General features: G+C 73.9%; 99 protein-coding genes and 5 pseudogenes (1 of these 104 only partly in view). 52 read left to right on the top strand and 52 right to left on the bottom strand.

Annotated features, from left to right (window positions below; genetic code table 11):
• A protein-coding gene (locus tag AC0B61_RS21350) for an SAV_915 family protein (protein WP_471742288.1) crosses the window boundary here: on the bottom strand, positions 1 to 227 show its 5' portion. Its footprint begins 139 nt before the window's first position; only the first 227 of its 366 coding nucleotides appear in the window; it begins with the start codon at positions 225 to 227; its stop codon lies off the left edge, out of view.
• Positions 228 to 572: 345 nt separating this feature from the next.
• Here AC0B61_RS21350 and AC0B61_RS21345 point away from each other — a divergent pair, with 345 nt between their 5' ends.
• The gene (locus tag AC0B61_RS21345; RefSeq protein ID WP_471742287.1) at positions 573 to 2,795 is read left to right on the top strand and encodes an NADP-dependent isocitrate dehydrogenase; all 2,223 of its coding nucleotides are present in this window, start codon (positions 573 to 575) and stop codon (positions 2,793 to 2,795) included.
• Between the two features lie 116 nt (positions 2,796 to 2,911).
• On the opposite strand, the gene AC0B61_RS21340 is transcribed toward AC0B61_RS21345, so the two are convergent.
• Positions 2,912 to 3,499 (bottom strand): YdcF family protein, encoded by a 588-nt coding sequence (locus tag AC0B61_RS21340; protein ID WP_471742286.1) that lies wholly within the window; start codon positions 3,497 to 3,499, stop codon positions 2,912 to 2,914.
• A 128-nt stretch (positions 3,500 to 3,627) separates the two neighbouring features.
• Positions 3,628 to 4,659, bottom strand: a complete 1,032-nt coding sequence (locus tag AC0B61_RS21335) for a cytochrome c oxidase assembly protein (protein ID WP_471742409.1) — start codon at positions 4,657 to 4,659, stop codon at positions 3,628 to 3,630.
• A 212-nt stretch (positions 4,660 to 4,871) separates the two neighbouring features.
• Between AC0B61_RS21335 and AC0B61_RS21330 the strand changes: the two genes are divergently transcribed.
• Positions 4,872 to 5,870: an NAD-dependent epimerase/dehydratase family protein gene (locus AC0B61_RS21330; RefSeq protein ID WP_471742285.1), complete on the top strand. Its 999-nt coding sequence runs from the start codon at positions 4,872 to 4,874 to the stop codon at positions 5,868 to 5,870.
• Between the two features lie 120 nt (positions 5,871 to 5,990).
• Here the strand turns inward: AC0B61_RS21330 and AC0B61_RS21325 are convergent, their stop codons facing one another.
• The 4 genes from AC0B61_RS21325 to AC0B61_RS21310 all read right to left on the bottom strand — a co-directional run bounded on the left by AC0B61_RS21325 (position 5,991) and on the right by AC0B61_RS21310 (position 10,375).
• Positions 5,991 to 7,016, bottom strand: coding sequence for a 6-phosphofructokinase (locus AC0B61_RS21325; RefSeq protein ID WP_471742284.1), 1,026 nt, complete (start codon positions 7,014 to 7,016; stop codon positions 5,991 to 5,993).
• A gap of 351 nt (positions 7,017 to 7,367) precedes the next feature.
• Positions 7,368 to 8,096 carry a type 1 glutamine amidotransferase gene (locus AC0B61_RS21320; protein WP_471742283.1) on the bottom strand — a complete coding sequence of 243 codons (729 nt, stop codon included), beginning with the start codon at positions 8,094 to 8,096 and terminating at the stop codon, positions 7,368 to 7,370.
• Between the two features lie 46 nt (positions 8,097 to 8,142).
• The gene (locus AC0B61_RS21315) at positions 8,143 to 9,405 is read right to left on the bottom strand and encodes a MurT ligase domain-containing protein (RefSeq protein ID WP_471742282.1); all 1,263 of its coding nucleotides are present in this window, start codon (positions 9,403 to 9,405) and stop codon (positions 8,143 to 8,145) included.
• A gap of 262 nt (positions 9,406 to 9,667) precedes the next feature.
• On the bottom strand, positions 9,668 to 10,375 hold the full coding sequence (locus tag AC0B61_RS21310; protein ID WP_471742281.1) for a GNAT family N-acetyltransferase: 708 nt from the start codon (positions 10,373 to 10,375) through the stop codon (positions 9,668 to 9,670).
• A gap of 265 nt (positions 10,376 to 10,640) precedes the next feature.
• Between AC0B61_RS21310 and AC0B61_RS21305 the strand changes: the two genes are divergently transcribed.
• Complete coding sequence (locus AC0B61_RS21305) at positions 10,641 to 14,561, top strand: non-ribosomal peptide synthetase family protein (protein ID WP_471742280.1); 3,921 nt, start codon at positions 10,641 to 10,643, stop codon at positions 14,559 to 14,561.
• A gap of 107 nt (positions 14,562 to 14,668) precedes the next feature.
• Positions 14,669 to 14,893 carry a hypothetical protein gene (locus AC0B61_RS21300; RefSeq protein ID WP_471742279.1) on the top strand — a complete coding sequence of 75 codons (225 nt, stop codon included), beginning with the start codon at positions 14,669 to 14,671 and terminating at the stop codon, positions 14,891 to 14,893.
• 64 nt (positions 14,894 to 14,957) lie between these two features.
• Here AC0B61_RS21300 and AC0B61_RS21295 read toward each other — a convergent pair whose 3' ends face one another.
• Positions 14,958 to 15,347, bottom strand: coding sequence for a YybH family protein (locus tag AC0B61_RS21295; RefSeq protein WP_471742278.1), 390 nt, complete (start codon positions 15,345 to 15,347; stop codon positions 14,958 to 14,960).
• 263 nt (positions 15,348 to 15,610) lie between these two features.
• Between AC0B61_RS21295 and AC0B61_RS21290 the strand changes: the two genes are divergently transcribed.
• The gene (locus tag AC0B61_RS21290; protein WP_471742277.1) at positions 15,611 to 15,901 is read left to right on the top strand and encodes a muconolactone Delta-isomerase family protein; all 291 of its coding nucleotides are present in this window, start codon (positions 15,611 to 15,613) and stop codon (positions 15,899 to 15,901) included.
• A 39-nt stretch (positions 15,902 to 15,940) separates the two neighbouring features.
• Here the strand turns inward: AC0B61_RS21290 and AC0B61_RS21285 are convergent, their stop codons facing one another.
• The 4 genes from AC0B61_RS21285 to asnB form a co-directional block, all read right to left on the bottom strand.
• Entirely contained in the window at positions 15,941 to 16,378 is a 438-nt protein-coding gene (locus tag AC0B61_RS21285) for a hypothetical protein (protein ID WP_471742276.1), read from the bottom strand.
• A gap of 87 nt (positions 16,379 to 16,465) precedes the next feature.
• Positions 16,466 to 17,980, bottom strand: a complete 1,515-nt coding sequence (locus AC0B61_RS21280; RefSeq protein WP_471742275.1) for a pyridoxal phosphate-dependent decarboxylase family protein — start codon at positions 17,978 to 17,980, stop codon at positions 16,466 to 16,468.
• A 121-nt stretch (positions 17,981 to 18,101) separates the two neighbouring features.
• The gene (locus AC0B61_RS21275; protein WP_471742274.1) at positions 18,102 to 19,217 is read right to left on the bottom strand and encodes a hypothetical protein; all 1,116 of its coding nucleotides are present in this window, start codon (positions 19,215 to 19,217) and stop codon (positions 18,102 to 18,104) included.
• A 229-nt stretch (positions 19,218 to 19,446) separates the two neighbouring features.
• Positions 19,447 to 21,297, bottom strand: coding sequence for an asparagine synthase (glutamine-hydrolyzing) (gene asnB, locus AC0B61_RS21270; protein WP_471742273.1), 1,851 nt, complete (start codon positions 21,295 to 21,297; stop codon positions 19,447 to 19,449).
• A 237-nt stretch (positions 21,298 to 21,534) separates the two neighbouring features.
• Between asnB and AC0B61_RS21265 the strand changes: the two genes are divergently transcribed.
• A complete protein-coding gene (locus AC0B61_RS21265; protein ID WP_471742272.1) occupies positions 21,535 to 21,810 on the top strand; it encodes a hypothetical protein in 276 nt (91 codons plus the stop codon).
• Positions 21,811 to 21,869: 59 nt separating this feature from the next.
• Positions 21,870 to 23,696 carry a glutamine--fructose-6-phosphate transaminase (isomerizing) gene (gene glmS, locus AC0B61_RS21260; protein ID WP_030239675.1) on the top strand — a complete coding sequence of 609 codons (1,827 nt, stop codon included), beginning with the start codon at positions 21,870 to 21,872 and terminating at the stop codon, positions 23,694 to 23,696.
• A gap of 89 nt (positions 23,697 to 23,785) precedes the next feature.
• On the opposite strand, the gene AC0B61_RS21255 is transcribed toward glmS, so the two are convergent.
• From AC0B61_RS21255 to AC0B61_RS21245, 3 genes are all read right to left on the bottom strand, one after another.
• Entirely contained in the window at positions 23,786 to 24,697 is a 912-nt protein-coding gene (locus AC0B61_RS21255) for a glutaminase (protein ID WP_471742408.1), read from the bottom strand.
• A gap of 169 nt (positions 24,698 to 24,866) precedes the next feature.
• On the bottom strand, positions 24,867 to 25,571 hold the full coding sequence (locus AC0B61_RS21250) for a DUF3152 domain-containing protein (RefSeq protein WP_471742271.1): 705 nt from the start codon (positions 25,569 to 25,571) through the stop codon (positions 24,867 to 24,869).
• Complete coding sequence (locus tag AC0B61_RS21245; RefSeq protein WP_471742270.1) at positions 25,568 to 25,732, bottom strand: hypothetical protein; 165 nt, start codon at positions 25,730 to 25,732, stop codon at positions 25,568 to 25,570. The genes AC0B61_RS21250 and AC0B61_RS21245 overlap by 4 nt, the downstream gene beginning before the upstream one ends.
• A 377-nt stretch (positions 25,733 to 26,109) precedes the next feature.
• On the opposite strand from AC0B61_RS21245, the gene AC0B61_RS21240 reads away from it, so the two are divergent.
• Positions 26,110 to 26,334, top strand: coding sequence for a heavy-metal-associated domain-containing protein (locus AC0B61_RS21240; protein ID WP_471742269.1), 225 nt, complete (start codon positions 26,110 to 26,112; stop codon positions 26,332 to 26,334).
• A 73-nt stretch (positions 26,335 to 26,407) separates the two neighbouring features.
• Here the strand turns inward: AC0B61_RS21240 and AC0B61_RS21235 are convergent, their stop codons facing one another.
• Positions 26,408 to 26,980 (bottom strand): DinB family protein, encoded by a 573-nt coding sequence (locus AC0B61_RS21235; protein WP_471742268.1) that lies wholly within the window; start codon positions 26,978 to 26,980, stop codon positions 26,408 to 26,410.
• Between the two features lie 100 nt (positions 26,981 to 27,080).
• Between AC0B61_RS21235 and AC0B61_RS21230 the strand changes: the two genes are divergently transcribed.
• On the top strand, positions 27,081 to 28,094 hold the full coding sequence (locus tag AC0B61_RS21230; protein ID WP_471742267.1) for a helix-turn-helix transcriptional regulator: 1,014 nt from the start codon (positions 27,081 to 27,083) through the stop codon (positions 28,092 to 28,094).
• An 88-nt stretch (positions 28,095 to 28,182) separates the two neighbouring features.
• Here the strand turns inward: AC0B61_RS21230 and AC0B61_RS21225 are convergent, their stop codons facing one another.
• On the bottom strand, positions 28,183 to 29,106 hold the full coding sequence (locus tag AC0B61_RS21225; protein WP_471742266.1) for a LysR family transcriptional regulator: 924 nt from the start codon (positions 29,104 to 29,106) through the stop codon (positions 28,183 to 28,185).
• Positions 29,107 to 29,322: 216 nt separating this feature from the next.
• On the opposite strand from AC0B61_RS21225, the gene AC0B61_RS21220 reads away from it, so the two are divergent.
• Positions 29,323 to 29,952 (top strand): SRPBCC family protein, encoded by a 630-nt coding sequence (locus AC0B61_RS21220; RefSeq protein ID WP_471742265.1) that lies wholly within the window; start codon positions 29,323 to 29,325, stop codon positions 29,950 to 29,952.
• A 59-nt stretch (positions 29,953 to 30,011) separates the two neighbouring features.
• On the opposite strand, the gene AC0B61_RS21215 is transcribed toward AC0B61_RS21220, so the two are convergent.
• Complete coding sequence (locus AC0B61_RS21215; protein ID WP_471742264.1) at positions 30,012 to 30,569, bottom strand: TetR/AcrR family transcriptional regulator; 558 nt, start codon at positions 30,567 to 30,569, stop codon at positions 30,012 to 30,014.
• Positions 30,570 to 30,638: 69 nt separating this feature from the next.
• On the opposite strand from AC0B61_RS21215, the gene AC0B61_RS21210 reads away from it, so the two are divergent.
• Positions 30,639 to 31,793 carry an FAD-dependent monooxygenase gene (locus tag AC0B61_RS21210; RefSeq protein WP_471742263.1) on the top strand — a complete coding sequence of 385 codons (1,155 nt, stop codon included), beginning with the start codon at positions 30,639 to 30,641 and terminating at the stop codon, positions 31,791 to 31,793.
• A gap of 111 nt (positions 31,794 to 31,904) precedes the next feature.
• On the opposite strand, the gene AC0B61_RS21205 is transcribed toward AC0B61_RS21210, so the two are convergent.
• From AC0B61_RS21205 to AC0B61_RS21190, 4 genes are all read right to left on the bottom strand, one after another.
• The gene (locus AC0B61_RS21205) at positions 31,905 to 32,399 is read right to left on the bottom strand and encodes an HPP family protein (protein ID WP_471742262.1); all 495 of its coding nucleotides are present in this window, start codon (positions 32,397 to 32,399) and stop codon (positions 31,905 to 31,907) included.
• Positions 32,400 to 32,504: 105 nt separating this feature from the next.
• Positions 32,505 to 33,407, bottom strand: a complete 903-nt coding sequence (locus AC0B61_RS21200) for an Imm49 family immunity protein (RefSeq protein WP_471742261.1) — start codon at positions 33,405 to 33,407, stop codon at positions 32,505 to 32,507.
• 101 nt (positions 33,408 to 33,508) lie between these two features.
• On the bottom strand, positions 33,509 to 34,870 hold the full coding sequence (locus AC0B61_RS21195; RefSeq protein WP_471742260.1) for an erythromycin esterase family protein: 1,362 nt from the start codon (positions 34,868 to 34,870) through the stop codon (positions 33,509 to 33,511).
• Positions 34,871 to 35,108: 238 nt separating this feature from the next.
• Complete coding sequence (locus AC0B61_RS21190; protein ID WP_471742259.1) at positions 35,109 to 36,776, bottom strand: amidohydrolase; 1,668 nt, start codon at positions 36,774 to 36,776, stop codon at positions 35,109 to 35,111.
• Between the two features lie 90 nt (positions 36,777 to 36,866).
• Between AC0B61_RS21190 and AC0B61_RS21185 the strand changes: the two are divergent.
• From AC0B61_RS21185 to AC0B61_RS21170, 4 genes and pseudogenes are all read left to right on the top strand, one after another.
• A pseudogene (locus tag AC0B61_RS21185) lies at positions 36,867 to 37,307 on the top strand (cytosine permease); the annotation flags it as partial.
• A 245-nt stretch (positions 37,308 to 37,552) separates the two neighbouring features.
• Positions 37,553 to 38,791: a glycosyltransferase gene (locus tag AC0B61_RS21180; protein ID WP_471742258.1), complete on the top strand. Its 1,239-nt coding sequence runs from the start codon at positions 37,553 to 37,555 to the stop codon at positions 38,789 to 38,791.
• A 213-nt stretch (positions 38,792 to 39,004) separates the two neighbouring features.
• Positions 39,005 to 39,715: a DUF6461 domain-containing protein gene (locus AC0B61_RS21175; RefSeq protein ID WP_471742257.1), complete on the top strand. Its 711-nt coding sequence runs from the start codon at positions 39,005 to 39,007 to the stop codon at positions 39,713 to 39,715.
• A 509-nt stretch (positions 39,716 to 40,224) separates the two neighbouring features.
• Positions 40,225 to 41,532, top strand: coding sequence for an ATP-grasp domain-containing protein (locus AC0B61_RS21170; RefSeq protein ID WP_471742256.1), 1,308 nt, complete (start codon positions 40,225 to 40,227; stop codon positions 41,530 to 41,532).
• 47 nt (positions 41,533 to 41,579) lie between these two features.
• Here the strand turns inward: AC0B61_RS21170 and AC0B61_RS21165 are convergent.
• A pseudogene (locus tag AC0B61_RS21165) lies at positions 41,580 to 41,711 on the bottom strand (IS982 family transposase); the annotation flags it as partial.
• 191 nt (positions 41,712 to 41,902) lie between these two features.
• Here AC0B61_RS21165 and AC0B61_RS21160 point away from each other — a divergent pair.
• From AC0B61_RS21160 to ftsH, 3 genes are all read left to right on the top strand, one after another.
• Positions 41,903 to 43,507 carry an alpha/beta hydrolase gene (locus AC0B61_RS21160; RefSeq protein WP_471742255.1) on the top strand — a complete coding sequence of 535 codons (1,605 nt, stop codon included), beginning with the start codon at positions 41,903 to 41,905 and terminating at the stop codon, positions 43,505 to 43,507.
• 95 nt (positions 43,508 to 43,602) lie between these two features.
• On the top strand, positions 43,603 to 44,229 hold the full coding sequence (locus AC0B61_RS21155) for a mycothiol-dependent nitroreductase Rv2466c family protein (protein ID WP_471742407.1): 627 nt from the start codon (positions 43,603 to 43,605) through the stop codon (positions 44,227 to 44,229).
• Between the two features lie 369 nt (positions 44,230 to 44,598).
• Entirely contained in the window at positions 44,599 to 46,671 is a 2,073-nt protein-coding gene (ftsH, locus tag AC0B61_RS21150; RefSeq protein ID WP_471742254.1) for an ATP-dependent zinc metalloprotease FtsH, read from the top strand.
• A gap of 58 nt (positions 46,672 to 46,729) precedes the next feature.
• On the opposite strand, the gene AC0B61_RS21145 is transcribed toward ftsH, so the two are convergent.
• Positions 46,730 to 47,182 carry an Lrp/AsnC family transcriptional regulator gene (locus AC0B61_RS21145; protein WP_471742253.1) on the bottom strand — a complete coding sequence of 151 codons (453 nt, stop codon included), beginning with the start codon at positions 47,180 to 47,182 and terminating at the stop codon, positions 46,730 to 46,732.
• Between the two features lie 76 nt (positions 47,183 to 47,258).
• Here AC0B61_RS21145 and AC0B61_RS21140 point away from each other — a divergent pair, with 76 nt between their 5' ends.
• From AC0B61_RS21140 to AC0B61_RS21130, 3 genes and pseudogenes are all read left to right on the top strand, one after another.
• Entirely contained in the window at positions 47,259 to 48,215 is a 957-nt protein-coding gene (locus tag AC0B61_RS21140) for an SMP-30/gluconolactonase/LRE family protein (protein ID WP_471742252.1), read from the top strand.
• A 48-nt stretch (positions 48,216 to 48,263) separates the two neighbouring features.
• Positions 48,264 to 49,103 carry an ammonia-dependent NAD(+) synthetase gene (nadE, locus tag AC0B61_RS21135; protein ID WP_471742251.1) on the top strand — a complete coding sequence of 280 codons (840 nt, stop codon included), beginning with the start codon at positions 48,264 to 48,266 and terminating at the stop codon, positions 49,101 to 49,103.
• A 20-nt stretch (positions 49,104 to 49,123) separates the two neighbouring features.
• Positions 49,124 to 49,402: pseudogene (locus AC0B61_RS21130) on the top strand (ADP-ribosylglycohydrolase family protein); the annotation flags it as partial.
• Between the two features lie 17 nt (positions 49,403 to 49,419).
• Here AC0B61_RS21130 and AC0B61_RS21125 read toward each other — a convergent pair.
• The 4 genes from AC0B61_RS21125 to AC0B61_RS21110 form a co-directional block, all read right to left on the bottom strand.
• Positions 49,420 to 49,605 carry a hypothetical protein gene (locus AC0B61_RS21125; RefSeq protein WP_471742250.1) on the bottom strand — a complete coding sequence of 62 codons (186 nt, stop codon included), beginning with the start codon at positions 49,603 to 49,605 and terminating at the stop codon, positions 49,420 to 49,422.
• 30 nt (positions 49,606 to 49,635) lie between these two features.
• Positions 49,636 to 50,358, bottom strand: coding sequence for a hypothetical protein (locus AC0B61_RS21120; RefSeq protein WP_471742249.1), 723 nt, complete (start codon positions 50,356 to 50,358; stop codon positions 49,636 to 49,638).
• A 337-nt stretch (positions 50,359 to 50,695) separates the two neighbouring features.
• Positions 50,696 to 51,610 (bottom strand): SDR family oxidoreductase, encoded by a 915-nt coding sequence (locus AC0B61_RS21115; protein ID WP_471742248.1) that lies wholly within the window; start codon positions 51,608 to 51,610, stop codon positions 50,696 to 50,698.
• A gap of 230 nt (positions 51,611 to 51,840) precedes the next feature.
• Positions 51,841 to 52,278: a DUF5997 family protein gene (locus AC0B61_RS21110; protein ID WP_471742247.1), complete on the bottom strand. Its 438-nt coding sequence runs from the start codon at positions 52,276 to 52,278 to the stop codon at positions 51,841 to 51,843.
• A gap of 58 nt (positions 52,279 to 52,336) precedes the next feature.
• Between AC0B61_RS21110 and AC0B61_RS21105 the strand changes: the two genes are divergently transcribed.
• Positions 52,337 to 53,173, top strand: a complete 837-nt coding sequence (locus AC0B61_RS21105) for a LysR substrate-binding domain-containing protein (protein ID WP_471742246.1) — start codon at positions 52,337 to 52,339, stop codon at positions 53,171 to 53,173.
• 58 nt (positions 53,174 to 53,231) lie between these two features.
• Positions 53,232 to 53,813 (top strand): DUF421 domain-containing protein, encoded by a 582-nt coding sequence (locus AC0B61_RS21100; RefSeq protein ID WP_471742245.1) that lies wholly within the window; start codon positions 53,232 to 53,234, stop codon positions 53,811 to 53,813.
• Positions 53,814 to 53,873: 60 nt separating this feature from the next.
• On the opposite strand, the gene AC0B61_RS21095 is transcribed toward AC0B61_RS21100, so the two are convergent.
• Positions 53,874 to 54,608 (bottom strand): rhomboid-like protein, encoded by a 735-nt coding sequence (locus AC0B61_RS21095; RefSeq protein ID WP_471742244.1) that lies wholly within the window; start codon positions 54,606 to 54,608, stop codon positions 53,874 to 53,876.
• Positions 54,609 to 54,776: 168 nt separating this feature from the next.
• Positions 54,777 to 56,126, bottom strand: coding sequence for a cytochrome P450 (locus AC0B61_RS21090; RefSeq protein ID WP_471742243.1), 1,350 nt, complete (start codon positions 56,124 to 56,126; stop codon positions 54,777 to 54,779).
• Positions 56,127 to 56,480: 354 nt separating this feature from the next.
• On the opposite strand from AC0B61_RS21090, the gene AC0B61_RS21085 reads away from it, so the two are divergent.
• Positions 56,481 to 57,884, top strand: a complete 1,404-nt coding sequence (locus AC0B61_RS21085) for an amidase (RefSeq protein WP_471742242.1) — start codon at positions 56,481 to 56,483, stop codon at positions 57,882 to 57,884.
• Positions 57,885 to 57,940: 56 nt separating this feature from the next.
• Here the strand turns inward: AC0B61_RS21085 and AC0B61_RS21080 are convergent, their stop codons facing one another.
• Positions 57,941 to 59,899, bottom strand: a complete 1,959-nt coding sequence (locus tag AC0B61_RS21080; RefSeq protein WP_471742241.1) for an FUSC family protein — start codon at positions 59,897 to 59,899, stop codon at positions 57,941 to 57,943.
• Positions 59,900 to 60,376: 477 nt separating this feature from the next.
• Here AC0B61_RS21080 and AC0B61_RS21075 point away from each other — a divergent pair, with 477 nt between their 5' ends.
• The 5 genes from AC0B61_RS21075 (at position 60,377) to AC0B61_RS21055 (ending at position 66,184) form a co-directional block, all read left to right on the top strand.
• A complete protein-coding gene (locus AC0B61_RS21075) occupies positions 60,377 to 61,534 on the top strand; it encodes a phytanoyl-CoA dioxygenase family protein (RefSeq protein ID WP_471742240.1) in 1,158 nt (385 codons plus the stop codon).
• Positions 61,516 to 62,829: a DUF6271 family protein gene (locus AC0B61_RS21070; protein WP_471742239.1), complete on the top strand. Its 1,314-nt coding sequence runs from the start codon at positions 61,516 to 61,518 to the stop codon at positions 62,827 to 62,829. Before AC0B61_RS21075 ends, AC0B61_RS21070 begins: the two co-directional genes overlap by 19 nt.
• 276 nt (positions 62,830 to 63,105) lie before the next feature.
• Positions 63,106 to 64,356, top strand: a complete 1,251-nt coding sequence (locus tag AC0B61_RS21065) for a type III PLP-dependent enzyme (protein WP_471742406.1) — start codon at positions 63,106 to 63,108, stop codon at positions 64,354 to 64,356.
• Positions 64,353 to 64,964 (top strand): GNAT family N-acetyltransferase, encoded by a 612-nt coding sequence (locus AC0B61_RS21060; protein ID WP_471742238.1) that lies wholly within the window; start codon positions 64,353 to 64,355, stop codon positions 64,962 to 64,964. Before AC0B61_RS21065 ends, AC0B61_RS21060 begins: the two co-directional genes overlap by 4 nt.
• Before the next feature lie 5 nt (positions 64,965 to 64,969).
• Positions 64,970 to 66,184: an MFS transporter gene (locus AC0B61_RS21055; protein WP_471742237.1), complete on the top strand. Its 1,215-nt coding sequence runs from the start codon at positions 64,970 to 64,972 to the stop codon at positions 66,182 to 66,184.
• A 285-nt stretch (positions 66,185 to 66,469) separates the two neighbouring features.
• Here AC0B61_RS21055 and AC0B61_RS21050 read toward each other — a convergent pair.
• Positions 66,470 to 66,598, bottom strand: a pseudogene (locus AC0B61_RS21050) (MerR family DNA-binding transcriptional regulator); the annotation flags it as partial.
• Between the two features lie 16 nt (positions 66,599 to 66,614).
• On the bottom strand, positions 66,615 to 67,634 hold the full coding sequence (locus AC0B61_RS21045; protein ID WP_471742236.1) for a zinc-binding dehydrogenase: 1,020 nt from the start codon (positions 67,632 to 67,634) through the stop codon (positions 66,615 to 66,617).
• 197 nt (positions 67,635 to 67,831) lie between these two features.
• Between AC0B61_RS21045 and AC0B61_RS21040 the strand changes: the two genes are divergently transcribed.
• Positions 67,832 to 68,572 carry a PIG-L deacetylase family protein gene (locus AC0B61_RS21040; protein ID WP_471742235.1) on the top strand — a complete coding sequence of 247 codons (741 nt, stop codon included), beginning with the start codon at positions 67,832 to 67,834 and terminating at the stop codon, positions 68,570 to 68,572.
• Between the two features lies 1 nt (position 68,573).
• Here AC0B61_RS21040 and AC0B61_RS21035 read toward each other — a convergent pair whose 3' ends face one another.
• The 3 genes from AC0B61_RS21035 to AC0B61_RS21025 form a co-directional block, all read right to left on the bottom strand.
• Entirely contained in the window at positions 68,574 to 69,371 is a 798-nt protein-coding gene (locus tag AC0B61_RS21035) for a DedA family protein (RefSeq protein WP_471742234.1), read from the bottom strand.
• Between the two features lie 50 nt (positions 69,372 to 69,421).
• A complete protein-coding gene (locus AC0B61_RS21030) occupies positions 69,422 to 69,616 on the bottom strand; it encodes a DUF1918 domain-containing protein (RefSeq protein ID WP_471742233.1) in 195 nt (64 codons plus the stop codon).
• 157 nt (positions 69,617 to 69,773) lie between these two features.
• On the bottom strand, positions 69,774 to 70,454 hold the full coding sequence (locus AC0B61_RS21025) for a TetR family transcriptional regulator (RefSeq protein WP_471742232.1): 681 nt from the start codon (positions 70,452 to 70,454) through the stop codon (positions 69,774 to 69,776).
• 360 nt (positions 70,455 to 70,814) lie between these two features.
• Here AC0B61_RS21025 and AC0B61_RS21020 point away from each other — a divergent pair, with 360 nt between their 5' ends.
• Genes AC0B61_RS21020 through AC0B61_RS20990 form a run of 7 tightly spaced genes read left to right on the top strand, consistent with a single transcriptional unit; the run spans position 70,815 to position 80,283 of the window.
• Complete coding sequence (locus tag AC0B61_RS21020) at positions 70,815 to 71,612, top strand: phytanoyl-CoA dioxygenase family protein (protein WP_471742231.1); 798 nt, start codon at positions 70,815 to 70,817, stop codon at positions 71,610 to 71,612.
• 11 nt (positions 71,613 to 71,623) lie between these two features.
• Positions 71,624 to 72,193: a DUF6309 family protein gene (locus AC0B61_RS21015; RefSeq protein ID WP_471742230.1), complete on the top strand. Its 570-nt coding sequence runs from the start codon at positions 71,624 to 71,626 to the stop codon at positions 72,191 to 72,193.
• Entirely contained in the window at positions 72,190 to 76,539 is a 4,350-nt protein-coding gene (locus tag AC0B61_RS21010) for an AMP-binding protein (protein ID WP_471742229.1), read from the top strand. The genes AC0B61_RS21015 and AC0B61_RS21010 overlap by 4 nt, the downstream gene beginning before the upstream one ends.
• 47 nt (positions 76,540 to 76,586) lie before the next feature.
• The gene (locus AC0B61_RS21005; protein ID WP_471742405.1) at positions 76,587 to 77,861 is read left to right on the top strand and encodes an aspartate aminotransferase family protein; all 1,275 of its coding nucleotides are present in this window, start codon (positions 76,587 to 76,589) and stop codon (positions 77,859 to 77,861) included.
• Between the two features lie 12 nt (positions 77,862 to 77,873).
• Positions 77,874 to 78,737, top strand: a complete 864-nt coding sequence (locus tag AC0B61_RS21000) for a TauD/TfdA family dioxygenase (RefSeq protein WP_471742228.1) — start codon at positions 77,874 to 77,876, stop codon at positions 78,735 to 78,737.
• Positions 78,725 to 79,492, top strand: a complete 768-nt coding sequence (locus AC0B61_RS20995; protein ID WP_471742227.1) for an SDR family oxidoreductase — start codon at positions 78,725 to 78,727, stop codon at positions 79,490 to 79,492. The genes AC0B61_RS21000 and AC0B61_RS20995 overlap by 13 nt, the downstream gene beginning before the upstream one ends.
• On the top strand, positions 79,489 to 80,283 hold the full coding sequence (locus AC0B61_RS20990; protein WP_471742226.1) for a methyltransferase domain-containing protein: 795 nt from the start codon (positions 79,489 to 79,491) through the stop codon (positions 80,281 to 80,283). Before AC0B61_RS20995 ends, AC0B61_RS20990 begins: the two co-directional genes overlap by 4 nt.
• A 46-nt stretch (positions 80,284 to 80,329) precedes the next feature.
• Here AC0B61_RS20990 and AC0B61_RS20985 read toward each other — a convergent pair whose 3' ends face one another.
• From AC0B61_RS20985 to AC0B61_RS20975, 3 genes are all read right to left on the bottom strand, one after another.
• Positions 80,330 to 81,403 carry an FAD-dependent monooxygenase gene (locus AC0B61_RS20985; RefSeq protein WP_471742225.1) on the bottom strand — a complete coding sequence of 358 codons (1,074 nt, stop codon included), beginning with the start codon at positions 81,401 to 81,403 and terminating at the stop codon, positions 80,330 to 80,332.
• Positions 81,404 to 81,530: 127 nt separating this feature from the next.
• Positions 81,531 to 82,634, bottom strand: coding sequence for a transposase (locus AC0B61_RS20980; protein WP_471742224.1), 1,104 nt, complete (start codon positions 82,632 to 82,634; stop codon positions 81,531 to 81,533).
• Between the two features lie 180 nt (positions 82,635 to 82,814).
• The gene (locus AC0B61_RS20975) at positions 82,815 to 84,050 is read right to left on the bottom strand and encodes an MFS transporter (protein ID WP_471742223.1); all 1,236 of its coding nucleotides are present in this window, start codon (positions 84,048 to 84,050) and stop codon (positions 82,815 to 82,817) included.
• 189 nt (positions 84,051 to 84,239) lie between these two features.
• Between AC0B61_RS20975 and AC0B61_RS20970 the strand changes: the two genes are divergently transcribed.
• The 7 genes from AC0B61_RS20970 to AC0B61_RS20940 all read left to right on the top strand — a co-directional run bounded on the left by AC0B61_RS20970 (position 84,240) and on the right by AC0B61_RS20940 (position 91,269).
• Positions 84,240 to 84,698 carry a MarR family transcriptional regulator gene (locus tag AC0B61_RS20970; RefSeq protein WP_471742222.1) on the top strand — a complete coding sequence of 153 codons (459 nt, stop codon included), beginning with the start codon at positions 84,240 to 84,242 and terminating at the stop codon, positions 84,696 to 84,698.
• A gap of 280 nt (positions 84,699 to 84,978) precedes the next feature.
• Positions 84,979 to 86,202 (top strand): sedoheptulose 7-phosphate cyclase, encoded by a 1,224-nt coding sequence (locus AC0B61_RS20965; protein WP_471742221.1) that lies wholly within the window; start codon positions 84,979 to 84,981, stop codon positions 86,200 to 86,202.
• Entirely contained in the window at positions 86,199 to 87,401 is a 1,203-nt protein-coding gene (locus AC0B61_RS20960; protein ID WP_471742220.1) for an ROK family protein, read from the top strand. The genes AC0B61_RS20965 and AC0B61_RS20960 overlap by 4 nt, the downstream gene beginning before the upstream one ends.
• Complete coding sequence (locus tag AC0B61_RS20955; protein ID WP_471742219.1) at positions 87,398 to 88,543, top strand: alcohol dehydrogenase catalytic domain-containing protein; 1,146 nt, start codon at positions 87,398 to 87,400, stop codon at positions 88,541 to 88,543. The genes AC0B61_RS20960 and AC0B61_RS20955 overlap by 4 nt, the downstream gene beginning before the upstream one ends.
• Positions 88,540 to 89,340 (top strand): SDR family NAD(P)-dependent oxidoreductase, encoded by an 801-nt coding sequence (locus AC0B61_RS20950; protein ID WP_471742218.1) that lies wholly within the window; start codon positions 88,540 to 88,542, stop codon positions 89,338 to 89,340. Before AC0B61_RS20955 ends, AC0B61_RS20950 begins: the two co-directional genes overlap by 4 nt.
• A gap of 19 nt (positions 89,341 to 89,359) precedes the next feature.
• Positions 89,360 to 90,247 (top strand): sugar phosphate isomerase/epimerase family protein, encoded by an 888-nt coding sequence (locus tag AC0B61_RS20945; RefSeq protein WP_471742217.1) that lies wholly within the window; start codon positions 89,360 to 89,362, stop codon positions 90,245 to 90,247.
• Positions 90,193 to 91,269, top strand: coding sequence for an alcohol dehydrogenase catalytic domain-containing protein (locus tag AC0B61_RS20940; RefSeq protein WP_471742216.1), 1,077 nt, complete (start codon positions 90,193 to 90,195; stop codon positions 91,267 to 91,269). The genes AC0B61_RS20945 and AC0B61_RS20940 overlap by 55 nt, the downstream gene beginning before the upstream one ends.
• 162 nt (positions 91,270 to 91,431) lie before the next feature.
• On the opposite strand, the gene AC0B61_RS20935 is transcribed toward AC0B61_RS20940, so the two are convergent.
• Together AC0B61_RS20935 and AC0B61_RS20930 are read right to left on the bottom strand one after the other, a co-directional pair.
• The gene (locus AC0B61_RS20935) at positions 91,432 to 91,767 is read right to left on the bottom strand and encodes a hypothetical protein (RefSeq protein WP_471742215.1); all 336 of its coding nucleotides are present in this window, start codon (positions 91,765 to 91,767) and stop codon (positions 91,432 to 91,434) included.
• Positions 91,768 to 91,870: 103 nt separating this feature from the next.
• Complete coding sequence (locus tag AC0B61_RS20930) at positions 91,871 to 93,250, bottom strand: jacalin-like lectin (RefSeq protein ID WP_471742214.1); 1,380 nt, start codon at positions 93,248 to 93,250, stop codon at positions 91,871 to 91,873.
• Between the two features lie 296 nt (positions 93,251 to 93,546).
• On the opposite strand from AC0B61_RS20930, the gene AC0B61_RS20925 reads away from it, so the two are divergent.
• The 3 genes from AC0B61_RS20925 to AC0B61_RS20915 all read left to right on the top strand — a co-directional run bounded on the left by AC0B61_RS20925 (position 93,547) and on the right by AC0B61_RS20915 (position 96,363).
• Complete coding sequence (locus AC0B61_RS20925) at positions 93,547 to 94,296, top strand: maleylpyruvate isomerase family mycothiol-dependent enzyme (RefSeq protein WP_471742213.1); 750 nt, start codon at positions 93,547 to 93,549, stop codon at positions 94,294 to 94,296.
• A 534-nt stretch (positions 94,297 to 94,830) separates the two neighbouring features.
• Positions 94,831 to 95,394 carry a P-loop nucleotide/nucleoside kinase family protein gene (locus AC0B61_RS20920; RefSeq protein ID WP_471742212.1) on the top strand — a complete coding sequence of 188 codons (564 nt, stop codon included), beginning with the start codon at positions 94,831 to 94,833 and terminating at the stop codon, positions 95,392 to 95,394.
• Positions 95,395 to 95,460: 66 nt separating this feature from the next.
• Positions 95,461 to 96,363, top strand: a complete 903-nt coding sequence (locus AC0B61_RS20915) for an NAD-dependent protein deacetylase (protein ID WP_471742211.1) — start codon at positions 95,461 to 95,463, stop codon at positions 96,361 to 96,363.
• Positions 96,364 to 96,417: 54 nt separating this feature from the next.
• Here the strand turns inward: AC0B61_RS20915 and AC0B61_RS20910 are convergent, their stop codons facing one another.
• Complete coding sequence (locus tag AC0B61_RS20910; protein ID WP_471742210.1) at positions 96,418 to 97,092, bottom strand: hypothetical protein; 675 nt, start codon at positions 97,090 to 97,092, stop codon at positions 96,418 to 96,420.
• 257 nt (positions 97,093 to 97,349) lie between these two features.
• On the opposite strand from AC0B61_RS20910, the gene AC0B61_RS20905 reads away from it, so the two are divergent.
• Positions 97,350 to 98,348, top strand: coding sequence for an NHL repeat-containing protein (locus AC0B61_RS20905; protein WP_471742209.1), 999 nt, complete (start codon positions 97,350 to 97,352; stop codon positions 98,346 to 98,348).
• Between the two features lie 132 nt (positions 98,349 to 98,480).
• Here the strand turns inward: AC0B61_RS20905 and AC0B61_RS20900 are convergent, their stop codons facing one another.
• From AC0B61_RS20900 to AC0B61_RS20885, 4 genes are all read right to left on the bottom strand, one after another.
• Complete coding sequence (locus AC0B61_RS20900) at positions 98,481 to 98,687, bottom strand: hypothetical protein (RefSeq protein WP_471742208.1); 207 nt, start codon at positions 98,685 to 98,687, stop codon at positions 98,481 to 98,483.
• Complete coding sequence (locus AC0B61_RS20895) at positions 98,684 to 99,157, bottom strand: hypothetical protein (RefSeq protein WP_471742207.1); 474 nt, start codon at positions 99,155 to 99,157, stop codon at positions 98,684 to 98,686. Before AC0B61_RS20895 ends, AC0B61_RS20900 begins: the two co-directional genes overlap by 4 nt.
• A 169-nt stretch (positions 99,158 to 99,326) precedes the next feature.
• Positions 99,327 to 100,811 (bottom strand): sensor histidine kinase, encoded by a 1,485-nt coding sequence (locus AC0B61_RS20890; RefSeq protein ID WP_471742206.1) that lies wholly within the window; start codon positions 100,809 to 100,811, stop codon positions 99,327 to 99,329.
• An 8-nt stretch (positions 100,812 to 100,819) separates the two neighbouring features.
• A complete protein-coding gene (locus tag AC0B61_RS20885) occupies positions 100,820 to 101,575 on the bottom strand; it encodes a response regulator transcription factor (protein ID WP_471742205.1) in 756 nt (251 codons plus the stop codon).
• A gap of 230 nt (positions 101,576 to 101,805) precedes the next feature.
• Here AC0B61_RS20885 and AC0B61_RS20880 point away from each other — a divergent pair, with 230 nt between their 5' ends.
• Together AC0B61_RS20880 and AC0B61_RS20875 are read left to right on the top strand one after the other, a co-directional pair.
• Positions 101,806 to 102,249: an SRPBCC family protein gene (locus AC0B61_RS20880; protein WP_471742204.1), complete on the top strand. Its 444-nt coding sequence runs from the start codon at positions 101,806 to 101,808 to the stop codon at positions 102,247 to 102,249.
• Between the two features lie 95 nt (positions 102,250 to 102,344).
• Positions 102,345 to 102,740, top strand: a complete 396-nt coding sequence (locus AC0B61_RS20875) for an SsgA family sporulation/cell division regulator (protein WP_471742203.1) — start codon at positions 102,345 to 102,347, stop codon at positions 102,738 to 102,740.
• Between the two features lie 54 nt (positions 102,741 to 102,794).
• Here AC0B61_RS20875 and AC0B61_RS20870 read toward each other — a convergent pair whose 3' ends face one another.
• From AC0B61_RS20870 to AC0B61_RS20855, 4 genes and pseudogenes are all read right to left on the bottom strand, one after another.
• Positions 102,795 to 103,049 (bottom strand): hypothetical protein, encoded by a 255-nt coding sequence (locus tag AC0B61_RS20870; protein ID WP_471742202.1) that lies wholly within the window; start codon positions 103,047 to 103,049, stop codon positions 102,795 to 102,797.
• A 32-nt stretch (positions 103,050 to 103,081) separates the two neighbouring features.
• Positions 103,082 to 103,537: pseudogene (locus AC0B61_RS20865) on the bottom strand (LysR substrate-binding domain-containing protein); the annotation flags it as partial.
• Between the two features lie 205 nt (positions 103,538 to 103,742).
• Positions 103,743 to 104,324, bottom strand: coding sequence for an isochorismatase family protein (locus AC0B61_RS20860; protein WP_471742201.1), 582 nt, complete (start codon positions 104,322 to 104,324; stop codon positions 103,743 to 103,745).
• 504 nt (positions 104,325 to 104,828) lie between these two features.
• Positions 104,829 to 105,761: a LysR family transcriptional regulator gene (locus AC0B61_RS20855; RefSeq protein ID WP_471742200.1), complete on the bottom strand. Its 933-nt coding sequence runs from the start codon at positions 105,759 to 105,761 to the stop codon at positions 104,829 to 104,831.
• Positions 105,762 to 106,103: 342 nt separating this feature from the next.
• On the opposite strand from AC0B61_RS20855, the gene AC0B61_RS20850 reads away from it, so the two are divergent.
• Together AC0B61_RS20850 and AC0B61_RS20845 are read left to right on the top strand one after the other, a co-directional pair.
• Entirely contained in the window at positions 106,104 to 106,919 is an 816-nt protein-coding gene (locus AC0B61_RS20850) for a phytanoyl-CoA dioxygenase family protein (protein WP_471742199.1), read from the top strand.
• Positions 106,916 to 107,551, top strand: coding sequence for a dihydrofolate reductase family protein (locus tag AC0B61_RS20845; protein ID WP_471742198.1), 636 nt, complete (start codon positions 106,916 to 106,918; stop codon positions 107,549 to 107,551). The genes AC0B61_RS20850 and AC0B61_RS20845 overlap by 4 nt, the downstream gene beginning before the upstream one ends.
• A gap of 10 nt (positions 107,552 to 107,561) precedes the next feature.
• Here the strand turns inward: AC0B61_RS20845 and AC0B61_RS20840 are convergent, their stop codons facing one another.
• Positions 107,562 to 108,824 carry an MFS transporter gene (locus tag AC0B61_RS20840; protein ID WP_471742197.1) on the bottom strand — a complete coding sequence of 421 codons (1,263 nt, stop codon included), beginning with the start codon at positions 108,822 to 108,824 and terminating at the stop codon, positions 107,562 to 107,564.
• 138 nt (positions 108,825 to 108,962) lie between these two features.
• Positions 108,963 to 112,467, bottom strand: a 3,505-nt coding sequence (locus tag AC0B61_RS20835; protein WP_471742196.1) for a type I polyketide synthase, incomplete at its 5' end; no start/stop codon positions are given.

The following is a 112,467-nucleotide window of genomic DNA, read 5'->3' as shown; positions in this document are numbered from 1 at the left end:
GTGTCGACCCCGAGCGGGGCGGTGAGGGCGCGCAGGGCGGATTCGCCCAGCTCGACGGAGGCCTGGTCCGGTCCCAGGAGGGCGGTCAGGGCCCCGTGGTCGGAGAACCCGACCGCACAGCGGCGGCCGTCGCGCAGGCGGAAGAGGCGCAGGGCGGTGGTGCCTCCGGTGCCGGAGGTGGTGACCGGGACGTGCCAGACGACGCGGGCCGTGCGGATGCGGGCCATGCGGATGCTCCCGAGTGGGGTGGTGGTGCCTGCCGGAACTGCTGCCTCGACGCTAGGGCCGCTCACCCCGCGCGTCGCCGGTCCTGACGCGGCATTGACCGAATGGGGTGCTGCGTTGACGCACTCCTGACGTCCGACTCACCCGAGTGGACTACACCACTGTTCCGGGGCGTCCGGTTTGCCTCGCGCCGCTCCTCGGACGACCGTGGAGTCCGTCCCGCGCCGAGGCCCCCGAAGCGCCCCGGACGGGACCGGCGCGCGCTCCGGAGCGGGGGGAGGTGGAGCGAGGGGCCCGCGACGAGATATCTTGACGTCAAGACGTTGGAGACGCGAAGCGGAGTACCGATGACTGACTCGACCATCATCTATACGCACACCGACGAGGCTCCGGCCCTGGCGACCTACTCGTTCCTGCCGGTGGTCCAGGCGTACGCCTCGACGGCGGGTGTCCGGGTGGAGACCCGCGACATCTCCCTGGCCGGGCGGATCATCGCGAGCTTCCCGGAGTACCTGACCGAGGCCCAGCGGATCGGCGACGCCCTGGCCGAACTGGGCGACCTGGCCAAGACCCCGGGTGCCAACATCATCAAGCTGCCGAACATCTCGGCCTCCGTGCCGCAGCTGAAGGCCGCCGTCGCCGAGCTCCAGGCCCAGGGCTACGCCCTGCCGGACTACCCGGACGACCCGCAGACCGATGAGGACAAGGACGTCCGCGCCCGCTACGACAAGATCAAGGGCAGCGCCGTCAACCCGGTCCTGCGCGAGGGTAACTCGGACCGCCGCGCCCCGCAGTCGGTCAAGAACTACGCCAAGACCCACCCGCACCGCATGGGTGCCTGGTCGGCCGAGTCCAAGACCAACGTCGCCACCATGGGCGAGGACGACTTCCGGTCCACCGAGAAGTCCACCGTGATCGGCGCCGACGGCGCCCTGCGCATCGAGCTGGTCGGCGCCGACGGCACCACCACCGTGCTGCGCGAGAAGGTGCCGGTGCTGGCCGGCGAGGTCGTCGACGCCTCCGTGCTGCGCGCCGCCGCCCTGAACGACTTCCTGGCCGCCCAGGTGGCCCGCGCCAAGGCCGAGGGCGTGCTGTTCTCGGTGCACCTCAAGGCCACCATGATGAAGGTCTCCGACCCGATCATCTTCGGCCACGTCGTGCGCGCCTTCTTCCCGAAGACCTTCGCGAAGTACGGCGAGGCCCTCGTCGCCGCCGGTCTGAACCCGAACAACGGCCTCGGCGGCATCCTGGCCGGCCTGGACGGCGTGCCGCACCTCGGCGCCGAGATCAAGGCCTCCTTCGAGGCCGAGCTGGCCGAGGGCCCGGCCCTGGCCATGGTCGACTCCGACAAGGGCATCACCAACCTGCACGTGCCGAGCGACGTCATCGTCGACGCCTCGATGCCGGCCATGATCCGCACCTCCGGCCACATGTGGGGCCCGGACGGCCAGGAGGCCGACACCCTCGCCGTGCTGCCGGACAGCAGCTACTCCGGCGTGTACCAGGCCGTCATCGACGACTGCCGCGCCAACGGCGCCCTCGACCCGGCCACCATCGGCTCGGTGCCGAACGTCGGCCTGATGGCGCAGAAGGCCGAGGAGTACGGCTCCCACGACAAGACCTTCGAGATCGCCGCCCCCGGCACCGTCTGCCTGGTCGACGCCGAGGGCAACGTGGTGCTGGAGCAGGCCGTCCAGCCGGGCGACATCTTCCGCGCCTGCCAGACCAAGGACCTGCCGATCCAGGACTGGGTCAAGCTGGCCGTCTCCCGCGCCCGCGCCACCGGCGACCCGGCGGTGTTCTGGCTCGACGAGACCCGCGCCCACGACGCGGTGCTGATCGAGAAGGTCAAGCAGTACCTGCCGGAGCACGACACCACCGGCCTGCAGATCGAGATCAAGTCCCCGGTCGAGGCCACCAGGTTCTCGCTGGAGCGCATCCGCCGCGGCGAGAACACCATCTCGGTGACCGGCAACGTGCTGCGTGACTACCTGACCGACCTGTTCCCGATCCTGGAGCTGGGCACCAGCGCCAAGATGCTGTCGGTCGTCCCGCTGATGGCGGGCGGCGGCCTGTTCGAGACCGGCGCCGGCGGCTCCGCCCCGAAGCACGTCCAGCAGCTGGTCAAGGAGAACTACCTGCGCTGGGACAGCCTGGGCGAGTTCTTCGCGCTGGCCGCCAGCTTCGAGCACCTGGCCACCACCACCGGCAACGCCCGCGCCCAGGTGCTGGCCGACACCCTGGACCGCGCCACCGGCACCTTCCTCAACGAGGACAAGTCGCCGAGCCGCCGCCTCGGTGGCATCGACAACCGCGGCAGCCACTTCTTCCTGGCCCTGTACTGGGCCCAGGAGCTGGCCGAGCAGACCGCCGACGCCGAGCTGGCCCGGGCCTTCGCGGGTCTGGCCGAGGCACTGGCCCAGCAGGAGCAGGCCATCGTGGACGAGCTGATCGCCGTCCAGGGTTCGCCGGTCGACCTCGGCGGCTACTACCAGCCGGACCCGGCCAAGGCCGCCGCCGTGATGCGTCCGTCCAAGACGTTCAACGAGGCGCTCGCCAACCTCGGCTGAACCGGGCCGAGCCGAACCACCGGGAGGCCCCCGGGTCCGTTTTCCACGGACCCGGGGGCCTCCCCGCGTTCCACCCCGATCCAGGCGGTCCAGGTGCTTCTGGTGCTGCAGGCGCTTCAGGCGCGGCCGAGCAGTGCCAGCGCCGTGCCGACGGCCTCGCGCAGCAGCAGGTACGGGCCGTGCGCGAGCGGGCCGTCCGCGCCGAGCACCTCGGCGGGGGCGCCGGCCCGGCGGGCGGCCAGCGCGGAGCGGACGGTGTGGAAGCCGCTGGTGACCACCGTGCAGCGGTAGCCGGGGCGCTCGGCGGTCATCAGGGCGGCGCTGAAACGGAGGTTCTCGGTGGTGTTCACGGCCCGCTCCTCGCGCCGGATCCGCTCGGCCGGGACACCCCGGGCGATCAGGTAGCGGGCCATCGCGGCGGCCTCGGTGCACTCCTCGTGCGGGCCCTTCCCGCCGGTGACCAGGACCAGCGGCGCGTACCCGGCGGCCTCCTCGGCGGCGAACCGTTCCAGCGTGGCGTCCAGCCGGGCCGCCAGGGTGGGCGCGGGCTCGCAGCCGTCCAGCGCGGCCCCCAGCACGACCAGGTAGTCGCGTCCGACCGGCGCGGGGCGGCGGCCCTGACGCAGCGCCAAGCCGAGGAAACCGAGCAGCCAGAGCAGGACGTACCCGCAGAGCAGGGCGGCGGCGATCAGCAGGACGTGCATATCCGTTCGAACGCGTACGGCGGAACGGCCGTTCCGGGGCGCGCGCGAAACGGCGGAATCACCGTTCCGGAGGTGGAACGGAGGTTCCCGGGAACGGGGGTTCCGCGGCGGAGCCGTAGCCGACGGGCTCAGCCCGCCTCGGCCGCCGGTACGGTCGGCGCGGCCGGGGGCGTCTGGGTGGCCGGGGCGGCCGGGGCCGAGCCCGTGCCCCGGGGCCGGTCGCGCTTGTGCAGGGACGCCAGGTAGGCGTTGTACGCCTCCAGCTCGGCGTCGCCGGAACGCTCCTCGGCCCGGTCGCGACGGCGGGCGTGCCGCTGCTCGGAGCCCATCCACTGGTAGACCAGCGCGATCAGCACGATCGCGGTCGGGATCTCGCCGAACGCCCAGGTGATGCCGCCGGCCAGCTTCTGGTCCTCCAGCAGGTTCGTCCCCGGTGGCGCGCCCGCCACGGTGAAGGTGGTGACCAACGGGTGCGCGGCCATCATCACCGCCACGCCGAAGAACGCGTGGAACGGCATCCCCATGAACAGCTCGATGATCCGCATCACGTGGCCGGGACGGTGCGGGCCCGGGTCCACGCCCATGATCGGCCAGAAGAACGCCAGACCGGCGAACAGGAAGTGCACCATCATGAAGACGTGCCCGAGGCGGTACTGCATCAGGGTGTCGAACAGCGGGGTGAAGTAGACCCCGTACAGGCTCGCGATGAACAGCGGGATGGTGAACGCCGGGTGCGAGACCACCCGGACGTACCGGCTGTGCAGCAGCGCCACCAGCAGCTCGCGCGGCCCGCGCGGGCGGCCCTTGCCGGCCGGGCGCAGCGCCCGCAGCGCCAGCGTGATCGGGGCGCCGAGCAGCAGCAGGATGGGCGTCAGCATGGAGAGCACCATGTGCTGGATCATGTGCGCGCTGAACAGCACCATGCCGTAGTCGTTCAGCCCGGTGCAGGTGACCGCGAGCAGGCTGGCGACACCGGCCGTCCAGCCGACCATCCGGCCGATCGGCCAGCGGTCGCCGCGCCGGTGGAGCCGGACCACGCCCGCCGCGTAGAGGCCCAGGAGGACCAGCCCGGCGAGCAGGAACACCCAGTCCGGGGACCAGGTCCACAGGGTGGAGAAGGTGAACGGGCCTAGCTGGGTCATCCCGCCGTGGTGGTGCATTCCTGACATTCCGTCGCCCATCGGCGGGTCCTGCTTTCCGTCCTCGTGGTCCCGGGATCGGGTCCGGTTCCGCCCGTTTTGCTTGGCATACAGCCTAGGTGGGCCTTACCCGGGCCCGTGCCCCCACCCCCTCCGTAGCCCCTGCGTACAGGTCTCCCCACCGGGCGGCCCGCTGACTAGACTGACCGGCCGGTCGGCAGGGAGGCCCAGGCATGGCGACGGTACACAGAGCCGCGGCGCGGACCACGGTCGCGCTGACCGGGGCGACCGGCTTCATCGGCTCCGCGGTGCTCGCGGCACTCGGGGCCCGCGGCGCACGGGTGCGGGCGCTGGCCCGCACGGTGCCGCGGAGCGCCGATCCCGGCACCGCCTGGGTGCCGGGTGACCTCGCCGACGTGGCGGCGCTGGCGGCCCTGTGCGAGGGCGCCGGGGTGCTGGTCCACCTGGCCGCCCGGGTCGACGGCCGCGCCGAGGAGTGCGAGGCGGTGAACGTCCGGGGCACGGCCGCGCTGATGGCGGCCGCCACCCGCGCCGGGGTGCACCGGATCGTCCACCTGTCGACGGCCGCCGTCTACGGCGAGGGCCCGCACGCCGGCATCGCGGTCGACGAGGTGCCGCCCGCCCCGCTGTCCGAGGCCAGCCGCACCCGCCTGCTCGGCGAGCGCCACGCCCTGGCCGCCGGGGCGTGCGTGCTGCGCCCCGGGCTGGTGACCGGGACGGGCGACCGTTGGGTGGTGCCCGCCCTGGCCGAGGTGGTCCGCCGGGTGCCGGTCCGCTGGGAGGGCGGCGCCGCCCGCCTCTCGATGGTGGAGCGCACCGACCTGGCCCGGCTGATCACCGCGCTCGCCCTGGACGGACCGGCCGTCCCGCCCGGCGTCCACCACGCCTCCCATCCGGACCCGGTCCGCAGCGGCGCCCTGGTCGCCGCCCTGGCCGAACTCGGCCTGCTGGCCGCCCCGGACGGACCGGACGTGCCGTGGGACGAGTGCCGTCGGCTGCTGGCCGCCGCGCCCGGCCGGGTCTCCGAGCGGCAGTTCGGCCTGGTCGCCCGCGACCACTGGTACCGCAGCGAGGACATCTGGCGCCTCGCCGCCTGCCCGCCCGGCCCCGGCCCGCTCGCCCGCCTCCCGGAGGCCGCCGGGTGGTACCGCGAGGCGCTCGGGCTGCCCGGCCAGGACTCCCGCGCCGCTCGGCCGGGGCGTCAGCGATGATCCGGCCGACGATGCTCCGGCCGACGGCGGTGCAGCGGCCCGGCGGGTGCGCGAAGGCCCCGGACCGCCGCCGGGTGGGCGGTTTCCAGGGGTCCGGGGCCGTCGTGCACGGGCGGGAGGTCAGAGGACCGTCTCGGCCTCCAGGTAGCGGTCCTGCGGGACGGTCTTCAGCTCGGCGACGGCCTCCGCCAGCGGCACCAGGTTGATGTTGGTGCCCTGCAGCGCCGTGATGTGCCCGAAGGCGCCCTTGTGGACGGCCTCGACGGCGTGCCAGCCGAAGCGGGTGGCGAGCACCCGGTCGTAGGCGGTCGGGGTGCCGCCGCGCTGGGTGTGGCCGAGGATGACCGGGCGGGCCTCCTTGCCGAGGCGGTGCTCCAGTTCGCGGGAGAGCTGGGTGGCGATGCCGGTGAAGCGCTCGTGGCCGTAGATGTCCTTGCTGCCCTCCTCCCAGTGCATCGTGCCGGGTTCGGGCTTGGCGCCCTCGGCGCAGACCACGATGGCGAACTTCTTCTGGCGGTCGAAGCGTTCGCGGACGACGGCGGTGAGCTTGTCGATGTGGAACGGGCGCTCCGGGACGACGATGGCGTGCGCACCGGCCGCCATGCCCGCGTTCAGCGCGATCCAGCCGGTGTGCCGGCCCATGACCTCGACGACCATGACCCGCTGGTGGGACTCGGCGGTGGTCTTCAGCCGGTCCAGGGCCTCGGTGGCGACCGAGACGGCGGTGTCGAAGCCGAAGGTCACGTCGGTGGCGGCGATGTCGTTGTCGATGGTCTTCGGCACGCCGACGATCGGCAGGCCCGCGTCGCTCATCAGCTTGGCGGCCTTGAGCGTGCCCTCGCCGCCGATCGGGATGACCGCGTCCAGACCGAGGTCGGAGCAGTACTTCCTGGCCCGCTCGACGCCGTCCCGCAGGTGGCTGGGCTGGACCCGGGAGGAACCGAGGATGGTGCCGCCCTGGGCGAGGATGCCGCTCACCGAGTCCAGGGTCAGGGGGCGGTGGTGGCCCTCCAGGAACCCGCGCCACCCGTCCTCGAACCCGATGATCTCGTCGCCGTGGTCGACCACCCCCCGGTGCACCACGGAACGGATCACCGCGTTCAGTCCGGGGCAGTCACCGCCGCTGGTCAGCACTCCGATACGCATTAGCTTTGCAACTCCCGAGCAGAACCGAGGAACGGCCGGACTACAGGCTGGGACGACGAGCCGTCACCGTGACGGGGCGCTCCCGCGCCGGGGCGGCGGGGAGGTGGCCGTGGGGTGAAGGACCGGCCGATCCGGACATGCGTCCGAAACCGGCCGTGGTGTCGAGCATACGGCCCCTGGTCCGGCCGGGCAGGAGCCGACGCGGGGACGGCGCCGTCGGCGCCCCCGCGCGGAAGTGCGGCCTGCTGCCGAGGAGGGTGTGCAGTAGGCAGCCCCATTGTCGTACGTCCGGGGCCGCCCGCGGGCCGGGTGACCGCATGGCGGGCACCCGGGCGGGGCGTTCGGGCGTCCTTACGCGGGGCGCGTCGCGGCGGCGATGCGCTCGGCGCGCAGCGCGTCGTACCAGGTGGTGTCGGCCGGCGGGAGGGCGTTGACGTCCAGTGCCAGCTTGATCAGCAGGTCGGCCACGGCGGGGTTGCGCGCCAGCACCGGGCCGTGCAGGTAGGTGCCGAAGACGGTGTCCCGCCAGGCGCCCTCGGTGCCGTCGCCGGTGCCGTTGCCCCGGCCGACGCTGACGTTCGCGAACGGCTGGACGCCCTGGCCGAGGTGGGTGACGCCCTGGTGGTTCTCGAAGCCGGTCAGCGGCGGCAGTCCGAGCCGCGGGTCGACGTCGGCGAGCACGTCGCCGACGCAGCGGGCGCCCTCGCCGCGCGTGGTCCAGACGTCGAGCAGGCCGAGGCCGGGCTCGCGCTCGCCGAGGTCGTTGACGAACTCGTGGCCCATGATCTGGAAGCCCGCGCAGACGCCGAAGATGATCGCGCCGTTCTCGGAGGCCCGGATCAGGCCGCTGTCGGCGCGCAGCCGTTCGGCGGCCAGGCGCTGCGGGCGGTCCTCGCCGCCGCCGATCAGGTAGATGTCACCGCTGGTGGGGATCGCCTGGTCGGAGCGGACGTCGATCCTGGTGACGTTGAGGTGGCGCTGGCGGGCCCGGCGCTCCACGACCAGGGCGTTGCCCCGGTCGCCGTAGGTGCTGAGCAGGTCCGGGTAGACCCAGACCACGCGCAGGCTGCTCTCACTCATCCTCGAAGGCCTTCCGTCGCGTAAAGATGGGCGTGCGGGCGCGGCATCAGCCGGCCACGACCTTCCGCAGCTGCTGGAAGGCGGTGTAGTTGGCGATGGCCTCGATCCGGCCGGGCGGGGCCATCCGGACGGCCTGCTCCAGGGTGTCCACCACGTGGAACTGCAGTCCGGCGACCTCCAGGCGGACGGCCAGGTCCAGCTTGCGCTGGCCCATCACGAAGACCGGGTGCCCGGCGAGGCGCTCGTAGTCGACGTCCCACAGCCAGGAGGTGTCGGTGCCGTCGGCGTCGAGGGCGTTGACGGAGAGGATCACCGGGGCGGGCGGGCCGTCGATCAGGGAGAAGGTCTCCAGCCAGCCGGCCGGGTTCTTGGCCAGCAGCAGCCGGATGTCCCGGCCCTGGTACTGGACCACGTCGTAGCGGCCGGCCACCGCGGTCACCGAGCGCATCCGCTCCAGGGCGACCTGCGGGGAGACGCCGAACACGGCGGCGACGGCGGCCGAGCTGGTGGCGTTGGCCAGGTTGGCGCGGCCGGGCAGCTGCAGCTGGATCGGCCAGGCGCCGCGCTGCGGGTCGATCACGTGGGTGCCCTGGAGCGCCCAGTGCGGATTGGGGCGGCGGAAGCCGCAGTCCTGGCAGAACCAGTCGTCGCCGGGGCGCTGCATCACACCGCCGCAGGCGGGGCAGGACCAGGCGTCCTCCTTCCAGGCCTGTCCGGCGGCCACCCAGACCACCTTCTTGCAGGAGGAGGCGGCCCAGGTCACCAGGGGGTCGTCGGCGTTGGCGATGACCACGGCCTCGCTGTCCTGCAGGCCCTCGCGCCACTTCTCGGCCATCATCCGCGTCTCGGCGGCGCGGTCGAGCTGGTCGCGGGAGAGGTTGAGCAGGGCGATCGCCTTGGGGCGGGTGTCGCGGGCGACCATCGCCAGGTACTTCTCGTCGACCTCGATCACGCCGAAGCGGGCCTCGGTGCCGCCAGCCAGGGCGGAGGTGATGCCGGCCGGCATGTTGGCGCCGAGGGCGTTGGAGACCACCGGGCCGGCGGCGCGCAGCGCCTCGGCGATCAGGCGGGTGGTGGTGGTCTTGCCGTTGGTCGCGCTGACCAGGACGACGTCGAGGTGGTCGGCGAGGGTGGCCAGCAGGTCGGGGTCGAGCTTGAGGGCGACCTTGCCGCCGATCACCGAGCCGCTCCCGCGTCCGGCCTTGCGCGACACGGCGGCGGCGACCCGGCCGGCCGTGACCGCGATCTTGGCGCGGGCCGGCAGCGAGGCGTCGCGTGCGCCTGTGGGCTCCGATTCGGTGCCTGCCATGCTCAGTGGTTCCTCCTTGCTGCGGCACCGCCCGGGGCCGGATAACGGGCCGTCGGGCGGCGGGGACGGGGGTCAGCCTACCGACTCCGTCGCCCGGCCGGACGATCCGGACCCCGTGCCGCCTGCTGTGACGCGGCGGTGGGGGCGGCTGACGGCCCGTCAAGGAGGGCGGTGTACGGAGAGACCCTGTACCCCTTGACGACGCTCCGCGGGCGCCGCCGGGTTCCCGGGGCGCCCTGGTGAGGATCTGGTGAAGAAATGATCAGCGGCCCGGGCGGTGGGAGTGGGCGGCCTGGTCCCCGGCGCCCAGCGTCGCGGTGATCACCAGGGTGCCGCCGTCGGCGTCGAAGTCCAGCGGCGCCGCCAGCCGGCGCATCGCGGCGATCAGGCCGGTGTTGGCGGCGTGCGTCACCGCGTACACCGTCCCGATCCCGGCCGCCCCGGCCATCGCGGACAGCCGCCGCAGCAGGGCCAGCCCCAGGCCGTGCCGCTGCCAGGCGTCCTCGACCAGGACGGCCAGCTCCGCCTCGCCGTCGTCCCACATCAGGTGCCCCAGGGCGAGGATCCGCCCGTCGGGGGCGACCACGGCCAGGCTGCGGCCGTGCCGGGCGTCCAGCAGGTGGTCGAGGTGGCGGTCGGCGTCGCGCACCGGGCCGTGGTAGCGCTGCCGCAGGGCGGCGGGGGAGCAGCGGCCGTGCATCGCCAGCGCGGCCGCCTTGTCCGCCGGGCCGGCGGGGCGCAGCAGCAGCTCCGTCCCGTCCGGCAGGGACAGCCGGGACGGGGCCTCGGGCGCCGGGCCGCCCGGGCGCGCGGGGAGGACCGACGGGGGGTGCGGCCGGGCCGCCCGTACCGGGCCGCCGGTGAGCGCGAGCGGCCGGGCGGCCGGGCCGTCGGGCGCCGCGCACCTGCGGTCGGACCTGCGGAAGGGCCGGTGCCAGAGCCGTTCGGGGCGAGTGCGGGATGCCGTCATGCCACCGACGCTACCGAGGGCTCGCTTCCGCTCGGTTACGTGATCGTGAACGGGCGAGTGCCCGGGACGCACCCGGGTCGCGGCCGGGACGCGGCCGACCAGGGCCGGGACGGGCGGCCGGGGGTGCCGGGATGCGGCCGGAACAGGTCCGGACCGCTGCCTCATGCGGGTGGGACAACGGGCCGCCGACGGTGGATCCCGTACCCGGCGCTCCTGGTGAACAGGCCGCCGGGGCCCCCGAAACCCCGCACCGAAGGCACCTCCCATGCGCATCGACCGCATCGACCCGTCCGTCTCCGCCGCCACCCCCGTCGTCCCGCACGCCCGCCGCGCCCCGGCCGGCACCGCGCTCACCGGCCTGCTCGACCGGCAGGTGCGCACCCGGCCCGACGCCACGGCCGTCATCGGCGAGAACGGGGGCCTCACCTTCCGCGAGCTGTCCGGGACCGCCCGCCGACTGGGCGCGCACCTGCGCCGGCTGGGCGCCGGCCCCGACACCTGCGTCGGCCTGTACGCCGAACCGTCGGGGGAGCTGGTCGCCGGAGTCTGGGGCGTCCTGTACGCCGGGGCCGGCTACCTGCCGCTGTCGCCCGAGTACCCCGAGGACCGGCTCCGCTACATGATCGAGGACAGCGGCACCCGGATCGTGCTCACCCAGGAGCACCTGCGCGGGCGGCTGGCCTCGCTGGCCCCGGCCGGCACGGTGATCGTCACCTCCGAGGACGCGCCGCCGGCCCACCCGGCGGCCGCGGACGGCGCCGCGCCGGAGTCACTGGCCTACGTGATCTACACCTCCGGCAGCACCGGCCGCCCCAAGGGCGTGATGATCGAGCACCGCGCGGTGGCCTCCCAGCTGCGCTGGATGCTCACCGCCGGACACCTCGACCCCGCGGTCACCGTGCTGCAGAAGACCCCGATGAGCTTCGACGCCGCGCAGTGGGAGATCCTCGCCCCGGCCGTCGGCGCCCGCGTGGTGGCCGGCACGCCCGGCCTGTACCGCGACCCGGAGGCGCTGGTCGCCGCCGTACGGCGGCACGGCGTGACCGCCCTGCAGTGCGTGCCCACCCTGCTCCAGGCGCTGCTGGACACCGAGGGCTTCGCCGACTGCACCAGCCTGACCAGGGTGTTCTCCGGCGGCGAGGCGCTGTCCCGGCGGCTCGCCCGCACCGTGGGCCACGCCCTGCCCGCGGCCTCGCTGGTCAACCTGTACGGCCCGACCGAGTGCACGATCAACGCCACCGCGCACGTGGTCGACCCGGCCGAGCTGGGCGACGGCGCCGGCTCGGTGCCGATCGGCCGGCCCGTCGACGGCACCCAGTGCCACATCCTGGACGAGAACCGGGTGCCGGTCGGCGCCGACGGCGTCGGCGAGCTGTACATCGGCGGCGTGCAACTGGCCCGCGGCTACCTGCACCGCCCGGAGCTGACCGAGGAACGGTTCGTCCCGTCCCCGTTCGCCCCCGGCGAGCGGCTGTACCGCACCGGCGACCTCGTGCGGTGGAACGCCGACGGCACCATCCAGTTCGCCGGCCGGACCGACAACCAGGTCAAGCTGCGCGGCTACCGGGTCGAACTGGACGAGATCGCCCGCGCGATCGAGGAGCACACCTGGGTGCGCCGCGCGGCCGCGATCGTCACCGCGGACGAGCGCACCGGCCACCGCGACCTCGTCGCCTGCGTCGAGCTCAACCCGCGCGAGGCCGCGCTGATGGACCAGGGCAGCCACGGCGGCCACCACCGGTCCAAGGCCAGCAAGCTGCAGGTCAAGGCCCAGCTGTCCGACCCCGGCGTGCGCGACCGCGAGCAGCTGGCCGGCCGCGAGCGGGTCGAACTGCCGGGCCGGCGAGAGAGCGAGACCCAGCGCCGGGAGACCTTCGCCCGCAAGACCTACCGCTTCTACGATGGCGGCCCGGTCACCCGCGACGACCTCGCCGCGCTGCTCGCCCCCCGCCCGGCCGCCGCCTTCGGCCGGGACCTGGCGCTGCTGAGCTTCCCCGAACTCGGCCGCGTTCTGCGGTGGTTCGGCCAGTTCCACAGCGCGGAGCGGCTGCTGCCCAAGTATGCGTACGCCTCGCCCGGCGCGCTGTACGCCACCCAGCTGTACCTGGAGACCGGTGGCCTGGACGGGCTCGCGGCCGGGCTGTACTACTACCACCCCGTCGAGCACGGCCTGATCCGGATCGGGCCTGCCGAGACCCGCGAGGAGGCGTACCTGACGCTGCACTTCTCCGGCAAGCACGGCGCCATCGAGCCGGTGTACAAGAACAACATCCGCGAGGTGCTGGAGTTCGAGACCGGCCACATGCTCGGCGTCCTCGAGGAGGTGCTGCCCGAGTACGGGCTGGACGTGCGCCCGCTCGGCCTCGACCCGGCGGTCAAGGGCCGGCTGGACGTCGCCGAGGAGGACCACTACCTGGGCGGCTTCACGGTCGTCCGCAACGGCGGCGCGCCCCGCGCCGAGGACACCGAGCTGTACGTCCAGGCCCACCAGGGCCGGGTGGACGGCCTGCCCGGCGGTCTCTACCGGTACGCCGACGGCGCGCTGGCGCACGTCTCGGACGCCGTGGTGGAACCGCGGCACGTGATCGCGATCAACCAGTCCGTCCACGCCCGGGCCGCGTTCGGCATCACCGCCGTCAGCCGCGCGCCGCAGGAGTGGCTGGAGTACATCGCGCTCGGCACCAAACTGCACCACCTGCAGCGCAACGGCCGGGGCCTGGGCTTCATGTCCTCCGGCTACAGCTCCAGGAGCGGCCACCCGCTGCCCGCCGCGCGCCGCATCGACGAGATCCTCGACGGCCACGGCATCGCCACCGGCCCGTCGTACTTCTTCCTCGGCGGCAAGGTGAGCGAGGAGCAGATCCGCAGCGAGGGCATGCGGGAGGACGCCGTCCACATGAAGGGCCCGGCCGAGATCATCAAGGACGAACTCGCCACCCTGCTGCCCGACTACATGCTCCCCAACCGGGTGCTGGTCGTGGACGCCCTGCCGCTCACCGCGAACGGCAAGGTCGACCTCAAGGCCCTGGCCGCCTCCGACGCCGTCCGCACGGCCGACGTCCGCGGCGCGTACGTCGCCCCGCGCACCGCACCCGAGCGGTGGCTGGCCGGGGCCTGGGGGCAGGCGTTGCGCTACGAGGACGTGTCGGTCGCGGACGAGTTCTTCGCCGTCGGCGGGAACTCGCTGATCGCCGTGGCCCTGGTCCACCGGATCAACCGCGAGTTCGGCATCACGCTGCCGCTGCAGGTGCTGTTCGAGTGCCCGAAGCTGGGCGACCTGGCCGCCCGCATCGAGCGGGCGCGCGGCGGGGGCGGCGGGGACGGTGACGGCGGCGGGGGCGCCGCGGCGGCCGGCTCCCGGCTGATCCCGCTGCAGCCGGGCGAGTCCGGCCGGCCGGTGTTCTGCTGGCCCGGGCTCGGCGGCTACCCGATGAACCTGCGGCTGCTGGGCCGCGAGGCGAGCGACGGACGCGCGTTCTACGGCATCCAGGCGCACGGCATCAACGAGGGCGAGACGCCGTACCCGACCATCCGGGAGACGGCCGCCGCCGACGTCGCCGAACTGCGCCGGGTGCAGCCCGACGGCCCGTACACGCTGTGGGGCTTCTCCTTCGGCGCCCGCGTCGCCTTCGAGGCGGCCTGGCAGCTGGAACAGGCCGGCCGGCGGGTGGAGAGCCTGCTGCTGATCTGCCCCGGCAACCCGCAGGTGCGCCAGGACGACGGCCGCCGGTGGGGGCGTGAGGCCTCCTACGCCAACCCCGCGTACGTGACCATCCTGTTCGGGGTGTTCACCGGCCGGATCGACGGGGCCGACCTGGAGCGCTGCCTGGCCGAGACGGCGGACGAGGACACCTTCGTCGCCTCCGTCCACCGGCTGCTGCCGGACCTGGACGAGGAGGTGATCCGCCGGATCACCCGGATCGTCGGGGAGACCTACGAGTTCGAGTACAGCTTCCGCGAACTCGCCGAGCGGCGGCTGGCGGCGCCGGTGACCGTCTTCAAGGCCGCGGGCGACGACTACTCCTTCATCGAGGGCAGCAGCGGCTACTCCGCCGCCCCGCCCACCGTGGTCGACCTGGCCGGGGACCACTACGGGGTGCTGAAGGAGCACGGCGTGACCGAACTCGTCGCCGCGATCCGGGCCCTGGAGCGGACCGCCGACGAGGAGACCGCCCCGGGCCGCTGACGCGGACACGCTCACGGATGGCCCAGGATCCGTGAGTCGGGGAACCCCTTCGGATAGGGATGGCTCGGCTTTTCGCCGATCCCGTTCCGACCCGAAGGGGCTTTCCCATGTCCGTCAAGAACTCCGCGCTGGCCACGGCCTGTTGCGCCCTGCTGCTCGCCGCGCCGCTCGCCCTCGCCCAGTCGGCCGCGGCCGCCGACAACAGCCACAACGGCCCCAAGACCCCGCAGGAGGCCGCTGCCTGCAAGTCCGTCACCGGCACCCTGCTCGGTGGCTTCGGCTCCATGCTCGGCAATGCCGTATGCGTCGTGCAGCCCGCCGACCAGGACTGAGTTTCCGGAAGCCCGGCGCCGGCGGCGGGCCCGAGGGCCGCCGCCGGCAAAGGGGGGTGAGGTGTTAGCCCGAGGGGGTCTGGTCCAGCCGGGAGACCTGGTAGTGGGCGATGGCCCAGTCCTGGTCCGTCCGCCGGAGCAGGACGCAGAGGTACACGGTGAGGGTGGGCCGGTCGGTGAAGGAGAAGTCGACGCTCAGGTAGCCCAGGACGAGGCCGTCGGTCGGCCGTCTGGTCTCCAGGACGCGGTAGTCGGCGGTCATGCCGAGGGGCTGCGCGTCGTAGTAGGCGGCGACGCCGGGGCGTCCGACGCTGTAGGGGTGCAGGCCCTGGAAGATCGCGTCCTCGGTGAAGTGGGCGGCGGCCCGGTCGGGGTGGTGCTGGTCGACGGCGGCCTTCCAGCCGTCGAGGACGCCCCGCAGGATCGTCTCGTCGTCCGCGGTGGTGTGGTGCATGGCGGTGCTCCCGGGGGGTGGGGCTCGGGGGATCGGGCTCGGGTGGCTCGGCGGCCGGCGCTCGTGCGGGCCGTCCACGGGGAGGATCCCGCCGCTGCGGGGCGGCGCGCCCCCGGTCGGCGGACGGCGACGGGGGGTCGCCCCGGAATTCGCCCGACCGGCCCACGGGCGCGGGCCGGTCGTGGCGGCGGGAGGGTGCCGGGCCGACCATGAGGGGGCGAGCGGCGGGGGCGAAGGCGTGGGGGCGAGATGGGAGCAGAACCGTGATCGAGTTCCTGGTCGAGATCACCACCGCCATTCCCGAGGGCACCCCCGCGGAGGAGGTCGAGCGGCGGCGCGCCGCCGAGGCCGTCCGGGCCCGGGACCTGGCCGCGACCGGCCACCTGGCGCGGCTGTGGCGCCCGGTCGGCGAGCGGCGCAGCATCGGTGTCTGGCGGGCGGCCGACGAGGCGGAGCTGCGGGAGGCGGTGCTCGGCAGCCTTCCGATGTGGCCGTGGATGACCGCCGTGGTGACCCCGCTCGAACCGCACCCGAACGATCCCGGCTCTTCCTGACGGTCAGTCAAGTCCCCTGTGCGCAAAGGCGGATGAGGGTCAGGCGATCCGGGTCGGCAGGTCTTCGACGGTGTGGCCCGTGGTGGCGAGGACGGTGGCCAGGTCGGCCGTGGTGAGGGACCGGGGGGTGTGCAGGAAGAGCTCCTCGGTCGTGGGGTGGATGGAGAGCAGGGTGATCCGGTGGTCGGCGAGGGCCGCCGGGGTGTGGGCGAGCGCCGTGGTGCGTACCCGCCAGAGGGTGGTCGGGGGCGGCGCGTGGGGTGACCACCAGGCGTGGAACAGCGCGGTGGCGAGCAGGGCGAGCGCGGAGGTGACCAGGACGACCGGGCCGTCCGGGCCGTCGACGACGAGCTTGGCGATGAGGTCGGCGGCCGTGACGGACAGGAAGACGGCGGCGAGTTCGACGGTGTCGCGGCGCCAGCGGTGGGTGCGTCGGGCGCCGGGGACACGGTGGAGGGAAGGCTTCGAGTGCTCCATGCCACCACCGTGCCCGACCGGTGTTTCCCGGTCGCGTATCCGCCGTGACCAGGCGGTTACGGTCCGCGCGGGGCTGTCGCGCGGCTGTTACGGGAGCAGGTCGCGGGCCGCGTCCTTGACTTCGGCGAGGAGGAGGCGCAGGTCGTCCTCCGTCGTCGTGGCGTTGAGGAGGCAGGCGCGGAGCATCTCGTGCTCGCCGAGGCGGGCCCCGGTGACGAAGACGCGGCCGCGTCGCTGGACGGCGGCGGGCAGGTCGCGGTTGAGGGCGTCGCGGCCGGCCGGGTCCAGTCCGGGGGCGCGGTGGCGGAACGCGACGATGGAGGTCTGCACTTCCGCGAGGAGTTCCAACTCCTCGTCGGCCCGGACGAGTTCGCCCAGGAGGCTAGCCAGGTCGGTGCAGCGGGCGATGTCCTGGGCGAGGCCGGTGCGGCCCTTGTGGGCGATGGTGGCCCAGACCTTGAGGGCCCGGAACGGGCGGGTCTGCTCGGTGCCGTACTCGGAGAACCAGCCGAGCGCGCCCGCCGCCTCGTCGCGCAGGTAGGACGGGACGAGGCTGAAGGTGCCGCGCAGCTCCTCGGTGTCGCGCACCAGGGCGCAGCCGCAGTCGACCGGGACGCCGAGCCACTTGTGCGGGTCGAGGGCGAGCGAGTCGGCGCGCTCCAGACCGGCGTAGCGGTGGGCGATGGCCGGGTCGAGCCGGCCGAAGGCGCCGTACGCGCCGTCCACGTGCAGCCAGAGGCGCTGCTCCTCGCACAGGTCGGCGATCGGGCCGAACTCGTCCACGGCGCCGGTGCCGACGGTGCCGGCGGAGGCGACGACCAGGAAGGGCAGCAGGCCGGCCGCGCGGTCGCGTTCGACGGCGGCGCGCAGGTCGGCGGTGTCCAGGCGGCCGTCGGGGCCGGTGGCGACGGTGCGCAGGTGCCTGCTGCCGAGGCCGAGGAGTTCGGCGGCCTTGCGGACGCAGGAGTGCGTCTCGCCGGTGACGTAGCCGACCAGCGGGGGCAGGCCCGCGAGGCCGTCCTCGCGGATGTCCCGGCCGGCCTGGCGGGCGGCGCGGTCGCGGGCGGCGGCGAGGCAGACGATGGTCGCCATCGAGGTGCCGGAGGTGAGCAGGCCGCCGCCGGCCGGGTGCGGGAAGCCGACGAGTTCGGCGATCCAGCGGACGACGGCGCGTTCCAGGTGGACGTCGGCGTGGTCGCCGCCGGCCGAGCTGGGGTTCATCGCGGAGGCGGCGAGGGTGGCGAGCACCCCGGCGGGGGCGGGGGCGGAGTTGACCCACCCGAAGAAGCGCGGGTTGCCGTTGCCCATGGGGTGGGGGAGGACGTCCTGCCCGATGGCGGCCAGCAGTTCGGTGAGCGGGCGGCCGGCGGCGGGCAGCGGGGCGTCGAGCAGGGCCCGGCGGGCGTCGTCGTCCATCGGCTGCCAGACCGGGCGGTCGGGCAGCTCGGCGAGGTAGTCGGAGACCAGTTCGGCGGCGGCGTGGGCGGCGGCGCGGAAGTCCTCGGCGGGGAAGTCCTCGGCGGGGGAGTCCTCGCCGTGGGGGCCCCGGGTGCGCGGGGTCTCGGCGTGGGTGTCCTCGGCGCGGGTGTCCTCGGTGGTCATGGCGGGCGTGCTCCAGGTGGCCGGGGAAGGCGCGGCGTCCTCGGCGCACCCGGTGGTGCGGTGATCCTACGGAAAGGGCCCGCGCCGTGCGGCGCGGGCCTCGTGGTGGGATCGGAGGCGATCAGTCCAGGGAGCCGGACAGGCCGCCCGCCGAGCGGCAGTAGCCCTGCATCTCCTTGTTGGTGATCTTGGAGCAGAGCCGGCCGGCCGCGCCGCCGTCGGTGTAGTTGACCGTGTAGTAGCTGACCAGGCCCTCGGCGCACGCCTTGCGCTGCCAGCCGTCGGCGGCGGTGGCGCACTGCTGGGCGGCCCAGTCCTCGCGGTCGAGGTTGTACTTCATGGTCCGCGAGCCGACGCCCCGGCTGCAGTCCACCGCCCCGCCGCTCCCCTTGCCGTTGAGGCACCACTTCAGGGCGTCGGCGTAGACCTCGGGGTGGTTCGGGTAGTCGTGCGAGGAGAGGTAGAAGGTCGGGGCGTAGAAGAAGCAGGCGGACTGGAACAGCGACGGCTGGTCCTTGCAGGGGTAGAGCGGGTCCTGGGCGAGCTTGTCGGCGGGCAGGTTGGCCTTGGCCTGCTCGTCCTCCTCGTCCGGGCCGAAGAGCTGCATGAACAGGCCCTCGGAGCAGCGGATCCGGTTCTGGTCGCTGGTGAACTTGTTGCACAGGTCGCGCGCCTTGGCGACGTCCTGCTTGGCGACGAACATCGTGCCGTGGCCGACGCCGTGGATGCAGGGGCCGCTGTTCTTGGGCGCGCAGAGCTTGAGCAGGTCCACCTCGGGCTGGGTGGAGGCGTTGAGCATCTCCTCGACGGCGCCGTGCAGGTAGCCGGCCGCGCAGGTCTCGTGCGGGAAGGAGATGACCTTCTGGAAGTCCGCGTTGAAGCGCTTGACCGCCGCGTGGCCGAGCTCGTGCGCGATCGGGTGGCAGAAGCGCACGGTGTACGGCTTCTCCTTGGTGATCCGGTCGAGGTCGGCGAGGGCGACGCCGGGATCGGTGGCCTCCATCTCGGCCATCATCTTGTTGCGCAGGGTCGAGCGGGTCCACACCGCCGGGTCGCCGGTCGGGGTGGCGCTCGCGGCGCCGCCGGCGGCGGCCGGCCGGGCTCCGGCGGCGGGGGCTCCGGCGGCGGCCGGGGACACGGTGGCCGCCGCGGGCGACCAGTCGGTGACGGCCACCGATCCGAGGCCCAGGACACCCAGGAGCACGGCGGTGAGAATCGCGAAGACTCGCGGCTGCATGACGGGATCCCCCGGCGGATCGAGGTGAACGGTTCGCTCCCATCCTGACGGCACGGGGGCGGGAAACCATGATTTCGCCCGCCATTCGGGAGATGTCGGCGACGCTACCGCACGCTGCGACGTGCGGGCGCGGCGGGATGGTTCCCGATGATCACCCGGACGGGCCCGGGTGGACCCGGATGGATCCGGCGGCCCGCGTGCACGGGCCTCCGCGCAGTCCGGTGCCGGGTCAGATTTCCAGCGTGACCTGGTACTCCGTCAGCCAGGCGTCGAGGTCGAGCGCGAGGTCCACGCCCAACCGGACGGACTGCGGGTCGGTGTCCGGGGCGAGCGCGTCGGCGAGGCGCCGCCCGTCGAGCAGGCCGAGTGCCGGGGACGTCCGGGCGGCGGCGAGCCGGGCGAGGCCGGCGCGCAGCTTCGCCGGGTAGTGCGGATCGGTGGTCACCGGGTACGGGCTCTTCGGCCGGTCGGCGATCGTCGCGGGCAGTACGTCCCGGACGGCGGCGCGCAGCAGGCTCTTCTCCCGTCCGTCGAAGCTCTTCATCGCCCACGGGGTGTTGAAGACGTACTGGACCAGCCGGTGGTCGCAGAACGGCACCCGTACCTCCAGTCCGTTGGCCATGCTCATCCGGTCCTTGCGGTCGAGCAGGATGCAGACGAAGCGGGTCAGGTTGAGGTACGAGATCTCGCGCATCCGCCGTTCCAGCGGGTCGGCCGCCGCGAGGTGCGGGACCTCGGCGATCGCCTCGCGGTAGCGGCTCCTGCGGTAGTCGTCCAGGTCGAGCTTGCGGAGCAGGTCGGCGTCGAGCAGCTGTTCGCGCGGGCCGCAGCCCGCGCCGGCGATGCGGGTGAGGCCGGCCGCCCAGGGGAAGTCGTCGGTGGCGATGCTCGCCGGGTCGTGGAACCAGCGGTAGCCGCCGAAGAGCTCGTCGGCGGACTCACCGGAGAGGGCGACGGTGGAGTGGCGGCGCACGCCCCGGAAGAGCAGCAGCAGCGAGACGTCCATGTCGCCGACGCCGTTCGGCAGGTCGCGGGCGCGCAGCACGAGGGAGCGCCGGGAGGGGTCGGTGAGCTCGGCGCCGTCCAGTTCGACCACGCTGTGGTCGGCGCCGACGTGCCGGGCGAGCAGGCTCGCGTACGGGCCGTCGGGGGTCTGCCGGACGGCGTCGGCGTGGAAGCCCTCGCCCTGGCCGGCGAAGCCGACGGAGAAGGAGCGGACCGGGCCGGCCCCGGCGGTGCGCAGCAGCCGGGCGGCGAGCGCGGTGACGGCGCTGGAGTCCAGGCCGCCGGAGAGCAGGGAGCAGAGCGGGACGTCCGCGTCGAGCTGGCGGTGCACGATGTCGTCCAGCAGGGCCCGGACGGTGGCGACGGTGGCCTGCAGGCCGTCGGTGTGCTCGCGCGCCTCCAGGGCCCAGTACCGGCGCACCGAGACGCCCTCGCGGCGCACCCGCACGACGTGCCCGGGCCGGACCTCGCGGATGCCCCGGTAGGGCGTCAGGCCGGGGGTGCGGCTGTAGCCGAGCAGTTCGCGCAGTCCGTCCAGGTCGACCACCGGGCGGACGGCGGGGTGGGCGAGCAGGGCCTTGACCTCCGAGCCGAAGACGATGCCGTCGGGGGTGGGGTGGTAGTGCAGGGGTTTGACGCCCATCCGGTCGCGGACCAGCAGCAGTTCCTCGTGCCGGGCGTCCCAGACGGCGAAGGCGAACATGCCGTTCAGCCGCTCGGCCAAGCCCTCGCCCCACTCCAGGTAGGCGCGCAGCACGACCTCGGTGTCGCTCCGGGTGCGGAAGCGGTGCCCGGCGGCCTCCAGTTCCGCGCGCAGCTCGCGGTGGTTGTAGACCTCGCCGCTGTACGTGAGCGCGGCCAGCAGCCGGCCGTCGTGCTCGACCGTCATCGGCTGGGTGCCGCCCTTGATGTCGATCACCGCGAGGCGGCGGTGGCCGAGGGCGGCGTGCGGCTGGAGCAGGACGCCGCCGGCGTCCGGGCCACGGCGGCGCTGGGTGGCGGTCATCGCGTCGAGGACGTCCCGTTCGGCGGTGAGGTCCCGTTCGAAGGCGACCCATCCGGTGATCCCGCACATCAGCAAGCCTCCGGTCTTCCGCTTCGTGTTCAGAGGATCACGCTACGTGTGGTGTCCGCGTCGCTACAAGGGTTCGGGCAAAGACGAACGTGCGGGCGGATGCGGGCGGATGCGGAGGGATCAGAGGGGTCGCGGGATGCGGATTCGGCGGGAAGCTGAGCTGAAAGTCGTAAAGTCTGCCCGATTTCGGGCAGGAACTTTGATCTCGACGGCCCGACCCACCTAGGCTGCTCACTCGTGCCGAGCTCACCCCACCCCCACGAAGACCTCCTCGCCCACCTCGCCCGGACCAGCCCGCTCGGGCCCCGGGAGGCGGCGCGGCTCGTGGCGGAGGTGCTGGCGTACTTCTCCGAGAACACCGAGGAGTACGTGCGCCGCCGCCACACCGAGCTGCAGGCACGCGGTCTGACCAACGAACGGATCTTCGCCCGGCTCGCCGAGGAGCTCCCGCAGCGCCGCGTCGCGGCGCCGGAGCTCTCGGCCCGCCAGCTGCGGCGGATCGTCTACGGCTGAGCGCTGTCGCCCACGCCGCCACCCGCCACTGCCCGCCACTACCAACGAGGAGCCCGCGCATGTGCGGAATCGTGGCCTACATCGGCCCCAAGGACGCGACCCCCTTCCTGCTGGAGGGGCTGGCCCGGCTGGAGTACCGCGGCTACGACTCGGCCGGCGTCGCCGTCACCGGCCGCGGCGGCGGCATCAAGCTCCGCAAGGTGAAGGGCCGGGTCGCCGACCTGGCCGCCGCCGTACCGGCCCGGTTCAAGGGCACCACCGGCATCGGCCACACCCGCTGGGCCACCCACGGCGTCCCCAGCGACGCCAACGCCCACCCCCACCTGGACAACGCCGACCGGATCGCCGTCGTCCACAACGGCATCATCGAGAACGCCGACGAGCTGCGCGCCAAGCTCACCGCCGACGGCGCCGTCTTCCGCTCGGAGACCGACACCGAAGTGCTCGCGCACCTGATCGCCGCGCACGTCACCGAAGGCGTCGAGCTGGAGGACGCCGTCCGGGCCGCGCTCGGCAAGGTCGTCGGCACGTACGGCATCGCGGTGCTCGACGCCGAGCAGCCGGACCGGATCGTGGTCGCCCGCAACGGCAGCCCGATCGTGCTGGGCATCGGCGAGAAGGAGATGTTCGCCGCCTCGGACGTCTCCGCCCTGGTCCGCTACACCCGCCAGGTCGTCCACCTGGAGGACGGCGAGCTGGCCACCGTCCGGGCCGACGGCTTCCGCACCTTCACCGCCGACGCCCGCACCACGCACCGTCAGCCGTCCACCGTGGACTGGGAGGTCGACTCCTACGACACCGGCGACTACGAGCACTTCCTGCTCAAGGAGATCCACGAGCAGCCCGGCTCGGTCGAGCGCACCCTGAGCGGCCGGCTCGACGAGCGCTTCGCCACCGCCCACCTCGGCGGCCTCAACCTGGACGCACGCGAGCTCCGCGAGATCCGCCGGGTCAAGATCCTCGGCTGCGGATCCGCCTACTACGCGGGCGAGATGGGCGCGCAGCTGATCGAGGAGCTGTCCCGGATCCCCGCGCACAGCGAGCCCGCCTCCGAGTTCCGCTACCGCAACCCGGTGATCGAGGCGGACACCCTGTACGTCGCGGTCAGCCAGTCCGGCGAGACCTACGACACGCTGGCCGCCGTCCAGGAGATCAAGCGCAAGGGCGGCCGGGTGCTCGGCGTCGTCAACACCGTGGGCAGCGCCATCGCCCGCGAGTGCGACGGTGGCATCTACCTGCACGCCGGGCCGGAGGTCTCGGTCGCCTCCACCAAGGCCTTCACCTCCACCGTGGTCGCCTTCGCGCTGCTCGCCCTGCACTTCGGCCGCATCCACGACCTGTCGCCCGCCGACGGGCGCCGGATCGTCTCCGCCCTGCAGGCGCTGCCCGACCAGATCCGCGAAGTACTGGACCAGAGCGAGGCGATCGCCGCGATCGCCGCCGAGTACGCCGAGTCGACGGGCATGATGTTCATCGGTCGGGTGCGCGGCTACCCCGTCGCCCGGGAGGGCGCGCAGAAGCTCAAGGAGATCTCCTACATCCACGCCGAGGCCTACCCGGCGAGCGAGCTCAAGCACGGCCCGCTGGCCCTGATCAGCCCCGAACTGCCCACCGTGGCGCTCGTCCCCGACGACGAGCTGCTGGACAAGAACCTCACCTCCCTCGACCAGATCAAGGCCCGCCACGGCCGCGTCCTCGCCGTCGCGCACCGCCGCCCCGAGGAACACCTCGCGGACCACTGCATCCTGGTGCCCAAGAGCGAGCCCGAGTTGGACCCGCTGCTGCTCAACATCCCGCTGCAGCTGCTGGCCTACCACGCGGCCGTCGCCCTGAAGCGGGACGTGGACAAGCCGCGCAACCTGGCGAAGAGCGTGACGGTGGAGTAGCCGTCGGGGAGGGACACCGGGCCCCGGTCGCCGTACGGGCGGCTGGGGCCCGGTTGCCGTGGGGACGGCTGGGCTCTGGCCGTCAGAAGTCAGAAGACGGAGCAGCCGGAGAGCGTGGTCAGGGTGTCCAGGGCGGTGACCGCCGCGACGGAGTTGCCGGCCTGGTCCAGGCGCGGGCCCCAGGCGCAGACGGCGGCGCGGCCGGGGAGTATGGCGAGGATGCCGCCGCCGACGCCGCTCTTGCCCGGCAGGCCGACCCGGAAGGCGAACTCGCCCGCGGCGTCGTAGGTGCCGCAGGTGAGCATGACGGCGTTGAGGCGCTTGGCCTCGCTGCGGGACACCAGGTGGGTGCCGTCCGCGCGCACGCCGTAGCGGGCGAGGAAGGAACCGGCCAGGACCAGGTCGCGGCAGCCCGCCGTGAGTGCGCAGTGCGCGTAGTAGTGCTCCAGGACGGTCTCGACCGGATTCTCCAGATTGCCGTGACTGGCGATGAAGTGCGCCAGCGCGGCGTTGCGGTGGCCGTGCTCGGCCTCGGAGGCGGCGACCACCGGGTCGGTGTCGAGGCCGGGGTTGCCGGACTCGCGGCGCAGGAACTCCCGGACCGCGCCGGAGGCGTCGCCGGTCATCGTCTGCAGGCGGTCGGTGACCACCAGGGCGCCCGCGTTGATGAACGGATTGCGCGGGATGCCGTGCTCGGTCTCCAACTGCACGAGCGAGTTGAACGGGTTGCCGGACGGCTCCCGGCCGACGCCCCGCCAGAGCGCGTCGCCGCCGTACGCGACCGCCAGCGCCAGGGAGAACAGCTTGGACACGCTCTGGATGGAGAACGGCTGCTCCCAGTCCCCGACGCCGTACAGCTCACCGTCGACGGTGGCGACGGCCATGCCGAAGGCCTCCGGGTCGGCGGTGGCGAGCGCCGGGATGTAGTCCGCGACCTTCCCCCGGCCCCGGGTCGCCCGGGCGGCCGCTTCCGCGGCCGCCAGCAGCGCCGGCCAGTCCAGGCTCTCCCCGCCGGGCACACCGTTCAACGTTCTTCCTCCACCGGCACCGCGTACGGACATGATCGGGACCGGGCGCGCGGTGCGGGCGGCGTCCGGTCCGACCAGGATTATCCGCGTTTCGGGAGGACGGCCCGCTACCGGGTGGGGGACCGGGGCCCCCGCCGGCGGATCACGGCGCGTTGGAGGGGGCCTGGACGGCCGGGCCGGTGAGCAGCGTGCCGGCGTCCGAGTACGGCCAGCCGTTGGGGACACAGCCGTGCAGGCCCTTGATCTGCTGCATCATCACCGGTGCCGGGGCGCCCGGACCGGGGCAGTCGACGTGGCCGTTGCCGAGGATGTGGCCGACCTCGTGGTTGACCGCCAGCGCGTGGTAGAGCTCGGGCCGGCCCTGGTAGAACTCGGACAGCTCGGTCCAGCGCTTGAGGTTGATGACGACCTGGTGGGTGACACCGCAGTTCACCCAGCCGCCGGTGTCCAGCCCGTACTGCCCGCAGATCCGGTCCGTGGAGCGCGGGGTGGCCAGGTAGACGGTGAAGTCGACCGGGTCGGCGGGCATCCGCTGGAAGGAGGCCGTGCCGTCGGCGGCCCAGCCGTGCCGGACGTCGCCCAGGATCGCGTCCACCTCGGCGGCGAACTGCCCGGGGCTCTCCGCGATCCCGTTCTCCACCCGCACCTTGTAGCGGTACAGGTGCTCGCCGGTGCCGAACCTGGCGGAGCCGCCGGGCGCCGTGGTGAAGGCGAGCGGGGCCGTACCGTCGCCCTGCTCGCTCCACGGCTGCCACCACAGCAGACCGGCCGTCACGGCCGCGACCACCGCGAGCGCGAGGACGCCGTGCAGGCGCCTGCGGGGACGGAGCCGGGTGAGCGCCTTCAACGGGCGCTCGCGGCGGCGCGCCGGGCGGAGCCGCCGAGGCGGGAGGACTCGGCGGACGGGGCGGGCTCGCCGTGCCAGGAGGATTCGGCGGACGGGGCGGCGAGGGACGGGAGGCAGGCGGTGGCGTCCGGTCGGGCGGGTGGGGTGGCCAGGATGGACATGGCGGTACGGCTCCAGTACGGGGTCGGCGGTCGGGGCGGCCTTCGGTGGCCGACGGGTGACCGGCCGGGGTGACCGGGGGACCGGTGACACCGGCTGAGCCGGAGCCGCCCGGGCCCGGCCGGGGCCGGCCATGCGACGGGTGTGCACCTGGAGGGACGGGAGGGGGCGGGGCCGCGGTTCGATCAAGTGGCGGACGTCACGTTCGCCGCCCCCTGTCGGCTGCGGGACGCGCCCGGTTCCCGGAACCGCTCGATGGTGTCACCCGCGCGGCGTGTCCCTGGGCCCGGCCGCCGGAATCCGGTGTCGTAGGTCGGGCCGAGCCGCGGGGCGATCCGCGGTCGGCCCACCGCACCGGAACACTTCTGGAGGCACCGCCATGTCCACCACCGCCGTATCCACCGTGCTCACCGTCGACGGGATGAGCTGCGGCCACTGCGAGCGGACGGTCAGCGCCGCGCTCGCCGCCCTGCCGGGCGTCACCGACGTCGGCGCCGACGCGCCGAGCGGGCGGGTCACGGTCGCCTCCGCACAGCCGTTGGAGGAGGCCGCCGTCCGCGGCGCGGTCGACGGCGCCGGGTTCACGCTGGTCGGGCGGGCCTGAGGGCGGCCCTTGGGCAGCTGCCGCCCCGTCCACCGGACGCACGACGGCCCCCCTGACCCCGCCGCCGACGGGCTCAGCCCATGCTCTTCGCGCCGTCCAGGGACTCGCGGATGATGTCCGCGTGGCCGGCGTGCTGGGCGGTCTCGGCGACGACGTGCAGCAGCACCCGGCGCGCCGACCACTCCGAGTCCTGCTCGAACCAGGGGGCCTTCGGCAGCGGCTGGGTGGCGTCCAGGTCGGGGAGGGAGACCACCAGCGCGTCCGTCCGGCGCGCCACCTCGTCGTACGCGGCCAGGACGCCGGCCAGAGTCTCCCCGGGGAGCATCCGGAACTCGTCCGTGCGGCTGGCGATGTCGGCCTCGGTCCAGTTGGTGAAGTCGGGCATCGCGGACGGGCCGGCCACGATGAACTCCGCCCAGATCCGCTCGACCGAGGTCACGTGCTTGATCAGGCCGCCCAGGCACAGCGCGCTCGCGGTGGTCCGCAGGCCGGCCTGCTCGTCGGTGAGGTCGCGGGTGGTGAAGCGCAGGAAGTGCCGCTGCTTGCCCAGCGCGACGAGGAGGTCGGCGCGCTCGCCGGTGGCGGGGGTGGGCGTGGTGGTGGCGGCGGTCGTGGTGCTGGCGGTGGTCGTGGGGGTCGTGGTCATGGTTCTGGCCTTCCGTTCGGTTCCTGCTCCCTCGGACAAGAACCACGCTACGGGCCATAGCGGCCACTTCCTGTCCTGAATCCCGGCGAGAATCGGAGGCATGGCGAACACCAGCTCCCGGACGCTGCGACTGCTGTCCCTCCTCCAGACCCACCGGTACTGGCCCGGCGAGCAACTGGCCGTCCGGCTCGGCGTCTCCGTCCGCACCCTGCGCCGGGACGTCGACCGGCTGCGTGAACTCGGCTACCCCGTCGAGGCGCAGCGCGGCGTCGACGGCGGCTACCAACTGGCGGCGGGCGCGGCGCTGCCACCCCTGGTCATCGACGACGAGGAGGCGGTGGCCCTGGCGCTGGGCCTGCAGGCCGCGGCGGACAGCCCGGTCGAAGGCGTCGCCGAGGCCTCGGCACGGGTCCTGGCGAAGGTCGCCCAGGTGATGCCGGCCCGGCTGCGCCGCCGGGTGGAGGCACTGCGCGCGATGACCGTCCCGGTCGACTGGGGCACCCCGGCGGGCGCGGGCGTCGACCCGGACGCCCTCACCGTGGTCGCGCTCGCCTGCCGGGACGGGGAACGGATCCGCTTCGCGTACACCGCCGCCGACGGGAGGGGGACGGAACGGCAGGTCGACCCGCACCGGCTGGTCTGCCTGAACCGCCGCTGGTACCTGGTCGCGTACGACCTCGACCGGGCCGACTGGCGCAGCTTCCGCCTCGACCGGCTGACCGCGCCGCACGGCAGCGGTGCGCGCTTCGCCCCGCGCACCCTGCCGGCCGCCGACGCCGCCGAGTTCGTCCGCGCGGGCCTCAACGGCATGCCCCGTCCGCACCGGGTCGAGGCCCTGGTCGACGCGCCGGCCGACTACGTCCGGGCACGGGTCGGCCGCTGGGGCACCGTCGAGCCCGTCGCCACCGGGCGCTGCAGGCTCCTCATGACCGCCGACTCCCTCGACTGGCCCGCCATGGCCCTGGGCTCCCTGGGCGCCGACTTCCAGGTCGTCGGCCCGCCCGAACTACGTGCGCTGCTGGCGGACTGGAGCGCCCGCTTCGGGCGGGCGGCGGGGTCGGGGGAAGGGCGTAGGAGGGGGAAGGGGGGCGTAGAACCGGGGAAGGGGGCGTAGAACGTCGGCCCGCCGACTCTCGGCGGGCGGTGGGAGGGCGCGCCCGCCGGGACTTCGCCGAGACCGGGGGCAGCTACACCCTCTGTCGTCAGTGATCGGCCGGCGGTGAGGGGGCGGGCGCGGCGCAGTGCGCGGCCACGGTGTCGGCGAAGGCACGGGCGAGCGGGCAGAGGTTGTCCCAGTCGCGGATCGCCCAGCCGGCGGTGAGGGCGGGCAGGTCGGGCAGGGGCAGGAGCCGCAGGTCCGGGTGGCCGGGGCCCTGCCACTGCGGGAGGGCCGGGACGACGGCGTGGCCGAGGCCGAGTTCGGCGAGCAGGATCGCGGTGTCCCAGTCCGCGACGCTGGTGTCGAAGACCGGGCGGATGCCCGACCTGCCCAGCCAGGCGTCGAGTTGGGAGCGGGCGACCGAGTTCTGCGGCAGCCCGATGAGCCGGGCGTCCTGCAGGTCGGCGGGTTTGACGGGCGCGGTGCGGGCCCGGGTGGCGAGCGGGTCGCCCGCGGCGACGGCCAGCACCCACGGCAGGTCGACGACCGGCCGCTGGTCGATGCCGCGGACCGGCGTGCCGAGGGTGATCCAGGCGAGGTCGACCCGGCCGGCGGTGAGCGCCTCCAGACAGCTGCGGCTGGAGACCTCGGTCTGGAACTCCAGGCTGACCTGCGGGAAGCGCCGCCGGAAAGCCACCACCGCCCCGGACATGAAGTGCCGGATGCTGGTGGCGCCGGTGGTGATCCGGACGGACCCGCCCTCGCCGTGCGCCAGTTCGGCGATCCGGTGCAGCGCGTGGTCGATGCCGCCGAGACCGGCGGCGACGGCGGCCTGGAGCAGGCGGCCCGCCTTCGTGGGGACCACCCCGCGCGGGTGTCGCTCGATCAGGGAGGCGCCGAGCTCCCGTTCGAGCCGCTTCACGTGCTGGCTGACCGCGGACTGGGTGCAGTGGAGGTCGCGGGCGACGGCACTCAGCGAGCCGGCCCGGCAGACCGCGGCGAAGACGCGGAGGTCGTCGATGGTCACGAGCACCCAAGGTATCGCTTGGAGATGCCCCAGCAAATAGGCGGATTGACTTGGGTGTTCGCCTGGATCGATCATCGACCCAGGGCCCAGGGCGGCAACCCGCCCGCTGTCCTCGCGGCGTTCCGGACGCACGAGCGGGGGCGCGGGCGGGTGTCGACCCGCACCGATTCGATCGATTCACCAGACGCGTCACGTGCAACAGGAGGGGGAGCGGACATGCGGTACGCCGACGGTCCGAGTACACAGTGCGAGGTGTTCGTCCGGGCGCCGGCGGAGCGAGTGTGGGAGCTGGTCACCGACATCTCCCTGCCCGCCCGGTTCAGCCCGGAGCTCCAGCGCGTCGCCTGGCTGGACGGCGCGGACCGCCCCGCGCCGGGCGCCCGCTTCGAGGGCCACAACCGTCGAGCGACAATGCCCGACTGGCGGACGGTCTCCGAGGTGACCGAGCTGACCGGGGTGACCGAGGTGACCGAGCTGACCGAGGTGACCGAGCGGGCTGATTCGGCTGATTCGGTCGGGGGCGCCGACCTGACCGGATCCGCAGGGCCGACCGGTCCCCGCGCCTTCGCCTGGGCCGTCATGGACGTGGACGGCCGCTACGGCGAGCCGGTCTCCGACCTGGCCGGCTCGCTGGCCCGGTGGCGCTTCGACCTCACCCCCGAGGACGGCGGCACCCGGCTGCGCCAGTCGGTGGTGATCGGCCCCGGCCGCAGCGGCGTCACCCTCGCCATCGACGCCAAGCCGGCGTACGAGGAAAAGATCGTCGAATTCCGCCTGGGCGAGCTGCGCACCGGCATGACGGCCACCCTCGAAGGCATCAAGTCCCTGGCGGAACAAGGACTCTAGGTCCACGCTGGACAGCCGACGGCCACGGTCCTTTTGGGTAGGACCGTGGCCGTCGGCTTCTAACGCAGGGCGGCGGCGATGAGGCCTTCGAGGGCGTCGCGCGGTACGTCGCCGCCGTTCACCAGCCGGTCGAAGACCAGTCCGTCGAGGCAGGTCAGCAGGATGTGGGCGCGATTCTCGACGTCCGTCACGCCGTGCGCGGCGAGGAACAGCCGGATGGCCTCGCGGCCGGCGTTCTCGCGAGGGACGAGGATCTCGCGCAGCTCGGGGTCGCGCACGCTCTCGACGGTGCAGGCGTAGCGGGCGAGCGAGCGGCGGCGGCCCTCGCCGGTGAGCCGCTGTCGGGTGAGCAGGGCCATGCCGGCCACCAGTTCCTCGGTGGTGCGCAGGGGCGGTAGCGCTTCGGCCATCGTCTGCAGTTCCGCCTGGTCGAGTCGGACGAGGTGGGTGACGAGTCCGGTGAGGAGCGCGGCCCGGGTGCGGAAGTAGGCGGAGGTGGTGCCGGGTGGAAGGGCGGCTCTACGGTCGACCGCCCGGTGGGTCAGACCGCGGATCCCTTCGTCGGCGAGTACGTCGAGAGCCGCGTCCGCGAGGAGGGTGCGCCGATCGGAAGCCATACCCCTTTCTACACCTGTAGAGCTTCGGATACCCTCATTCTTCTACAGGTGTAGAAAGGTGGGTTCGGTATGGGTGGCACGGCAGTGGTGGTCGGAGGGGGCATCGGCGGACTGGCCGCCGCTGTCGGTCTGCGCCGCATCGGGTGGGAGGTGACGGTCGTCGAACGCGCGCCCTCGCTCGAGGACGCGGGGGCGGGCATCTCACTGGCCGCCAACGGCCTGCGGGCCCTGGACGAACTCGGCGTCGGCTCGGCAGTACGGGACGCGGCGCGAGGCCAGTACAGCGGCGGCACCCGCACACCGCGGGGCGGTTGGCTGACCCGCCTGGACGGCGCGGTGCTGGAGGAGGCGGTGGGTGCGCCGATCATGGGCATCCCCCGCTCCACCCTCCACCGGCTGCTGCGCGAATCCCTGCCCGCCGAAGCCCTGTTGATCGGCTCGGAGGCCGCGGTCGAGCAGATCGACCCAGGGACGGTGCGAGTGAGCTGCGGCGGCAGGGCCCTGAATGCCGACGTGGTGGTGGCGGCCGACGGCATCGGCAGCAAAGTGCGCCGACTCCTCTTCCCCGCCCACCCCGGCCCGGTCCACAGCGGCTCGACTGTGCTGCGCGCGATTACCGAGCAGCCGGTCGACCTGCGCACCGACTTCGAGCTGACCTGGGGCGACGGGGCCGAGTTCGGGCACATCGCGCTGCAGGACGGGCGGGCCGAGTGGCACGCGGTCCTCAGCCTCCCCGCCGGGACACGGTTCGCCGACCCGCTGGCCGAGCTGCGGCGGCGATTCCACACCTGGCACGACCCGATCCCCGCGCTACTCGACGCGAGCCGGCCCGCCGCCGTGTTGCACCACGACGTCAACGAACTCCGTACGCCACTGCCCTCGTTCACGGTCGGCCGAGTCGCGCTGCTCGGCGACGCGGCTCACGCGATGACCCCCAACCTCGGACAGGGAGCCTGCCAGGCGCTGGAGGACGCCGTCACCCTGGCCGCCGCGCTCGCCGCCGGGCCCACCGTCGATGCGGCGCTCACCCGCTATGACGCCGAGCGCCGGCCACGCAGCCAGAGGGTCGCGCGGGCCGCGCGGCAGGCCGGGCGGATGGGCCAGCAGCTCTCCCACCCGCTGGCCGTCGCCCTGCGCAACACGGCGATGCGGCTGACCCCCTCCCGCGCCGCGGCACGCATGATCCTTCGTCACCACGCCTGGGTTCCGCCCCAGCTGAACTGACCCGGCTCGTGTCGCACCGACGCGCCATTGCCGATCGTTGCTGATCGTTTCAGAACCGCTGCCGCTGCCGCTGCCGATGCGGTTGCGGTTGCGGCGCCGGGCCGGCGGCGCTCACCAGGAGAGCGGGTAGCGGACCGGATGCCCGCCGATCCGGCCGGGCAGCAAGCCGATTGCCACCAGGAGACCGGTGGCCAACGCGAGCAGGGGAAGGAAGGGGGCGGGGTGCGGCGCCTGCAGGACCACGATGACGGAGGTGGCCACCGCCGGGGAGTGCGAGAGGTGGGTGAGCATCATCGCGCCGAGCGAGAGCCCGGCGGCGATGGCCGCGCCCCAGGCGGTGCTGCCGGTGACGGCGAGGGTGGCGAAGCCGATCACCGCCGACATCAGCTGACCACCGACCAGATTGCGCGGCTGCGAGATCGGCAGGCTGGGTGCGCCGTGCACCAGGGCTGCGCTGGCCGCGAGCGGCGGGATCAGCAGCGGTTGGTGGAGCAGCACGCCGACCGCGACCAGAAGGAGCAGGGTGCCGATGGCGAAGACGGTGGCCCGCAGGACGTGCAGCGGGTGTGGTCTGGGCGCGGCGGTGGCGGACGGGGGCGTGGGCATGCGCGGGTGCTCCGGATGGGGGACGGGGATCCGGAGATGATAAACAGATTGTTCAGAGAAAGGTGGGACGTTTCGCCTGCTGGACACCCTCGTCCGGGGGCCCGATCAGCGCGGATCGACCAGCGTGGCCGGGAGGTAGCCGGAGGTTATGCCCAGCTCCCACCCGTGGGCCCGGACGGCGAGCGTGGCGAGGGCGATCGTGACGACCGGGAGCAGGGTGCGGGGCTCGGCCGTCGCGGGCATGCTGTCACGGTGCCGGTCGAGGCGGGCGACGAGCGCCTCCTCGAAGGCCGCCTGGTCGTCGTCCAACAGGACCCGCAGCAGCAGTTGGTCCGGGCTCAACCCCGCCCCCCACGCCTCGGCTGCGGCGTCCAGGGCCCGGGCGGCGGCCGCGCGCTCGTCGGCGTCCGGCTTGCGCAGCGGTTCGGGGCCAGGAGCGACCCACGGCGACCTGTCCGTCTTCACGAGGTGGAGGTAGCCGCAGAGCGCGTCCATCTCGGCGAGGCTCACCGGGTCGGACACGGACGTCCGGTCCGACCACGGCAGTCGGTCGCGGACCGAGGGCGCGTAGTCGTTCACCAGGAGCGGGCCGAACATCCGGTGGCGGTCCCACAGCAGGCCGCTGATCACGCACATGGCGAAGGCCTCCACCCAGGTGCCGGCCTTCGGCGCGAAGTCCACGGTGGCGCCGAAGCGGATCCGTCCGCTGTCCAACGTCTCGCCGATGTACGGGAAGGGCACCTCGAAGTCGCCCCGGGGGAAGCAGCCGAGCTGCAGCACGCCGTGGACGCACTCGGCCGCCGCCGCCATGGCCGCGCGGGCCTCCGCGCCGGTGAGCGCCGGATCCTCCAGGCTGAGGGCGCCGACGTAGTCGAGCAGTTCGTCGCCCATCGCACGGACGGACGCGATGGTCAGCTCGTCCTCGATCGCGTACCAGTGTGCGAAGGCCCGGCCGCGAACGTCCGCCATCGCGGCACTGATCCGCTCGTGGACCACTGCGTGGCACATCACTTCCACCACTTGCTGCTGCCTCCCCGTCGGTGACGCGGTCATTCATGCCGCGATCTTGTGCTGACGAGAGGCACGCTAGCAGTGGCCACCGACAACGCTCAGAGGACCCGGTCCTCGCTGGTCCGGTGCAGGTGGACGAGGACGTCGTAGGCCGCGCCGATCGCCAGGGGCGGCAGTGGGTCGTTCCGGAACACCGTCCCGGCGTCGTAGGTCGGGTGGGCGGTGTCCAGCCAGGCGCGGGCGGCCGACGGGGCGGAGCGCAGGTCGACGTAGTAGTCGCGGTGGCGGACCTGGTCGAGGGTGTACTCGTTCATGCCGGGGGTGGCCGGCGGCACCGTGACCTTCTTCCAGTCGGCCGCAAGAGGGGCGTCCTTGGTGAGGAAGGAGCCCTGGTCGAAGGTGAAACCGATGGCGCGGTAGTCGGTGCCGAGGGCGTCCCGCAGGTAGGACCCCTGGGTCTTCGGATACAGCTTCGGGTCGGTGGAACGGTAGCCGACATGGCCGTTGTGCGCCGAGAGCAGCACCTTGCCGCCGGTGCGGCGTTGCCACCAGAGGGTGTTGTCCGTCATCGCCCGGTCGCGGAGGTTCTGCTTCTCCGCCATGTCCGCCGGATCATTGAGGTTCATGGCGGTGAAGGCGAAGGTCTGGGCGATGTTCCGGGCGTTCTGCAGTGCCCACGCGTAGGCCTCGCCGCCGTCGCCCCGGGCGGCGGTCACCAACTCCAGCGTCTGCTGCGCCACGTCGGCGTCGCGCCGCCGGTCGGCGAGCGGCTTCGTGGTCAGGTAGCTGATGGCGTCGTCGAACGGGCGCAGCCCGGCGTACAGCTGCTCCAGGCGCGGCAGCGACTGCGGGGCGGCCTCCCGTACGTAGGAGGTCACCCGGTCGAAGAGCGGGTCGCCGAGCCCGGGGAGGCCCATGTCGTCGCCGACGAAGTGGGCCGGGTGCTGCGGGTGTTCGCGGTTGTAGGCGCGCATCCAGTCGATGAGGTCGGCGAACTCCTGGCGCTCCCAAGGGGATCCTGCCATCGTCTCCCTGACGAGCTGCCTGGCGTCGCCCCCGGTGCGGCCCTGGACGTAGTCGTCGATCCGCAGCCCGGACGACCAACTGGTCTCCAGCGTGAAGGCCGTGAATCCCTTCTCCGCGACGAGGTAGCGCAGGACGCGCTGCTTCATGGTGAAGAACTCGTGGGTGCCGTGCGTGGCTTCGCCGAGTCCCACCACCTTGGCGTCGCCGATCATCGCGCCCAGCGCGTCGAGGTCGGTGGTCCGGCCGCCCGGGTCGGTGGACCGCAGCGGGTGGGCGATGGAATCCAGTTCGCGCACGATGCACGGTATTTGGCTGGTCGTCGCGTCGCTGTGCTGATCCGCGACCGCTGCCGGGGCGAGCAGGATGGTGGTCGCGACGGCCGCCGTGGCGGCCAGAAGGGAGCGGCGGCCGATGCGGGTGGTGCGTACGGTCATTCTCGACTGCCCTCGAATCGGAGGTTGTTTCAATTCGTCCGCCGGCGAACGCCGGTAGAGGAATCGTCGATGATCGAGGGGCTTCGGCGCGCTGGGGAAGTCCGCCGCGTTGAGCAGGGGGATAACCCCCGGACGGCCCCGCGCCGCCGTTCGGGGTGCGGGGCGGGGCCGACCGGCGTTCGGGCGCGGCGTGGGGCGTACGTCGGTAGCTGGTCGTTCGGCGTGGGCCGTGCGGTCGTCAGAGGGAGTCGGCCCGGTGGGTGGGCCGATCGTCCAGGACCGTGAGCAGGACGGGCAGGTCCGCCAGTTCGGTGGCCGGGGTGGTGAGCGGGTCGGCGGCCAGGATGGTGAGGTCCGCTCGGTGGCCGACCGCGATCCGGCCCGCCGACTGCTCCTCGCCGGCCGCGTGGGCGGCGTTGACGGTCATCGCCACAAGTGCCTCCAGGGCGGTGAGCGCCTGGTCGGGGTTGTGCGGGGGGCGGCCGAGGTCGCGGGTGGGGCGGCGGTGGCGGGCGCCCGCCATGACGCCCAGCGGGGGGTAGGGGGCGATCGGCCAGTCCGAGCCGAGGACGACGGTGGCACCCGCGTCCCACAGGTCCCGGCAGCGCCAGGCGCGACCGGCCCGCTCCTCGCCGAGGCGGCGGGACCAGTTGTCGGTGTGGTCGGCCCGGGTGAAGTCGCAGCAGTGGGTGGGCTGCATGGAGGCGATGACGCCCAGTTCGGCGAAGCGCCGGACGACCTCGTCGGGGACGGTCTCGATGTGCTCGATCCGGTGCCGGACGGCGGTGCTGCCTCCGCCCGGTGCGTTGCTCCCCGGTGCGTTGCCCCCCGACCCGTTCGCGCCCGACGCCTTCTCGATCGAGTCGAGCGCGTGCCGGACGGCGGCGTCGCCGATCGCGTGGGTGGCGGTCGGCACCCCGGCCCGGTGCAGCTCCTCGATGACGTGGGTGTAGTGCGCCGGGTCCGGCCAGAAGGCGTGGGTGGACTCACCGTGGCAGTCCGGATGCTCCAGCCAGGCGGTGCCGTTGTCGATGGTGCCGTCCATGAACAGCTTGACGCCGTCCACCCGCCAGAGCCGCCCGCCTCGACCCTGGTGCCCGATCAGCGCGCGCAGCCCGTCCGCGTCCACGCCTGGCTGGCACCAGGGGGCGACCCGCAGGCGCAGCGGCAGTTCGCCGGCCTCGTCCAGTTCAGCGTAGAGGTCGAGGCTGTCACCGTTGGCGTCCATCGCGTGGCCGCCGGTGAGGCCGGTGGCGGCCATGGCGCGCAGTGTGGCGGCGAGGCGTTCGCGGCGTTCGGCGCGGGTGGGCTGTGGAGCGGCGCGCTCCACCAGCTCGCAGGCGGCGTCTTCCAGCAGCAGGCCGGTCGGGCGCCCGTCGGCGTCGCAGACCACCTCGGCGGCCTGGTCGAAGGGGTGCGGGCCGTCCACCCCGGCTGCCTCCAGGGCGCGCGGACTGGCGAGCATGGAGTGAGCGTCGAAGAGCTGGAGCAGAGCCGGGACGCCGTCGAGGACGGGACCGAGCGTGGCGGGCGCCACCGGACGGTCGCCGAAGACGTTCGGATCCAGGCCCCAGGCGTGCAGCCAGGCGCCGGGGGAGAGACGGCGGACCTCGGCGGCGAGGGCGGCACGGACGGCGTCCAGGTCGGTGCAGCCGGAGAGGTCCAGGCCGTGGGTGAGCTCGGCGCCGGTGACCGGGTGCAGGTGGCCGTCCACCAGGCCGGGGGTGACCACGGCGCCCTTGAGGTCGATCACCGTGGTCGCGGGATCGGCGAGTTCTCGGATCGCGCGGTCGTCACCGAGCGCGGCGATCCGGCCGTCCACGACCGCGACGGCGGTCTGCGGCAGGAAGCCGCCGGAGGCGGGGTCGAGTAGGCGGGCGGAGAGGAGGACCAGGGAAGTACGCACTTCGGCTCCAACGGTGGTGCGGGGTGGGGGTGTCGGGGGATCCGGTGGGGCGGGGGCCGGTGGGGGCCGGTGGGGTCAGGACGGCTCGGCGGGCTCGCCCTCCAAGCCGTCGGCATCCGTATCCGCCGCACCGTCAGCGTGCTGGTGGACGGCGCCGTCGCGGTCGCGCTGACCCTTTACGCGCTGCTCGTCTCCAACTTCCTCGACACCGTCAGCAACGTCCTCCAGTTGACCGTCGTCCTCCTCGGCCCCAGCACCGCGATCTACGCCACCGACATCCTGCTGCGCCGCAACCGCTACGACGGCCACGCCCTGGGCGACGAAACGCCGGGAAGCCCCTTCTGGTACCGCGCCGGAGTCAACCCCGCCGGCGCCCTCGCCCTCACCGCCGGCGTGGTGGGCGCGGCCCTGTGCGTGGACACCGTCTACACCGGTCCGGTGGCAGCGCTGACCGGACTGGACCTGGCGCTGCCGGTCGGCATGGCCGCGGCGGCGGCCGTCTACGCACTGCTGATGCGCCGCCGCGCGTGAGCTGAGCCGGGGGCTGGCCGTCGCGGTGTGCCGTCGCCATGAGCTGCAGCCGTGCGCGGAGGACCGTCGGGGCGGCGGACGGCCGGGTGTGAGGACGGCCGGGGTGGCCGAAAGGGAAACGGCAAGGAGATCGCACACCCTGCCACTTCCAAGCTATAGCCCACCCGGGGGCTTGCGGCAAGGCCCCGGTCGTCCCGCAGAATCGACGGCCTGAAGCCATGACCTGCGGAAACGGGAGGCGCAAAGTGCGTGCGTTGTTGACGACATGGGGATCGCGGGGAGACGTCGAACCGCTGGCGGGACTGGCGGTGACGCTGCGGGGGCTCGGCGCCGAGGTGCGGGTCTGCGCGCCGCCCGACGAGGAGTTCGCGACCCTGCTGGCGCGGGTCGGCGTGCCGCTGGTGCCGCTCGGACCGACGGTGCGCTCGGTGGTCGCCGGTCCGAAGCCGCCGACCGCGCAGGACGCGTTCCGGCTGGCCCCCGAACTGGTCGCCGCGCGGTTCGACACGCTCACGGCGGCGGCCGAGGGATGCGACGTGCTGCTGGCCACCGGCCTGATGCCGGCCGGTGCGCCGGACGTGGCCGAGCACCTCGGCATCCCCTATGTGCTCGCGTGCTTCCACACCTTGGGACTGCCGTCGAGGCACTTCCGCCCCGGGGCGCGGCCCGGCACGCCGTCCCCGCAGGGCGAGACCGACCACCGGGTGCTGTGGGAGCAGGACGCCCAGCGGGTGAACGCCCTGTACGGCGAGGCGCTCAACCGCCATCGGGCGGCGATCGGGCTGCCGCCGGTGGACAACGTCCGGGACCACGTCCTCACCGATCGGCCGTGGCTGGCGGCGGACCCCACGCTGTGCCCGTCGCAGGGCCTGACGGAACTCGACCCGGTGCAGACCGGGGCGTGGATCCTGCCCGACGAGCGCCCGCTCCCGGACGACCTGGAGGCGTTCCTGGGCGCCGGAGAGCCACCCGTCTACGTGGGCTTCGGCAGCATGGCCGCGCACGCCCCGCAGGGCATCGCCCGGGTGGCGGTCGAAGCGTGCCGCGCGCTCGGGCGCCGGGTCGTCCTCGCTCGGGGCTGGGCCGACCTGGCCCCGATCGACGACCGGGATGACTGCCACGTCGTCGGCGAGGTCAACCAGCAGGCGCTGTTCCGCCGGGTGGCCGCCGTCGTCCACCACGGCGGCGCGGGCACCACGACGACCGCGGCCCGGGCCGGCGCGCCCCAGGCGGTCGTGCCCCGGATCGCGGACCAGCCGTACTGGGCTTCCCGCGTCGCCGAACTGGGCATCGGTGCGGCCCACCTCGACCCGGCGCCGACCGTCGACTCCCTGCACGCCGCGCTCACCACGGCCCTGGCGCCGGAGACCCGCGCACGGGCCGGGGCCGTGGCCGGGACCATCCGCACCGACGGAGCGACGGTGGCCGCGAAGCTGCTGTTCGAGACGGCGGCCGGCCGGCAGGGGCCGCGAGACTCCGCGTGAGCCACGGGGCGCCGGGGCGGGCGAACGGCGATGCGCGCCCGGTGAGTTCCTCCGCCGGATCACCCTCCGCCCGGTCGGCCGGGGGTGCGTGGCAGCCCGCGAGGGGCTGGTCCCGGCACCTGCCCGGTGACCGGGCTCCGGCCGTCGGCGGCGTCGCATAGGGTGCCCACCGGCGCACCGGCCACCGCAGGCCGGTGCCAGGGGAGGGGCGGTATGACCGACGGCACGCGCGAAGGAGCGGGGAAGGACGGCGACGGCATCCAGTGGCTCGCGGAGATCGGTGAGCCGGCCACCGGCGGCCTCGTACCCGGCGGCCCCGACGGGGACGGCGAGGTCGGCGGCGTGGTCTTCGCCCGGGGAATCCGCCCCGAGGAGCTCGCGCGCCGGATGGGCGCCGACCCGGCCGCCGGGACGGAACCGATCAGCGGCACCGAGCTCCGCGACCTGGACATCGAGGTCTACCGCCCCGGCGATGAGGGCGACGGCGTGATCAGGGTCGGCGAGTGCGGTGGCTGGTCGTTCGCGATCGAGTACGGCGACTCCACCGGCGGCGAACTGCTCACCGAGATAGCGCGTGACGGAGTCGAGGTGGTGCACTTCCGCCCGATGCCGGAGCAGCGGCCGGCGCTGCTCGACTACGCCCGCGACGGCGCCGTGCTGTGCGGCTTCGGCCTCGGTGAGGAACGCTGGCGTTGGGGCCAGGAGCCGGACCTGCTGGTGCCTGACCTGGTCGCCGCGAGGGTGCTGAAGCCCGACGGCATCACCCGCTGCGACCCCGACGGCCCAGACGGCGGGGCCGCCCATCGCCGCACCCTCGGCGCCTTCGAGCGGCGCTTCGGGCTGAGCCTGCCTCGGGCCGCCCTCGACGGGCTGCGCCTTCCGGCGTACGCGGTGCGGGGCACCCCGGGGATGGTGCCGTACTGAGGTGCGGCAGCCCGCGACGGTGAAGGCGCCGACCAGAGCGGTGACGGTCAGAGCCGCGATGGTGATGGCCAAGGACGCGGCGGAGACGGCGAAGACGGCGGCGATGACGGACGGAGCCGCGGGGGAGAGCGAGAACGCGAGGGACCGGACAGCCATGGCAGAACTCCTTCCCGGGCCCCGCTGAGGGGGCCTCGATGACCGTCATCCTTGCGCGGTGGCGGTCATTGCACATGTGCCGATCGGGAGGTTCCAGAGGGGGAAATCTCCATAGAGCCCTGCCGATTGGCAGGGGGTAGGACTGGGGCCGGGAAATCGAGTCAACCGGCCCGGAGAAAAAGGGAATTGCGCTGAATCCCGCGCATCGGAATCGCCCCGAATCGGAATCCGATTGACGGCGTCCGCTCTCGTCTGCTGATACTTGCGGGGAGTCTCCGTGAACTGTGGCAACTCGCTTTCTTTTCGGCATATTTGACGGTGTGATGCCGATAGGACTAACGAAGGAATCCGGAATGCACGTGGTGCTGTCCACCATCGACCCCTGCTTGGAGAACGCGCTCGTGGAACGCGGCGAGACGGTGCTCGCCGTCGTCCCGGCCGCCGAGTCGGCGAACCGATCCGGCTCCGCCCGGTACTGGCTGCGCACCGTGGACGACTGGGACGACTACACCCGACTGGCCACGCTCGCCAGGGAACTGGAGCCGCTCGGGGTCGAAGCGGTCTCCACGGGGGACGAGTGCTGCCTGCGTGCCACGGCCGTGCTCCGGGCGTTCCTGGGCCTGCCGGGGCAGCAACTCGCCTCCGCCGTTGCCTCGACCGACAAGGCCCTCATGAAGCGGGCCCTGGCGGCGGCCGGCGTCCCAGTGGCGGCCAACCGGCTCGCGGACACCCCGGAGGACATCGCGGCAGCCGGCGACGAACTCGGTTGGCCCGTCGTAGCCAAACATCGGTACGGCTTCGCCACCCTGCACACCCACCTCGTACGGAACCGCGAACACCTCGCGGCCCTCCGCGCCCGCGGCGCCTTCGGGCCGCTCGCCGGGCTCCCGGCAGGCTTCGCGGCCTCCGCCGTCGCCCGGGGGCTGGCCGGAGCACCCGGCGGGATCCTGGTCGAACGCGCCGTCCCGGTCGCGACCGAGTACCACTGCGAGCTGCTCCGGCACGAGGACCGCGAGCTGTACTGCCTGCCGGGCCGATACCCGGCACCGCTGCTGGCGGACGGCGACGGATACGGCGACAGCGGCGCTGGAGACGGTGCGGCGCCCGCCGTCGGCTCGGTGCTGATCGACGACACCGAGGGAGAGGAGGCTGGGCAGGTGCGGAAGTTGGCGCGGGCTGCCGCCGACGCGCTGGGCCTCGCGACCGGCTTTGCGCACGTGGAAGTCCTGCGGGACACCGCCGGAGCCTGGTACCTCGGCGAGATCGGTCTGCGGCCGGGCGGGAACATGATCCCCCACCTGCTGCGCCTGCAGCACGGCATCGATGTCGCCGCACTCCTGGCCGACCTCGCGCAGGGACTGTGCCCGTCCATTCCCTGGAACACCGGCCGCCCGGTGGCCTGGGCTGCCGTTCCGGCGGTGCCGGGGAGCCGGATCTCCGCCATGGCCGGAACGGCCGAAATCCGCGCCCTGCCGGGCGTGGTGGACGCCATCGTGCTGGTCCGACCCGGCACGGTGGTCGACGGCCCACTGAGCAGCCTGACGGCGGCCGGGCACGTCTTCTGCACCGGCCCCACCCCAGCCCAGGCCGCCGCCCACGCAGCCGACACGGCGGCGGCCTGGGCGCGCACCATCGCGAGCGAGCCCGCTGTCCCGGCGTGAGCCGCGTCGCCCGGCCGGGTATATTCACCGCCTCGCAGGCAAGCGCCGTCGGTCCACAGCGGGGTGTCCGTGGCCAACTCGCGCACGACGTGCCGGATTAGCCCGGCCGTCTTCCGAATCCTCTTGTTGTTCCCGGGCTGCTCCGGCAGGTACGGGAACCGGTGCCTCGGGTGGGCCCGGCCGGTTGAGCGCTCACCCGGTCGGCGGATGGCAGTCGCCGCGGCGCACGCCCCCCGTCCGGAGGTTTCCGGCAGGCACCGGCAGTTCCCGGCCCCTAGGGTCTGTGATGCGCCGACCGTGCCGAGCGCCGGGCGTACGCCGTCCTGCCGCGCGCCGGGTGCCCGGCAGACCCGAGAGGTGGACCCGCCCCATGCACACCGTCGTCCGCGGCGCCGGATCGCTCGGCTTGACCGCGCTGCTGCTCACCGCTGCCACCGGCTGCCAGGGCGGGGGCGTGTCCGCCGCCGAGCCCGCGCCGACCTCTCCGGCCACCGGTTCGTCCGCGTCCGCCGAGTCCTCCGAGTCCTCCGCGGCAGCCACCGGGTTGGCCGCCCAGACGCTGGACTGGCACGCCTGCGCCGCTCCCACCGCCGCCCAGGGCAGCGGCACCGCGCCGGCCGCCGACTGGCAGTGCGCCACCCTCAAGGCCCCGCTCGACCACGGGAAGCCGGACGGCAAGACGATCGACCTCGCACTGATCCGTAGCCGGGCCAAGGACGAGCCGCACCGGATCGGCTCGCTGCTCTTCAACTTCGGCGGCCCCGGCGCCTCTGGCGTGGCCACCCTCCCCGCCCTCGCGCCGACCTACGCCTCCCTCAACACCCGCTACGACCTGGTGAGTTTCGATCCCCGCGGGGTCGGCGCCAGCGCCGGGGTGACGTGCCTGGACGACAAGGCGACCGACGCCAACGTCGCCGTCGACAGCACTCCCGACACCCCGCTCGCGGTGAAGGCACTGGACGACAGCAACGTGGGGTTCGTCGCCGCCTGCGAGCGCAACTCCGGCGCGGTGCTGCCGTACGTCGACACCGAGAGCGCCGCGCGGGACATGGACCTGATGCGGCAGGTGCTGGGCGACCGGAAACTCTCCTACTTCGGCATCAGCTACGGCACCCAGCTCGGCGGCGTGTACGCGCACCTGTTCCCGCAGGAGGTCGGCCGGCTCGTGCTGGACTCGGTGGTCGATCCGACCAAGGACCCGCAGCAGTCCGCCCTCGGCCAGGCCCAGGGCTTCCAACTCGCCCTCGACGACTTCATGAAGGCCTGTGCCACCCAGGCCGGCACCTCCTGCCCGACCGGCGCGGGCGGTGACGAAGGCACCGCGAAGGTCACCGCGCTGGTGCAGAAGCTGCAGCAGTCGCCGCTGCCCACGGCGGACGGGCGGCAGCTCACCGAGAGCCTGGCCGTCACCGGCATCGCGGGCGCCCTGTACAGCCAGGAGACCTGGCCCGCACTGGCCGCCGGACTCACCGAGGCGATGGAGCAGGGCACCGGCACCACCCTGCTCCAGCTCGCCGACGGGTTGAACGGGCGTGACGCACAGGGGCACTACACCAACCTGAACGCCGCGAACCGGGCGATCAGCTGTGTGGACGCGCGGCAGCGCTACTCCGACCAGGACGTCGAGAAGCAGCTGCCGCAGTTCCATGCCGCCTCCCCGGTGTTCGGCGCCTTCACCGCCTGGGGCCTGACCGGCTGCACCGGCTGGCCCGTCCCGGGCAAGGCCGACCATCCGGAGGTCGCCGCCCCCGGCGCGGCCCCGATCCTGGTGGTCGGCACCACCGGCGACCCGGCCACCCCGGTCGAGGGAGCCCATGCGATGGCGCAGCAACTCGGCGCGGGAGTCGGCGTCACCGTCACCCTGAAGGGCGAGGGCCACGGCGGCTACAACACCGGCAACCCCTGCCTGAAGCAGACCGTGGACGCCTACCTGCTGGACGGCACCGTCCCGGCGGACGGGACTACCTGCAGCTGAGGGGCCCGGGCGCCCGGAAGTGGCCCACTGGAACAGGTGCGAATTGGCTCTGTGGAATGGGCCACTCGGCCGCTAGTCTCGTCAACGTGACGAACATTGCGACTGACAACACGACGGCGACCACCAAGGTCGACTTCTACTTCGACCCCATCTGCCCGTTCGCCTGGATCACCTCCCGGTGGATCCTGGAGGTCGACCGCCACCGCGAACTCGACCTCACCTTCCGGGTGATGAGCCTGTCCGTCCTCAACGAGGGCCGCACCGACCTGCCGGAGCGTTACGAGCGCCTGATGACCACCGGCTGGGGCCCGGTCCGGGTCTGCATCGCGGCCGCCGAGAAGCACGGCCAGCACGTGCTGCGCGACCTGTACACCGAGCTGGGCACCCGCCTGCACGACCAGGACCGGGCCGCCGACGACGCCGTCATCCGGGAGGCCCTGGTCGCGGCCGGTCTGCCCGAGGAACTGGCCGACGCGGCGAACAGCACCGAGTACGACATCGCGCTGCGCAAGAGCCACCACGAGGGCATGGACCCGGTCGGCGAGGAGGTCGGCACGCCGACCATCCACGTGGACGGCGTCGCCTTCTTCGGCCCGGTGCTGACCGCGATACCGCGTGGCGAGGATGCCGTACGGGTCTTCGAGGGCGTCCGGCTGCTGTCCGGGTACCCGAAGTTCTTCGAGCTCAAGCGGACCCGGACGGGCTCGCTCGACTTCTCCTGAACCCGCGCCCGGTGGATCCGCCGGGCACCACTGAATACGTCGGGCTCCCGCCGAACACATCCGGGGAGTGGCCGGACGAGCGCGGCGAGGGGCGGGCCCGGCGTCCGGCCCGTGCGCGCGGTGCCGGCGGGAATGACGAACACTGGTGGGGTGCGGGTTTTCGGCGCGGTCGGTCGGACGGACGGAGGCGATCCGACGCCGCTGATGGCCGGGGCGGGCCCGCCCCGGCCCGTTCGGGCGTCCCGTTTCGGGGCTCCCGTTCGGGCGCCGAGCGTCCGACCATGGAGACGGAGGCCCGGCGGCCCCGAACGGTCTTCGAGGGGGCGCCGAGTGGGTCCATCAGTGGTCCCCGAGAGGCGGTGAGCGTGGATGATCGTACGAATCCGGCTCCGCGGCGTCCGCCACCCCGCGACACCTCCGGGCTCCGAACCAGGACCAGGACAGGGGACCGGACACGGGAGCGGACCGGGACCAGGATCAGGCCCCGGCTGGAACGCCGGCCAGGGCCCAGGCCGAGACCCAGGCCAAGGTCCGCGCCCGGGCCAGCGCCCCGGCCCCGGTGGCCCGCCCAAGTCCCCGCCGCCCTCGTGGCGCCGCTGGCTGCTGCCCGTCGCCGTGCTGGTGACGCTGCTCCTGCTCGTGCTCTTCTCCCACCCCGGCACGTCCGGCACCCGCTACGGCTACACCGACCTCCTGAACCGGGTCGACGCCGGCCAGGTGCAGACCGTGGACGTCAGCGACACCGGCGGCGTCAACGGCACGCTCAAGGACGGCACCCACTTCACCAGCCAGATCCCCACCGCCCTGGACACCTCCCGGCTCAGCCAGGCTCTCAACAGCCAGCACGTGACCGTCACCGGCACCCGCACCGGTGGCAGCTCGATCTGGTCCACGCTGCTGCTGTTCCTGCCGCTGCTGCTCTTCGGCGGGCTGTTCCTCTGGTCGGGCCGGATGGCCGCCAGGTCGCTTGGCGGTGGGCTGAGCGCCATCGGCCGCTCCCGGGCGAAGATCATCGAGGCGGAGCGGCCCGCCACCCGGTTCGCCGATGTCGCGGGTTACGAGGGGGTGAAGCAGGAGGTCAGCGAGGTGGTCGACTTCCTGCGCAGCCCCGGGCGGTACGCCGCCGCCGGGGCCAAGGGGCCGCGCGGCGTGATCATGGTGGGGCCGCCGGGCACCGGCAAGACCCTGCTGGCCCGCGCCGTCGCCGGAGAGGCCGAGGTGCCGTTCCTCTCCGTCACCGGCTCGGGGTTCGTGGAGATGTTCGTCGGCGTCGGCGCCTCCCGGGTCCGCGACCTCTTCGACGAGGCCCGCAAACGCGCGCCGTCGATCATCTTCATCGACGAGATCGACGCCGTCGGCGCCCGGCGGGCCGGCGGCACCAGGATCGGCGGCAACGACGAACGCGAGCAGACCCTGAACCAGCTGCTCGCCGAGATGGACGGCTTCGACCAGGGCACCGGCATCGTCGTCATCGCCGCCACCAACCGGCCGGACGCCCTCGACCCGGCCCTCCTGCGCCCCGGCCGCTTCGACCGGCAGGTCACCGTCCCGCTGCCCAACCAGGCCGAGCGGGCGGCCATCCTCACCGTGCACATCCGCGGCAAGACCCTAGCCCCGGACGTCGACCTGAACCGGATCGCGCGCGGCACCCCCGGCTTCTCCGGCGCCGACCTCGCCAACCTCGTCAACGAGGCCGCCATCAACGCCGTCCGCGCCGACCGTGCCATCCTCACCGCCGACGACCTCGACACCGCCCGCGACCGCGTGCTGCTCGGCCGCCGGGACTCCTCCAACGCGTTGCTGCCCGACGAACGGCACGCCGTCGCCGTACACGAGTCCGGGCACGCGCTGATGGCCGCGCTGTGCGAACACGCCGACCCGGTCGCCAAGGTGACCATCATCCCGGCGGGCGTCGCCCTCGGCGCCACCGAGCAACTGCCCGAGGCGGAGCGGCACCTGTACAGCGAGGGCTACCTGACCGATCTGCTCACCGTCCAACTCGGGGGACGGGCAGCGGAACTGGTGGTCTTCGGCGAAGGCTCCACGGGCGCCGCCAACGACCTCGCCAACGCCACCTCCGTCGCCACCCGGATGGTCCGCGAGTTCGGCCTCTCCCCGGAGCTCGGCCCCGTCGGCTACTCCAGCGGCAGCCCGCACTACCTCGGCGACAGCCCCGAGGACCTGCTGCGCCGCCCGTACTCCGAGCAGACCCAACGCGCCGTGGACGAGGCGGTCGCCGGGCTGCTGCGAAAGGCCGAGCGCCGGGCCGTCGGCCTGCTGACCGAACACCGGCACCACCTGGACGAGTTGGCGAGCCTGCTGGTCGCCCAGGAGACGGTGGACGGGAGGGTGGTCCTCGACATCCTGAAGCACCCGCCACCGTCGGAGTACCCGGCGTCGCCGCAGCACCCGGTGTCGCTGATCAAGGAGGACCGGCGCTGAAAGCCGGTCCAGCCGGGGCGAGCGGGTCGAAGACCCGGCCGGGGCGACGTACCGGGGCTCACGGCGCTGGCGGCCGCTCGAAGAAGGTCTCCAGGACGACGGTCGCCTGCGTCCCGTTGACACCCTCGATCGCGTAGAGCCGCCGCAGCACGTCCTGCAGTTGTTCCGTGGTCGCCGTCCGCACCTTGACCAGCACCGAGGCGCTGCCCGCGATGATGTGCGCCTCCTCGATCTCGGGGATCGCGGCGAAGGCCTGCCCCGCGTCCCCCACCCAGGCCGAGGACTCCACCATCACGAAGGAGAGCACCCCGAGCCCGAGGCTCCTCGGATCCACCTCCACGGTGGTGCGGCAAATCACGCCGCGCTCGCGCAGCTTGCGCACCCGCTCGTGCGCCGCCGCCGTGGAGAGCCCCACGGCCTTGCCCAGCGCCGCGTACGCCTGCCCGGCGTCCTGTTGCAGCAGGGAGAGCAGCGCGCGGTCGGTGTCGTCGAGGTGATCAGTGGTGGCCATGGTGGGACCATACCGCGTTCTGGCATACTCCTGGCCGTCGGGATGGCATTCTGTCAATCGAGCCAAGGAGTGAATGATGTCCGGTTCAATTCAGTTCGGTCTGTACGAGGTTCTGGACGAGCGGTTCCGCCGCTGCGCCAACGGCGACACCCGGCTGGAGAAGCTGTACGGCGACTGCCGCTGGGCCGAAGGCCCGCTCTACCTCCCCGCCTGGCGCCAGGTGATCTGGAGCGACATCCCCAACGACCGCCTGCTGCGCTGGGACGAGACCACCGGCACCGTCAGCGTCTTCCGCTCCCCGGCCGGGCACCCCAACGGCAACACCGTCGACCGCGAGGGCCGGCTGATCAGCTGCGAACAGGGCAACCGCCGGGTCACCCGCACCGAACACGACGGCCGGATCACCGTGCTGGCCGACCGCTACCAGGGCAAGCGGCTCAACTCGCCCAACGACGCGGTCGTCCGCTCGGACGGCACGATCTGGTTCTCCGACCCGGACTTCGGCATCACCACCGACTACGAGGGCCACCGCGCCGAATCCGAGATCGGCGCCCGCAACGTCTACCGGATCGACCCGCACAGCGGAGAGGTCCGGCTCGCCGCCGAAGGCTTCGAAGGGCCCAACGGGCTGGTCCTGTCACTCGACGAGCGACAGCTCTACGTCAACGACAGCCGGACCGGACAGATCCGGGCCTTCGACATCCAGGAGGACGGCACCCTCGCGGACGACCGGATCTTCGTCAAGGGCGGCGACGGCCCGTCGGGGCCCATCCGTTTCGACAACATCCGCTTCGACCTCGACGGCCGGCTCTGGGCGGCGGCGTTCGGTGACGGCGTCCACTGCTACGCCCCCGACGGCACCCTCATCGGCCGTATCCTCATCCCCGAACCCGTCTCCAACCTCACCTTCGGCGGCCCGAAGAACAACCGCCTGTTCATCACCGCCACCACCTCGCTGTACTCGCTGGTGACGACGATGACCGGTCCCCACCGCGTCGCCCGGCCCGAGACCCTGCCCGAGCAGTCGGAATGACCCGAGGAGTCGGGATGGCCAGGCAGTCCGAATGACTGAGGAGTCGCAATGACCGAGCCCCCGCCCACCGCGCTCCAGCGGGAGATCGCCCGCGCCCTCGGGGTCGCGCCCGTCGCCGACCCGCTGCGGGAGGCCGAGCGCCGGGTGGCGTTCCTGGTCGAACAGGTCCGGGCCGCGGGCGCCCGCACCCTGGTGCTCGGCATCAGCGGCGGGGTGGACTCCACCACCGCCGGGCGGCTCTGCCGGCTCGCCGTGGACCGGCTGCGCGCCGACGGCCACCCGGCGGCCTTCTGCGCGATGCGGCTGCCGTACGGGGTGCAGGCGGACGAGGACGACGCCCGGCGGGCCGTCGCCTTCATCGAGCCGGACGAACTGCTCACCGTCGACGTCAAGCCCGCGACCGACGCCGCCCTGGCCGCCCTGCTGGCCGCCGGCCTGACCTTCACCGGCCCCGCGCACGAGGACTTCGTGCGCGGCAACGTCAAGGCCCGCCAGCGGATGGTGGTCCAGTACGCGGCGGCGGGCGCCAACGGCGGCCTGGTCGTCGGCACCGACCACGCGGCGGAGGCGGCCGTCGGCTTCTTCACCAAGTACGGCGACGGCGCGGCCGACACGATGCCGCTGTCGGGTCTGACGAAGCGTCAAGTTCGGTCGATTGCCGAGGCCCTGGGCGCACCGGCCGAACTGGTCAAGAAGACCCCGACCGCCGACCTGGAGAACCTCGCCCCCGGCCGCCCCGACGAGGAAGCTCTCGGCGTCACCTACGACGCCCTGGACGACTTCCTGGAAGGCCGCCCGGTCAGCGAGGAGGTCGCCGCCACCGTCCTCGGCCACTACCGCCGCACCGGGCACAAACGCGCCATGCCCACCACCCCGGGCCCGGAATGACACCCCGCCCCTGACCGGCGCCCGACCGCGCCACCGAGGCCGACGGCGCCGTCTGGCCCTGCCTTGGCTCGGCGGTCTGGGCGCTGCGCGGCGGGTTCGAACCCGCCCTCCGTGCCGCGATCGACCTCGGCGGCGACACTGTCGCAGCCGTCACCGGCGGCCTGGCCGGAGCCGTCTACGGGCTGGCGGCCGTTCCGGAGCGCTGGACCGGGCCTTTGCACCTGACGTTGCCCGGGTTCGGCAGACGGGTGTGGCGCGCGCCCGAACTGCTCGACCTGGTCGGACGGTTGACGGCGTAGCCGGACCCGGCACGGGCCTACCGGGGAATGGTCACGGCCGGCGGGTGGATCAGGATCGCGATGACCATGACCATCGGCAGGAGGACGTGGCAGATGAGCGCGCTGAACATCGCGAAGCGCCAGCGGCGGTGTGGGGTTGACCGGCTGCCGGCGACGGCCACGCCGAGCAACATCGTGAACCCGACGACGCCGAGCAGCATCACGGTCTGGACCATCCGGTGGCGGACGGCCCGTCAGTCTCCGTCGGCGTCGGCTTCGGGGGTGGGGGTGCCGCCGGTGCGGAGGCCGAGTTTGACTTCGGCGGTGGTCCAGTCGGTGGCGATCGCCTGCTGGGCTGCGGCGAGGGTGGTCTGGCCCTTGCAGATAGCGGTGTGCAGGTGCGTCTCCACCGAGTCCTTGGGGTTGTTGGGGCCCTTGCCGGGGACGTGGCCGGGGGAGGGCGGCTGGATCCAGAGGTTGCGTGCGTCGTTGGGGTCGCCGCCGAGTTGCAGGCTGATCAGGTGGTCGTACTCGGCGTCGCCCATCGGGCCGGTGTAGCCGTAGGACTTGGCGTTCTCGGCCTTCTCCTTGCCGGTGAGGTTGGCCGGCGGGCGGATGGCCGAGGTGTAGCCGCCCTGCTTGCAGATGGTGTCCTTGAGGTTGTCCTGGTTGACCGCCGGACTGATCGCCCCCGGGGTGCAGTTCGGGTCGGGCAGCGGCTGCTTGTCCGTGGTGTAGCGGTAGTGGCAGCTGCCCGGCGCGGGCTGCGGCTGGACGTCGTACGAGCTCTTCGGGCCGGGGCCGGTGACGATCGCCGCCGGGGCGGGCGGTGCGCCCGCCGCGGCGTCGCCGGCCGCCGGGGCGGAGCTGTGACCGGCTCCCTTGGCGGAGTGGCCACCGCCGGACGAGCAGCCTGCGGCTGCGGCGAGCAGGACGGCCGCGGCTATGGCCAGGGCGCGGCGGGCGGGAGCCGGCACGGGTTCCTCCATCGGGGTGTGCGTGAGCGGCGGTCACCGGGCGTGCAGGGGACCGCGCCAGCGGACACTACCGTGTCGGCGGGACCGAATGGGTGACGCCACGTCCGGGCGCTGGAAGCCTTTGCCGGGCGCGCGGAACCGTTTCCGCACCCGCCGGGCCGGGCCGGCCGGGGCTACGGTGCCGCGGTCCAGTCCGAGGCCGGCGGCTGGTGGCGGGCCGGGGCGCGGTCAACACGCGGCGGCGGGGCGGGAGTTCCATCGCCTGCCCGGTGCCCGGCCGACGGCCCCTCACCGGCGAGGGATCAACGCTGAGGGACCGCCGGCGAGGGCCTGTCGGTCAGCGGTAGGCCTCCGGCGCGGCCGGCTTGCCCGCGCCCTGCACCTCGACGAGGTAGCGCCAGCAGTCCGGGCGGCTGCCGTCCAGGTCGGTGAAGCCGTACTCCCGGGCGAGATCGCCGCTGGACGTGGACCGGCCGTTCCACCGGGCGACGTCCGGGTCGGCGGCCAGGGCGGTGACCGCGCGGCCGACGTAGGACGGGGACTCGGAGATGCCGAAGTGCGGCTCCTGGGCGACGGCGTCGCGCCAGTTGTCCTCGGTGACGCCGAAGTGCTCCAGCATCATCTCGGAGCGCATCCAGCCCGGGGTGAGCGCGACGGCGGTGGCGCCGCGCGGGCCCAGTTCGTGGCCGAGCGAGAACGCCATCCGCAGCACCGAGGCCTTGGCCAGGTCGTAGAAGAAGGAGTTGCGGTAGGTGTCGCGGTTGTACTCGGCGGTGCCGTCCGTCATCTCCACGACCAGACCGCCCGGGCTTCGCAGCAGCAGCGGGAGGACGTGGTGGCTGGTGACGGCGTGCGTCTCCACCGCGAGGCGCAGCAGCCGCAGGCCGTCGTCCAGGTCGTGCTCCCAGAGCGGGACGTCCCAGCCGAACAGCTTCTCGGCGCCCCAGATGTCGTTGACCAGGACGTCGAGCCGGCCCTGTTCGGCGTCGATCCGCTCCACCAGGGCGGCCACCTGGGACGGGACCAGGTGGTCGGTCGGCACCGCGATGCCCCGGCCGCCCGCGGCGGTGACCAGGTCGGCGGTGTCCTCGATCGTTTCGGGGCGGTCGTACTCCGAGCGCCGCTCCCGGGTGCTGCGGCCGGTGACGTACACCGTCGCTCCGGCCGCGCCGAGTTCGACCGCGATGCCCCGCCCCGCGCCCCTGGTCGCGCCCGCGACCAGGGCGATCCGTCCGTCCAGTGCCCCTGCCACCTGTCGGCCTCCCTGCCGTCCGAGCCCCGCCCAGCCCCGCCGAATCCGCGCCCGCCCAGCTCTGCCGGAACCCGCGCCGAACCCTGCCGAACCCGTGCCGAGCCCCGCCGAAAACCGTACGACCCCTGCGCACGGCTGTGCCGACGCCCATGGAACGGGCGTCGGCACCATCCTTGCGCAGGGGTCTGACAATCGGCGCCGGAGCGGGCCCGGGCCGGTGCCCCCGGAGGTCAGCGGGCCTGGTCGGCCTTCGCCTCACTGGCGGCCTTGGCGGCCTCGGCGGCGGCCTCCTTCTCGTGCTTCTCCTTGATCCGCGCGGTCTCCTTGCGGAGGTCGACCTGGTTGGCGCGCTCGTGCTGCAGCCAGAGCGGGTTCTCGGCCTTGATGGCCTCGATCTCGTCGGTGGTGAGCGCCTCGGTCACGCCGCCGCGGGCCAGGCCGGAGATCGACACGCCGAGCTTGGCGGCGACCACCGGGCGCGGGTGCGGGCCGTTCTGGCGCAGCTCCTGGAGCCACTGCGGCGGCTCGGTCTGCAGCGCGTTCAGCTCGCCGCGGGAGACCACGCCCTCCTGGAAGTCGGTCGGCGCCGCGGCGAGGTAGATCCCCAGCTTCTTGGCCGCCGTGGCCGGCTTCATGGTCTGGCTGGTCTTCTGCTTGAGCGATGTCATGGTGACAAGGGTAAGGGAGCGCGCGGGCGCTTCCGGTCACGGTCGGTAGCCTTGCCCTGTGACAGACATGCAGGTGAACCCGTCCTTCCGGCTCGTGTACGTCCCGGGTGTGACCCCCGGCAAATGGGTCCGGGTCTGGGGCGAGCGGCTTCCGGACGTGCCGCTCGACCTCCTCGCGGTGCCGGTGGGCGACGCCGAGCGGACCCTGCGCGAGGGCGGTGCGGACGTCGGCCTGGTGCGGCTGCCGGTCGACAAGGACGCGCTGAGCGCGATCCCGCTGTACACCGAGGCCACCGTCGTGGTGTTCCCGAAGGACCACTGGCTCGCCGCCGCGGAGGAGGTCGCGCTCGCGGACCTCGCCGATGAGGTGGTCTTCCAGCCGCTGGACGACACCCTCGGCTTCACGGCCGACACCCTGCCCGGGCGTCCCGCCGTCGCCCGCCCGGACACCACGGCGGACGCGGTGGAGCTGGTCGCGGCGAACGTCGGCGTGCTCCTGGTGCCGCAGTCCCTGGCCCGGCTGCACCACCGCCGGGACCTCACCTACCGGCCGGTGCCGGAGGCGCCGCAGTCGCAGGTGGCGCTGTCCTGGCAGCAGGAGCGGACGACGGACCTGGTGGAGGAGTTCATCGGGATCGTCCGGGGCCGTACGGTCAACAGCTCGCGCGGGCGCGGACAGGCGGAGCCGCCCGCCCAGCCGAAGAAGGCGGCCGGCCAGAAGTCGGCGGGCCAGAAGCCGGGCGGGCAGAAGGCGGCCGGCCAGAAGCCGGGCGGGCAGCGGACCGGAGCGCAGAAGGCCGGCGGTTCGCGGACGGGCGGGCCGAAGCCGAAGGCGTCGGGGGGCGGCCGGGGTGCGGCGGCGGCCAAGCGGGGCAAGCCGAAGCGCCGCTCGTAGCCTTCCGTGCCGTAGCGTCGGCCCCGTTCCGTCGAGTCGTGGTGGGAGGAGCGGGGCCATGTGGCATGACCTGGCGGTCGTCCAGATTCCGATCGTCGAGAAGGTCGTTCGGACGGTCGCGGTCTACGCGTTGATCGTGGTGCTGTTCCGGCTGGCCGGGAAGCGCGGGCTGGCCGGGCTGAACACCTTCGACATGGTGGTCGTCTTCCTGCTCTCCAACGTGGTGCAGAACGCCATCATCGGCAACGACAACAGCCTGTTCGGCGGTGCGATCGGGGCGGTCACCCTGATCGCGGTGAACTCGGCCGTCACCCGCTGGCTCGCCCGCGACCCGAGGGCGGCCCGCATCCTGGAGGGCACGGCCACCACGGTGGTCGAGGACGGCAAGCTGCTGCCCGACCCGCTGCACGGCCTGGCGCTGCGCGCGTCCGAGGTGGAGCACGCGATCCGGATCCAGAACGGGGACAACGTGAGCGAGGTCGCCCGGGCCCGGCTGGAGCCGGACGGGCAGCTGCTGGTCACCCTGAAGGAGAGCGAGCAGAGCGCCACCCGGGGCGACGTCGAGGACCTGCGGCGCCGGTTGGCGACGATCGAGCGCCTGCTCGCCGACCTCGCGGCCGACCGGCGGCCGCCGCGCTGACAGGGCGCCGACGGGGCGCCGACGGGAGGGACGCCGCCGTCGTTCGGCGGCCCGGCGTGATCAGGGTTGGACGTCCGCCGTGGCGAGGACGGCGGCTTCGGCCCGGCGGCGGCGCGCGGCGGTGACGGCCGCGGCGCCGGCCAGCGCGAAGCCGAGGGCGGCCGAGACGAGGTGGCCCACGGTGGTGAAGTCCGGTAGCGGGCCGGGCCATTCGTGGTCGCCGGAGAGCGGCCAGGCCACGACGAAGGCGGCCCAGGGGAGGCGGGCCCAGCGGGGCAGCGCGAGGGTGGCGAACGCGAGGGCGGCCTGCGCGCCGTAGCTGATGCCGTAGTCGGAGTCCTGCCGCACGCTCTCCGGGTACCAGCCGTGCCGCAGGGCGACCAGGATGACGGCGGCGGTGACCAGGGTGGCGCCGATGTGCCCGCCGAAGAACACGGCGGCGGCGCGCAGTCGGCCGAAGCGGCGCTCCGCCCAGGCGAGGCAGCAGCAGACGCCGAGGCCGAGGGTGATCAGGGTGCCGCCGAAGCCGGCGGAGGCGACGTCGGTGAGCGTGCCGTCGTAGAGCAGCGCACTGCCGGACAGCGCGGTCACCGGATGGTCGTGCAGGTTGTCGAGGTTGGTGCTGATGTAGGCCCGGACGGCGTCCGCCCGGTCGGCGGGGAGCCGGCTCTCGACCCAGACGTGGCCGAGGACGAGCAGGCCGACGTAGCCGAGCGTCATGGGTGAGCGCCGCGGGTACGACCGGACGGCGCGGAGCAGCCCGGACAGGAGCCCCCGCGGTGATCGAGCGTTCATGGTCTGGTGCCGTCCCCGTCGAGCCGAAAGTCCGACCGGCGCAATCCCACCGGCCCCCGCGGCGACAGTACCGTCCCGTCGGCTGCCCGCCCTCGGCTGCCTGCTGGTCGGCTGTCTGCTCGTCGGGTGCGTGCCGGCCCGCCGGGCCGTCCGTCGGCCGGCTGACGCTCATCTCGACCGGCGGCCCAGGGCGGCCGTGAAGGGGCGGGGGGCCAGCGAGGAACTGCGGGCGGGGCGGACGGGCCGGCCGGGGGTGGGGGTGACGGTCCAGCGGGCGGCGATGGTGGCGATGGCGAGGGCGGCTTCAGTAGTGCCGAAGGTGTCGCCGATGCAGCGGCGGGAGCCGAGCCCGAAGGGGGCGTAGGTGCCGGCGGCGGGGTGGGCGGTGGTGAGCCAGCGGTCGGGGTCGAAGCGGTCGGGGCAGGGGAAGAGGTCGGCCCGGCGGTGCAGCAGGTACGGGCTGAAGAGGATGGTGGCGCCGGCCGGGAGGTGGTGGCCGCCGAGTTCGGTGTCGGTGGTGACGGTACGGCTGAGGATCCAGACCGGCGGGTAGAGCCGCAGGGTCTCGCTGACGATCCGGGCGGTGAGCGGGAGGGCGGGCAGGTCCTCGTGGCGGGCGGGGCGGCCGTCGAGCACGGTGTCGAGTTCGGTGTGCAGGCGGTCGCGGACGGCCGGGTTGGCGGCGAGCAGGGTCCAGGCCCAGGACAGGGTGGCGGCGGTGGTCTCCATGCCGGCCAGCAGGAAGGTGACCACGTGGTCGTGGATCTCGGCGTCGGAGAAGCCCCGTCCGTCCTCGTCCTGCGCGCTGAGCAGCATGGAGAGCAGGTCCCGGTGGTCGGTGCCGGCGGCGCGGTAGTCGGCGATCAGCCGGTGGGTGATCTCCCGCAGGTCCTGCCGGGCGCGCCGGAAGCGGCGGTTGCCGGGGGTGGGGAGGCGGTCGGCGCCGGGCAGCGGCATCATGACCCGCCGGCCGACGCCCCGGGTGACGGCGTCCATGCTCGCGTGCACCGGCAGCGAGCCGGCCCGCTCGTGGGCGGCGAACAGGCAGCGGGCGGTGACGGCGGTGGTGAGCCGGTACATCGCGGCGGGGACGTCGATGGTGTCGCCGTCGCGCCAGGGGGCGGTGGTGCCGGCGATCTCCTCGGCCATCATCGCGGCGTAGCCGGGCAGCCGGTCGCGGTGGAACGCGGGCTGCAGCATGCGGCGTTGGCGCCGGTGGGCCGCGGCGGGGCAGGTCGCGAGGCCGTCGCCGAAGACCTCGCGGGCCTTGTCGAGGACGAGCCCGCCCTTGTCGTACGTGCGGTCCTCGGCGAGCAGCCGGCGGACGAGTTCGGGGTGGCAGGCGACGTACGCGTCGAGCGGTCCGAGCCGGATCCGGACGAGGTCGCCGTGGGCGGGCAGGCCGGCGACGAAGTCGAGCGGGCGGTGGACGAAGGCGGGGGCGTGGCCGAGCAGGGGGAGGCCGCCGGGGGCGGTGGCGGCGGTGAACCGGGTGGTGGGGGGGAATTGGGTCGGCACGGGCGTCACCTTGGTTCGGGTGGATGGGCCGGAACGGTTCGTGAACTTGATCTTTCCCGGCGGCCGCCGGTGAAACGATCGTCGACCGGCGGGCGGGGTGAACGTGGGGGCGCATGCCGAACGTCCGTGCTCCATTGAAGATTTAACGGGTCGTTTACCCACGGACGGCGCCCGGGGGACCGGCGGCGCCGCGCGGCCCCTACACTCGAACTCCGGTGAGACTACTGGTCGGTAGAACTGGGCAGTATGACCGACCGATGAGATGGCCGGACCAGTGTGCTGACGGACCGGTGCGATGACCGACCGGTGTGCTGACCGGACGATCGAACGTCCGGCAGGGAGTGGGGAGTTCGGATGACCGACGAGCGGGTTCACGCGTTCACCGACGACGCCCTCGGCCCGTACGACGCGGTGGCCCTCGCCGCCCTCGTACGGACCGGGGCGGTCAACCCCCGGGAGCTGGTCGGCGCGGCCGTCGCCCGCGCCGCGCGGGTGGACGGCGCGCTGCTGCCCGTCGCCCACGCCTCGTACGACAAGCCGCAGATCAGCCGGGACGGGATCGGCGGACCGCTGTGGGGCGTGCCGACCTACCTCAAGGACAACGTCGACGTACGCGGCCTGCCGACCGCGATGGGCAGCGAGGCCTTCCAGCCCCGGCCGGCCCGCCGCAACGCGCGTTTCACCGACCAGTTCCTCTCCACCGGCCTGGCCGTCCTCGGCAAGACCCGGCTGCCCGAGTTCGGGCTCAACGCCTCCACCGAGTTCGCCACCGCCCAGCCGGTGCGCAACCCGTGGAAGCCCTCGCACTCGCCCGGCGCCTCCTCGGGCGGTGCGGCGGCCCTGGTGGCCTCCGGCGTGGTGCCGATCGCCCACGCCAACGACGGCGGCGGCTCGATCCGCATCCCCGCGGCCTGTTGCGGCCTGGTCGGGCTCAAGCCCACCCGGGGCCGGCTGGTCACCAACGCGCAGAGCGGCAAGCTGCCGATCGACCTGGTCACCGACGGCGTGCTGACCCGATCGGTGCGCGACACCGCCGCCTTCTTCGCCGCCGCCGAACGGCACCGCCGCAACCCCAAGCTGCCCCCGCTCGGCCTGGTCGAGGGGCCCGGGGAGCAGCGGCTGCGGATCGGGCTGGTGGTGGACTCACCGATCGCCAAGACCGACGAGCAGACCCGCCGGGTGGTCGAGGAGACCGCCGCCCGGCTGGAGGCGATGGGCCACCGGGTCGAGCCGACCACCCTGCCCTTCGGCGAGGAGTTCTCCCGCGACTTCGTCTCGTACTGGGGCTACATCGCCTGGGCGATCGCGGTCACCGGCCGGCTGCTGATCGACCCGAGCTTCCGCCCCGGGAAGCTGGACGGGCTGACCACCGGGCTGCGCCGCCGGTTCCAGGCGGAGTTCCCGCAGACCCCGGGCGTGCTGCGGCGGCTGCGCCGGGCCGAGGGCGTGTACGAGCGGGTGTTCCGCAACCACGACGTGATCCTCTCCCCGGTGCTCGCCCACGCCGCCCCGCCGATCGGCCACCTGAGCCCGAACGTGGCCTTCGACGAGCTGATGGACCGGCTGATGCGCTATGTGGCCTTCACGCCGGTCAACAACGTGACCGGCGGCCCGGGCATCGCGCTGCCGGCGGGCGCCGCGCCCAGCGGCCTTCCGGTCGGGGTGCACCTGTCGGCGGCGCACGGGCAGGAACGGCTGCTGCTGGAGCTGGCCTTCGCGCTGGAGGCGGACCGGCCCTGGCGGCGGATCCAGGACTGAGCGGCCAGGGCTGAGCGGTCCGGGGCTAAGCGGCCAGGACGGAGGGGCCCGGGCGCTCAGCGCGCGGGGGCGGCCACCGACCGGGCCGCGTGCACCTCGTGGTGCAGCCGGGCCAGCGCGCAGTCGGGCGCGAACGCGTCCGGGTCCGCCGCCGCCGCCGGCAACGGCCGGCCGCTGCGCAGCGTCTCGGCGAGGTCGGCCAGTTCCCGGGTCACGGCGCCGACTTCGGCCGCGGTCGGGACGGGTGCGCCGTGCTCGATCCGCACCCGGGTGGCGGTGGTGGCGTCAATGATCCGTTCGACCGCGATGACCACCGGCCACCAGGCCTCGGCCCGGGCGCCGACCGGCGGCGGTTCGGTGAGCGCCCGCTGGAACTCGCTGCGGACGGCCGAGAGGTCCCGGTAGAGCCGCCGCCGGTACCGGGCCCGGGCCGGCTCGTCCCGTCCCGGCCCGGTGGTGAACGCGAGGGACACGTACGAGGCGGTGTCCTGGACGGCGTCGGCGAGGCGGTCGCCGATCCGGGTGTGCCAGGACTCCGGCCAGAGCAGGTAGCCGGCCAGCAGGGTGATGCCGCAGCCGATCAGCGAGTCGTAGAGCCGGGGCAGCACCAGGTGGAAGCCCTGGTGGTTGAGCAGGTCGGAGAGCAGCAGGATCACCGGGGTGACGGCCGCGGTCTGGAAGGCGTAGCCCTTGGCGGACAGGGCGGGGATCAGTGTCGCCAGCGCCGCCATCACCGGTACGTCCCACCAGCCGCGGGGCACCGCGGCGAGTACCGGGGCGGCGATCAGCAGTCCGGCCGCGGTGCCGAGGGCGCGCAGCACCGCGCGGGAGAACACCGAGCCGAAGTCCGGTTTCATCACGAAGGTCACGGTCAGCGTCACCCAGTACGAGCGGGGGACCGCGATCACCGAGACCAGCACCTGGGCCAGGCCGATGCACAGCGCCAGCCGCAGCCCGTACCGCCAGGAGGCGCCGGAGAGCAGCAGTGCCCGCGCGGCCCGGCGGGCCCGCACCTCCAGGCCGGCGGGCCGGCCGAGCCGGTCGTCGGCGGCGTACGGGTCCGGCGCGGCCTCGAAGACGACGGTGGCGGCGTGCCCGACCGCCTCGACCAGCGCGCGGGTGGACGGCCCGGCGGGCGCGGGCAGGCCGGGCTGCGGGGCGGGGCCGGTGCGGCCCTGTTCGACGGCGTCGGCCAGGGCCCGGACGGCGGCCGGGTAGGCGGCGGGCAGCGGGCCGGCCCCGGCCGGGCGCAGGTGCGCCGCGGAGGCGGCCTCGACCACCGGGATCGCCGCGTTGAGCTGGGCGAGCAGCCGCACCAGGGTGGGTGAGCGCCCGTGCCGGCGGGCGCGGCGGGCGAGCAGCAGGTCGTAGGAGTGGTTGAGCGACTGGGTGAGTTCGCGGCGCCGGGCGTCGTACTCGGGTGTGCCGGTGGCCTCCAGGAGGTCGGCGACCGCCTGGTACGTGCCGGCGACCACCGAGCGTTCGGGCAGGCCGAGGCGCAGCGGCCAGGCGAGCAGGGTCAGGGCGAGCACCACGAGGCCGCCGAGCAGCAGCAGGCCGGGCGGCAGCCACCAGGGGGAGGGCAGCGGCAGGCCGACCCCGACGGCCGCGTTGAGCAGCAGGAGCAGCCCGGAGACGGAGGCCACCGCGCCGATCGAGGAGATCATGCCGGAGACCAGCGCGACGAGGGTCAGCACCGTGACGGCCGTCCAGCCGGCGCCGTGCACCAGGCTGCCGAGCAGCATCCCGAGGGCGCCGAACAGTTGGGGGACGGCGATGTTGAACACCCGCATCCGGTAGGCGTCGGCGGTGTCGCCGATGACCGCGGACAGTGCGCCCATCGACACCAGCGCGCCGTACGCGGGCTGCCCGGTGGCGGTGCCGACCGCGAGCGGGGCGGCGAGCGCGACGCAGGCGCGGGCGACCGCCGCCCAGGGGATCGGTGCGGCGTGGGGCCGCAGGCTCTCGGTCAGCCAGTCGGGCGGGGCGAGTCGGGCGGCTCCTGGGCGTGGCACGGTCCCAACCTACGGGGGCCGGCTCCGGAGGCCGGGCGGAACACGCGGACAACGGCCCGTGGGGCCGGTGTGGTTCAGCACACGCGGTTATGTCAAATTCCGAAACATACCCGTGCTTATGTCCGCCCGCGAAACATAAAGCGAACCGGGAGGGCTGTGGTGAACTGCGTCGATTTCCCAATCGGCTACCTGCAGGAAAGGGTTGACACCATTACTTGGTCTAGTCCAATGTGTGGTGGGCGTGGTGCGGCGGAGCCTGAGGCGCGGTGAGAGGCCTTCTTGAGCAGGCAAGTTGGCACCCCCCGGCGTGGCGCCGAGGCGCGGTCGGGGGCGAGTCGACAACGAGCGTGTGCGGACCGCCGACGGTCCGCGGGATGAATTCCCGACCAGGCCGGCGGCCGGTCGAGTGTCCCGCCGCGCCCGCACCGCCCGCCGAATCAAGCGCCGCGTCGACTACGAACCACGGAGTGACTGCCCATGCCGAGCCCTGACGGACAGGCCGAGGAGTATCTGTACCGCGCCGCCTCGGAGCGCCCCTACTTCAGCGCGGACACCGAGGGCTACCTGGCTCGGACCGCGCTGCGCGAGATCCGCAAGAAGCACCCGCTGCGGGTGCTCTCCGAGGAGGACTACGCGTTCTGGCAGACCTACGGCTACGTCGTCGTACGGCAGGCGATCCCCGCCGAGGCCGCGCAGCGCCTGCTCGACTTCACCTGGGACTTCCAGGGCCTGTCACCCGACCGCCCCGAGGACTGGTACCGCGAGCGCGACTACCGCGACGAACTCGACCAGCACCTGCACATCTACGGCTTCGTCGAGGCCTACCACCACCAACTCCTCTGGGACAGCCGCCAGTCGCAGCGCGTCTACGACGCCTTCGTCGACGTGTGGGACTGCGAGGAGCTGTGGGTCACCCTCGACCGGCTCAACCTCAACCCGCCGAACGTCCGCAACCGCGACCGCGCGCTGATCGAGTCCACCGACCGGGGCTTCGACATCGAGCTGCACTGGGACGTCGACACCACCCAGGGCATGCTGCCGCAGCGCGTCCAGGGCATCATCGCGCTCAACGACACCGCCCCCGACCACGGCGGCTTCCAGTGCAACCCCGAGCTGTTCCGCCGCTTCAACGAGTGGCAGGCCGCCCAGCCGGCCGACCGGGATCCGATCCGCCCGGACGTCGACCGGGACGAGTTCCCCGTCGTGCGGCCCGAGTTGAAGGCCGGCGACCTGTTGATCTGGAACGGCCTGCTCGCCCACGGCGTCGAGCGCAACACCTCCGAGCGCGGTGTCCGCGCGGTGCAGTACCTGTCGATGATGCCCGCGCTGGAGGAGGCCGAGCAGCTGCGCCGCTCCCGGGTCGAGTCCTGGCGCACGCTCGCCACTCCGGACTGGAACCGCACCCTGGTCGGCGACGCCACCCGGCCCGAGTCGCTGCGCTACGGGCCCGCCGAACTCACCGAGCTGGGAGAGAAGCTGCTCGGCCTGCGGTCCTGGGCCGACCGGAACGCGGGGCGCCAGGACGCAGAGCACCAGGACACCGGGCACCAGGACGCAGAACGCCAGGACGTCGAGCGTCAGGACGCCGGACACCAGGACGCCACCGGGGAGCGGGCATGCGCGACGTCTGCCTGACCCTGCCCACCAACCGCGAGTGCGCGGACACCATCGCCGCGGTCGGCGCCGAAGCCGCCTACGCCGCAAGGCGGTTCGACGTCCGGGTGCACCTGCTGGTGCTCGACTCCGCGGACCCCGCGGCGCGCTCCCGGCACGCCCGGGCCGTCGCCGCCCTGCCCGCCGTCGAGGGCGTGGTCGTCCACCACCTGGACGAGGACGCCCAACGCGCCTTCCTGCGCGAGGTGATCGACCGCTCCGGCGTCGCCGGCCCGGACAAGCTGCTCGGCCTGATGCTGCCGGACGCCGTCTCCTACGGCGCCTGCACCAACCGGGCGTTCCTGCTCGCCGCCGCGCTCGGCTGCGCCTCGGTGCACCGCCGCGACTCCGACAGCCGCTACCAGTGGCTCGACGGCGCACCCGTGTTCCCCATCGAGCACGAGTTGGCCACGCTCGGGCTGAAGGCCGCCGACGCGGCCGCCGCCGTCACCGAGTACACCCTGGACCCGGCACACGCCGACAAGCCCGTCGCCCTGGTCGGCGCCTCCTTCGTCGGCGAACTGTCCGTCGACATCGGGGAGATCCGCGAACTCGACCCCGAGGTATACCACGACGTGGTCGCGCTCTGGGCCCCCACCGGCGCGAGCGAGCAGGACCGGAGCGAGCTCGTCGGCGCCTCCTTCGTCGGCGGCGGCACCGAGCCGTTCACCGCCGACCGCGCCGTCCTCGACCGGCCCGGCATCTGGCACATCGACATGTGCAACATCGGCCTCCACCACGAGGTGTACGAGCGCCTGCCGCTGCCGCCCGCCACCGAGACCATCGGCAGCGACTACTTCCTGCACCACCTGGTGTACGACGCCACCCTGCCCGGCGTCACGCACAACCGCCACATCGTCAACTACTACACGCCGGAACGGCGCACCGGCGCGGGCTTCACCGCCTACCAGCTGCGCTACGCCAAGTTCCTGCTCTCCATGCTCTACCTCTACCCGGTCTACACCGAGATGGAGGAGGCCGGCGGGGCCCTGTTGGACGAGCGCCACCGCGTCCGCCCCGAGGTGATCGCCGACTCCGCCCGCCGCAGTGCCGGGACGGACCGCGCGGAGAACCACCGCAGACTGGCCGAACTCGACCGCTGCTACCGGCGACTGGGCGGGAAGTACGCCGAGTTCGCCGACCACCTGGCGCCCCGGCGGGCACGACTGCTCGACGAGGCGCAGGCGGACATCGAGGACTTCGCCCTGCTGATCGACGTGTGGGGCCCGCTCGTGCGGGCGAGCAAGGCCACCCCCGCCGACCGGCTGCCGCACTAGCCGGAGGACCGGGAACACAACGTGATACGCCAGACCGCCCCCCAGACCACTGCCACCCAGGACACACCTCACCCGAAGCCGGCCCATCAGGACGCACCGCATCAGAAGACGGCCCGCCCGAAGCCGGCCCACCAGAAGACCGCGGACCGGACGCCGGCCGCGCCGCCCGCCCACCGTGCCCCGACCCAGACCGCGGTCCACACCGGCGCGCCCGGCCCCGACCCGTACGACCGGACCGCGCTCCGCGCCGCGCTCGCCGCCGCCACCGACGACCGGATCATCTACGACCTGGACGGAATCGGCCGCCAGTACGCCGCCCTGCACGCCGAACTACCCGGCGTGGCCGTACGGTTCGCGATGAAGGCCTGCCCGGTCGACGAGGTGCTCGGCCACCTCGCCGCGCTCGGCTCCGGCTTCGACGCGGCCGGCCCGCAGGAGATCGTCCAGGCGCTGCGCACCGGCGTCGCCCCCGAGCTGATCCACTACGGCAACACCATCAAATCCGACCGCAACATCGCCGAGGCCTACCGGCTGGGTGTGCGCGACTTCGCCACCGACAGTCTGGAGGACGTCGCCGCGATCGCCGAACACGCCCCCGGCTCCCGGGTGTTCTGCCGGATCGCGACCACCGGCGAGGGCGCCCTGTGGGGCCTGAGCCACAAGTTCGGCTGCTCGCCCGAGGACGCCCTGCGGGTGCTCGGCGAGGCCCGCACCGCCGGGCTGGTGCCGTCCGGGCTGTCGGTGCACGTCGGCTCCCAGCAGATGACCGCCGAGGCCTGGGACGCCGCCGTGGAGTCGCTGGCCGCCGTACTGGAGGCGCTCAACTGGCGCGGGATCACGCCGGAACGGATCAACCTCGGCGGCGGCCTGCCCGCCCTCGGCGTCCTCGACCGGCGCGGCCGGCCGCTCGACCCGCCGCTGGACAAGATGTTCGCGGTGATCCGCGAGGGCATGGACCGGCTGCGCGCCGTCAACGCGGGGCCGCTGGAGTTCCTGCTGGAACCCGGCCGCCACCTGGTCGCCGACCACGGCGCCATCCGCGCGCACGTCGCCCGGCTCACCTCCCGCCACCGCCTCGACGGCGGCCGGGAGGACTGGCTCTACCTCAGCTGCGGCAAGTTCAACGGCCTCTACGAGATGGACCAGCTCCAGTACCGGCTGGAGTTCCCCACCCACCCCGGCGGCCAGTTCGTCAACGCCGTGGTGGCCGGGCCGACCTGCGACAGCGACGACGCCTACGCCCAGGAGGACGGCCTGGTGCGCGTCCCGCACGCGATCGGCTCCGGCGACCCGGTCTGGATCCACTCCTGCGGCGCGTACTCCACCGCCTACGCGACCCGCGGGTTCAACGGCTTCGCGCCGCTGCCGTACACCTGCATCGGCGGGACCGGCGACAGCCGGAGCCCCGCCACCGACACCGAAACCGGCCCCGACACCATGGCCAATACCGGCCCCGACCCGAGCACCGGCTCCGACGCGAGCACTGGTTCCGACCTGAGCACCGGCCCCGAGGGAGGCACCGCATGACCGACATCCGGATCCGGCTGCTCCGGGAGGACGACTGGGACGACGTCGTCGCGCTGGAGGAGCGCGCCTACGCCGCCAGCGGCCTGTCCGAGGGCCGCGAGGCGCTGCGGTCCCGGCACCGCGCCTCCCCGGACACCTGCTTCGTGCTGGAGCACGCGGGCGGGTTCGGCGGCTACCTGCTCGCCCTGCCGTACCCGCTGTTCCGCTGCCCGGACCTCAGCCGCAGCGAGGACCAGGACGGGGACGGGGAGACGGCCGGGAAGGGCGGGAGGGACGGGGACGGCGCGCGGCCGACCAACCTGCACGCCCACGACCTGGTGATCTCCGAGGACCTGCGCGGCCGGGGCCTGGCCCACCGGCTGCTGCGGCACCTGGAGGACACCGCCCGGGCGGCCGGCCACCGCACCGTCTCGCTGGTCGCCGTCCGCGGATCGCACGTGCTGTGGGCCCCGCTGGGCTACCGGGCCCGGCCCGAGGTCGAGCTGCCCGCGAGCTACGGCTCCCGGGCGGTCTACATGGCGATGCCGCTGGATCCCGCCCCGGCCCGGCCGCTGCCGCACTCCACCGACCCGACCGCCGGGCCCCGAACCAGAGCCGAAGTGGGCTGATGCCGATGTCCCCCGTTCGCGACGACTTCCGCCGGTCCCAACTGGCGATCGGCGCCCTGTTCTTCGTCCTCGGGTTCCAGTACGCGACCTGGGTCTCCCGGGTGCCCGCGCTCAAGGCCCGGCTCGACCTGGGCGAGGCCCAGATCGGGCTGCTGCTGATGACCTGCGGGATCGGCGCGGCGGTCTCCTTCCCGCTGGTGGCGGTGCTGATGCGGCGGTTCGGCTCCCGCCTGCTCTCGGTGCTGTCGGCGCTCGCCCTCGGCGTGATCCTGCTCGCCCTGTCCGTGGTGCCGAACTACCCGGTCACGCTGTTGGTGCTGTTCTGCGACGGTGTCGCGGTCGGCTGCCTCAACGTCGCCATGAACGCGCAGGGCGCGGCGCTGGAGGCCCGCTTCGAGCGGACCACGATGTCCAGGCTGCACGCCACCTTCAGCGCCGGCTCGCTGCTCGCGGCCCTGCTGGCCTCCGGCGTCAACGCGTTCACCGGCACCATCGCGGTGCACTTCGGGCTGGCCGCCGTGCTGCTCGCCGCCCTGGTCGTCGCCGCCCGGGCGGGACTGCTGTCCGACGGCCCGAAGGAGGCCGCCACGACGGAGGGCGCCACGACGGAGGGCAAGGAGCGGCGCCGTGGCTTCGTCCTGCCCGCCGTAGCGACGTTGTGGATGGGCCTGGCGATGGTGTTCGGCACCGTCACCGAGGGCGCCATGAACGACTGGTCGGCGCTCTACCTCAAGGACGTCGTGCACGCGGGCGCCGGCCTCGCCCCCATGGGCATCGCCGTCGTCTCGGTGATGATGGTGTGCGCCCGGATCTTCGCCGACGGCTGGCGCACCCGCTTCGGCGACGGCCGGATCGTGCGCACCGGCAGCCTGCTGGCCGGCCTCGGCCTCGCCGTCGCCCTGCTGGTCGGCGGGGTGGTGCCGACCCTGCTCGGCTTCGCCTGCGTCGGCCTCGGGGTGGCGGCGGTGACCCCGTGCGTCTACGTCGCCGCCGCCCGCCAGGGCGCCGACGCGCTCTCCCTGGTCGCCGCGATGGGCACCACCGGCCTGCTCGCCGGCCCCGCCGTGATCGGCTTCGTCGCCGGCGCCACCAGCCTGGTCTGGGGCATGGCCGCCGTCGCCGCCTCCGCCGCGATCGTCTCCCTCTGCGCCACCCGGATCAGCTGGCCCGCCGCCCGGCCCGCCCCGGCCGACGCCCGACTCGCCCCCGACCCCAGCTGACGGCACCTGGATCTGACGTTCCGTCAACTCGCCCGGTGTCGTCGCGACCTCCGTCGTGACGTGCCGGGCGAGCCTGTTCCGCACCTCGGTGAGCCGGGCGATCTCGGCGTCGAGGGAGACGAGCCGGGCGTGGACGACGGGGGCGAAGGTGTCGGGGCCGGGGGAGCTGGAGCAGCGGCACGGCGGGTCCTGGCCGAGCAGGTCGAGGCGGTGGACGCGGCTGACCACGTCGTCCACCGTCAGGCCCGCGGCGAGGAGTTCGCGGATCGCCCGGACCCGGGCGACCTCGGCCGGCCCGTACTCGCGCTGGCCGGAGGCGGAGCGGGCGGGCGGCCGGAGCAGGCCGCGCTGTTCGTAGAAGCGCAGCGCTCTGGGGGTGGTGCCCGCCGCTGCCGCCGCGTCGCCGATCCGCATGCCTGCCCCTTCGCCGTCAGAGTTCCACGATGGTCGTTCCGTAGGTGGCCCCGGTGAACAGCTTGGTCAACGCTGCGGGGGCGCGATCGATGCCCGCGACCGGGGTCCAGGGGACGGTGAGTTCCCCGGCGCGCAGCCAGGTGCCGAGCCGCCCGCGCCACTCGGCGTCGATGTCCGGGTGGTCGAGCTGGGTGAAGCCGCGCAGGCTCAGGCCGAGGGTGATGACCCGGAAGCTGTCGATCACGGCCGGCGCGTCGCCGCCGCGGCGCTCCGGCGCGAACTGGCCGTCCAGCGCGCCGACCAGGGCGAACCGGGCGCCCCGCCGGGCCGCGTCCACGGCGGCGGTCAGCTGCTCGCCGCCGACCAGGTCCAGGACGACGTCGATCCCGTCCGGCGCGGCCTCGGCCAGCTGCTCGGCGAGCGGCCGCTCGCCGGGCACCAGCGCAGCGTCGTAGCCGAGTTCGGCCGTCAGCCGCTTCGCCTTGGCGGGCGAGCGGGTGGTGCCGATCACCCGGGAGGCGCCGAGCAGCCGGGCGATCTGCCCGGACACCGTGCCGACCGCGCCCGCCGCGCCGGTCACCAGCACCACGTCGCCCGGGCGCACCCCGGCGCCGCGGGTCAGTCCGCCGTAGCCGGCCGAGGAGACGGAGATCAGGGCCGCCGGCTCGGGGAAGTCCGCGGGGACGGGGGTGAAGTGCGCGGCCTCCGCCAGCGCGTGGTCCCGCCAGCCGTACAGGTGGGTGACCAGGTCCCCCGGGCGCAGCGGACCGTCCTGGGGTGCGGCCAGCACCTCGCCGAGGGCGGGCCCGAACAGCGCGTCGCCCGGGGCGATGTGCGGCACCGGCAGGCCGGAACCGGCGCCGCCGATCAGGGTGCGCAGCCCGGGGAACACCAGGAAGGACCGGTTGCGGACCAGCACCTCGCCGGGCCCGGGGGCCGGCAGCGGCTCCTCCACGACGGTGAAGTCCTCGGTCGTGGGCAGTCCGGCCGGCGCGGCGGTCAGCCGGACGACACGGGCGGTGGTGGGCAGGGTCATGGCGGTGCTCCTCGAAGAAGGGGGGAGGGCGGCGGTCGGTGCCGCCGGAATGCCCGGACGCTAACCCCTGACCCACGCGTCAGGGGCAAGCCCCGCAGGTGGCAGGGTGACTGACGAGGCGTGGGGGGCGCCGGTCTTCTAGAGTCACCTGCGGTACGACCGGACGACCGTGAGCCGCATCGAGAGGGAAGAACAGCATGAACGAGCAGGCCCCCGCGCCCTTCGAGCCCGTCGACGAGGACTGGCAGACCGCGCTGGCGATCGTCGCGCACCCCGACGACATGGAGTACGGCGCCGCCGCGGCCGTCGCCCGCTGGACCTCCCAGGGCAAGAAGGTGGTCTACGTGATGGCCACCAGCGGGGAGGCCGGGATCGACTCGCTGGACCCCGCCGAGTGCGGGCCGCTGCGGGAGGCCGAGCAGATCGCCTCCGCGCGCGTGGTCGGCGTCGACACCGTCGAGTTCCTCGGCCACCCGGACGGCACGGTGGAGTACGGGCTGCCGCTGCGCCGGGACATCGCCCGCGTGGTGCGCCGGCACCGCCCGGACATCGTGATCACCAGCAACTTCCGGGAGACCTACGGCGGGGTGTTCCTCAACCAGGCCGACCACATCGCGGTCGGCCGGGCCACCCTGGACGGCGTCCGGGACGCCGGGAACCGCTGGGTGTTCCGCGAGCTGCAGGCGGAGGGCCACGAGCCGTGGAACGGCGTGCGGCAGATCTGGGCGGCGGGCTCGCCGGAGTCGAAGCACGCGGTGGACACCACCGAGCACTTCGACCTGGGCGTCGCCTCGCTGGAGGAGCACAAGGCGTACCTCGCCGGGCTCAGCGGGGCGATGGCGGACGCCCGGGAGTTCCTGGAGGGCTTCGGCCGGGCCGCGGGCAGCCGGCTGGGGACGCGTTTCGCGGCGACGTTCGAGGTGTTCCCGCTGAGCTGACTCAGCCCTTCGCGTCGGTGTCCGCCTCGCCGCCGGCGTCGGGACCGGCGTGGGGACCTGCATCGGGACCGGCATCGGGACCGGCGTCGGGACCGGCATCGGCGTCCGGGCCGGTGCCGGTGTCTGGACCGGCGTCGGTGTCCGGAGCGGCGTCGGGTCCGGCGTCCGCGCGGCGCCGGCGCCGGTAGCGCAGCACCTGCCGGAGCAGGAAGGCTGCGACCAGCACCCCGAGGCCGATCGCGAACCACAGCTGGTAGCGGATCGCGGTCCGGTACACGGCGCCGATGTTGGCGCCGGCGAGGTAGCCGAAGGTGCCCCAGACGGCCGTCCACAGCACCGCCCCGAGCACGTTGAACGGTACGAAGCGGCGCCAGGGCATGCCCGTCGTGCCGGCGATGATGCCGTTGGTCTGGCGCAGCCCGTCCACGAAGCGGGCGACGGTGAGGACCTTGCCGCCGTGCCGTTCGAAGAAGCCGTCCGCGCGTTCCATCCGGGCCGGGGTGAGCAGCACGTAGCGGCCCCAGCGGTGGACGAAGGCGCGCCCGCCGGTGCGGCCGATCAGATAGCCGAGGCTGTTGCCGAGCGTGGCCGCGGCGGCCGCGATCAGCAGCACGGCGGCGAAGTCGAGGTGTCCGGCGCCGGCGTACACCGAGGCGAGCACCAGGATGGTCTGCCCGGGCACCGGGATGCCGCAGTTGTCGAGCAGCACGAGCAGCGCCACCGCGAGGTACCCGTAGTGGTCCAGCAGTGGCGCGAGCCCGGCGAGTGCCCCGGGCAGGGGGGTCGTGGGGGCGGACACCGCTCCTCACCACCTCGCTCGGGTCGGGGGCGGGGCGGTGGGGGCGTCGGTCAGCGTCCCGCCTGGCGCTGTTCGATGTTGCAGTCGGGGCCGGGGTAGACCAGGCCCTGGTGGCCGTCCTCGAAGCGGACCACGTACGGCGGCTGGCCGTCGCTGCCGCGCACTTCGATGATCTCGCCCTTCTGGTCCACCATGCCCACCGACCTGCTGTGGATGTGGAGCTGGTCGCCTACCGCTGCGTGCATGGTCTGCTCCTCGGGTCGTGGTGGCCGCCTCCGCGGCCGTTCCGCTATCCACTGTGCTGCGGGGGCGGCGGGCTCGCAACGCCTCGGGCGGACGGGCCGGGCGGGCATGGCGGGGCCGGGTGGCGCCGAAGGGCGGACGGGCGCCGCGGGCCGGGCGTCAGCGGGCGGGCAGTCGTTGCGCGAGGTAGCCGCGGACCAGCCGCTTGCATTCGGCGATGAGCGTCGGATCGCCGTCCGGGTCGCCGCGGAAGGCCAGTTTGAGCACCGCGTCGGCCGCCTCCAGGGCGACCCGCAGGGTCAGCGTGGTGGCGGCCGGGTCGTCCGCCTGGAACAGGTCGCCGCCGAGCGCCTGCAGGCGCAGCGCGACGGCGGTGTTGTTGTCCACGCCGGTGTCCAGCAGGTGCCGGTCGTCCCGGACGCCGGCGGGGACGACCGGGCCGGCCAGGCCGAAGTCGACCTGGCCGAAGCCGGGCACCGTGCGCTTCATCGCCACGAACTCCTCCACCGCGAGGTCGGTGAAGGCGGCCGGGTCGACCGGGGCGGTGCCGGCGAGCCGGGCGTCGAGGCGCTGGAGGTACCGGTCGAGGTTGCGGCCGGCGAGCGCGGCCAGCAGGTCCTCCTTGCCGGCGAAGAACTGGTAGAGGGTGCCGATCGGCACCTGGGCGCGCTGGGCGACCTCCTTGGTGGTGAGCGCGGTCGCCCCGACCTCGTCGAGCAGCCCGGCGCAGGCGTCCAGGATGCGGCCGTACCGCTCCTGGCTGCGCTGCTGGACCGGGCGACGCCGGGCGGACTGGCCCATCCGTCCGGTGGTGGGGTGACTCCGGGTGTCCGAGCTCATGGGCTCACTCTGCCGCATCCGCTGTTCCGGCGGCGAATCACCGGGACGGAAGCGGCCCGGAGTTCCACGTGGGGCGGGAATGGACTGATGGCCGGAGCTGAACGGCACGGTGGCGGGAAGGTGTCCACGAGCTGCCAGTGGTCTTGTCGTGGACGCGAAGACCGGTTCATACTCCTGGGGCGGACTACCTTGCGTGATCGACGCGTGTCTCTTCGTGGTGATCGCGATTCAGTCGTGGCGGCCGCGGCTCCTGTGACGGACGCTCCGCCGCCACCCGAGGTCTGGATGGACCCGTGTGCCTCCTTGCTCGTGCCACGTCCCGTTGTTCATCCCGCAGAACGGAAGGAGGGGGTCGGTACGGTGACGCTTCTGTCCGGAGGGCGTGAGTCCCTCGACACCGAGCACCACCGCCAGTTCCTGGAGTCCGGGTACCTGGTCCTGCCCGGCCTGGTGCCGGAAGCGCTGCGTGAACGGCTCGTCCCCGAGGTGGACCGGTGGGTCGACGAGGGCCTGCGGGCCCGGTCGATCGCCGCCTGCACCGACCCCGGCCGGCACGGGCCGCCCCCGCTGCTGGAACTGGAACTGCCGGCGCACGGCCAACTGCTCATCCACCCGCCGCTGCTGGGGACGCTGACCCGCCTGCTCGGCCGGTCCTTCGTCTTCCACCACCTGCACAGCGACCGCCAGGACCCGGGGATCCCGGGCAAGCCCTGGCACCACGACTGCGAGCCCAACGACCGCTCCGACCCGGCGCTGCTGATGGTCCACGCGCTGCACTACCTCGGCGGACTGGACGAGAAGGTCGGCAGCCTCGCGGTGCTGCCCGGCTCGCACCGCAGCCCCGTCGGCAAGTCCGCCCTCGCCCACCACGGCACCGGCGAACTGCCCGGCGAAGTGGTGATCGACCGGCTGCCGCCCGGGTCGACCGTGCTGCTCAACTCGGCGCTGTTCCACACCCGCAGGCCGGCGCCCGACGGGCCGGGCCGCCCCCGGTACTTCATCGACGCCTCCTACTGCCAGGTGGGCGCGCGCTGGCGCCCGGTGAAGCCGCACTGGCGGCAGATGCTCGCCCGCGCCCGCGAGCTGGACCTGGCCGACGGCCAGTGGCCCGAGCTGTTCGCGGAACGGCACTTCACCGAGTACACCGGAACCGTCTGAGGAGCACTGCCGTGCAGATCGTCACCGCCGTCGCCTACCCCGAGGTCCACGACGCCTACCTGCGGGACCATCCGGTGGAGCGGGCCCACGAGGCGAACAGCAACCTGGCCAGCGAGGAGAACCTCGAACGCGCCGACCGCATCCCCGGCGGTTGGTGGCGGGTCCGGCTCTCGCGGTCGGACGTCCTGGGCGTCGTCCTGCCCTGGCACCTCAGCGAGGGCGGGCAGCTCGAACTGGTACCGCGCTCCGGGCTGACCGTGGGCGAGGCGGCCGACCGGATCCGCTCCGGCGGGCCCGACTGGGTGGCCGCCAACCCGGTCTGCTCGGCGAAGCTGCGGCTGCTGCGGTGGTCCCCGCTCACCCCGGTCTTCCTCAGCACCGCCCCGGTGGACCACTCCGACTATGGGGACCTGTCGGTGCGGGCCGGGCTGATCCACCTCGACGGCCTGCACCGCATGCTGGCCTGGGAGTTGGCCGGGCGGCTGCCCGAACGGGCGGAGCTGGACGGGTACCTGGTGGGAGACCCGGGGGTGGTCGCCGGGCCCGTCCGGGCGGGCCGGACGGGGGACGAGTCGGCGTGACCTCCGCGACGCGGCACGTCCGGTCCGCTCCGTCCACTACGTCTGTTTCATCTGCGCTGTCCGTCCGCTCGGCGCCCTCCGCCCGCTCCCTGCCCGAGCTCCTCGACCACCTCGCCCGGGCGTACCCGGACCGGCCCGCGCTGAGCGACGGCGTCCGGACGGTCGACTACCGCACGCTGGCCGCCGCGGCCGGCCGGATCGCCGCCCGGCTGGCCGCCGCCGGCACCGGGCGGGGGCACCGGGTCGCCCTGGTCGGGCCGCGGGACGCCCGGATGCTGGTCCTCCTGCACGGGGTGCTGCGCTCGGGCGCGGCGGCGGTCCTGGCCGATCCGGACTGGTCCCCGGCCGACCTCGCGCGGCGGCTGGCCGCCGTGCGGGTCGGGCGGGTGCTCGCGACGGAGGGCGGCCTCGGCGGGGAGACGGTGGACGTCGGGAAGATGCTGGACGCGGGCGAGGCGGTGGACGCGGGGGAGGCGGTGGACGTCGGGGCGCCGCCGGAGTCGGCCGCGCCCCCCGGAGAGGTGCTGGGCGAGGACCTCGCGTACCTCTCCTTCACCTCCGGGTCGAGCGGCGAGCCCAAGGCGGTCGCCGTCACCCACGCCAACGCCGTGCACTACGCGCGGGCCCTGGCCGGGCGGCTCGCCTTCACCGAGGCCGACGCGCCGTGCACCGCGCACGTCACCACGCTCGCCGCCGACCTCGGCCACACCGCCTGGCTGCTCGCCCTCGCCGCGGGCGGCTCGGTGCACGTCGTCCCGGACCGCGAGGTCCGCGACCCACAGGCCTTCTGGGCCTCGCTCCGGCACGCCGGGGTGAACGTGCTGAAGACCACCCCCTCGCACCTGTCCGCACTGCTGGAGGGCCGCCCGGCCGGCACCCCGCCACTGCACACCCTGCTGCTCGGCGGGGAACCGCTGCCGCGCCCGCTCGCCGCCGCCCTGCTCGACGGCGGCACCACCACCCGGCTGGCCAACCACTACGGCCCGACCGAGACCACCGTCGGCGCCACCTGCCTGCTCGCCGCCGACGCCCGCGACCTGCCCGCCGACGAACCGACCGTGCCGATCGGCACCGGCATCGGCGAGGTGCTGCTCACCGTGGTGGACGGCGCGGGGCACGCGGTGCCGGACGGCAGGGTCGGGGAACTGCTCATCGGCGGCCGCGGCGTCAGCGCCGGGTACTTCGGGCGGCCGACCGAGACGGCCCGCGGATTCGTCCGTCGGGACGGTCAACTGATGTACCGCACGGGCGACTTGTGCCGCCGCCGGGCGGACGGCGCACTGGTCTTCCTGGGCCGGGTGGACCGCCAGGTGAAGGTCCGCGGCTACCGGGTCGACCTCGCCGAGATCGAGCGGGCGATGGACGGCTACCCGGGCGTCGCCCGCTCGGCGGTACTGCTGCGCGAGACCGCCGTCGGCAGCCAACTCCTGGGCGCGGTACGGCTGTCGGACGGCTTCGACAGCCTGGAAGGCCTCGCCGGGTACCTGCGGGACCGGCTGCCCGGCTACTCCGTGCCGCAGCCGGTCCTGGTGCTGCCGGACTTCCCGGTCGGGCCGAACGGCAAGCTCGACCGCGCGCGACTGGGCGAGCTGGTGGCCGAACTGGTCGAGGCCCGCGCCGAGTCGCCGGGCACCGGGGCGCCCGGCCTGGCCGGGGACATCGCCCGGTTCTGGGCGGGCGCGCTCGGACTGCCCGCCGTCGGACCGCGCGCCGACGTCCTGGGCCTCGGCGGGGACTCCATCCTCGCCATGCGCACCATCGCCTTCCTGCGGCGCTCGGGCCTGCGCGTCGGCTACGAGGACTTCTACCGGCACCCGACGGCGGAGGGCCTGGCGTCGGCCGCAGTCCCGGCGGCCCCGTCCGTCCCGGCCCCGCGCGCCGGTGCCGGTGCCGGCGCCGACGCTGGCGCGGACGCCGGCGACGGCCGACTCGCCCCGGCGCAACGCTGGTTGTACCGGCAGCGAACCGTGCAGGACGTACGGCACTGGAACCAGTCCGTCCTGCTGCGGTGCCGGACGGCGGTAGACCCGGCCGCGCTGTCCACGGCGGTCGCGGCCGTCCTCGAACGCCATCCGGCACTGCGCCGACCGGTCGGCCCGGACGGCTACGGCGAGCCCCGGCCGGTGGCCGACCTCGACCCGGTCTCGTACTCCCGGATCCCGCGCGCGGCCGGCCCGCTCGCCGACACCGTCGCCGGCGTCTGCACCGAACTCCACCGCAGCCTCGACCCGTTGGCCGGCCGACTGCTGCGCGCCCACCTGTTCACCGGCCCGCCCGGCACCGACGACCGGCTCGCGCTGATCGCGCACCACCTGGTGGTCGACGGGCTGTCCTGGCGGATCCTGCTGGACGACCTGGCCCACGCGTACCGGGCGGTGCTCGACCAGAAACCGGCCGACCTGCCGCCGACGGCGGACTTCTACGCGTGGGCGGCGGCGGGCCCACCTGCTGCGGCTGCCGCCGAAGACCCGAACGGGGGCGCCGAACCCGCTGCCGGGGTGGAGCCCGCCGGAGGCGCCGTACCCGCCGCCGAAGTCGAACCCGCCGCACTCAGCTGGGCGCTCGGCGCGGACGCCACCGCCCGGCTGGTCGCCCGGCACGGCGGCGGGGCCGGGCTGGAGGCCGTCCTGCTCGCCGCCTTCGCCGAGGCCGTCACCGGCTGGAACGGCCGCCCCCGGCTCGCCGTCGAGGTCGAGACCCACGGCCGGGACACCGCCGGCGACGCGGGCGAACTCCTCGACACCGTCGGCTGGTTCACCGCCGTCAAGCACGTCACCCTGGGCGCCGGAGCGGGCCCCGAGGCGGTGGCGCGGCGGCTGCGGGAGGCGCCCGTCCGCGCGATGGACGCGCCCGGGCAGCGGCCCGCCGTCGGATTCAACTTCCTCGGCACCTTCCGGCTGCCGGAGGAGCCCGCGCTGGACTGGACCGTGGCCGCGGAGCAGGCCGGCGTGGCGCGCTGCGCCGGCGGTGACCCGCTGTACGAACTGCGGCTCACCGCAAGGATCGTGGAGCAACGGCTGGTCGCCGACCTGGTGTACGGGTGGCCCGGCCTGCCGCACCCCGGGGCCGAGCGGATCACCGCCGCGTTCGCCCAGGCCGTGGCGGCCGAGGCGGGTGAGGGTGCTACTGCGGCCGAGGCGGGTGAGGAGACCACAGCGAACGAGGTCGCCGTCCCGCGCCCCGTCCGCGTCCCCCTGTCCACCTCCGGGCAGCTGCTGCACCCGGGGGCTCCGCCGACCGCCCGGGCGGCGGTGCGCGAACCCGCCCGGGTGCTGCTCACCGGCGCCACCGGCTACCTCGGACGGCACCTGCTGGACGCCTTCCTCCGGCGCGGCGCCGAGGTCACCTGCCTGGTGCGGGCCGCCGACGACGCCTCGGCCCGGGCCCGGCTGGGCCCCGGCGCGGCCCACGCCGTCGCCGGGGACGTCGACCGGGACGGCCTCGGCCTCTCCCCGGCCGGGCTGGCCCGCGCCCGGGCGGCGCAGGTCGTCGTGCACGCGGCGGCGGACGTCCGGCTGGTGGCCTCGCCCGACGAGCTGGAGCGCACCAACCACACGGCGGTGCGGCACCTGCTCGGCTGGATCGGGGAGAACGTCCGGCAGGCCCGGGTCCACCACGTCTCCACGCTCGCCGTCTCGGGCGGCGTGGACGGCCCGCCGCGCCGCTTCAGCGAGGCGGACCTGTGGATCGGCCAGCACTTCCGCACCCCCTACGAGCGGACCAAGTACCGGGCCGAACAGGCCGTCCGCGCCTGGGCCGCCACCGGGCACGCCGCCTACCTGCACCGCAGCGGCCACATCGCGGCGCACAGCCGGACCGGCGCCTTCCAGGCCAACATCGGCGACAACCGCGTCTACCAGCTGATCCGCGGCTACCTGCTGGCCGGCGCCGCGCCGAGCCGGCCGGACACCTCCTTCGCGTTCTCGCACGTGGACACGGTGGCCGCCGGGATCGCCGCGATCGCCCTCGACCCGTACGCCGCGCCCGGCGCGTACCACGTCGAATCGCCGTACGCCGTCGCCCACGACGAACTGGTGGCCCGGCTCGCCGCGCACGGCTACCCGGTGCGGCTCACCGACGACGAGACCTTCGCGGCCGCCATCGCCGCAGCCGAGCGGCGGCACCCGACGGCCGCCCGGCTGGCCGCCGCCTGGGCGCAGCAGGAGGAGCGCAACGTCCGGGTGGACAGCGCGTACACCACCGCCGTGCTCGACCGGCTGGGCGTCCACTTCACCGCCCCGACCCCGCAGTGGTGGGCGGCGGCCCTCGCCTGGGCCGTCGAGGCCGGCTACCTGCCGCCCGCCGACCCGTCCCCCCTCGTCCCCGAAAGCAGGATCCACCCGTGAAGGCAGAACCCACCGTGAAGGCAGGCTCCACCGTGCAGGCAGGCTCCGTGTCCCAGCTCTCCCCGGTGCTCAAGCAGGCCACCCCGGTCGTCGCCGTGCGCGGCGAGGGCCTCCACCTCTACGACGCCGACGGCCGCCGGTACCTCGACTTCACCTCCGGCGTGGGGGTGACCAGCACCGGCCACTGTCACCCCCGGGTGGTCGAGGCGGTCCGCGAGCAGGCCGGCCGGCTGATCCACGGCCAGTACACCACCGTGCTGCACGACCAGTTGCTCACCCTCACCGACCGGCTCGGCGAGGTGCTGCCGCCCGGCCTGGACTCGCTGTTCTACGCCACCGCGGGCACCGAGGCGGTGGAGGCGGCGCTGCGGCTCGTCCGGCACGCCACCGGACGGCAGAACGTGATCGTCTTCGAGGGCTCGTTCCACGGCCGCACGATGGGCGCGGCCTCGCTCACCACGGCCGGCACCCGGTTCCGGGCGGGCATCGGCCCGCTGATGCCGGGGGTGGCGGTGGCGCCGTTCCCGGCCGCGTTCCGGCTCGGGCTGTCCGAGGAGGAGGCGGTCGAGCACGCGCTGCGCGGCCTGGACGAGGTGCTGGCCACCGCCTCCGCGCCCGCCGAGACGGCGGCGATGTTCGTCGAGCCGGTGCTCGGCGAGGGCGGTTACGTCCCCGCCCCGCCCGGTTTCCTGGCCGGGTTGCGCGAGCGCGCCGACCGGCACGGCATCCTGCTGGTGGTGGACGAGGTGCAGACCGGCTTCGGCCGCACCGGCCGGTTCTGGGCCCACGAGCACGAGGACGCCCGGCCGGGCGGGGCCGGTTTCCGCCCCGATGTGCTGATCACCGCCAAGGGCCTGGCCAGCGGCTTCCCGCTGTCCGCGATCGCCGCGCCCGCCGAGCTGATGGGGCGCGCCTGGCCCGGCTCGCAGGGCGGCACGTACGGCGGCAACCCGGTGGCCTGCGCCGCCGCCCTGGCCACCCTGGACGTGCTGCGCGACGAGCGGCTGGTCGAGAACGCGGCCGAGCAGGGTGGACGGCTGCTGGCCGGGCTGCGGGCGGTCGCCGCCGAGGTGCCCGGGATCGCCGACGTCCGGGGCGTGGGACTGATGGCGGCCGCCGAGTTCTGCCGCCCGGACGGCTCGCCGGACCCGGAGGCCGCCAGGCGCGCCCAGCAGGCGGCGGCCGAGCACGGGCTGCTGCTGTTGCTCTGCGGGATCCACCTCAACGTGGTGCGGATGATCCCCGCGCTGGTGGTCACGGCAGGGCAGGTCGACGAGGCACTGGAGCTCTGGGCCAAGGCCGTCGCGGCCGGAAGCCGGTAGGGAGGAGAACCCATGGACGCGGTGAAGGAAATCGGCTGGAGCAGCCTGGAGTTGGAGGCCCGGCGGGAGATGTGGTCGCTCCCGTTGGGGGAGGCGGAGCGGCGGCTGCTCTGGGCCGACGCGCGGGCCGGGCGGTGGGGCGCGGCCGAACCGGTGCGAGCCGAGCTGCGGGCCTTCGTCCGGGACGCGGTGGCCTCGGTCGGCATCACCCACATCGGCGGCCTGGTCGACACGGAGTACCCGGAGGAGCAGATCACCGAGGTGCTCTCCTTCCTGCTGCGGGACTACGGCCGGATCGTGCCGCAGAACGGGCGCGGCGACCTCACCTCGGTGCTGCGCGACCAGGACGGCGACGGCAACACCGAACTCGGCTTCCACTGCGACACCTGCGACCTGCTGGTCCTGCTCTGCCTGCGGCCGGCCTTCGACGGCGGCGGACTGACCAAGCTGGCGAGTGCGCGGCACGTCCACGATCTGATCGAGCGGGAGCGGCCGGACGCCCTGGCCACCCTCTGCGAGGACTGGACCTTCGACCGGGCCGGCCGGGCCGGCCCACAGGTCGTGGTCACCCCGATCCTCTACCACCAGAAGGAGGGGACGGTCGGCTGCTACTACCAGACCCGCACCGTCCGGTCCTCCCCGGACCGGGGCGGGCCAGAACTGACGGACCGTCAATGGGAGGCGCTGGGCGTGCTGGACGAGGTGCTGTACCGGCCGGAAATCGCCTTCGGACTGCCGATGGCCGCCGGTGACCTGCTGATCATCCGCAACAGCCGCGTCCTGCACGGCCGTTCGCCGTACGTCGACGAACCCGGCCGGTACGCCCGGCGGATGCTGCGGATCTGGGTCAACGAGGGGCAGGAATGGGCGCGGTGAACGCACCGAACGGGCGGGTCGCAATCGTCACCGGCGGGGGCAGCGGGATCGGCCGGGCCTCCGCGCTGGCCCTGCTGGAGGCCGGCTGGACCGTCGTCGTGGCCGGGCGGCGCAAGGACGCGCTGGAAGGGACCGCCGCCCTCGCCGGCCCGGCCGCCTCCCGGCTGCTCGCCGTCCCCACCGACATCCGCAGCCCGGAGGAGGTCGCCCGGCTCTTCGACACCGTCCGCGACCAGTACGCGCGGCTGGACCTCCTGTTCAACAACGCGGGCGCCGCCGCCCCGCGCCGGCCGATCACCGAGACCCCGTTCGAGGACTGGAACCGGGTGCTCGACACCATCGTCACCGGCGGCTTCCTCTGCGCCCGCGAGGCCTTCCGGATGATGAGCACCCAGACCCCCAAGGGCGGCCGGATCATCAACAACGGCGCGCCGTCCGCCTACGCGCCGCGCCCCAACTCCATCGCCTACACGGCCGCCAAGCACGCCGTGCTCGGGCTCACCAAGGTGCTCGCACTGGACGGCCGCCCGCACGGCATCTCCTGCGGGCAGATCGACGTCGGCAACGTCACCCCCGTCGACGGCGGACCGCAGCCGGCCGCGATGCAGGCCGACGGGACGATGGCCGTCGAGGCGACCATCCCGGTGGAGCGCTTCACCGAGGCCCTGGTGCTGATGGCCGCGCAGCCGCCGGACACCAACATCCAGTCGCTGGTGGTCCTGCCGACCACCATGCCGTTCGTCGGAAGGGGATGACTGTGCTGGTCAGCGCACGTTCCTTCGAGGAGTACCGCGCGATGTTCGCACTCACCGAAGGCGACCTGGAGCAGCGGATCCTGGACTGCCCGGGCGGCGCGGCGAGCTTCGTCGCCGAAGCCGGCCGGCGGGGCATCGACGCCGTCGCGGTCGACCGCCAGTACGCCGACCACCGCGAGGAGTTGGGCCTGCTCGTCGAACGGGAGACCGCGTTCAAGCGGGAGCTGTTGGCGAAGGAGACGGCGGACTACCCCTGGTCGTGGTACACCGACGCCGACGACATGATCGACCGGTGGATCGCGAACGCCCGGACCTTCCGGAAGGACATCGCGGCCCGCCCGGACCGCTACGTCGCCGGCTCGCTGCCCGAACTCCCTTTCGCGGACGACTCGTTCGACCTGGTGCTCAGCTCGCACCTGCTGTTCTCGTACGGCAACCGGCTGGACGAGGCCTTCCACCGGGCGGCGCTGCTGGAGCTGGCGCGGGTGGCGCGTCGGCAAGTCCGGGTCTTCCCGCTGATGGTGTACGACACGGGAGTCCGCTACGACGGGCTGGAGGCACTGCGGCGGGGGCTGGCGGGCTGCGGGATCCCGAGCCGGGTGGAGCGGGTGGCCTACGAGTTCCAGCCGGGCGACAACGAGATGCTGGTGCTGTCCTGCGCGGAGTACCGGGCTCCGGCGCCGGTGGGCGCGCCGGTGCGGGGGCCGGTGACGGCGGCGGGGGCGCAGCGGGTCGCGGCGGAGGACCCGGTGCGGTGGCGGCACCAGGAGGCCGCCGCGCCGAAGTCCTGACCGACCGGCACGACTCGGCGGGGCGACCGGTCAGGTGCTGCGGGCCCTAGCGGCGCGCGGAGCCGCAGCCCGCGGGGACGTCCGGCGTCCGCCCGGTGCGGCGGGCCGCGTAGTCGGTGAGCCACCGGAGCGCGTCGCCCTCCGCGGTGTCCCAGGAGGTGCCCAGCCCGAGGGCGTCCTGCAGTGCGTGGTGCAGGCCCGAGGCCTCCAGCGGGTCGGCCGGTTCGGTGCTCTCGCCGACCAGGGCGACCCTGCCGTGTGCCCCGCCCGGTCCGGCGGTCCGGTCAGGTGCCGTCCAGGCCCGCCAGTTCCGGCCCATCGTCAGCACGTTCCGGGCGGCGTACCCGATCTCCGGGAAGGCCGCGAGGACGTGCTCCAGGTCGACCCGGGCGCCGTCGAGGTCCCGGCCGGTGTGGTGGTGGCGGGTGGCGGAGAGGCTGAGGTACCGGGAGTCGGGCAACGGGTAGTGCGCCACGTGCCATGCGGCACCCACCCAGCAGGTGGCCGCGCCGTCCTGCCAGCGGCCCGCGACCAGCTCCATCGGGATGACGGTGTGGTAGACCGCGTGCCGCTGCTGCGGGGCGCCGGCCCACCGGGCGTCGTGGCGGACGGTCGAGCGGGCGGCGCCGGTGAGGATCAGGGCGTCACCGGTGATGCTGCGGCCGTCGGCGAGGGCGGCCACCACGGACTCGCCGTGCTCGGTGTACTCGACCACCCGGCTGTCCGGGCACAGTTGGACGGCGTCCAGTTCCCAGCAGGCTTCGAGCAGCGGGTCGTACACATCCAGGCGGTGGGCCGTCGCGTGCGCCGCCGTGTGAGCCGTCGCGTGCGCCGGGTGGCCGCCGCCGTGCCGAGCGGGCAGGGGGACCGAGCTGAGCAGTTCCCCGGTGGAGCCGTCCATGGTGCGGAACTCGTCGATCGGCAACGACCGTTCGCGGACGGCGTCGCCGATGCCGAGTCGGTCCAGGAGCCGGAAGTCCTGCGGCGCCAGGCGGATCCCCGTGCCGCCCTCGGTGAGCGCCGGCCGTTGTTCCAGGACGAGGACGTGGTGGCCTCTCGACCCCAGCGCGACCGCTGTGGCCAGACCGCTGACACCACCGCCGGCAACCAGAATTCGCATGGTCCGATGATGGCTGCCGAGGGACGGAACGGGCGATGCGGTCGTGTTGCCTGTGTCAGAACCTCCCGTGGAGGTGACACAGGAAGAAGTTGGATGTTTGACCGGCGCCGTGTCCGTTTCGCGCCGTTCAGAACGAACGTCCCATCCGCTCCATGGACACCATGCAGTGGGTCCACGGACGGACCCGGGCCCGCGCGGCGGCGACCACCTGGGCCACGTGCGCGGCCGCCGCCAGGGTCATGTGCCTGTGCCAGCCGTCGGAGCCGCGCCCCTCGTAGTCGTCGAGGGCCCCGACGTGCGAGGCGGAACCGGCGAAGTCCCGGTCGACCCGCTGCGGCAGCTCTGCGAGGCGAAGCAGGACCCCCAGGGGAGTCGCCGTCAGATTGGTCAGCCAGCACCGGACCGGCCGCTCCTGCGCGCCGTCCCACTGCCCCAACAGCAGCAGCGGATGCCCGGCCCACTCCACCCGGACGCCGCCCACCAGGCTCCGGCGCACCGCGCCCGTCGCCGGGTCCGTCCACTCCACCGGCCGCCGGAGCATCCGGTGGAGCTGCAGCACCCGGGCGGCGGGCAGCGAGCGGCCGCCCCGCCCCGCTCCCCGGTCCAGCACCGGCAGGCCGGCGGGCACGGCGGACAGCACCGGCGCGCCCGCCCGGGCGTAGTGGTCGAAGACCGGCCGCAGGTCCACCCCCGGGAGGTCCAGCACCGCCGGGCGGGGCCCGATCGCGCTCGGATCGCACACCCCGGCAGCCGCGGCGACGCACCCGGCCGGGTCCGCCCCGGGCGGCAGCAGGTTCCACTTGACGGGCACGGTGATCTCGCCGGCCACCCCCCACGTGCCGATCGCCTGCCGGCCCTTCCGGGGGACCGGCCGCGCCTGCACCACCCAGGCGGTGAACCGCAGTTCGGTGTCGGCGTGGCGCTGCAGCGCCCGGCTGACCGGCTCCCAGTCCCAGGTGGAGGAGGCGATGAAGTGGTGCAGGCTCTGCGCGAGCTCGGGGCCGCCGACGTGCGCGGCGATGTTCCGGATCGACTTGCGGCCCTGGGCCGCGATCAGCCCGCGCAGGTACAGGGCGCCCTTGGCCCGTTGGTCGCTGCGCGGCAGCGGGGCGAAGAGCACCTCGGACAGCTCGTCCAGGACGGTGCGGCCGGTCGGGCCGGCCGACCCGCGGGGGAGGGGCCCGGCGGACGGCCGGATGAAGGTCGTATCCACACCAACGACAACGGTCACGTCGCCAAGCCTATTTCCGCTCCGCTCGGCGTGGCCGAAAACCATCTGTACGGTAACCAAGGGGACGGGCACAGGGGAACTTGACGGCCTGCCGGGTGCAACGGCCGCGTCGCCCACCGGCAGGCTGACAGGCCGGTGGGCGACATGAGCGGTGCGACTGGCGTGAGTGGCGCGCCGGGGCTACGGCTTCCGGACGAGCGCGGCGTCGGCGATGCCCGCGTCGTCGAGCGCCGCGGGTACGGGCTCCGGCGCCTCGCGACGGCCGCGGGCCCACATCGCCACCGAGAGGGCCAGGGCGATCGCGGTGGCGAGGGCGGCGGTCAGGGTGACGGCCCGGACGTCGTAGCCGAGGTCGATGGTCGCCCCGCCGAGCCAGGCGCCGAGCCCGTTGCCCAGGTTGAACGCGGAGACGTTGGCCGACAGGGCGAGGGCGGGAGCGGCGGCGGCCACCGCGAGGATCCGGGCCTGGAGCGCCGGGATGATGGAGAAGCCGGCGGCGCCGAACAGGAACAGCGCGACCACGGCGGGGACCTGGTGGGGCGCGGCGAGCCAGAACACCAGCAGGGCGACCAGCAGGGCGCTCTGGGCGCGCAGTACTCCGCGCATCACGTTGGCGTCGGCGGCCCGGCCGCCCAGGATGTTGCCCAGGACCGAGCCGATGCCGAACACGATGAGCAGGATGCCGACCATGGCGGGCGCGAAGTGGCCGATGTCGCGCAGCAGTGGCGCCAGGTAGGTGGAGGTGGTGAAGACCGCCCCCTGGGCCAGCACGGTGATCAGCATGGAGAGTTGGAGGCTCGGCTTGCGGAACACCTTCATCTGTTCGCGCAGCGAGAGGCTCCCCTCCCCGCCCTCGTCGCTCTCGGTGGACAGCGCGCTCGGCACGAACCTGACGATGAGGAGCAGGCACAGCACGGCGAAGACCGTGACGTAGCCGAAGGTGGCGCGCCAGCCGAAGTGCTGCCCGATGAAGGTGCCGATGGGGGAGCCGAGCACGTTGGCGAAGTTGAAGCCGAGCGCGATCTTGGCCATGGCGGTGGCCTGCTTGTCCGGCGGGGACATGAGCGCGGCGACGTGCCAGGCGACCGCGGCGAAGGTGCCGTGGCTGAGCGAGGTGAAGATGCGCGCGCCCATCAGGGTCGGGTAGTTCGGGGCGAGTACGGCGATGACGTTGCCGAGGATGAAGACGCCCATCAGGGTGAGCAGCAGTCCCTTGCGGGACCACTTGGTGGTCAGCAGGGTGATGATCGGCCCCCCGACGGTCACCCCCAGCGCGTAGCCGGTGACCAGCAGGCCGGCCGTCGGGATGGACACGCCCAGGTCGGTGGACATCTCGGGCAGGATCCCCGCGATGACGACCTCGGCGGTGCCCACGCAGAACACCCCGAGCATCAGGGCCAGAAGGGGCAGTGGCATGGCGACCCAAGCCTTTCGTAGGGAGCCAGGTTCGATGAAGGTCGATGACGTTCGATGAAGATGTATTCAAGTGCATGTAGATAATGGACGAACACGCCGGGGTGGTCAACTGCCGCAAAGAGTTACGCTGGGCAACAGTGGTGGACGGGCAAGCGGAACGTTCGAAGGACTCAGTGAGGGGCCGCGTCAATGGAGACATGGGGACCGGGGAGCGGGCGGGACGAGATCGCCATCTGGCGCCAGCTCACCCGACTGATGGAGCAGGTCAACGCGACCGCGGGCAGGCGGCTGGCCCGCAGTCACGGGGTCTCCATGAACGAGCTGCTGCTCCTGCTCTCCCTGACCGAGCGGCGGGACGGCACGCTGCGGATGTCGGACCTGGTCAAGGCGATCGGCGCCAACCAGCCCGCCGTCAGCCGGATGGTGGCCCGCCTGGAGGACGCCGAGTGGGTCGTCCGGCGCAGTGCGGTGGACGACAAGCGCGGGGTGGACGTCCAGGTCACCGGCGCCGGCCGGCAGCTGGCCGAGGTGGCGCAGCAGACGCTGCGCAAGGCCCTGGCCGAGGCGCTGGACACCGCCGCCCTGACCGATTCCACCGCCTCGCTGGTCGCCAGGCTGCGGTACGCGCCCGCCGTTCCGATGGACTGAGCGCCCCACTCTTCCCCGATGGCCCCGGTTGCAGGCTCCCGCCGCGACCGGGGCTGCTTCACGCCGGTTCGCATCGGTTCGCATCGGTTCACGTTGCCGCAACGTGGCGGACGCGTCAGGTAACGGACTAGAAATATGCATTTGAATACATCTATTGTGACTGCTGTCACATTGCGATGTATGCGTATGAAGCACTAGCGTTCGAAGCCGACAGGCGGGCAGGTCGACTCGCTCTCACCGCCCACTCCCCCGCTCGAGTTCCGCTCACGGAGGTTTCGTCATGTCTGGAACCGCACTTCCCCGGCCTGCCGGTCTGAACCCGGTCGCCGATCTCCCCAAGCCGCCCGGGCTGCACTGGAACGTCCGGGCCGAACAGCCCGTCGCCTACAGCGTCAGCATGGTGCGCGGACTGCTGGACCCCGGCAACCCCACCCTCGCCCGCGCCTGCGGCGGCGGCCAGGGCCGCCCCACCCGCTGCCTTCTGGCCATCGACTCCGTCGTCGACACGCTCTACCGCGAGCGCTTCGCCGCGTACTTCGACCACTGGCGGATCGAGCCGACCTGGCAGGTGGTCCAGGGCGACGAGGACGCGAAGTCCCTGGAGCAGGCCGTCCACGTCACCGAGGCGATGTCCCGGATGGGCATCCTGCGCCGCGCCGAGAAGGTCGTCGCCGTCGGTGGCGGCGTGGTCCTGGACATCGTCGGCTTCGCGGTGAGCATGTACCGCCGCGGCGTGCCCTACGTCCGCGTCCCCACCACGCTGGTCGGCCAGATCGACGCCGGCATCGGCGTGAAGACCGGCATCAACCACGGCCACCACAAGAACCGCCTGGGCGCCTACTTCGCGCCGGAACTCGCCCTGATCGACCCGTACTTCCTGCGCACCATCGACCCCCGGCACGTCGCCAACGGCATCGCCGAGATCATCAAGATGGCGCTGGTCAAGGACGCGGTCCTGTTCGACCTCCTGGAGGCGACGGTGGGCGCCATCACCCCGGACACCCTGGCCGGCTGCGGCTCCGCGGTCAGCGAGGTGCTGTCCCGGGCGATCTCCGGCATGCTCGACGAACTGGAGCCCAACCTCTGGGAACAGGTGCTGGAACGTTCCGTCGACTACGGCCACACCTTCAGCCCCTCCCTGGAACTGCGCGCCGACCCGCCGCTGCTGCACGGCGAGGCCGTCGCCGTCGACATGGCGATCTGCCTCGCCCTCGCCCACCTGCGCGGACACCTCTCCGAGCACGACACCGACCGGGCCCTGAGACTCCTCCGGGACTTCGAACTGCCCATCGCCCACCCGGTCTTCACCCAGGAACTGCTGGAGGAGGCGCTCGCCGACGCGGTCAAGCACCGCGACGGCCTCCAGCGCGTCCCGCTCACCCGGGGCATCGGCTCCGTCGTCTTCGCCAACGACCTCACCCCGGAAGAGCTCGGCCGGGCACTGGAGTTCATCGGCTCCTGGACGGCGGGCGCACGCACCGAACTCGTCGGCGCAGCGGTATGACCGGCGGTACGGGCGGCGGTGCGGCCCGCGGCACGGGTGGCGGTGAGGCCCGCGGCACGGGTGGCGGTGCGGGCGCGGAGATCACCGTCTTCGACGTCGGCGGTACCCACGTCCGCCGCGCGACCTGGCTGCGGCGGGGGGAGTTACGGGACCGCACCTCGCACCGCTCGCCCAGCTTCAAGCGCTTCCCCACCGCCACCGTCGCCGAACTGCAGGACATGATGGTCCGGGAGCTGTGCGCGGCCGTCCCCCGCACCCCGGACCCCGTCGTCGGCATCTCCTTCGGGGCCGCGCTCGACCACCGCTCCGGCCTCGTCTACGCCTCGGCCCCGCTGTGGGGCGAACACAGCGAACCGTACGACCTGCGGGCGGCGCTGACCGCCCGCCGGGCCGACGTCCGGTGGCACATCGTCAACGACGTCACTGCCGCACTGCTGCACGCCGCGGCATCCGCCGACCGCATCGGCCACCGCAAGGTCCTGCTGGCCACCATCAGCTCGGGCATCGCCTGCCGGGTGATCGACCAGCGCCGGCGCCGGATCCCGGTGGACGGCTGCGGGCTGCAGGGCGAGATCGGCCATCTGCCGGTCCACACCGAGCTCGCCGGGCAGCCGATCGAGCTGGACTGCGACTGCGGGCAGCCCGGCCACCTCGCCGCCTACGCCTCGGGCCCCGGCATCGCCCGGATGGCGGACGCCCTCGCGCAGCGGGAACCGGCCCGCTGGGCGGCCTCCCGGCTCGGGCGGCTGACGGCCGGCGGCACCGGCCTGGAGACGGCGCTGCGCCACGCGCTGGACGGCTCGGGTGACGCGGATGACACGGATGAGACGGATGGCCCGAACCGCCGCGAGCCCCAGAGCGACCGGCCTGACCGGGATGACCGGGATGACCGGCACGAGCGGGACGACCTCGCCGCCGAACTGCTCGACGCGGTGACCGCCCCCGTCGCCGCCGTCCTGCGCACCGCCCTCTGCCTCGACCCCGAAGTGGACGAGGTGGTGCTGACCGGCGGCGTCGTCCACGGCCTCGGCCGGCACTACCGGCGCGCCCTGATGGGGCACCTCACCCGGCAGGGCCTCTACCTGACCAGCGAACGAGCCCCGGACTGGTTCGAGCAGCGGATCACCGTCACCGGCCCCGGCGAGGCCGACAGCCTGGCCGGCGCCGGGATCGCGGCCAGCGCCGGAGTACCGGCATGACCACGGCCGAGGACATCCCCACCCACCGGGCGCTCGTCCGCGAACCCGGCGGCGTACGGCTGCGGCTGCGCCCCACCCACCAGCCCGCGGCCGGCGAACTGCTGGTGGCCACCCAGGTGGCCGGGCTGTGCGGGACGGACCTCCAGATACTGCGCGGGCTGCGCGACGACCCGGCGCCCGTCATCGGCCACGAGGGCATCGCCCGGGTGGTCGCCGCCGGGCCGGGAGTGCCCGCCGCCCTGCGCCGCCCGGGCACCCCCGTCGTGGTCAACCCGACCCACCGGTCCGACCCGTCCTTCCTGCTCGGACACACCGTCGACGGCCTGTTCCAGGAACGCACCCTCGTCCCGGCAACCGCCGTCCGGGGCGGCCTGGTCGTACCGCTGGAGCAGGAGCCCGACGCCGTGCTCGGCACCCTGATCGAGCCGCTGGCCGCCGTCCGGTACGCCCTCGCCCTGCTCGCCACGGGGCGCCCCCGCACCCTGGTGGTGTACGGCGACGGCACGATCGGGCAGCTCGCCGTCCGGGCCGCCCGGCACCTGCTCGGCGACGGCGTGCGTGTCCTGCTCGTCCACCACACCCCGGCCGGGCTGGCGTGGAGCACCCGACGGGCCGTCCCGGGCGTCGAGTTGACGGTCGGTGCGGACGCCGTGCCGGTGCTCGGCGCGGAACCGGTCGCGGCACTGCTCGCGACCCCGCGCGACGGCACCCTGGAGGCGCTCGCCGCCGCCCTGCGCCTCGGCCGCGGCGAGCTGACCGTCGACCTGTTCGGCGGCCTCCCGCCGGGCACCGGCGACACGCTGCTGCCCGGGGTCGACCTGGCCGCCGTCCGGGCCGCCAACTGCGCCGGGCATCCCGTCCCGTACGCCTTCACGGCGGCGGACACCGTCGACGGCCGACACGTCCGACTGACCGGCCACCGCGGCGTGGGAAACCACCACCTCACCGAGGCGGCAGCCGAGTTGTGCCGGAATCCGGACACCTACCGCGACCTGGTGACCCACGTCGTCGGGCCGCCGGAAGCCGCCCGGATCATGACCGACCTGTCGGCCGGCCGCCGGCGGACCGTCGCCGGGAACCGGCTCGTCAAACTCGCGGTGCGCTTCGCCCCGGCGCCGCCCTCACCCCTGGAGGCCCAGTGACCGCACCTGCCCACAACCGCCGCCGCGCCCTGGTGGTCGGCGGCTCCACCGGCATCGGCCGCGGCGTCGCCGACGCCTGGGCCGAGGAAGGGCTCGACGTCACGGTGCTCAGCCGCTCGCAGCCGACCGGCCCCGGCGCCGAGCGGCTGCGCTGGGCGGCCACCGACCTCACGGACCCCGACCGGGTCGCCGAGAACCTGTCGCTCGCCACCGCCGAGCCGCTGCACGCGGTCTGCTACTCGGCGGTCCACTACGGCGACCGGCGGACCGTCTTCCGGGAGTGCACCGAGGCGGAGTGGCACCGCCAGCTCGACGTCAACCTGAACGGCCTCTGGCTGACTCTCTCCTGGGCCATCCCGGCCCTGCGCCGCCCGGACGCCCCCGGGGTGTTCCTCGGCATCTCCTCCGAGGTGGTCTACAACGCCGGGCCGGGCCGGTCCGGCTACGCCGCCACCAAGGCCGCCGCCGCCGCCCTGCTCGACTCCGTCGCCCAGGAGGAGAGCGCCGAGGTGCCCGGCGGCGAGGCCCTGCGCATCGTCCAGGCCCTGCCGGTCGGCATGGTCGACACCCCCGGGATCCGGCGCAGACGCCCCGAGGACTTCGACTACACCGCCTACATGCGCCCGGCCGGCTTCGCCCCGCTGGCCCGGGAGCTGGCGGCGACGGCCGGAGCCGGACTGCACGGCGCCCACCTGGTGGTCGACGGCGAGGGCGCCTGGTACCCGGTGAGCGAGCGCCTGCCGGTGTCCCAGAGCCGCCGGATCCCCTCCGGGGCCGGATCCGGGGCAGGATCGTGACGGGCTCCGGGGCCGGATCGTGACGCCCGTCCCCCTCATCGGACTGGCCGGCTGGCGCCTGCCCGGCGACCACGTCGACGCCGTCGAACTGGCCCACCGGGCGGGCGTAGAGGGCCTCCAGCTCGACCTCGGCGGCCCCGGCCGGGGGCCCTGGCTCGACGCGCCGGGCACCGTCGCCCGGATCCTCGACGGCTGCGCCGCCCACGGGGTGCGACCACTCGCCGTCGCGGGCAACACCCTCAACGACATCGGTCTGCACGCCCCGACGGGCAGCCGGGACGCGCTGCGCGCCCGCCGCGTCGTGGTCCGGGTGCTCGACACCGCCGTGGCCCTCGGCGCGCCGCTGGGCTTCGTCCCGAGCTTCCGCCGCAGCGCCATCACCGACCGGCCGGCCCTGGAACGGACGGCCGCCGTACTGGCCTGGGCCGCGGCGGAGGCGCAGGCCCGCGGGCTGCTGCTGGCCAACGAGAACGACCTGGACCCGCGGCGCGCACGCACCCTGGTGGACCTGGTGGCGGCGGCCCCGTTCCGGCTGCTGCTGGACACCTACAACCCGCGGGTGGCCGGGGTCGACGCGGTGGCCCTGATCGAGGCGAACCATCCCTCGATCGCACCCCAGGTCCACCTCAAGGACGGCACCGCCGGCGTCGTCGCCCGGGACCTCCTCGGCGACGGGGACGGCCCGGTCCGGGAGGCCCTCGCCGCCCTCGCCGCGCACGGGTTCACCCCCGAGGCGCTGGTCCTGGAGAACGACTACCGCGACGGCGACCTCACCCGCCTCGCCCTCGACATCGAACGCGCCCGCACGGGCCTGACTCGCACGGACCCGACCCGCACCACTGAGGAGCTGAAGTGCCGAACCTCCCGGCCACCTACGTCACGACCACGCTCCAGGACGGCGTGGTGAGCCTCGGCACCCGCCCCTTCCCACACGACGCGCTCGACGCCGACACCGTCCTGATCAAGCCCGACCACCTCGGCATCTGCCGCGCCGACGCCAAGGAGATCCTCGGCTCGCGTGACGTCCCCGAGGACCGCGGCCCGCTCTTCGGCCACGAACTCGTCGGCACCGTCGCCTTCGCCGGCGCCCGGACCGGCTTCCGGGAGGGCGAACTCGTCACCCTCAACCCCAACATCACCCCCAGCCGTACCACCGGCTTCGCCGAGTACGTCTTCGTCCACGGCACCGAGGCGCAGCTGGACCAGGCCGTCGTACGGGTGCCGGAACCGGACATCCGGGACGACATCTGGATGCCCGAGCCGTTCGCCTGCATCGTGCACGCGCTCCGCAAACTCCTCGAACTCACCGGCCTGGCCGACCTCCAGGGAAAGCGCGTGGCCATCATCGGCGCCGGCTGCGCCGGGCTGACCTTCGCCATGTACGCCCGACACCTGGGCGCGTCCGTCTCGGTCTTCAACCGCGGCGAGCCGCGCCGCGCCTTCGCGCGGCGGCAGGGCATCCTCGCCGACGACGAGATCCACCCCCTCACGGACGCGAAGTCGGAGCACCACCGCGGCCGGTTCGACCTCGTGATCGTGGCGCCCACCGTCGCCACCACCGAACTCCTCGAAACTGCCGCCGACTTGGCCGCCGACGGAGCCGTCCTGTTCGTCTACGGCGGCACCCGCAAGGGGGACAGCTTCCCGGCCGGCCAGGCCGACATCGACACCATCCGCCGCCGGGAACTGATCGAGCCGGTGGAGTACCGGGGGAAGCGGCTCGCCGTCTCGGGTGCCTACGGCTGCCTCCGGGAGGACTACGAGGAGGGCTTCCGCCTGCGCGCGGAACACCCGGACGCCTTCCCCCTGGAGAAGCTGACCTCCCGGCGGATCGACCTGGACGACTTCCCCCGCCAGGTCATGGACATAGCCGCGGAGCAGCAGGACTACCCCGGCAAGGTGATCATCGACGTGGCATCGGCGGCCTGAGCACCCCGCCGCAGCAACTGCCCACCACCCTGCGGCCCGACCGCCAGGGGCACGACCGGCAGCACCCGCACGCCCCCGTCCGGGGCGACCCGGACGAGGGCGTGGGGGAGCGGGGCCTCCGTGAGAGTGGGTCTTCGTGAGAGCGGGGCCGCCGGGGTGCGGTCAGCAGCGGGTGAGGCGCACCGAGAGGCCGGCGTGGGTGTACAGCGGCGTGGCCCGGTACCCGGCGGCGTCGACCGTGACGCTGTCGAACTCGCCCTGCAGCGAGCGCCCGCCGATCACGGGCACCACCACGTCCGGGCCCAGGTCACGGACGTCCGCCGGCCGGATGGCGAGCTGCGCGCCGGGCCTCAGCGTCACCCTGCCGCCGACCTCCAGGGCCGGCGCGCGGTGGTGGTGGAGCGTCACCTCCAGGCGGGCCCCGGCCGACTGCAGGTACGCGCCGCCCACCCGGACCGAACCCCGGTCGGCGTCCAGGCGCAGGGTGGCATCGTGCACCCGGACGTCGCCGCGGCCGAGGGCGTCGCGCGAGGCGGCCGCGAGGACCCCGGCGGCGGCGGTGGGTGTGCGCGGCGGTGGACGGGCTCAGCGGTGGGTGAGCTCAGCGGTGTGTGAAGAGGAAGCCGAGCTTGTCGACCCCGTCGCCGGCGCGGCCGTCGAAGCCGGCGACCTGCCACCCGTCGGGCGCGGTGCGGGTGACGCAGTCGGCGGTGGTCGTGCCGCCGGCCAGCGACCGGCCCAGGCTGGTGGTGAACTTCGCGTAGAAGATGCGGGTGTGGCCGCCGTACGTCCCCTGGCAGAGGGTGGCGGAGCTGACGTACTCGCCGCTGCCGAGGCTGAGCGAGGACGCGGTGCCGCCGGAGCCCCCGTGGGTGAGCGTGGTGCCGTTCCCGAGCGTCAGCTGGACCTGGTCGACCCGGGCGCCCGCCCGCAGGCCGATCGTGGTGGCCTGCGCACCGGCCGGGACCTGGTCGATGTCGTGGTAGAAGTCGCCGTGCGGGCCGCCGAACTGCTCGCTCGCCCGGTAGGCGGGGTTCTGGCTCCAGTCGAAGCCGACGGCGATCGGGTCGTGGTCGGAGAGCATCGCGCCGGCGCCGTCCAGGAAGTCGGCGTGCCTGTTGTGGTACGAGGTCGCGTTGAGCGAGACCAGCGCGCTGCTGCGGTAGAGGACCTTGTCGACCACCTCGCAGGTGTCGGTGATCGCGTTCTGGTCGCACAGCAGCGGGTCGGCGCCGCGTGCCGGCGCCACGCCGCCACGCTCCAACTGCGCCCAGGCGTCGGTGAGTCCGTTGTCGGCGGCGAAGGCGGCGATGGTGTCGTCGGCACGCGTGTAGCGGGTGTTGGTGTCACCCATCACGACCACGGCGTTCCCGGCCGAGTGCGTCCTGACGTAGGAGGTGAGCTGCGCCAGGTTGGCGGCGCGCGCGGCCTCGTCACCGGTGGACGTGCCCGCGTTGGCGTGGAGGTTGTAGACGTCCACGTACACGCCCTCGGCCAGTCGGGCCCGCAGGACGGAGAAACCCTTGGGGGTGAGGCAGTCGCCGGAGTCCAGCTGGCAGTCGTTCCACTTGACGCGCTCGAAGTCGTCGGTGTCGTAGGCGAGACCGGACAGGGTGTTGAGTCCGCTGCCGATGCCCGCGCCGCCGCTGGTGGGTGTGCGGTAGGGGTGGGAGTCGGCGGCGTAGAGCGCGGCGTGGTAGTTGAAGTCCTCCTGGACGTTGACCAGGTCGTACGGGGCCAGGCGGCCGCCGATCGCGGTGGTGCTTGACTGCCGGTCGGTCGAGGCGCTGGAGAGCACCTGGGGAAGCCCGGCGACGTTGTAGGCCAGGAGGGCGAGCGACCCGCCGGCGGTGGCGGAGGGGGCGGAGGGGGCAGCTTGGGCGGCCGGCGCGCTGGTGAGGCCGCCGAGGGCGGCGGCTGCGGCGAGCGCGCCGACGAGCACGGTGCGGGCGAAGGGGCGGCGCGGGCAGGGTTTGAACATCACTGCTCCGATGGGGAGTTCGGCTGTGGGGGATCCGGTGCCCCGGAGCGTATGAGCCGTCCATGTGCGCGTCAACAGTGCCGAATTATCGGCGTCGGCCCTGTGACCTGCGGGTTTCTGTCGCCGTGTCGGATGATCGCGGAAAGGTTCTGTTAGCGTCAACAGAGAATTCTCGCGGGCCCGGGTGGGTCGGCTTGCACGCCGCACGTGGCCATGGCGCCGGATCACGGCGACGGTGTCGGATCACGGCGACGGTGTCGGATGGTTGACGCCGCCCGGTCGTAGAGTACGGACCCGTGACCCCCACCGCCGACCCCACCAGGGCTGAACTCGCCGCCCTGCTCGCCGATGTCCGAGACTCCGCCGGGCGCTTCGTCGCCACACTCGACGGCCTGAGCGGCCCGCAGGCCCGCGGCGTGTCCGCGCTGCCCGGCTGGAACCGCGCCCAGGTCGTCACCCATGTCGCCCGCAGCGCCGATGCGTACCGATGGCTGCTGACGTCGGCTCGGACCGGTGCCGAGCCCGGCCCCCGGGCGGACGCGGCCGCATTGGACCGGGCGCTGCGGGAAGGAGCCGGGCGCGAGGCGGCCGCGCTGGTGGACGATCTCCGGTGCAGCCTCGACCAGTTGCTCGCCGAGGCGGCGGCGATGCCCGCCGACCGCTGGCCCACGCCGGTGTCGGCCCTCGCCGGGTGGCGGCATCCCGCCTGGTTCACCCTCCACCGTGCCTGGCGCGAGCTCGAAACCCACCACGTCGACCTCAACCTCGGCCGCGGCCCGGCCGACTGGCCCGCCGACTACGTCATCTGGGCGCTCGACGCGACCGTCGCCACGCTGGCCGCGCGCGGCTTCCCGGTGGCCCGCTTGGCCGCCACCGACCTCGGGCGCGCCTGGCCGCTCGGGTCGACCGGCCCCGCCGTCACCGGGCCCGGACACGTCCTGCTCGCCTGGCTCGCCGGTCGCGGCCCCGCCCCGGAGGCCGACCCCGGCCACCCGCTGCCGACGCCGCCGGTGTGGCCGCTCCCGCCGGTGCCCGGCTGGGGCTGAGAACGGGCCACTGAGGGGGGGCGGTTTGCTGGGGAGCGCACCGAAGGTGCGTAGGACGGCGATCAGCTCGCGCAGGGGCGAGGGTGGCGGCGGTGACGGCGGTGGCGGCGGTGGCGACGAAATCTGCGGGGAGGCCGTGTACGCCGTCGCAGGCCGGGCAGGCGTGACGTCCGGGCGCGGTTCGGCGCCCGGGAGGACGCACGCCCGGGAACGGGAGAGCAGGAGAGCCGCGCATGGGAACGCCGCCGAACGACCCGGTACCGCCGAACCCCACGCCCGTACCGGGGCCGGGACCGCAGCCCGGCCCCCTGCCCGGGCCGGTCCCCGCTCCCGGCGGCCCGGACCCCGTCCCGCCGGGGCCGCCCCCGCCGGGCCCTGATCCGCAGCCGGCGCCCGCGCCGGGGCCGGACCCGCATCCGCAACCCGGCCCGCTGCCCGGCCCCGGCCCCGTTCCCGCACCGGTCACCTGAGCCGCCGCAGCCCCCGCGCGGGGCAGGCGCCGCAGAAAATCCTGGTCGATCGTGAGGCGGGGGCATGGGGCGACGCCCGACACTGGTCGCGGTGAGCGGCCCGCCCGGGGCGGGCAAGACCACGCTCGCGCACGCCCTCGCCGACGCGCTCGGCTGGCCGGCGGTCTGCCGTGACGAGATCAAGGAACGGCTGGTCGCCGCGGCCGCCGCCGCCGACGACGACGGCGATCGCGCCGCGAACCCGGACCTGAGGACGCTGCACGAGTTCTTCCGCACCATCGGTGAACTCCTCGCGACCGGGCGGAGCCTGGTGGCTGAGGCGGCCTTCCAGGACCGCCTGTGGCGCCCGGGCCTGGAACCGCTCGCTGAGTCGGCCGACCTGCGCGTGGTGCGCTGCGCCGTCGACCCCGAACTCGCCCGCCTGCGGATCATCCGCCGGGCCGCCGCCGTACCCTCGCGCACCGTCCACGCGGATGCCGATCTGCTCCGACGCATCGCGGCGGGGGAGCGGCCGATCGAGGCGTGGGTGCCGATCGCGCTCGACGTCCCCTGCCTGGTGGTGGACACCACCGAGGGGTGGGAGCCGGCTCTGGCGCGGATCGTCGAGTTCGCCGCGGGTACGTCCTGACGCACGCTCCCGGTCCACGCTCGGCGCCCGGTCCACCGTCTGCGGCCGGGCGTTACCCTCGGCGGTATGGACGCGCCCGAAACCGCCGCCGCGCACACGCCGGAGAGCCCGGTGCTCCCGGTGAGTCCCGAGGGTCCGGAAGGCCGGGCGGGCCTGGCGGATCTCGTAGGGCTGCTGCACCGGCGCGGTGCGGTGGTGCTCAGCGGTGCCGGCCTGTCCACCGAGTCCGGCATCCCCGACTACCGCGGGGCCACCGGCCGTCGCCGCACCGGCACCCCGATGACGTACCAGGAGTTCACCGGCAGTGAGAGCGCCCGCCGCCGCTACTGGGCCCGCAGCCACACCGGGTGGCCGGTGTTCGCGCGGGCCCGGCCCAACACCGGCCACCACGCGGTGGAACGGCTGCGCCGCTCGGGGCACGTCACGGCCGTCATCACCCAGAACGTCGACGGCCTGCACCGCGCGGCCGGCACCCGCGAAGCCGTGGAACTGCACGGCGGGCTCGACCGGGTGGTCTGCCTCGACTGCCGGCGCACCAGCTCGCGGGCCGCACTCGACCTCCGCCTGGACGACTTGAACCGGGGCTTCCGCCGCCCCGGGGCGGTCCTGCGCCCGGACGGCGACGCGCAGCTGCCGCCGGAGCTGGTGGCGGGGTTCCGCGTCGCGCCGTGCGCGGACTGCGGCGGCGTGCTCAAGTCGGACGTGGTCTTCTTCGGCGAGAACGTGCCCGCCGCCCGCGTCGAGCGCTGCTACGAACTGGTCGACGCCGCCGAGGCGTTGGTGGTCCTCGGCTCCTCGCTCACGGTCCTGTCGGGCCTGCGCTTCGTCCGCCGCGCTGCCCGTGCCCGCCTGCCCGTCGCCATCGTCAACCAGGGCCCCACCCGCGCCGACGACCTCGCCGCGCTCCGCCTCGACCTCCCCCTGGGCCCCAGCCTGAGCGAGGCGGCCCGGCTGCTGGGCGCAGCCTGAACCCGTCCGTTCGCCGTTTGCCGTTCGTCTGCCGGCGCTCCGGCCCGGCTTCCCTCACCCCGCCGGTTGCCAGGGCCGCCCCGGCACCCAGAGCGGTGCCGCGCCGCCGCGTGGCATGGCGCGGGCCGCGTCCGCCTCCAGCCATCCGGCGACGCGGCGCGGATCGCCTTCGCTCAGCTCCACCAGCGCGGCGGCGGCGATGCGGGTGCAGCCCAGCACCAGCGCGAGGGTGTCCTGGCGGCGGTGCCGCTCCCGGACGTAGGCCTCGCCGCGTTCCTCGATGCGCCGTTCGTGCTCCGGCGCGGCGTCGGCGGCCAGGGCCTGGACGCCGTGCCACACCAGGGTCAGCGCGCAGGGCTCGGCCGGGTGCGTCACGCCGTCCGAGTGGGCCTGCTCGCGGGCCTCCGCCGAGCGGCGGCCCAGCCACTCCAGGGCCGTCGGCTCGTCCCCCGCGCAGGACTGCACGACCAGGTCGGCGGCCCGTCGGACGACCGCCCGCAGCGCGGCCGGCGCCGGCACCCGCAGTCCGGGCGCCGCAGGGTCGTCGAACGCGAGCCAGGCATCCGCGAAGGAGGCCGCCCGAAGGCCTCCCACCCAGGCCGGCGCCGTCCCCGCCGCTCCTGCCGTGCCCGCCGGGCCCAGCCACTCCTGGGCCCCCAGCCGGACCAGTCCGACGGCGACCAGGCACGCCGCGTCCCCGTCCAGCCCCAACAACCGTCCACTGCGCATCACACACACCCCCACCAGCGGTCATCACCCCGTGACCCGGACATCCCACCACACCGGGACGCGAACGAACTAGACAGGGGCACGTCACAAATTGGAGCCGATGCCACACCCTGGGGCGGCACCGGCCGCGTCGGTGGGGCGACCGACCGGGGGACGTTCCGGCGGGCGCGGCGACCGGCTGGAAGTGCCGTTCCGTCAGGAGTGTTCTGCTGGCGGGCAGGTGGCACTCGCCGCCCCGTCGATCAAGGAGAGAGCCCATGCCCCGCCTGCCCGGGTCGCCCCGCCCGCCCGGATCCCCCCGCCTGCCCCGCGTCCGCACGGCCGCCGGCGCCGTTTCGGCGGCGTGCGCAGCCCTCGCCCTGCTGGCCGCGACCCCGGCCGTCGCCGTCGCGCCGCCGCTGTCCAACCCCCGGATCGTCGCCCACTTCGACCTCGCCCAGGGCCGACTGCCCGAGAACATCGCCCTCGAACCGGACGGCTCCGCCGACCTCACCCTGTCCTTCGCCCGGCAGATCGGCCGGATCGACCCCGAGGGCCGGCTCACCGTCCTCGCCACCCTGCCCGCCCCCGCGAACCCCGCCACGCCGCTCGTCGGCGCCGCGATCGTCACCGGCATCGCCCGCGCCCACGACGGCACCCTCTACTTCGGCTACGCCACCGGCACCCCGGACCTGCACGGCATCTGGCGGCTCTGCCCCGGCGGCACCCCCGAGCGGATCGCGGCCCTGCCCGTGACCGGCCTGCCGAACGGACTCGCCCTCGACGAGCGCGACGGCCGCCTCTACACCACCGACTCGGCACTCGGCGTGGTCAACGCCATCCCGACGGACGGCGGCGCCCCCACGACCTGGTCCGACGACGCCCTGCTGAAGCCCACCACCGGATTCGGCGCCAACGGCCTCAAGGTGCACCACGGCGCCGTCTGGGTGAGCAACACCGACACCGGCCACCTGCTGCGCATCCCCATCGGTGACGACGGCGCCGCCGGGCCGGCCGAGGTCCGCGCGAGCGGCCTCGCGGGCATCGACGACTTCGCCTTCACCGGGCACGGCGACGCCCTGATCGCCGCCCTCAACGCGCCGAACGAGGCCGTCTACGTCACGGCCGACGGCAGCCACCACACCGTGCTCACCGCGAGCGACGGCCTGTCCAACCCCACCGCGGTGGCCGTGCGCGGCGAGTCCGTCTACATCCCGAACGCCGCCTACTACACCCGCGCCGACCCGAACCTGCTGCTCGCAGACCTGCAGCGCTGACCTGCGGCGCCGGCTGACGGCGCTGGATCGGCGTGCTCGGCGGCGCGCGTGTCGCCCCGCCGCCCGGTGCGGTGCAACCGGACCGGGCGGCGGGGCCCTGGTGTGCGGGCTCGTCGTGGGTGGGGTGGGGCGTCAGCCGTCGTCGGCTGCCGAGTCGGCGTCGGCCTGGGCCGCTGCGCTGTCGGCTGCGTCGAGCTTGTGCTGCATGTCCTGGACCTGGCCGCTGTCGGCCGTGCCCGAGGCAGGGTGCCCGGTGGGGCCGCAGGCGGTGAGCACGGCGGCCGCGGCGAGGGCGAGGGCGGCGAACGCGGTGCGGGCGGCGGTCGGGCGGCGGATCACTTGGCCGTGCCCTGACCGTGGGCGGCGCACCAGGTGGCGACGGAGCGGAGGTCGTTCTGCCGGGTCTGCAGGGTGGTGACCAGGTTCTTGCGGGCGGTGAGGCGATCGTTGAGGAGCGTCTCGATCTCGGTGTGGCCCGCGGCCTTGGCGTTGGCGGCCCGCTGCTGCAGGCGGGCGACCGACCCGGCCACGGTGGCGTCGCCGCCCAGGCGGGTGAGTGACTTGGTGACGCGCTGCTCGGTCTTCGGCAGCCGCTTGCAGATGGCCTTCGCGCCGTCGCCCGAGGGTGCGGACACGGCGGACGCGGCCGCCGGGGCAGCGGACGGGGAGGCGCTCGGCGCCCCGTCGGCCTGAGCGGGGACGGCGGCGAGCAGCGAGCCGGCGAGGGCGAGGGCGCCGAGGACGGCGGCCCTGCGGCCGACGGACCTGGTGGACGGCGCGGAGGTGGGGGGCATGCGGGTGGCGGACACGGGCGTCCCTTTCTGCCGTGGGCGGTCTCGGGCACCGGGCCCGTTCGGTCGGGCCGATGCGGTCCGGTCGCCGGGAGCGTAGGACGGCTTCTTGTGGATTCCCTGTGGAACGGCGGTCCCGAGCACGGCAGCCCTGGAGGAGCAGCGGCCCGCCGGGGAGCCGCCGCGCTCAGCTCTCCTCGCCCGCGATCCAGTCCCGCCGCACCGGCAGCCGTACGGCTGCGGTCGCTGCGTCGGCGTTCGGGAGCGGCAGGCGGATCTCCACGCGGCAGCCGGTGCCGTCCGGCGGGTCGGTGATCCGGGCGGTGCCCCGGTGCAGCGCGGCCTGCTGGGCGACCAGGGTGAGCCCGAGGCCCGAGCCCGGGCTGTCGCGACGGCGGTGGAAGCGGTGGAAGACGGCTTCGCGTTCGGCCGGCGGGACGCCGGGCCCGGCGTCGTCGACGGTGAGCAGCGCGACCGTGCCGGCCGGGGCCAGCCGGACGGTGATCCGGGCGGGCTCCGGTCCGCCGCGCCCGTGGACGGCGGCGTTGGCCAGGAGGTTGACCAGCATGATCCGTAGCCCGGGCTCCCAGCCGAACACCCTGAGTTCCGGCGGGAGTTCCAGGCTGATCTCGGCTCCGGGGTGTCGGCGCAGGGTGTCGGCGGCGGCCGCGTCGGCGAGTTCGGCGAGGTCGACCGGGCCGAACGAGTCGACCTCGACGAGGTCGCCGCGCGCGAGCGTGCCGAGCGCGGTGAGCAGGTCCAGCAGCCGGGCGTGGTCGTCGCGCAACTCGGCCACGATCTCCGCCCGTTCGGCGCTCGGGAGGTCCTGGTGGGCGGCCAGGACGTCCAGGTTGGTGCGCAGGCTCATCAGCGGGGTCCGCAGCTCGTGCGAGGCGGCGGCCGAGAACGAGCGTGCAGTGTCGAGGGCTTGGGCGGTGCGCAGCGCCTGCTCGTCGTAGCGGGAGAGCAACAGGGCGAGGGCGGTGGCGAGTTCGTCCACTTCGGCGGTTCCGCTGCGGTCCGCCGCGAAGGGGGTGCCGCCGTCGGTGCCGGGGGGTGGAGGGGCCGCCGGGTCGAGTTCGGCCGCCCGGCGGCTGAGCCGGCGCAGCGGTGCGGTGGCGCGCTCGGCGAGGGCGAAGCCGATCAGGGCGGACAGCGGCGCGGCGACCGCAGCGACGAGCAGGACCCGTCGGCGCACCGCCGCCGCCTGGTCGCCGGCCAGGCCGCCGGGCTCGCTGACCCAGAGCGTGCCGCTGCCGCCGGCGGCCCCCGTGCCGGAGACGTGGACGGTCAGCACCCGCCAGGCGGCGCCCCGGTCGCGGACGGTGGCCGGGCTGCCCGGCGCGGTGGGGAACACCCGGTCGTCGGCGGGCTGCGGGCCGACCGACAGCAGGACGGTGCCGTCCTGGGCGGTGACCCGCACGCCCGCGTCCAGGGCGGCGTCCAGCACCTTGCGCTGCTGGTTCTGTTCGGCCTTGGGCCGGCCCCGGGTGTCGGCGGCGACCAGGGCGCGCACGCCCGGCAGGACGGCGGCCGCCCGGTCGGCGAGCCGGGCGTCCTGCTGGTGCCGCAGGTCCCGGCCGACCAGGGGCAGCAGGAGCAGCCCGGCCAGCACCACCAGCAGTGGCACCACGGCGGCGGCCCACAGGGCGATCCTGGTGGAGAGCTTCACGGCGGCCGCTACCCGTTCCCGCCGGGCAGCCGCAGGACGAAGCCGACGCCCCGGACGGTGTGGATCAGCCGGGGACGGCCGTCGGCCTCCAGCTTGCGCCGCAGGTAGCTGACGAAGGTGTCCACGGCATCGCTGCGCACCTCGAAGTCGTACCCCCAGACGCGCTCCAGCAGCAGTTCGCGGGAGAGCACGATGCCCGCGTTCCGGGCGAGTTGGGTGAGGAGTTCGAACTCCCTGCGGGTGAGCCGCAGTTCACGGCCGTCGAGGTGGGCCTGCCGGGTGGCCGGGTCGATGGCCAGCGGGCCGGCCAGGACGCGGTCGGCGGGCTGCGGCGGCCGGCGGCGCAGCAGGGCGCGCAGCCGCAGCACCAACTCCTCCAGGGCGAACGGCTTCACCAGGTAGTCGTCCGCCCCGGCCTGCAGGCCGGCCACCCGGTCGGCGGGCTCGTCCAGGGCCGAGAGCATCAGGACGGGGAGGTCGTCGCCCCGGGCGCGCAGGGCCCGGCAGACCTCGGCGCCGCTGAGGCCGGGCATCGAGACGTCGAGCACCAGGACGTCCGGTGCGGTCGGCGGCGGTGCGGCGTCCGGGGCGGCCGGCAGCAGGCGGGCGAGTGCCGTCTCGCCGTCCTCGGCCAGGGCGACGGCGAAGCCGCTCAGGCGCAGGCCGCGCTCCAGGGTGCGGCGGATCGCCGCGTCGTCGTCCACCACCAGGACGCGGCCACCGCCGCCGGGTGTGCCCGTGCCCCCGGGCCCGTTCCCGTGCATCGGCTCCTCCTCGCGTTCGGGCCGCCGACTCTCTCACACCTGTCGTCCCCGGCCGCTGCGGGGGTGGGGCAGGGGTAATCGCGGCGGGTGGGCGTGGCCGACGTGGCGGGCGCGGTGGACGGGCGCGGGTTCCGTGAAGGGCGGGTGCATACCGGGCGGGGATCGGGGCACGCGGACACCCAGAGGCTCCCGCCGGGTGCGGCGGGCGCCCGGGAGGAGAGGAGGAAACGGTGGGAAGGATCGAGGAGTCGGTCGAGGTGCAGGCCCCCGTCGAGACGGTGTACGAGCGCTGGGTGCGGTGCGAGGAGTTCCCGCAGTACATGCGCGGCGTGGTCAGCGTGGACGTGGAGGGCCCGGGCAGCAGCGCCTGGGTGGTGCAGATCGCGGGCGGCCGGCGCGAGTTCGAGGCGGCGACCACCGAGGTGGTGGCGGGCGAGCGGGTGGCCTGGGACGGCGGGGACGGGCCGGTGCGGCACTCCGGCGTGGTGACCTTCCACCACGTGGACGACCGGACCACCCGGGTGATGCTCCAACTGGAGATCGAACCGCACGGGATCTGGGAGCACTTGGCCGAGGCGCTCGGCTTCGTGGACCGCCGCGTCATCGACGACCTGAACGACTTCAAGCACCACGTGGAGCAGCAGCACGCCGAGAGCGGCCAGGCGCAGAACTGATGTCCCGTCAGGATTGCGGTCAAGCAAGCAGGTCATGGCCCATCGGCACCAGTGAACGACGCACGACGAACCTCTCGGGAAGGGGAACCCGCTCGATGGAACGTCTCACCACCCGGATCGCCATGCGGCTGATGACCGGCGACGAACGCAGCCGGGACCTGGACGTCGAGTGGTGCTACCGGCCCTCCGACCCCTACGCGATCGACCTGGACTTCAGCGACTGCCAGGCGGACACGGTGTGGACGGTCTCGCGCGACCTGCTGACGGCCGGCCTCCACGCGCCCGTGGGCGAGGGTGACGTCCACGTCGCACCGTACGGCGACACCCGGCTGCTCCTCGCGCTCGCGGGCCCGGAGGGCGTGGCCCTGTTGGCGGCCTCCGCCGAGGAGGTCGACCGGTTCGTCACCGCCACCGCCGAGCTCGTCCCGGCCGGGTCCGAGCACACCCGGATCGACTGGGGCGGCGGCCTGGAGGACCTGCTGGCCTCCTGACCCGCCCGACTTCGGCCTCCTGGCCCGCCCGACCGTGGCCCCCGGCTGCGCCCGTCACTCCGCCGCGAGCCGGTCGACGCCGGCGGCGCGGAAGGTGGGCAGGCGCAGTGTGGCGGCGAGCTGCAGGTCGGCGTCGGAGAGCAGCGGGAACGGGATGCACACGTGCTCGGCGAACGCGGCCAGCCGGCCCCGGGTGTCGGGTGCTGACGCCGTAGACCCGCGGACCGCCCTGCTCCTGTCGGCCTTCGCCGGCCTGGTCAGCCCGATATTGCCGGAGTGCTTGACCACCGAGGCCTCGGTGACGCCCAACCGGGCCGCGGTGATCGACGGCGCCGCGTCGTTCAGCGCGGGACCGCCCAGCCCGGCGCCCAGGTCCCGCCGGCTTCGTGGCCGGGCGACGCGGCGGCGAGGTGCGCGCGGAGAGCGGCCAGCGCCGGGGCGGGGTTGTCGCGGTGCCACAGGAGCGAGTGCGGGTAGACGGGCGTCGGGTCGGTCACCGGGATGCGGCGCAGGCCGTGGCCTGCGGGCCAGACGAGGCGGGTCTGCTCGCCGAGGAACGTGGCCAGGGCGGGGGTGTCGGCGACGGTGTCGAGGAGCGCTTCGGAGCCGAAGTCGGGGCCGGTCGGCTCGATGGTGAGGCCGAACTCGGCGACGAGCTCGTCGTAGTAGGCGGCGCACTCGGTGCCGGGGCCGGTGCCGGACGTCCAGATCCGGTGCCCGGCGAGCTGGACCAGGGTGACGGACCGGGCGGACGCCAGCGCGTGGGCGGGGCCGGTGACGAGGTGGAGCGACTCGTCGGATGGTTCGGTGTCTCGGTGTCTCGGTGACCGCGGGCCGTCGCCGGCGGCGGCAGCTACGCGCGAGGGGCGGCCCCCGTGGGGACCGCCCCTGACGCATCATCTGATCGCCGTGCTCACCAGGCAGATGCCTGGGAGTGGCGAACCGCCGCGGTGCTGCTGACGGGCCGGCGCGCATCACCGATGCGCGTCACCGGCCCGCGCATCAGCGGCTCTTGGCCAGCAGTTCGATGATCTCGGCGGTGGTGCCGCGCTCCCCGAGCATCGGGAAGATCCGCTCGATGCTGTTGTGGTGCGCCTCCGGGCTCATGTCGGCCATCGCGTCGGTGGCGAGCGTGACGTGGTAGCCGAGTTCGTGCGCGTTGCGGGCGGTGGACTCGACGCCGATGCTGGTGGCGATGCCGCCGAGCACGACCTGGGTGATGCCGCGACGACGCAGCTGCAGGTCGAGGTCGGTGCCGTAGAAGGCGCCCCAGTTGCGCTTCGTGATCAGGATGTCGCCGGGGTGGCCGCTGAGCTCTTCGACGATCTCGTCCCAGCCGGTCGGCATGGGACCGGTGTAGGTCGGTGCGTCCTTGCGGCCGGGCGTGCTGTCCGCCCGGTCCTCGGACTCGGTGACGCGGACGAGGACGACCGTGGCGCCGTGCTCGCGGAACGCCCCCGCGAGTTCGGACGCGCGGGCCACGATGTCGGCACCGGTGTGCGGCACACAGGGTGCGCCGACGGTGGCCTTCTGCACGTCGATGAGTACGAGAGCAGTTCCCTCGTCGAGCTTGGTGACCGGCACGTTGCGCCCTTCCAGTTTTTGGTACTCGCGTCGTCGGCGCCGCGCCACGGACCGTGGCTGGAACGATTCCGCGACGGGCGCACAACCGGAGGTTGTGCGGCGACGGGAACTGGAGCCATGAATTCCGCTGAGGTGCGCGCGTTCGGGACGGAGTGGAGACGATTTCGGAATGCGGCCGACCGGCCCGTGACCGGGCAGTACGACCGGGTCGCCACCGGACCCGTCAGGCAGGTCCTCACCTGGTGGCGCACGAAACCCTACCGTTCCCCGGTGGCGCACGAAACCCTACCGTTTCCGGAAGCGTGCGAGAAATGCGCAGAGGTGCGGTGCGCACGGGGTGCGGGCGGTTGTCCGGCAATTCGGCGATGCTTTCCGGCCAGAAATGCTTCGATGGGCGGAACCACGGGCACTGCGCGGCGGAACCCACTACGATGCGCGCTCTCCCGGGGCTGCTCGGACCCTTCGAGTCGGGAAAGCCACCCGCGGTCCGGGGGCGGCCGGCCGTCAGCGTGCCCAGGCGGGGGTCCACAGGCCGTCGCGGGCCGTCTTCCGGTACCTGGCGTGGAGGTGGTCGAGGAAGTTCGCGAGGACGGGGTGCGGATTGTCCGTCCGCCAGATCACCGACAGGGGGTAGACGGGGGTCGGGTCGACGATGGGGATCCGGCAGAGGTGGTAGCTCTCCGGCCACAGGTACCGCGAGCCTTCGCCGACGAGGGTGGCGAGCCGGTTCGAGCGGGCGATCTCGGTGAGGAGCACCTCGACGCCGAAGCTCGGCCCTATCGTGTCGATGGTCAGCCCGAACGCGTTCGCCAGGTCCTCGTAGTAGCCCATCGGTTCGGCGTCGGCGATGCCGGGCATCCAGATGAGGTGGTCGGTGAGCTCGGCCGGGGTCACCGTCCCGGCGTTCGCCAACGGGTGCCGCGGGCCGACCAGGAGTTCGTGCCGGTCGTCGATGACGCGCGCGGACCGGAGCCCCTCGGGGACGGCGCCGGCCGAGGCCCGGAGGGACCTGAACGTGGCGTCCAGCGTTCCGGCGCTGATCTCCGCCAGTGCCGACGCGGCGTCGGCGTTGGTCAGGGTGACGACGTCGAGCTGGATGCCGGGATGCTGCTGGTAGAAGTCGTGGAGGATGTTGGACGGCGCGATCCGGCGGCCGACGACGTCGATCCGCAGCGGCCTGCGCCCCGGGGTCACGGCCGCCGTCAGGCGCTCGGCCGCCCGGAGCAGTTCGCGTGCGTGGGGTAGCAGCGCCTCCCCGTCGACGGTGAGCCGCACGCCTCGGGCGATCCGGCTGAAGAGCTGTACGCCGAGCTCCCGCTCGAGGCTCGCCACGCGTTTCGAGGCCCCCTGCTGGGTGATCCCCAGATCGTCGGCAGCGGCCTGCAACTGGCCGGCGTCGGCAACGGCGACGAAGGTGCGAACGGCGTTGAGATCCACGGGACGAACCTATCGGCCCGGGGGGTGGCCGCGCGGCGCGCCACTCGCCCGGCCACCCCCGGTGGCGCCGCCGGTGGCGCCACCGTCCGGGAGGCGACCGGACGGCGGGCGGCGGAACGAAACGGCCCCGGTATTCTGCGCCAGCCGGTGGCGGGACGGCGCGGAAACCGTGCCGGGAATGCGTCCGATTCGTGTGGTGCGGGACGGGGGCGGCGAACGGATTCGGCGCCCGGCTATTCCCCGATTTCCGCGGGGTGGACGAAGGTCCACTAGGCATCCGGCGCGCCCGGCTGTTAAAAACAGTACTCAATTTCAAGAAAAGCGGTATTCGAAGGGAAGCTGATGACCAAAGTGACGCCTCCGGACGCACCCTTCACTGTCGATGAACAACACGTCACCGACTTCCGGGAACACGGATTCACCCGGATTCCGGGCCTGATCCCCGCGGACGAAGTGGCGCGGTGGCGCGAGATCGCGCTGGACACGATCGAGGAGGACGGCCGGCGGGCCGGCATGGGCGGCGGCCGCACCAAGCTCAGGACCACCTCCGACCCGTGGTGGAAGCACGACACCATGACCGGCCTCGTGCGCCACCCCCGGGTCGCCGCGGCGGCCGAGCAGCTGGCCGGCACCCCGATGCGGGTGTGGAGCGGGCAGGCGTACGCCAAGCACCCGCACGACGAGGTGCCCACCATCTGGCACGAGGACCTCACGCTCACGCCGCTCGAAGCGGCGATGAACGTGAACGCCTGGGTCGCCCTGGTCGACGTGCCGGTCGAGCGCGGCTGTCTGATCTTCCTGCCCGACTCGCACAAGCGCCCGGAGCCGCACCGGGCCGAGATGTCGGTGGTGAAGAGTCACGCGACGACCTACATGTTCAACGAGTGGCCGGAACTCGAGTGGTACCCGCGCGTCACGGTGCCGATGCGCGCCGGGGACGTCACCTTCCACCAGAGCACCCTCGGGCACGGGAGCCACGGCAACCAGTCCGACGGGGTCCGGCTGGCCTTCATCATCTCCTACACCGGGGCGTCGGCCGTCTACCAGCCGCGTCCGGGCCACCAGCGCATGGACGAGGACCTGGTGCCCGGCCAGCAGCTGCCCGACGACCGCTACCCGCGGGTCGCCGACCTGCTGGCGGAGGCGCCGCGGCGATGACTGCGGTGACCGCGCACATCGGCATGTCCCTCGACGGATTCGCCGCGGGGCCCGACCAGAGCCCGCAGCACCCCGTCGGTGTGGGCGGGATGCGCCTGCACCAGTGGCTGCTCGGCACCCGCGCGTGGTACGAGCACCGGGGCCTGGCGGGCGGCGAGGAGTCGGCCGACTCCGAGGTGCTCGCCGAGGCCATGCACGGCATCGGCGCCTACATCATGGGCCGGCGGATGTTCGGCGGCGGTGAGGGCCCGTGGGACCTCTCCTGGCGGGGCTGGTGGGGTGAGGAGCCGGCGTTCCACGTGCCGGTGTTCGTGCTCACCCACCACCCGCGGGAGCCGTTGGAGCTGAAGGGCGGCACCACGTTCACCTTCGTCACCGACGGCATCGAGTCCGCACTCGCGCAGGCCCGGGAAGCCGCCGCCGGCCGGGACGTCTCACTCGCGGGCGGGGCGAAGGTGGTGCAGCAGTACCTCGCCGCCGGTCTGCTCGACGAGTTGACCATCCACCTCCGGCCGATCCTGCTGGGCTCCGGTGAGCGCCTGCTGGAGAACGCCGGGGATCCGGTCCTCGAACCGCGGAAGGTGGTCCCGACCGGCCTGGCCACGCACATCACCTACCGGGTCGTCCGCTGACGCCGGTGCCTCAGGAGGCGGACAGCTGCGCCTGAGGCACCGGCTCCGGCCGGACGTCCGGCAACGGCTCCGTACGGTCGGCCCGGGGAAGCAGCAGCGGGGTCGCCAGGACGGCGAGCCCGGCGACGGCGACCGCGACCCGCGGGCCCGTGAAGCCGGCCAGCACGCCCCACAGGACGGTCACGGCCGCGGTGCTGGCCTTGCCCGCGACCGCCCAGGCGGACAACGTGCGGGCGACCATGCCCGTCGGGATCTGGTTGAGGCGATGGGTGGCCAGCACCGGGCTGAACACGGCACAGCAGGTGATCAGCCCGAACTCGGCCGCCATGACGAGCAGCAGACCGGGCACGCCGGGGCGGACGAAGACCAGCCCGACCAGCCAGCACGTGCGCACCGTCCCCGCCACGAGCATCACCCGGTGCGGCCCGAAGCGCGGGACGAGCCGGCGGGCCAGCCGTGAGCCGAGCAGGCCGCCCAGGCACGGTGCCGCGAACGCGAGACCGTACTGCCACGGCGCGAAGCCGAGCTCGCCGAGCATGACGACCGCCATCAGCGGTGAGACCGCCATGATCAGGCCGTTGAACAGCAGCACGTTGAAGAACAGCCGACGCAGCGACGGGTGGGCCAGGATGTAGCGCCAACCCGCGAGGACGTCGGCTGCGCGCATTCGCCGTCCCGGGGCCCGAGCCGGCTGCGGCTCCGCTCCCATGGCCCGGATCCCCACGGCCGAGAGCACGAAGCTGACCGCGTTGGCCAGGATGGTCACGACCGGGCCGACCAGCCCGATCGCCGCACCGCCGATGGGTGGTCCGAGCATGGTGGCCGTCCAGGTCGTGGACTCGAACCGGCCGTTGGCCACCAGGAGGTCGTCGCGGGGCACGAGCGACTTCAGGCGCGCGCCGCTCGCCGCGGTGAACGTGATGTCGGCCGCCCCGACCACCATCGACACGACGAGCAGCTGGGTCAGGCCGAGCAGGCCGAGTGCGTACGCCGCCGGAACGGTCAGCAGCGCCCCGAAGCGGACCAGGTCCATGGCGATCATGACGGGCTGCTTGCGCTGGAACTCCACCCACGGGCCGAGCGGCAGCGCGATCACCGCGCCCACCGCCGGCCCCACGGCCGCCAGCGCCGAGACCTCTCCCGGCTCGGCGTGCAGCGCCCGGATCGCGATGATCGGAAAGGCGTCGAAGGCGAGCCACGTACCGAACGTGCTCACCGCGTACGCCGCCCACAGCCACCCGAACTGCCGCCGCAGCGTTTGTTCGCCCCGCATGCCGTACCCGCTCTGTTCCCTCGGACGCTCCCGCTCCTGACCAGGGGGGATCCAAGCCGACGATCGGTGGCAGGGTCAAACAACCGGCCCCCGGCTGATCCACAACCGACGGTTGTGGATCAGCCGGGGGGCCGACCGTCAGAGCGTGCGCAGCCAGGCGTCCACGGTCCGCGCGGTGCTCTCGGCGTGCTCCGAGACGATCGTGAAGTGGTCGCCCGGGACCTCCAGGTCCGTGTCGCACTCGGCCCACCCGGGGCCCCAGTCGCAGTCCGGCAGCGGCTTCCCGTCGGCGTCGGGCAGCGCGTCGGCGGCACGCAGGAAGAGCGTCGGCACATCGGAGCGTTGTGGCTCCCAGGTGCCGAACACCGAGAAGTAGCCGCCCATGGCGGTCAGCGACACGTGGTCGGTCGACACGAGTTCGCTGCGCCGGGCGAAGAGCCCGTGGGTGAAGGCCTGGTTGAGCCTGGGGTTCATCTCCCGGGGCAGGTAGGTGTCCAGCAGCACGACCCCGCTCGGCGGCGAGTCCGTCCCCGCCAGGCGGAGGGCCACCTCGTGGGCGATCCAGCCGCCCGACGAGTAACCCAGCAGGGCGTACGGCGCCCCGGCGGCCTGTTCGAGCACGGCCTGCGCCTGCACCTCGACGAGGGCGGCCACCTCGGCCGGCAGCTTCTCGCCTGGCACGAACCCGGGCTCGGGCAGGACGACGGTGCTCCGGCTGTCGCGGAGCGCGGCGGCGAACCGCGCGTACTGGTGCGCTCCCGACATCGCCACCACCGCGGGGAAACAGAGCAGCATCGGCTCGGCCGACCCGCGGGACAGCGGTACCGGGTGGGGGCGCCGGCCGAGTTCGTCCGGCGTCCGGAAGGCGGGCCGGAAACGCGCCGCCAAACTCACCAGTTCGATGCCCTCTTCTATCCTTCCCTGTTCACACGCCTGGGTGAACAATGCGCCGAGAGTGTCCTCCGCATCGCCGGATTCCGGTGCTGCCGAACCGAATTCGGCGGACAGGAACCGCACGAGATCCGGCGCGGTCGGCTGGTCGAAGACCAGGCCGGCCGGCAGGCGCAATCCGGTCGCCTGTTCCAGCCGGTTCCGCAGATCGACCGCGGTCAGTGAGTCGAATCCGAGTTCGGAGAACGCGAGCCCGTCGTCGAGCGTGTCCGCCGAGGAATGGCCGAGCACCGTGGCCACCTCCCGGCGGACCAGGTCCAGGAGCTGACGGTCGCGCTCGTCCCCGGACAGCTGCTGGAACCGGGATGACGGATCCCGGTCGGCCCGGTGCGCGTCCTTCGCGGGCGGGCGGACCAGACCGTGCCAGATCGGCGGCACCTGGTGCCGCCGCGCTGCCGCGCCCAGCGCGGCGAGGTCCGCGCGCACCGGCACCAGCAGTGGTTCGGGCCGGGTGAGGGCCACGTCGAACAGCGCCAGTGCCTCCTCGGCACCCAGCGGCACCACACCGGCGCGTTCGAGCCGCCGACGACCGGCGGACATGCCGACCTCGGTGGTCCAGGGGCCCCAGGCCAGGGACAGCGCGGGGAGACCACGAGCGGCCCGGTGCGCGGCGAGCGCGTCCAGCGCGCTGTTCGCCGCGGCGTAGGCCGCCTGTCCCGCCGAGCCGAGGATTCCCGCGATGGACGAGAAGAGCACCAGGAGCGTCGTGTCCCCGGTGAGCTCGTGCAGGTGCCACGCACCGTCGAGCTTCGGGCGCAGGACGCGGGAGAGCTGCTCGTCGGTCAACGACTCGACGACACCGTCGTCAAGCACACCGGCGGCGTGCACGACGGTGCGCACCGACCGGGACGACAGCAGCGCGGCGACCTGGTCCCGCTCGGCGACGTCGCAGGCGGCCACCTCCACGGTGGCCCCCGCGCTCTCCAACTCGGCGCGGAGTTCCGCCATTTCGCCGCTGCGGCTGACCAACAGCAGGTCGCGGACCCGGTGGCGGTCGACGAGGTGGTGGGCGACCAGCCGGCCGAGGGCTCCGGAGGCCCCGGTGACCATGACCGTGCCGGCCGACAGGTCCACCGCGGCCGGGTCGGACGCGGAGAGGGCGGCGAACCGGGGCACCTTCGCGACACCGTCGCGAAGGCTGAGGTGCACCTCCCCGGAGGCCAGCGCCGCGGCGAGCACCCGGGGGTCGATCCGGTCCGTGCCGGCGTCGATGTCCACGACCGCCAGCCTGCCCGGGTGCTCGGCCTGAGCGGCCCGGACGAGGCCGGCGAGGGCGGCCGCGACCGGATCCGTCGCGGCGTTCCGGGTGACCAGCACGAGACGCGTCGCGGTGAAGCGCCGGTCGACGAGCCAGGTCCTGAGGACCGCCAGGACGCGCGAGGCCAGTTGGGCGGTGGCCGCCGGCACGTCCGCGCCGGCCGGTGCCGACGGTGCGAGGAACACCGCATCGGGCGTGGTGCCGGAGGCGGCCGCGGCCGCGGCGAGACCGTCGAGGTCGGAGTGGGCCTCGATCCGGCCGCCGGCGCCCTGCAGCAGGGACGTCAGCCCGATCTCGTCCTCACCGAGCATCACCCACCAGGACGGCGGGGCCTCGCCCGAGGACGGGAGGTCCTGCCACCGCACGTCGAGCAGCGAGCGCGGAACGGCCGTCGACGGCTGATCCGCCGGCATGCCGCGGAGGGTGAGGGCGTCCACGCTGCCGATGCCGCGGCCGCTGCCGTCGAACAACCGCAGCGTGACGGTGTCGGGGCCGACGACCGCCAGCCGTACCCGCAGGGTCGTCGGGCCGGAGGCACCGGAAGAGCCGGCGGAGTCGGACTGCACGCCGCGCCAGGCGAACGGCAGCCGCGGACCGGTCTCGCCCGCCTCCACGAGACCACCGAAGCCGATGGCGTGCAGGGCGGCGTCCAGCAGCGCGGGGTGCAGCACGTACCCGGTCACGTCGGTGCCCTCGGGCAGGGCCGTTTCCACGAACAACTCACCCGGTCGCGACCAGGCGCGGCGCAGGCCCTGGAACACGGGGCCGTAGTCCAACCCGTGGGCCGCCAGTGTGGGATAGACCGGTGCGAGGTCGAGTGGCTGCGCGCCCGGCGGGGGCCACTCACCGGAACCGTCGGACGCGGAGGACGCGGACGGCGCGGAGGGCGCGGAGGGCGCGGACGGAGCGGCGAGGACGGCCCGGGCGTTCCGGATCCACGCGCTGTCGGGGTCCGAGCCGCGACTGTGCACGCGAACCGTCCGGCGGCCCGCCTCGTCGGGCGGCTCGACGGTCATACGGACGTCGACCGGGGCGTCCGGTGGAATCACCAGCGGCGCTTCCAGCGTCAGATCGTCCAGTTGGGACAGCCCGCACTCCTGGCCCGCCCGCAGGAGGAGGTCGACGTACGCCGTACCCGGCAGGACCATCCGGCCCGCGACGACGTGGTCGGCCAGCCAGGGATGCGCGTCGGCACCGATGCGACCGAGGTACGTCAGCCCGCCCGACTCCGGATCAGTGATGAGCGACGTCACCAGAGCGTGTCCGCTGCTGTCGAGACCCGTGGTGTCGGGCGTGGCGGGCCCGGTGCCACGGTTGTCGAGCCAGTAGCGGGTGTGTTGGAAGGGGTAGGTGGGGAGGGGGGTGGGTTGGGGTTTGGTGTGGTGGTAGTAGGTGTGCCAGTTGGGTGGGGTGCCGTGGGTGGTGAGGTGGGCG

This window comes from Kitasatospora sp. NPDC023385 (genome assembly GCF_055664045.1).
The sequence above is the reverse complement of the archived record's forward strand: the minus strand, read 5'-3'. Positions and strand labels throughout refer to the sequence as shown.

What these genes read in the sequence shown, in the direction of transcription:
- AC0B61_RS21055 (WP_471742237.1), top strand. Translation starts at nt 64,970, where the DNA reads ATGTCCCCCGTTCGCGACGACTTCCGCCGGTCCCAACTGGCGATCGGC.
- AC0B61_RS21095 (WP_471742244.1), bottom strand. Translation starts at nt 54,608, where the DNA reads ATGAACGCTCGATCACCGCGGGGGCTCCTGTCCGGGCTGCTCCGCGCC.
- AC0B61_RS21145 (WP_471742253.1), bottom strand. Translation starts at nt 47,182, where the DNA reads ATGGCCACCACTGATCACCTCGACGACACCGACCGCGCGCTGCTCTCC.
- AC0B61_RS21040 (WP_471742235.1), top strand. Translation starts at nt 67,832, where the DNA reads ATGAACGAGCAGGCCCCCGCGCCCTTCGAGCCCGTCGACGAGGACTGG.
- AC0B61_RS21025 (WP_471742232.1), bottom strand. Translation starts at nt 70,454, where the DNA reads ATGAGCTCGGACACCCGGAGTCACCCCACCACCGGACGGATGGGCCAG.
- AC0B61_RS20905 (WP_471742209.1), top strand. Translation starts at nt 97,350, where the DNA reads ATGCCCCGCCTGCCCGGGTCGCCCCGCCCGCCCGGATCCCCCCGCCTG.
- AC0B61_RS20970 (WP_471742222.1), top strand. Translation starts at nt 84,240, where the DNA reads ATGGAGACATGGGGACCGGGGAGCGGGCGGGACGAGATCGCCATCTGG.
- AC0B61_RS21045 (WP_471742236.1), bottom strand. Translation starts at nt 67,634, where the DNA reads ATGACCCTGCCCACCACCGCCCGTGTCGTCCGGCTGACCGCCGCGCCG.
- asnB (WP_471742273.1), bottom strand. Translation starts at nt 21,297, where the DNA reads ATGTGCGGGATCACCGGATGGGTCGCCTTCGAACGGGACCTCACCGCC.
- AC0B61_RS21110 (WP_471742247.1), bottom strand. Translation starts at nt 52,278, where the DNA reads ATGACATCGCTCAAGCAGAAGACCAGCCAGACCATGAAGCCGGCCACG.
- AC0B61_RS21140 (WP_471742252.1), top strand. Translation starts at nt 47,259, where the DNA reads ATGTCCGGTTCAATTCAGTTCGGTCTGTACGAGGTTCTGGACGAGCGG.
- AC0B61_RS21220 (WP_471742265.1), top strand. Translation starts at nt 29,323, where the DNA reads ATGCGGTACGCCGACGGTCCGAGTACACAGTGCGAGGTGTTCGTCCGG.
- AC0B61_RS21200 (WP_471742261.1), bottom strand. Translation starts at nt 33,407, where the DNA reads ATGTGCCACGCAGTGGTCCACGAGCGGATCAGTGCCGCGATGGCGGAC.
- AC0B61_RS21345 (WP_471742287.1), top strand. Translation starts at nt 573, where the DNA reads ATGACTGACTCGACCATCATCTATACGCACACCGACGAGGCTCCGGCC.
- AC0B61_RS21170 (WP_471742256.1), top strand. Translation starts at nt 40,225, where the DNA reads ATGCACGTGGTGCTGTCCACCATCGACCCCTGCTTGGAGAACGCGCTC.
- AC0B61_RS21030 (WP_471742233.1), bottom strand. Translation starts at nt 69,616, where the DNA reads ATGCACGCAGCGGTAGGCGACCAGCTCCACATCCACAGCAGGTCGGTG.
- AC0B61_RS20845 (WP_471742198.1), top strand. Translation starts at nt 106,916, where the DNA reads ATGACTGCGGTGACCGCGCACATCGGCATGTCCCTCGACGGATTCGCC.
- AC0B61_RS21075 (WP_471742240.1), top strand. Translation starts at nt 60,377, where the DNA reads ATGCCGAGCCCTGACGGACAGGCCGAGGAGTATCTGTACCGCGCCGCC.
- AC0B61_RS20965 (WP_471742221.1), top strand. Translation starts at nt 84,979, where the DNA reads ATGTCTGGAACCGCACTTCCCCGGCCTGCCGGTCTGAACCCGGTCGCC.
- AC0B61_RS20955 (WP_471742219.1), top strand. Translation starts at nt 87,398, where the DNA reads ATGACCACGGCCGAGGACATCCCCACCCACCGGGCGCTCGTCCGCGAA.
- AC0B61_RS21300 (WP_471742279.1), top strand. Translation starts at nt 14,669, where the DNA reads ATGTCCGTCAAGAACTCCGCGCTGGCCACGGCCTGTTGCGCCCTGCTG.
- AC0B61_RS20930 (WP_471742214.1), bottom strand. Translation starts at nt 93,250, where the DNA reads ATGTTCAAACCCTGCCCGCGCCGCCCCTTCGCCCGCACCGTGCTCGTC.
- glmS (WP_030239675.1), top strand. Translation starts at nt 21,870, where the DNA reads ATGTGCGGAATCGTGGCCTACATCGGCCCCAAGGACGCGACCCCCTTC.
- ftsH (WP_471742254.1), top strand. Translation starts at nt 44,599, where the DNA reads ATGATCGTACGAATCCGGCTCCGCGGCGTCCGCCACCCCGCGACACCT.
- AC0B61_RS20885 (WP_471742205.1), bottom strand. Translation starts at nt 101,575, where the DNA reads ATGCACGGGAACGGGCCCGGGGGCACGGGCACACCCGGCGGCGGTGGC.
- AC0B61_RS21230 (WP_471742267.1), top strand. Translation starts at nt 27,081, where the DNA reads ATGGCGAACACCAGCTCCCGGACGCTGCGACTGCTGTCCCTCCTCCAG.
- AC0B61_RS21335 (WP_471742409.1), bottom strand. Translation starts at nt 4,659, where the DNA reads ATGCACCACCACGGCGGGATGACCCAGCTAGGCCCGTTCACCTTCTCC.
- AC0B61_RS21195 (WP_471742260.1), bottom strand. Translation starts at nt 34,870, where the DNA reads ATGACCGTACGCACCACCCGCATCGGCCGCCGCTCCCTTCTGGCCGCC.
- AC0B61_RS21235 (WP_471742268.1), bottom strand. Translation starts at nt 26,980, where the DNA reads ATGACCACGACCCCCACGACCACCGCCAGCACCACGACCGCCGCCACC.
- AC0B61_RS21275 (WP_471742274.1), bottom strand. Translation starts at nt 19,217, where the DNA reads ATGCAGCCGCGAGTCTTCGCGATTCTCACCGCCGTGCTCCTGGGTGTC.
- AC0B61_RS20920 (WP_471742212.1), top strand. Translation starts at nt 94,831, where the DNA reads ATGGGGCGACGCCCGACACTGGTCGCGGTGAGCGGCCCGCCCGGGGCG.
- nadE (WP_471742251.1), top strand. Translation starts at nt 48,264, where the DNA reads ATGACCGAGCCCCCGCCCACCGCGCTCCAGCGGGAGATCGCCCGCGCC.
- AC0B61_RS20990 (WP_471742226.1), top strand. Translation starts at nt 79,489, where the DNA reads ATGACTGTGCTGGTCAGCGCACGTTCCTTCGAGGAGTACCGCGCGATG.
- AC0B61_RS21280 (WP_471742275.1), bottom strand. Translation starts at nt 17,980, where the DNA reads ATGACCACCGAGGACACCCGCGCCGAGGACACCCACGCCGAGACCCCG.
- AC0B61_RS20960 (WP_471742220.1), top strand. Translation starts at nt 86,199, where the DNA reads ATGACCGGCGGTACGGGCGGCGGTGCGGCCCGCGGCACGGGTGGCGGT.
- AC0B61_RS21325 (WP_471742284.1), bottom strand. Translation starts at nt 7,016, where the DNA reads ATGCGTATCGGAGTGCTGACCAGCGGCGGTGACTGCCCCGGACTGAAC.
- AC0B61_RS21315 (WP_471742282.1), bottom strand. Translation starts at nt 9,405, where the DNA reads ATGGCAGGCACCGAATCGGAGCCCACAGGCGCACGCGACGCCTCGCTG.
- AC0B61_RS21305 (WP_471742280.1), top strand. Translation starts at nt 10,641, where the DNA reads ATGCGCATCGACCGCATCGACCCGTCCGTCTCCGCCGCCACCCCCGTC.
- AC0B61_RS20975 (WP_471742223.1), bottom strand. Translation starts at nt 84,050, where the DNA reads ATGCCACTGCCCCTTCTGGCCCTGATGCTCGGGGTGTTCTGCGTGGGC.
- AC0B61_RS21340 (WP_471742286.1), bottom strand. Translation starts at nt 3,499, where the DNA reads ATGCACGTCCTGCTGATCGCCGCCGCCCTGCTCTGCGGGTACGTCCTG.
- AC0B61_RS21160 (WP_471742255.1), top strand. Translation starts at nt 41,903, where the DNA reads ATGCACACCGTCGTCCGCGGCGCCGGATCGCTCGGCTTGACCGCGCTG.
- AC0B61_RS21245 (WP_471742270.1), bottom strand. Translation starts at nt 25,732, where the DNA reads ATGTCCATCCTGGCCACCCCACCCGCCCGACCGGACGCCACCGCCTGC.
- AC0B61_RS21240 (WP_471742269.1), top strand. Translation starts at nt 26,110, where the DNA reads ATGTCCACCACCGCCGTATCCACCGTGCTCACCGTCGACGGGATGAGC.
- AC0B61_RS21000 (WP_471742228.1), top strand. Translation starts at nt 77,874, where the DNA reads ATGGACGCGGTGAAGGAAATCGGCTGGAGCAGCCTGGAGTTGGAGGCC.
- AC0B61_RS21320 (WP_471742283.1), bottom strand. Translation starts at nt 8,096, where the DNA reads ATGAGTGAGAGCAGCCTGCGCGTGGTCTGGGTCTACCCGGACCTGCTC.
- AC0B61_RS21100 (WP_471742245.1), top strand. Translation starts at nt 53,232, where the DNA reads ATGTGGCATGACCTGGCGGTCGTCCAGATTCCGATCGTCGAGAAGGTC.
- AC0B61_RS21310 (WP_471742281.1), bottom strand. Translation starts at nt 10,375, where the DNA reads ATGACGGCATCCCGCACTCGCCCCGAACGGCTCTGGCACCGGCCCTTC.
- AC0B61_RS21210 (WP_471742263.1), top strand. Translation starts at nt 30,639, where the DNA reads ATGGGTGGCACGGCAGTGGTGGTCGGAGGGGGCATCGGCGGACTGGCC.
- AC0B61_RS21060 (WP_471742238.1), top strand. Translation starts at nt 64,353, where the DNA reads ATGACCGACATCCGGATCCGGCTGCTCCGGGAGGACGACTGGGACGAC.
- AC0B61_RS20840 (WP_471742197.1), bottom strand. Translation starts at nt 108,824, where the DNA reads ATGCGGGGCGAACAAACGCTGCGGCGGCAGTTCGGGTGGCTGTGGGCG.
- AC0B61_RS20875 (WP_471742203.1), top strand. Translation starts at nt 102,345, where the DNA reads ATGGAACGTCTCACCACCCGGATCGCCATGCGGCTGATGACCGGCGAC.
- AC0B61_RS21070 (WP_471742239.1), top strand. Translation starts at nt 61,516, where the DNA reads ATGCGCGACGTCTGCCTGACCCTGCCCACCAACCGCGAGTGCGCGGAC.
- AC0B61_RS21285 (WP_471742276.1), bottom strand. Translation starts at nt 16,378, where the DNA reads ATGGAGCACTCGAAGCCTTCCCTCCACCGTGTCCCCGGCGCCCGACGC.
- AC0B61_RS21330 (WP_471742285.1), top strand. Translation starts at nt 4,872, where the DNA reads ATGGCGACGGTACACAGAGCCGCGGCGCGGACCACGGTCGCGCTGACC.
- AC0B61_RS21175 (WP_471742257.1), top strand. Translation starts at nt 39,005, where the DNA reads ATGACCGACGGCACGCGCGAAGGAGCGGGGAAGGACGGCGACGGCATC.
- AC0B61_RS20850 (WP_471742199.1), top strand. Translation starts at nt 106,104, where the DNA reads ATGACCAAAGTGACGCCTCCGGACGCACCCTTCACTGTCGATGAACAA.
- AC0B61_RS20995 (WP_471742227.1), top strand. Translation starts at nt 78,725, where the DNA reads ATGGGCGCGGTGAACGCACCGAACGGGCGGGTCGCAATCGTCACCGGC.
- AC0B61_RS20985 (WP_471742225.1), bottom strand. Translation starts at nt 81,403, where the DNA reads ATGCGAATTCTGGTTGCCGGCGGTGGTGTCAGCGGTCTGGCCACAGCG.
- AC0B61_RS21295 (WP_471742278.1), bottom strand. Translation starts at nt 15,347, where the DNA reads ATGCACCACACCACCGCGGACGACGAGACGATCCTGCGGGGCGTCCTC.
- AC0B61_RS21085 (WP_471742242.1), top strand. Translation starts at nt 56,481, where the DNA reads ATGACCGACGAGCGGGTTCACGCGTTCACCGACGACGCCCTCGGCCCG.
- AC0B61_RS20915 (WP_471742211.1), top strand. Translation starts at nt 95,461, where the DNA reads ATGGACGCGCCCGAAACCGCCGCCGCGCACACGCCGGAGAGCCCGGTG.
- AC0B61_RS21215 (WP_471742264.1), bottom strand. Translation starts at nt 30,569, where the DNA reads ATGGCTTCCGATCGGCGCACCCTCCTCGCGGACGCGGCTCTCGACGTA.
- AC0B61_RS21205 (WP_471742262.1), bottom strand. Translation starts at nt 32,399, where the DNA reads ATGCCCACGCCCCCGTCCGCCACCGCCGCGCCCAGACCACACCCGCTG.
- AC0B61_RS20910 (WP_471742210.1), bottom strand. Translation starts at nt 97,092, where the DNA reads ATGCGCAGTGGACGGTTGTTGGGGCTGGACGGGGACGCGGCGTGCCTG.